The organism is Pseudomonas sp. COW5 (genome assembly GCF_026240005.1).
GTDB classification, from domain to species: domain Bacteria; phylum Pseudomonadota; class Gammaproteobacteria; order Pseudomonadales; family Pseudomonadaceae; genus Aquipseudomonas; species Aquipseudomonas kribbensis.
Map to the genome: position 1 here is coordinate 3,541,243 of NZ_JAPHVP010000001.1, position 115,343 is coordinate 3,656,585.

94 protein-coding genes (1 of these 94 running past the window's edge) are annotated in these 115,343 nt (G+C 60.8%); 48 read left to right on the forward strand and 46 right to left on the reverse strand.

Going from position 1 to position 115,343, the window contains the following annotated elements:
• Positions 1–60: 60 nt before the first annotated feature.
• Positions 61–879 carry an inositol-phosphate phosphatase gene (suhB, locus tag OQ248_RS16240; protein WP_085709393.1) on the reverse strand — a complete coding sequence of 273 codons (819 nt, stop codon included), beginning with the start codon at positions 877–879 and terminating at the stop codon, positions 61–63.
• 145 nt (positions 880–1,024) lie between these two features.
• Between suhB and trmJ the strand changes: the two genes are divergently transcribed.
• The 21 genes from trmJ (at position 1,025) to OQ248_RS16345 (ending at position 19,724) form a co-directional block, all read left to right on the forward strand.
• Positions 1,025–1,795: a tRNA (cytosine(32)/uridine(32)-2'-O)-methyltransferase TrmJ gene (gene trmJ, locus OQ248_RS16245; protein ID WP_007956692.1), complete on the forward strand. Its 771-nt coding sequence runs from the start codon at positions 1,025–1,027 to the stop codon at positions 1,793–1,795.
• Positions 1,796–1,797: 2 nt separating this feature from the next.
• Positions 1,798–2,574, forward strand: coding sequence for a serine O-acetyltransferase (cysE, locus tag OQ248_RS16250; protein ID WP_085709395.1), 777 nt, complete (start codon positions 1,798–1,800; stop codon positions 2,572–2,574).
• Between the two features lie 168 nt (positions 2,575–2,742).
• Positions 2,743–3,234, forward strand: a complete 492-nt coding sequence (gene iscR / locus OQ248_RS16255) for a Fe-S cluster assembly transcriptional regulator IscR (protein WP_007956690.1) — start codon at positions 2,743–2,745, stop codon at positions 3,232–3,234.
• A gap of 50 nt (positions 3,235–3,284) precedes the next feature.
• Positions 3,285–4,499 carry an IscS subfamily cysteine desulfurase gene (locus tag OQ248_RS16260; protein ID WP_085709396.1) on the forward strand — a complete coding sequence of 405 codons (1,215 nt, stop codon included), beginning with the start codon at positions 3,285–3,287 and terminating at the stop codon, positions 4,497–4,499.
• A gap of 101 nt (positions 4,500–4,600) precedes the next feature.
• Positions 4,601–4,987, forward strand: a complete 387-nt coding sequence (gene iscU, locus OQ248_RS16265; RefSeq protein WP_064589074.1) for a Fe-S cluster assembly scaffold IscU — start codon at positions 4,601–4,603, stop codon at positions 4,985–4,987.
• 28 nt (positions 4,988–5,015) lie between these two features.
• Positions 5,016–5,339, forward strand: coding sequence for an iron-sulfur cluster assembly protein IscA (iscA, locus tag OQ248_RS16270; protein WP_003227904.1), 324 nt, complete (start codon positions 5,016–5,018; stop codon positions 5,337–5,339).
• Positions 5,340–5,347: 8 nt separating this feature from the next.
• The gene (hscB, locus tag OQ248_RS16275; protein WP_085709397.1) at positions 5,348–5,869 is read left to right on the forward strand and encodes a co-chaperone HscB; all 522 of its coding nucleotides are present in this window, start codon (positions 5,348–5,350) and stop codon (positions 5,867–5,869) included.
• Between the two features lie 51 nt (positions 5,870–5,920).
• Positions 5,921–7,786 carry a Fe-S protein assembly chaperone HscA gene (hscA, locus tag OQ248_RS16280; protein WP_248742671.1) on the forward strand — a complete coding sequence of 622 codons (1,866 nt, stop codon included), beginning with the start codon at positions 5,921–5,923 and terminating at the stop codon, positions 7,784–7,786.
• A complete protein-coding gene (gene fdx / locus OQ248_RS16285) occupies positions 7,786–8,127 on the forward strand; it encodes an ISC system 2Fe-2S type ferredoxin (RefSeq protein WP_041071821.1) in 342 nt (113 codons plus the stop codon). Before hscA ends, fdx begins: the two co-directional genes overlap by 1 nt.
• A gap of 14 nt (positions 8,128–8,141) precedes the next feature.
• Positions 8,142–8,342 (forward strand): Fe-S cluster assembly protein IscX, encoded by a 201-nt coding sequence (iscX, locus tag OQ248_RS16290; protein ID WP_085709399.1) that lies wholly within the window; start codon positions 8,142–8,144, stop codon positions 8,340–8,342.
• A gap of 88 nt (positions 8,343–8,430) precedes the next feature.
• The gene (gene ndk / locus OQ248_RS16295) at positions 8,431–8,856 is read left to right on the forward strand and encodes a nucleoside-diphosphate kinase (RefSeq protein ID WP_003227894.1); all 426 of its coding nucleotides are present in this window, start codon (positions 8,431–8,433) and stop codon (positions 8,854–8,856) included.
• A gap of 28 nt (positions 8,857–8,884) precedes the next feature.
• Positions 8,885–10,033: a 23S rRNA (adenine(2503)-C(2))-methyltransferase RlmN gene (rlmN, locus tag OQ248_RS16300; RefSeq protein WP_085709400.1), complete on the forward strand. Its 1,149-nt coding sequence runs from the start codon at positions 8,885–8,887 to the stop codon at positions 10,031–10,033.
• Positions 10,034–10,045: 12 nt separating this feature from the next.
• The gene (gene pilW, locus OQ248_RS16305; protein WP_085709401.1) at positions 10,046–10,804 is read left to right on the forward strand and encodes a type IV pilus biogenesis/stability protein PilW; all 759 of its coding nucleotides are present in this window, start codon (positions 10,046–10,048) and stop codon (positions 10,802–10,804) included.
• Entirely contained in the window at positions 10,804–11,814 is a 1,011-nt protein-coding gene (locus tag OQ248_RS16310) for a RodZ family helix-turn-helix domain-containing protein (RefSeq protein ID WP_265813317.1), read from the forward strand. Before pilW ends, OQ248_RS16310 begins: the two co-directional genes overlap by 1 nt.
• A gap of 3 nt (positions 11,815–11,817) precedes the next feature.
• The gene (gene ispG / locus OQ248_RS16315; protein ID WP_007956680.1) at positions 11,818–12,927 is read left to right on the forward strand and encodes a flavodoxin-dependent (E)-4-hydroxy-3-methylbut-2-enyl-diphosphate synthase; all 1,110 of its coding nucleotides are present in this window, start codon (positions 11,818–11,820) and stop codon (positions 12,925–12,927) included.
• A 22-nt stretch (positions 12,928–12,949) separates the two neighbouring features.
• Positions 12,950–14,239: a histidine--tRNA ligase gene (gene hisS / locus OQ248_RS16320; RefSeq protein WP_134828010.1), complete on the forward strand. Its 1,290-nt coding sequence runs from the start codon at positions 12,950–12,952 to the stop codon at positions 14,237–14,239.
• Positions 14,240–14,280: 41 nt separating this feature from the next.
• Positions 14,281–14,922 carry a tetratricopeptide repeat protein gene (locus OQ248_RS16325; protein ID WP_265813318.1) on the forward strand — a complete coding sequence of 214 codons (642 nt, stop codon included), beginning with the start codon at positions 14,281–14,283 and terminating at the stop codon, positions 14,920–14,922.
• Positions 14,915–16,066 (forward strand): outer membrane protein assembly factor BamB, encoded by a 1,152-nt coding sequence (bamB, locus tag OQ248_RS16330; protein WP_265813319.1) that lies wholly within the window; start codon positions 14,915–14,917, stop codon positions 16,064–16,066. Before OQ248_RS16325 ends, bamB begins: the two co-directional genes overlap by 8 nt.
• A gap of 140 nt (positions 16,067–16,206) precedes the next feature.
• A complete protein-coding gene (gene der, locus OQ248_RS16335; protein ID WP_248739310.1) occupies positions 16,207–17,679 on the forward strand; it encodes a ribosome biogenesis GTPase Der in 1,473 nt (490 codons plus the stop codon).
• 117 nt (positions 17,680–17,796) lie between these two features.
• Positions 17,797–18,945, forward strand: coding sequence for a pyridoxal phosphate-dependent aminotransferase (locus OQ248_RS16340; RefSeq protein WP_248739309.1), 1,149 nt, complete (start codon positions 17,797–17,799; stop codon positions 18,943–18,945).
• Entirely contained in the window at positions 18,933–19,724 is a 792-nt protein-coding gene (locus tag OQ248_RS16345; RefSeq protein WP_085734105.1) for an amidohydrolase, read from the forward strand. The genes OQ248_RS16340 and OQ248_RS16345 overlap by 13 nt, the downstream gene beginning before the upstream one ends.
• Before the next feature lie 202 nt (positions 19,725–19,926).
• On the opposite strand, the gene leuA is transcribed toward OQ248_RS16345, so the two are convergent.
• The 4 genes from leuA to OQ248_RS16365 form a co-directional block, all read right to left on the reverse strand.
• On the reverse strand, positions 19,927–21,606 hold the full coding sequence (gene leuA, locus OQ248_RS16350; RefSeq protein ID WP_085709408.1) for a 2-isopropylmalate synthase: 1,680 nt from the start codon (positions 21,604–21,606) through the stop codon (positions 19,927–19,929).
• A 365-nt stretch (positions 21,607–21,971) separates the two neighbouring features.
• A complete protein-coding gene (locus tag OQ248_RS16355; protein WP_265813320.1) occupies positions 21,972–22,793 on the reverse strand; it encodes a peptidoglycan DD-metalloendopeptidase family protein in 822 nt (273 codons plus the stop codon).
• Positions 22,794–22,796: 3 nt separating this feature from the next.
• Complete coding sequence (xseA, locus tag OQ248_RS16360; protein ID WP_265813321.1) at positions 22,797–24,176, reverse strand: exodeoxyribonuclease VII large subunit; 1,380 nt, start codon at positions 24,174–24,176, stop codon at positions 22,797–22,799.
• 10 nt (positions 24,177–24,186) lie between these two features.
• Positions 24,187–25,074 carry a LysR family transcriptional regulator gene (locus OQ248_RS16365; RefSeq protein WP_265813322.1) on the reverse strand — a complete coding sequence of 296 codons (888 nt, stop codon included), beginning with the start codon at positions 25,072–25,074 and terminating at the stop codon, positions 24,187–24,189.
• A 101-nt stretch (positions 25,075–25,175) separates the two neighbouring features.
• On the opposite strand from OQ248_RS16365, the gene OQ248_RS16370 reads away from it, so the two are divergent.
• The 4 genes from OQ248_RS16370 (at position 25,176) to guaA (ending at position 29,827) form a co-directional block, all read left to right on the forward strand.
• Positions 25,176–25,943 (forward strand): sulfite exporter TauE/SafE family protein, encoded by a 768-nt coding sequence (locus OQ248_RS16370; protein WP_265813323.1) that lies wholly within the window; start codon positions 25,176–25,178, stop codon positions 25,941–25,943.
• 73 nt (positions 25,944–26,016) lie between these two features.
• The gene (locus OQ248_RS16375) at positions 26,017–26,565 is read left to right on the forward strand and encodes a hypothetical protein (RefSeq protein ID WP_011335799.1); all 549 of its coding nucleotides are present in this window, start codon (positions 26,017–26,019) and stop codon (positions 26,563–26,565) included.
• 115 nt (positions 26,566–26,680) lie between these two features.
• Complete coding sequence (gene guaB, locus OQ248_RS16380; protein ID WP_085709413.1) at positions 26,681–28,150, forward strand: IMP dehydrogenase; 1,470 nt, start codon at positions 26,681–26,683, stop codon at positions 28,148–28,150.
• 99 nt (positions 28,151–28,249) lie between these two features.
• On the forward strand, positions 28,250–29,827 hold the full coding sequence (gene guaA / locus OQ248_RS16385; RefSeq protein ID WP_085709414.1) for a glutamine-hydrolyzing GMP synthase: 1,578 nt from the start codon (positions 28,250–28,252) through the stop codon (positions 29,825–29,827).
• Between the two features lie 79 nt (positions 29,828–29,906).
• Here guaA and OQ248_RS16390 read toward each other — a convergent pair whose 3' ends face one another.
• Complete coding sequence (locus OQ248_RS16390; protein ID WP_265813324.1) at positions 29,907–33,002, reverse strand: membrane-targeted effector domain-containing toxin; 3,096 nt, start codon at positions 33,000–33,002, stop codon at positions 29,907–29,909.
• Positions 33,003–33,200: 198 nt separating this feature from the next.
• Between OQ248_RS16390 and OQ248_RS16395 the strand changes: the two genes are divergently transcribed.
• Together OQ248_RS16395 and tadA are read left to right on the forward strand one after the other, a co-directional pair.
• Positions 33,201–34,577, forward strand: coding sequence for a multicopper oxidase family protein (locus tag OQ248_RS16395; RefSeq protein WP_265813325.1), 1,377 nt, complete (start codon positions 33,201–33,203; stop codon positions 34,575–34,577).
• Positions 34,577–35,074, forward strand: coding sequence for a tRNA adenosine(34) deaminase TadA (tadA, locus tag OQ248_RS16400; RefSeq protein WP_265813326.1), 498 nt, complete (start codon positions 34,577–34,579; stop codon positions 35,072–35,074). Before OQ248_RS16395 ends, tadA begins: the two co-directional genes overlap by 1 nt.
• Positions 35,075–35,203: 129 nt before the next feature.
• Here the strand turns inward: tadA and cmoB are convergent, their stop codons facing one another.
• The 12 genes from cmoB to OQ248_RS16460 form a co-directional block, all read right to left on the reverse strand.
• On the reverse strand, positions 35,204–36,160 hold the full coding sequence (gene cmoB / locus OQ248_RS16405) for a tRNA 5-methoxyuridine(34)/uridine 5-oxyacetic acid(34) synthase CmoB (protein ID WP_265813327.1): 957 nt from the start codon (positions 36,158–36,160) through the stop codon (positions 35,204–35,206).
• Positions 36,157–36,864 (reverse strand): carboxy-S-adenosyl-L-methionine synthase CmoA, encoded by a 708-nt coding sequence (gene cmoA / locus OQ248_RS16410; RefSeq protein WP_219737186.1) that lies wholly within the window; start codon positions 36,862–36,864, stop codon positions 36,157–36,159. The genes cmoB and cmoA overlap by 4 nt, the downstream gene beginning before the upstream one ends.
• A gap of 194 nt (positions 36,865–37,058) precedes the next feature.
• Entirely contained in the window at positions 37,059–37,472 is a 414-nt protein-coding gene (locus tag OQ248_RS16415) for a hypothetical protein (RefSeq protein WP_265813328.1), read from the reverse strand.
• 127 nt (positions 37,473–37,599) lie between these two features.
• Positions 37,600–38,253 (reverse strand): lysoplasmalogenase, encoded by a 654-nt coding sequence (locus OQ248_RS16420; protein WP_265813329.1) that lies wholly within the window; start codon positions 38,251–38,253, stop codon positions 37,600–37,602.
• Positions 38,254–38,255: 2 nt separating this feature from the next.
• The gene (locus OQ248_RS16425; protein ID WP_265813330.1) at positions 38,256–38,648 is read right to left on the reverse strand and encodes a protease inhibitor I42 family protein; all 393 of its coding nucleotides are present in this window, start codon (positions 38,646–38,648) and stop codon (positions 38,256–38,258) included.
• Positions 38,649–38,777: 129 nt separating this feature from the next.
• Positions 38,778–41,201: an endopeptidase La gene (gene lon, locus OQ248_RS16430; RefSeq protein WP_085709421.1), complete on the reverse strand. Its 2,424-nt coding sequence runs from the start codon at positions 41,199–41,201 to the stop codon at positions 38,778–38,780.
• Positions 41,202–41,882: 681 nt separating this feature from the next.
• The gene (locus tag OQ248_RS16435) at positions 41,883–42,251 is read right to left on the reverse strand and encodes a DUF6124 family protein (RefSeq protein ID WP_265813331.1); all 369 of its coding nucleotides are present in this window, start codon (positions 42,249–42,251) and stop codon (positions 41,883–41,885) included.
• Positions 42,252–42,589: 338 nt separating this feature from the next.
• Positions 42,590–43,591, reverse strand: a complete 1,002-nt coding sequence (gene mvaD, locus OQ248_RS16440) for a diphosphomevalonate decarboxylase (protein ID WP_265813332.1) — start codon at positions 43,589–43,591, stop codon at positions 42,590–42,592.
• The gene (locus OQ248_RS16445; RefSeq protein WP_265813333.1) at positions 43,588–44,643 is read right to left on the reverse strand and encodes a hypothetical protein; all 1,056 of its coding nucleotides are present in this window, start codon (positions 44,641–44,643) and stop codon (positions 43,588–43,590) included. The genes mvaD and OQ248_RS16445 overlap by 4 nt, the downstream gene beginning before the upstream one ends.
• 2 nt (positions 44,644–44,645) lie before the next feature.
• A complete protein-coding gene (locus OQ248_RS16450; RefSeq protein ID WP_265813334.1) occupies positions 44,646–45,872 on the reverse strand; it encodes a hydroxymethylglutaryl-CoA reductase in 1,227 nt (408 codons plus the stop codon).
• Between the two features lie 167 nt (positions 45,873–46,039).
• Positions 46,040–48,451 (reverse strand): glucose/quinate/shikimate family membrane-bound PQQ-dependent dehydrogenase, encoded by a 2,412-nt coding sequence (locus tag OQ248_RS16455; protein WP_265813335.1) that lies wholly within the window; start codon positions 48,449–48,451, stop codon positions 46,040–46,042.
• A gap of 92 nt (positions 48,452–48,543) precedes the next feature.
• Positions 48,544–49,905 (reverse strand): carbohydrate porin, encoded by a 1,362-nt coding sequence (locus OQ248_RS16460; protein WP_265813336.1) that lies wholly within the window; start codon positions 49,903–49,905, stop codon positions 48,544–48,546.
• A gap of 300 nt (positions 49,906–50,205) precedes the next feature.
• Here OQ248_RS16460 and OQ248_RS16465 point away from each other — a divergent pair, with 300 nt between their 5' ends.
• Both OQ248_RS16465 and OQ248_RS16470 read left to right on the forward strand, forming a co-directional pair.
• A complete protein-coding gene (locus OQ248_RS16465) occupies positions 50,206–50,436 on the forward strand; it encodes a VF530 family protein (RefSeq protein ID WP_007956650.1) in 231 nt (76 codons plus the stop codon).
• Between the two features lies 1 nt (position 50,437).
• The gene (locus OQ248_RS16470) at positions 50,438–51,076 is read left to right on the forward strand and encodes a Pr6Pr family membrane protein (protein ID WP_265813337.1); all 639 of its coding nucleotides are present in this window, start codon (positions 50,438–50,440) and stop codon (positions 51,074–51,076) included.
• A gap of 18 nt (positions 51,077–51,094) precedes the next feature.
• Here OQ248_RS16470 and OQ248_RS16475 read toward each other — a convergent pair whose 3' ends face one another.
• Complete coding sequence (locus OQ248_RS16475; RefSeq protein ID WP_265813339.1) at positions 51,095–51,880, reverse strand: siderophore-interacting protein; 786 nt, start codon at positions 51,878–51,880, stop codon at positions 51,095–51,097.
• Entirely contained in the window at positions 51,877–52,452 is a 576-nt protein-coding gene (locus OQ248_RS16480) for a PadR family transcriptional regulator (RefSeq protein ID WP_011335784.1), read from the reverse strand. The genes OQ248_RS16475 and OQ248_RS16480 overlap by 4 nt, the downstream gene beginning before the upstream one ends.
• Before the next feature lie 498 nt (positions 52,453–52,950).
• Between OQ248_RS16480 and OQ248_RS16485 the strand changes: the two genes are divergently transcribed.
• The 6 genes from OQ248_RS16485 (at position 52,951) to OQ248_RS16510 (ending at position 59,906) form a co-directional block, all read left to right on the forward strand.
• Positions 52,951–53,451, forward strand: a complete 501-nt coding sequence (locus tag OQ248_RS16485; protein ID WP_265813340.1) for a CS1 type fimbrial major subunit — start codon at positions 52,951–52,953, stop codon at positions 53,449–53,451.
• 81 nt (positions 53,452–53,532) lie between these two features.
• Entirely contained in the window at positions 53,533–56,055 is a 2,523-nt protein-coding gene (locus OQ248_RS16490; RefSeq protein WP_265813341.1) for a TcfC E-set like domain-containing protein, read from the forward strand.
• A gap of 3 nt (positions 56,056–56,058) precedes the next feature.
• On the forward strand, positions 56,059–57,291 hold the full coding sequence (locus OQ248_RS16495; protein WP_265813342.1) for a hypothetical protein: 1,233 nt from the start codon (positions 56,059–56,061) through the stop codon (positions 57,289–57,291).
• A gap of 39 nt (positions 57,292–57,330) precedes the next feature.
• The gene (locus OQ248_RS16500; protein ID WP_265813343.1) at positions 57,331–58,071 is read left to right on the forward strand and encodes a molecular chaperone; all 741 of its coding nucleotides are present in this window, start codon (positions 57,331–57,333) and stop codon (positions 58,069–58,071) included.
• Positions 58,072–58,090: 19 nt separating this feature from the next.
• The gene (locus OQ248_RS16505) at positions 58,091–58,594 is read left to right on the forward strand and encodes a CS1 type fimbrial major subunit (RefSeq protein ID WP_119427744.1); all 504 of its coding nucleotides are present in this window, start codon (positions 58,091–58,093) and stop codon (positions 58,592–58,594) included.
• 49 nt (positions 58,595–58,643) lie between these two features.
• Entirely contained in the window at positions 58,644–59,906 is a 1,263-nt protein-coding gene (locus OQ248_RS16510; protein ID WP_265813344.1) for a hypothetical protein, read from the forward strand.
• Between the two features lie 14 nt (positions 59,907–59,920).
• Here the strand turns inward: OQ248_RS16510 and OQ248_RS16515 are convergent, their stop codons facing one another.
• Complete coding sequence (locus tag OQ248_RS16515; protein WP_265813345.1) at positions 59,921–64,879, reverse strand: NEL-type E3 ubiquitin ligase domain-containing protein; 4,959 nt, start codon at positions 64,877–64,879, stop codon at positions 59,921–59,923.
• A gap of 176 nt (positions 64,880–65,055) precedes the next feature.
• On the reverse strand, positions 65,056–68,166 hold the full coding sequence (locus OQ248_RS16520; RefSeq protein WP_265813346.1) for a transglycosylase domain-containing protein: 3,111 nt from the start codon (positions 68,164–68,166) through the stop codon (positions 65,056–65,058).
• A gap of 496 nt (positions 68,167–68,662) precedes the next feature.
• On the opposite strand from OQ248_RS16520, the gene OQ248_RS16525 reads away from it, so the two are divergent.
• The gene (locus tag OQ248_RS16525) at positions 68,663–70,081 is read left to right on the forward strand and encodes an amino acid permease (RefSeq protein WP_085709436.1); all 1,419 of its coding nucleotides are present in this window, start codon (positions 68,663–68,665) and stop codon (positions 70,079–70,081) included.
• A gap of 169 nt (positions 70,082–70,250) precedes the next feature.
• Complete coding sequence (locus tag OQ248_RS16530; RefSeq protein ID WP_265813347.1) at positions 70,251–71,756, forward strand: glucosyltransferase domain-containing protein; 1,506 nt, start codon at positions 70,251–70,253, stop codon at positions 71,754–71,756.
• Between the two features lie 9 nt (positions 71,757–71,765).
• Here OQ248_RS16530 and OQ248_RS16535 read toward each other — a convergent pair whose 3' ends face one another.
• Both OQ248_RS16535 and OQ248_RS16540 read right to left on the reverse strand, forming a co-directional pair.
• The gene (locus OQ248_RS16535) at positions 71,766–73,385 is read right to left on the reverse strand and encodes an FMN-binding glutamate synthase family protein (RefSeq protein WP_119427750.1); all 1,620 of its coding nucleotides are present in this window, start codon (positions 73,383–73,385) and stop codon (positions 71,766–71,768) included.
• 36 nt (positions 73,386–73,421) lie between these two features.
• Entirely contained in the window at positions 73,422–74,222 is an 801-nt protein-coding gene (locus tag OQ248_RS16540; protein ID WP_265813348.1) for a LuxR C-terminal-related transcriptional regulator, read from the reverse strand.
• A gap of 125 nt (positions 74,223–74,347) precedes the next feature.
• Between OQ248_RS16540 and OQ248_RS16545 the strand changes: the two genes are divergently transcribed.
• Together OQ248_RS16545 and OQ248_RS16550 are read left to right on the forward strand one after the other, a co-directional pair.
• Positions 74,348–75,169, forward strand: coding sequence for a carbon-nitrogen hydrolase family protein (locus OQ248_RS16545; RefSeq protein ID WP_265813349.1), 822 nt, complete (start codon positions 74,348–74,350; stop codon positions 75,167–75,169).
• Between the two features lie 282 nt (positions 75,170–75,451).
• Complete coding sequence (locus OQ248_RS16550; protein WP_265813350.1) at positions 75,452–76,777, forward strand: APC family permease; 1,326 nt, start codon at positions 75,452–75,454, stop codon at positions 76,775–76,777.
• Here OQ248_RS16550 and OQ248_RS16555 read toward each other — a convergent pair whose 3' ends face one another.
• From OQ248_RS16555 to OQ248_RS16575, 5 genes are read right to left on the reverse strand one after another with little or no spacing between them, the layout of a single operon-like run.
• Positions 76,778–78,181, reverse strand: coding sequence for an ATP-binding protein (locus OQ248_RS16555; RefSeq protein ID WP_265813351.1), 1,404 nt, complete (start codon positions 78,179–78,181; stop codon positions 76,778–76,780).
• A complete protein-coding gene (locus OQ248_RS16560) occupies positions 78,178–79,992 on the reverse strand; it encodes a DAHL domain-containing protein (RefSeq protein ID WP_265815104.1) in 1,815 nt (604 codons plus the stop codon). Before OQ248_RS16560 ends, OQ248_RS16555 begins: the two co-directional genes overlap by 4 nt.
• Positions 79,992–80,915, reverse strand: coding sequence for a cytochrome c peroxidase (locus tag OQ248_RS16565; protein WP_265815105.1), 924 nt, complete (start codon positions 80,913–80,915; stop codon positions 79,992–79,994). The genes OQ248_RS16560 and OQ248_RS16565 overlap by 1 nt, the downstream gene beginning before the upstream one ends.
• 41 nt (positions 80,916–80,956) lie before the next feature.
• Positions 80,957–82,831, reverse strand: a complete 1,875-nt coding sequence (locus OQ248_RS16570; RefSeq protein WP_265813352.1) for an EAL domain-containing protein — start codon at positions 82,829–82,831, stop codon at positions 80,957–80,959.
• Positions 82,828–84,702, reverse strand: coding sequence for an EAL domain-containing protein (locus tag OQ248_RS16575; RefSeq protein WP_265813353.1), 1,875 nt, complete (start codon positions 84,700–84,702; stop codon positions 82,828–82,830). The genes OQ248_RS16570 and OQ248_RS16575 overlap by 4 nt, the downstream gene beginning before the upstream one ends.
• 248 nt (positions 84,703–84,950) lie before the next feature.
• Between OQ248_RS16575 and OQ248_RS16580 the strand changes: the two genes are divergently transcribed.
• The 4 genes from OQ248_RS16580 to OQ248_RS16595 all read left to right on the forward strand — a co-directional run bounded on the left by OQ248_RS16580 (position 84,951) and on the right by OQ248_RS16595 (position 88,008).
• Positions 84,951–86,306: an HD domain-containing phosphohydrolase gene (locus tag OQ248_RS16580; RefSeq protein WP_265813354.1), complete on the forward strand. Its 1,356-nt coding sequence runs from the start codon at positions 84,951–84,953 to the stop codon at positions 86,304–86,306.
• A 72-nt stretch (positions 86,307–86,378) separates the two neighbouring features.
• On the forward strand, positions 86,379–86,813 hold the full coding sequence (locus OQ248_RS16585; RefSeq protein ID WP_192552296.1) for an NUDIX domain-containing protein: 435 nt from the start codon (positions 86,379–86,381) through the stop codon (positions 86,811–86,813).
• A gap of 23 nt (positions 86,814–86,836) precedes the next feature.
• The gene (locus tag OQ248_RS16590) at positions 86,837–87,475 is read left to right on the forward strand and encodes a LysE family translocator (protein ID WP_265813355.1); all 639 of its coding nucleotides are present in this window, start codon (positions 86,837–86,839) and stop codon (positions 87,473–87,475) included.
• Between the two features lie 2 nt (positions 87,476–87,477).
• Positions 87,478–88,008 carry a GNAT family N-acetyltransferase gene (locus OQ248_RS16595; protein ID WP_265813356.1) on the forward strand — a complete coding sequence of 177 codons (531 nt, stop codon included), beginning with the start codon at positions 87,478–87,480 and terminating at the stop codon, positions 88,006–88,008.
• Here OQ248_RS16595 and metR read toward each other — a convergent pair.
• Positions 87,992–88,909 (reverse strand): transcriptional regulator MetR, encoded by a 918-nt coding sequence (metR, locus tag OQ248_RS16600; RefSeq protein ID WP_085709456.1) that lies wholly within the window; start codon positions 88,907–88,909, stop codon positions 87,992–87,994. The genes OQ248_RS16595 and metR overlap by 17 nt on opposite strands.
• Positions 88,910–89,020: 111 nt before the next feature.
• On the opposite strand from metR, the gene metE reads away from it, so the two are divergent.
• Positions 89,021–91,333, forward strand: coding sequence for a 5-methyltetrahydropteroyltriglutamate--homocysteine S-methyltransferase (gene metE, locus OQ248_RS16605; RefSeq protein ID WP_265813357.1), 2,313 nt, complete (start codon positions 89,021–89,023; stop codon positions 91,331–91,333).
• Positions 91,334–91,372: 39 nt separating this feature from the next.
• Here the strand turns inward: metE and OQ248_RS16610 are convergent, their stop codons facing one another.
• Complete coding sequence (locus OQ248_RS16610; RefSeq protein WP_265813358.1) at positions 91,373–96,937, reverse strand: DUF6543 domain-containing protein; 5,565 nt, start codon at positions 96,935–96,937, stop codon at positions 91,373–91,375.
• A 210-nt stretch (positions 96,938–97,147) separates the two neighbouring features.
• Between OQ248_RS16610 and OQ248_RS16615 the strand changes: the two genes are divergently transcribed.
• Positions 97,148–98,182 carry an alpha/beta hydrolase gene (locus OQ248_RS16615; RefSeq protein WP_085709459.1) on the forward strand — a complete coding sequence of 345 codons (1,035 nt, stop codon included), beginning with the start codon at positions 97,148–97,150 and terminating at the stop codon, positions 98,180–98,182.
• Between the two features lie 50 nt (positions 98,183–98,232).
• Positions 98,233–98,898 (forward strand): DsbA family oxidoreductase, encoded by a 666-nt coding sequence (locus tag OQ248_RS16620; RefSeq protein WP_265813359.1) that lies wholly within the window; start codon positions 98,233–98,235, stop codon positions 98,896–98,898.
• Between the two features lie 37 nt (positions 98,899–98,935).
• Here the strand turns inward: OQ248_RS16620 and OQ248_RS16625 are convergent, their stop codons facing one another.
• From OQ248_RS16625 to OQ248_RS16650, 6 genes are read right to left on the reverse strand one after another with little or no spacing between them, the layout of a single operon-like run.
• Positions 98,936–100,324, reverse strand: a complete 1,389-nt coding sequence (locus OQ248_RS16625; protein ID WP_119427767.1) for a sigma-54 dependent transcriptional regulator — start codon at positions 100,322–100,324, stop codon at positions 98,936–98,938.
• Positions 100,314–102,089 carry an ATP-binding protein gene (locus OQ248_RS16630; protein ID WP_114885259.1) on the reverse strand — a complete coding sequence of 592 codons (1,776 nt, stop codon included), beginning with the start codon at positions 102,087–102,089 and terminating at the stop codon, positions 100,314–100,316. The genes OQ248_RS16625 and OQ248_RS16630 overlap by 11 nt, the downstream gene beginning before the upstream one ends.
• 6 nt (positions 102,090–102,095) lie before the next feature.
• Positions 102,096–103,223, reverse strand: coding sequence for a GNAT family N-acetyltransferase (locus OQ248_RS16635; RefSeq protein ID WP_265813360.1), 1,128 nt, complete (start codon positions 103,221–103,223; stop codon positions 102,096–102,098).
• A 42-nt stretch (positions 103,224–103,265) separates the two neighbouring features.
• Positions 103,266–104,147, reverse strand: coding sequence for an alpha/beta fold hydrolase (locus OQ248_RS16640; RefSeq protein WP_265813361.1), 882 nt, complete (start codon positions 104,145–104,147; stop codon positions 103,266–103,268).
• A complete protein-coding gene (locus OQ248_RS16645; RefSeq protein ID WP_085709465.1) occupies positions 104,144–105,538 on the reverse strand; it encodes an aminotransferase class III-fold pyridoxal phosphate-dependent enzyme in 1,395 nt (464 codons plus the stop codon). Before OQ248_RS16645 ends, OQ248_RS16640 begins: the two co-directional genes overlap by 4 nt.
• Positions 105,531–106,244, reverse strand: coding sequence for an HAD-IB family phosphatase (locus OQ248_RS16650; RefSeq protein ID WP_085709466.1), 714 nt, complete (start codon positions 106,242–106,244; stop codon positions 105,531–105,533). Before OQ248_RS16650 ends, OQ248_RS16645 begins: the two co-directional genes overlap by 8 nt.
• Before the next feature lie 218 nt (positions 106,245–106,462).
• On the opposite strand from OQ248_RS16650, the gene OQ248_RS16655 reads away from it, so the two are divergent.
• Both OQ248_RS16655 and OQ248_RS16660 read left to right on the forward strand, forming a co-directional pair.
• Positions 106,463–107,224 (forward strand): MipA/OmpV family protein, encoded by a 762-nt coding sequence (locus OQ248_RS16655; protein WP_265813362.1) that lies wholly within the window; start codon positions 106,463–106,465, stop codon positions 107,222–107,224.
• A gap of 67 nt (positions 107,225–107,291) precedes the next feature.
• On the forward strand, positions 107,292–108,158 hold the full coding sequence (locus OQ248_RS16660) for a fatty acid desaturase (RefSeq protein ID WP_265813363.1): 867 nt from the start codon (positions 107,292–107,294) through the stop codon (positions 108,156–108,158).
• Positions 108,159–108,203: 45 nt separating this feature from the next.
• On the opposite strand, the gene OQ248_RS16665 is transcribed toward OQ248_RS16660, so the two are convergent.
• The 9 genes from OQ248_RS16665 to OQ248_RS16705 form a co-directional block, all read right to left on the reverse strand.
• On the reverse strand, positions 108,204–108,626 hold the full coding sequence (locus tag OQ248_RS16665) for an EamA family transporter (protein ID WP_085709469.1): 423 nt from the start codon (positions 108,624–108,626) through the stop codon (positions 108,204–108,206).
• The gene (locus OQ248_RS16670) at positions 108,619–108,993 is read right to left on the reverse strand and encodes an EamA family transporter (RefSeq protein WP_085709470.1); all 375 of its coding nucleotides are present in this window, start codon (positions 108,991–108,993) and stop codon (positions 108,619–108,621) included. Before OQ248_RS16670 ends, OQ248_RS16665 begins: the two co-directional genes overlap by 8 nt.
• On the reverse strand, positions 108,990–109,910 hold the full coding sequence (locus OQ248_RS16675; RefSeq protein ID WP_265813364.1) for an arginase: 921 nt from the start codon (positions 109,908–109,910) through the stop codon (positions 108,990–108,992). Before OQ248_RS16675 ends, OQ248_RS16670 begins: the two co-directional genes overlap by 4 nt.
• Positions 109,911–110,031: 121 nt before the next feature.
• Positions 110,032–110,361, reverse strand: coding sequence for a GlpM family protein (locus OQ248_RS16680; RefSeq protein WP_167443801.1), 330 nt, complete (start codon positions 110,359–110,361; stop codon positions 110,032–110,034).
• A gap of 20 nt (positions 110,362–110,381) precedes the next feature.
• The gene (locus tag OQ248_RS16685) at positions 110,382–111,710 is read right to left on the reverse strand and encodes a sigma-54 dependent transcriptional regulator (protein ID WP_085709473.1); all 1,329 of its coding nucleotides are present in this window, start codon (positions 111,708–111,710) and stop codon (positions 110,382–110,384) included.
• Positions 111,707–113,620, reverse strand: coding sequence for an ATP-binding protein (locus OQ248_RS16690; RefSeq protein WP_265813365.1), 1,914 nt, complete (start codon positions 113,618–113,620; stop codon positions 111,707–111,709). The genes OQ248_RS16685 and OQ248_RS16690 overlap by 4 nt, the downstream gene beginning before the upstream one ends.
• A 74-nt stretch (positions 113,621–113,694) precedes the next feature.
• The gene (locus tag OQ248_RS16695; protein WP_085709475.1) at positions 113,695–114,429 is read right to left on the reverse strand and encodes an amino acid ABC transporter ATP-binding protein; all 735 of its coding nucleotides are present in this window, start codon (positions 114,427–114,429) and stop codon (positions 113,695–113,697) included.
• Positions 114,426–115,097, reverse strand: coding sequence for an ABC transporter permease subunit (locus tag OQ248_RS16700; RefSeq protein WP_114885245.1), 672 nt, complete (start codon positions 115,095–115,097; stop codon positions 114,426–114,428). The genes OQ248_RS16695 and OQ248_RS16700 overlap by 4 nt, the downstream gene beginning before the upstream one ends.
• Positions 115,097–115,343 carry the final stretch of an amino acid ABC transporter permease gene (locus tag OQ248_RS16705; protein WP_085709477.1) on the reverse strand. It continues 500 nt past the right edge of the window, so the window shows 247 of its 747 coding nt (coding positions 501–747); its start codon lies beyond the right edge, outside the window; its stop codon occupies positions 115,097–115,099. The genes OQ248_RS16700 and OQ248_RS16705 overlap by 1 nt, the downstream gene beginning before the upstream one ends.

The window sequence follows — 115,343 nt, forward strand, 5'->3', positions numbered from 1 at the left end:
AGCAATGTGCAGGCATAAAAAAAGCACCCCGAAGGGTGCTTTTCTGGTTTCGCGAGAAGCTTAGCGCTTCAGCGAAGCCGGCAGGTGCGGCTGGATCGCCGTCAGAACTGCCTTGAAGCATTTGGTGTTGCCGGCAACGACGTGGCCTTTTTCAAGGAAGTCGTGACCGCCGGTGAAGTCGCTCACCAGGCCGCCTGCTTCCTGAATGAGCAGGGCGCCTGCGGCCATGTCCCATTCGGACAGGCCCGACTCCCAGAACGCGTCGAAACGACCGGCGGCCACGTAAGCCAGGTCCAGGCTCGCCGAACCGGCACGGCGGATGCCGGCAGTCTGGCCAACCAGGGCGCGGAACATGCCCAGGTAGTTGTCGAGGTTGTCCATCTGGTCGTCACGGAACGGGAAGCCGGTGCCGAGCAGAGCGCCATCCAGGCTGGTACGACCGCTGACACGCAGGCGACGACCGTTCAGTTGGGCGCCGCGACCACGGCTGGCGGTGAATTCTTCCTGGCGAACCGGATCCAGAACAACGGCGTGTTCCAGGCGACCACGGTATTTGCAGGCAATGCTGACAGCGAAGTGAGGAATGCCGCGCAGGAAGTTGGTGGTGCCGTCCAGCGGATCGATGATCCACAGGTATTCTTCGCCTTCGATGCCGCTGCCGGCGTGCATGCCGGTCTCTTCACCCATGATCGAGTGATTCGGGTAAGCCTTGCGCAGGGCGTCGATGATTTTCTGTTCGGCGGCGCGATCGACCTCGGATACGTAATCCTTGGCGTCTTTTTCGTCGACCTTGATGGTATCCAGGCGCTCGATGGAGCGGAAGATCAGTTCACTGGCGCTGCGGGCGGCGCGCAGCGCGATATTCAGCATGGGCTGCATGGATGTGTCACCTAAGGTTGTTAAAGAAAGCCGCGCATTCTATCAGAACTTTTCTTCAGGTGAAGGTCGCTGTTCGCTTTCATAGCTTAACGGTAGGCTGTTCTGTAAGATTTGCACCCCTTTCCCCAGTCCGAGAGCGCCCGCCGTGCTGCAAAACATTCGTGTCGTCCTGGTCAATACCAGCCACCCGGGAAACATCGGCGGGACCGCGCGCGCCATGAAAAACATGGGTTTGTCGCGGCTGGTGCTGGTCGATCCGCGAGTCTTTCCGCATCACGAAGCCGATGCCCGCGCCTCGGGTGCCGGTGACATCCTTGAAAACGCGCAAGTCGTCGCCACCTTGGAAGACGCCCTGGTCGGCTGCAATCTGGTGCTCGGCACCAGTGCCCGCGACCGCCGCATTCCCTGGCCGCTGCTGGATCCGCGCGAATGCGGGACCAAAGTGGTCGAGGAGGCCGGGCAGGGCGCAGAAATCGCGCTAGTGTTCGGCCGTGAAGATTCCGGCCTGACCAACGACGAGCTGCAGCGATGTCACTATCACGTGCACATCCCCTCCGATCCTGAATTCAGCTCGCTGAATCTCGGGGCGGCGGTGCAGGTGTTGAGTTATGAAGTGCGCATGGCCTGGCTGGCCGCTCAAGGGCAGCCGACCAAGATCGAGAAAGAAGAAGTGGCCTCCGTGAAAAGCGCCGAGCTGGCGACCATGGATGAGCTGGAGCGATTCTATGAGCACCTGGAACAGACCCTGGTGGCCATCGAATTCCTCGATCCGGAAAAGCCTCGGCACTTGATGGCGCGCCTGCGCCGGTTGTACGGACGCAGCTCGGTCAGCCGGGCGGAAATGAATATTTTGCGTGGCATCCTCACGGAAACCCAGAAAGCGGCCCGTGGCGAGCTCCTTAAGCGGAAGGATTAATGATGTTCGAGCGTTTGCGTGAAGATATCCAGAGCGTATTCCACCGAGACCCGGCGGCGCGTAACGCTTTTGAAGTCCTGACCTGCTACCCCGGCATGCATGCGATCTGGATTCATCGACTGGCCGGCATGCTCTGGCGCAATGATCTGAAATGGCTGGCGCGGCTGGTGTCGAACTTCGGTCGCTGGCTGACCGGTATCGAGATTCATCCGGGTGCCAAGGTCGGGCGGCGCTTTTTTATCGACCATGGCATGGGCATCGTCATTGGCGAAACCGCAGAAATCGGCGATGACGTCACCATCTATCAAGGCGTGACCCTTGGCGGCACAAGCTGGAACAAGGGCAAGCGTCATCCGACGCTCGGCGATGGCGTTGTAGTGGGGGCTGGGGCGAAGGTGCTCGGCCCGTTCACGGTTGGTGCTGGCGCCAAGGTCGGTTCCAATGCGGTGGTGACCAAGGAAGTGCCGCCGGGCGCCACTGTGGTGGGCATTCCGGGGCGGATCATTGTCAAGTCCGATGATGAAGCCGATGCCAAGCGCAAGGCGATGGCCGAAAAGATCGGTTTCGATGCCTATGGCGTGAGCGGTGACATGCCGGACCCGGTGGCGCGTGCCATTGGCCAATTGCTCGATCACCTGCAGGCGGTGGATGGCCGTCTGGAAGGGATGTGCGGGGCGCTGAAAGATCTGGGCAGCAATTACTGTGCGAAAGATCTGCCTGAGCTGCGCGAAGAAGACTTCGCCTGCGTCAAGGGCAAGGACGAATCCACGACGCACTGACGCTCTTGCAGGGCTGCTGCCGGCCGGTGTGCCATTAAGCCGCAGACCCTGCTATCATTCGCGCGCTCTTTTGCGGGTAAACCCGACTAAAGCACTAGGTCTTATAGTTGACTTAAATGCTCGGGAATTGCATACTCCCGCCCATTCCGAACTCCGTGGTAATTGTCCATGCGACTGACTACAAAAGGCCGATACGCCGTGACCGCCATGCTTGACCTGGCGTTGCACGCGCAGCACGGGCCCGTGTCCCTGGCCGATATCTCCGAGCGCCAAGGCATCTCCCTGTCCTATCTCGAACAGCTTTTCGCCAAGCTGCGCCGCAGCAACCTGGTTTCCAGTGTTCGCGGTCCGGGCGGTGGCTACCAGTTGTCCCGCGACATGCAGGGCATCCAGGTTGCCCAGGTGATCGATGCGGTGAACGAATCGGTCGATGCAACAAAATGCCAGGGCCAGGGCGATTGCCATTCCGGCGACACCTGCCTGACCCATCACCTGTGGTGCGACCTGAGCCTGCAGATTCACGAATTTCTCAGCGGTATCAGCTTGGCCGACCTCGTAACTCGCCGTGAGGTGCAGGAAGTGGCCCAGCGTCAGGATCAGCGTCGTTGCAATGGCAAGGCGCCGCGCCTGGACAAGATTGAAGCGTCCGCCGTCGAATGACAGCCAGAGAGCTAGCGGCACGCCAGCCAGCCTGATTTAGGAGATAGTCCATGAAATTGCCGATTTACCTTGATTACTCTGCGACCACCCCGGTCGATCCGCGCGTTGCGCAAAAGATGAGTGAATGCCTGCTGGTCGACGGAAACTTCGGTAACCCGGCGTCCCGCTCCCACGTGTTCGGCTGGAAGGCCGAAGAGTCCGTCGAAAACGCCCGTCGTCAGGTGGCCGATCTGGTCAATGCCGACCCGCGCGAAATCGTCTGGACCTCCGGTGCCACCGAGTCCGACAACCTGGCAATCAAGGGTGCGGCACATTTCTACGCCTCCAAGGGCAAGCACCTGATCACCTCCAAGATCGAGCACAAGGCTGTCCTCGACACCATGCGCCAACTGGAGCGTGAAGGTTTCGAAGTCACCTATCTCGAGCCGACCGAAGATGGCCTGATCACACCTGCCATGATCGAAGCCGCGCTGCGCGAAGACACCATCCTGGTGTCGGTGATGCACGTGAACAACGAAATCGGCACGGTCAATGACATCGCCGCCATCGGCGAGCTGACTCGTTCGAAAGGTATTCTGTTCCACGTCGACGCCGCTCAGTCCACTGGCAAGGTCGAAATCGACCTGCAGAAGCTGAAAGTCGACATGATGTCGTTCTCTGCCCACAAGACCTACGGTCCCAAAGGCATCGGCGCGCTGTACGTCAGCCGCAAGCCGCGTGTGCGCATCGAAGCGACCATGCACGGTGGCGGTCATGAGCGTGGCATGCGTTCCGGCACCCTGGCGACCCACCAGATCGTCGGCATGGGCGAAGCGTTCCGTGTAGCCAAGGAAGACATGGCTGCCGAAAACGTGCGCATCAAAGCGTTGAGCGATCGCTTCTACAAGCAGGTCGAGCATCTGGAAGAGCTGTACGTCAACGGCAGCCTGACCGCCCGGGTTCCGCACAACCTGAACCTGAGCTTCAACTACGTTGAAGGCGAGTCGCTGATCATGGCACTCAAGGATCTGGCGGTTTCATCCGGTTCGGCGTGCACCTCGGCGTCCCTGGAGCCTTCGTACGTACTGCGCGCCCTGGGCCGCAACGACGAACTGGCACACAGCTCGATCCGCTTCACCTTCGGCCGTTTCACCACCGAAGAAGAAATCGATTACGCCGCGCAGAAAGTCTGCGAGGCCGTTACCAAGCTGCGCGCTCTGTCGCCGCTGTGGGACATGTACAAAGACGGCGTCGATATCTCGAAGATCGAGTGGGCGGCACACTAAACATAGAAGCCGCCGGATACAGATCCTGTAGCGACGCGGCGGTTTGCGCAGCGCAGTTGCAGGGTCTCAAGAGCGGCCCTGATGAGTGAGGATTGAGAATCATGGCTTACAGCGAAAAGGTCATCGACCACTACGAAAACCCGCGTAACGTCGGCAAGATGGACGCGGAAGATCCAGATGTCGGCACCGGCATGGTCGGCGCTCCGGCGTGCGGCGACGTGATGCGTCTGCAGATCAAGGTCAACGACCAGGGCGTTATCGAAGACGCCAAGTTCAAGACCTACGGCTGCGGTTCGGCTATCGCTTCAAGCTCCCTCGCCACCGAGTGGATGAAGGGCAAGACCCTGGACGAAGCGGAAACCATCAAGAACACCCAGCTGGCCGAAGAACTGGCCCTGCCGCCAGTGAAAATCCACTGCTCGGTACTCGCTGAGGACGCCATCAAGGCGGCCGTTCGCGACTACAAGCAGAAGAAAGGCTTGATCTAAGCATTGGGCGACGAGTAAGGAGTCAACGATGGCTATCAGCATGACAGAAGCGGCTGCTCGACACGTGCGACGCTCCCTCGACGGGCGCGGCAAGGGTGAAGGGATTCGTCTGGGTGTTCGCACCACGGGCTGTTCCGGCCTTGCCTACGTGCTGGAGTTTGTCGACGAGGTGGTTGCAGAAGATCAGGTGTTCGAGAGTCACGGCGAAAAAGTGATTATCGACCCCAAGAGCCTGGCTTACCTCGACGGCACCGAGCTCGATTTCGTCAAGGAAGGGTTGAACGAAGGCTTCAAGTTCAACAATCCCAACGTGCGCGGTGAGTGTGGCTGCGGCGAAAGCTTCAACATCTGAGGCTGGTCGTGGGAACTCCTTGTCATTTCGCTTTATTCGAGCTGCAACCGGGCTTTCGTCTGGATCTCGAGCAACTGGCCACGCGCTATCGCGAGCTGGCGCGCGGCGTTCATCCTGATCGCTTTGCCGACGCTTCCGAGCGTGAGCAGCGTTCGGCGCTCGAGCAGTCTGCACGGCTCAACGATGCCTATCAGACGCTCAAGAGTCCGGCCCAGCGTGCACGTTACCTGCTGACCATCAGCGGTCATGAAGTGCCGATGGAAGTCACGGTCCACGATCCCGAGTTTCTTCTGCAGCAGATGCAATGGCGCGAAGAGCTCGAAGATCTGCAGGACAGTGCCGACCTGGCGGGTGTCGCGACCTTCAAGCGTCGCCTGAAAACCGCTCAGGAGCAGCTGAACGAAAGCTTCGCAGCCTGTTGGGATGATGCAGCGCAACGTGAACAGGCCGAACGCCTGATGCGGCGCATGCAGTTCCTCGACAAGCTCACCTACGAAGTGCGCCAGTTAGAAGAGCGCCTCGACGATTAACCCAGTGCCGCTCCGGTCGCACGCCTGATATACAGATAAGTCCTGATCACGATGGCCCTACTGCAGATCGCCGAACCCGGCCAAAGTCCTCAACCGCACCAGCGTCGTCTGGCTGTGGGGATCGACTTGGGCACTACCAATTCGCTGGTCGCTGCGTTGCGCAGTGGTCTTTCCGAGCCGCTGGCCGATGCCGAAGGGCGGGTCATCCTGCCTTCCGCTGTGCGTTATCACGCCGATCGTGTCGAAGTCGGCGAGTCGGCCAAACTGGCCGCGTCCTCCGATCCCCTGAATACCGTGCTGTCGGTCAAGCGCCTGATGGGTCGTGGCCTGTCCGACGTCAAGCAATTGGGCGATCAACTGCCGTACCGTTTTGTCGGTGGCGAATCGCACATGCCGTTCATCGACACCGTGCAGGGCCCGAAAAGCCCGGTCGAAGTCTCCGCCGATATCCTCAAAGTGCTGCGTCAGCGTGCTGAAGCCACCCTCGGGGGCGAGCTGGTCGGTGCGGTGATTACCGTTCCGGCCTATTTCGACGACGCTCAGCGCCAGGCTACGAAGGATGCGGCAAAACTCGCCGGTCTGAACGTACTGCGTCTGCTCAACGAGCCGACCGCCGCTGCGGTGGCTTATGGGCTGGATCAGCATGCCGAAGGCCTGGTCGCCATTTATGACCTGGGCGGCGGTACTTTCGATATTTCGATTCTGCGCCTGACTGGCGGCGTTTTCGAAGTTCTGGCAACCGGCGGCGACAGCGCGCTGGGTGGCGATGACTTCGACCACGCGATTGCCGGCTGGATCATCGAAAGCGCGGGCCTGTCCGCCGATCTCGATCCGGGTGCGCAGCGCAATCTGCTGCAAACCGCCTGCGCGGCCAAAGAAGCCCTGACGAATGCCGGCAGTGTTGAAGTTGCTTATGGCGACTGGAAAGCACAGCTGACCCGCGAGGCCTTCGACGCACTGATCGAGCCGATGGTTGCCCGCAGTCTGAAAGCCTGCCGTCGTGCCGTTCGCGACTCCGGTATCGAGCTGGAAGACGTGCATGCCGTGGTCATGGTCGGTGGTTCGACCCGCGTTCCGCGTGTTCGCGAAGCTGTCGCCGAAGCCTTCGGCCGGCAGCCGCTGACCGAAATCGACCCGGATCAGGTGGTGGCTATCGGTGCCGCGATCCAGGCCGATACACTGGCCGGCAACAAGCGCGATGGCGGCGAACTGCTGCTGCTCGATGTGATTCCGCTGTCCCTGGGGCTGGAAACCATGGGCGGCCTGATGGAGAAGGTGATTCCGCGCAACACCACCATCCCCGTCGCTCGCGCCCAGGACTTCACTACATATAAAGACGGCCAGTCGGCCATGGCGATCCATGTGTTGCAGGGCGAGCGCGAGCTGATCAGTGACTGCCGCTCCCTGGCGCGTTTCGAATTGCGCGGTATCCCGGCGATGGTGGCGGGCGCGGCGAAGATTCGCGTGACGTTCCAGGTCGATGCCGACGGTCTGCTCAGCGTCTCTGCCCGTGAACTGGGTTCGGGCGTTGAGGCCAGCATTCAGGTCAAACCGTCCTACGGTCTGACCGACGGCGAAATTGCCAAGATGCTCAAGGATTCGTTCCAGCACGCCAATGACGACAAGGTCGCTCGCGTTCTGCGTGAGCAGCAAGTCGATGCCCAGCGCCTGATCGAAGCGGTGCAGGGCGCTCTGGAGGCGGATGGCGAGCGTTTGCTCGACGCCGAAGAGCGCATGGTCATCGATCTGCAGGTGCAGGAACTGACCGAACTGATGAAAGGTACCGATGGTTACGCCATCGAGCAGCAGACCAAGCGTCTGTCGCAAGTGACCGATGCTTTTGCTGCCCGTCGTATGGATCAGACGGTGAAAGCCGCTCTGTCGGGGCGCAACCTGAATGAAATCGAGGATATCTGATGCCGCAGGTCATTTTTCTGCCCCACGAGAAGTTCTGCCCTGAAGGCATGGTGGTCGAGGCTGAGCCCGGCACTTCGATTCTCGAGCTGGCCCACGAACACCACATCGAGATGGAAAGCGCCTGCGGTGGCGTCTGCGCCTGCACCACTTGTCACTGCATCATCCGCGAGGGTTTCGACTCGCTGGAAGAAGCTGACGAGTTGGAGGAAGATTTCCTCGATCGTGCCTGGGGTCTGGAGGCGCAGTCGCGCCTGGCCTGTCAGGCCATCGTCGGCGAGGAAGACCTCACCGTCGAGATTCCGAAATATTCGCTTAACCATGCGGCCGAAGCGCCGCACTGACTGGTAAGACTGTCATGAGCTACGGTTGGAATGATGTTCAACGTATTGCAGAAGAGTTGGCTGAGGCCAAGCCGGGTGTAGATCCGTATTCTGTCAATTTCGTCGAGTTGCAGCAGTGGATCAAGGAGCTGCCTGACTTCGACGCTAACTCTGGCCGGGTCGGCGAGAAGGTGTTGGAAGCGGTTCAGCAGCTCTGGAATGATGAAATAGACTGATCATCCTTGCAGGTTAGGCAATACCCAAGAACCCGCGTATAATTCGCGGGTTTAATTTTTCGCAAATTACCGTTTCTGGAGTTACACCATGGCTGTTCAACGTACTTTCTCCATCATCAAGCCTGACGCCGTTGCAAAAGGCGCTGCCGGCGAAATCGTTACCCGTTTCGAAAAGGCTGGTCTGAAAGTGGTTGCTTCGAAAATGAAGCAACTGTCCAAAGCCGAAGCTGAAGGCTTCTACGCTGAGCACAAAGAGCGCGGTTTCTTCGGTGACCTGGTTGCTTTCATGATCTCCGGTCCGGTTGTTGTTCAGGTTCTGGAAGGCGAAAACGCCATCGCTCGCAACCGCGAGCTGATGGGCGCTACCAACCCTAAAGAAGCTGCTGCCGGCACCATCCGTGCTGACTTCGCTGAGTCGATCGACGCCAACGCCGTTCACGGTTCGGACTCCGAAGCCGCTGCCGCTCGCGAAATCTCGTACTTCTTCGCAGCTACTGAAGTAACCACTCGCTAAGCATTGGCTTAAGAGTGAAGGTGAATCCATGACTACATCGACTGTTAAAACCAACCTGCTGGGGCTGACCCAGCCGGAAATGGAAAAATTCTTCGACTCAATCGGGGAGAAGCGTTTCCGTGCCGGTCAGGTAATGAAATGGATTCACCACTTTGGCGTCGATGATTTCGACGCCATGACGAACGTCAGCAAGGCCTTGCGCGAAAAGCTCAAGGCTGTTGCTGAAGTTCGCGGTCCCGAAGTGGTCAGCGAGGACATTTCCAGCGACGGCACCCGCAAGTGGGTGGTGCGCGTGGCGTCCGGCAGTTGCGTCGAGACCGTTTACATTCCCCAGGGCAAACGCGGCACTCTGTGCGTTTCGTCCCAGGCAGGCTGTGCCCTGGACTGCAGTTTCTGCTCCACCGGCAAGCAAGGCTTCAACAGCAACCTCACCGCCGCCGAAGTCATCGGCCAGGTGTGGATTGCCAACAAATCCTTCGGCAGTGTTCCGGCTACCATCGACCGCGCCATCACCAACGTGGTGATGATGGGCATGGGCGAACCACTGCTGAACTTCGACAACGTCGTGGCCGCCATGCATCTGATGATGGATGATCTGGGCTACGGGATCTCCAAGCGCCGCGTGACCCTGTCCACGTCGGGTGTGGTGCCGATGATCGATGAGCTGGCCAAGCACATCGACGTGTCCCTGGCGTTGTCCCTGCACGCACCGAATGACGCATTGCGTAACCAATTGGTGCCGATCAACAAGAAATATCCGCTTAAGATGCTCCTCGATTCGTGTGTGCGCTACATGTCCGCCCTGGGCGAGAAGCGTGTGCTGACCATCGAGTACACCTTGCTCAAGGACGTCAACGACAAGCTTGAGCACGCCGTGGAAATGATCGAGTTGCTCAAGGATATTCCCTGCAAGATCAACCTGATTCCGTTCAACCCGTTCCCGCATTCCGGTTACGAGCGGCCGAGCAACAACGCGATTCGCCGGTTCCAGGATCAGCTGCATCAGGCAGGCTATAACGTGACCGTGCGCACCACCCGTGGTGAAGACATCGACGCGGCTTGCGGTCAATTGGTAGGGCAGGTGCTGGATCGCACCCGTCGCAGCGAACGTTACATCGCCGTGCGCGAATTGAGCGCCGACAGCGATCTGGCACAGAACGCCGCGAACACTAACTAAGAGAGGATCTCTATGTCCCTGCGCTTTGCGCTGCTGTTGCTGTTGGCCAGCCTGTGTGCTGGCTGTGTCCTGTCGGGCGATTACAACCCGATGAAGACCAGCAAGGGCCGCGACGAAGCGCGGGCTGCCTACGTGCAGCTGGGGCTGGGGTACTTGCAGCAAGGCATGACCGAGCGGGCCAAGGTTCCGTTGAAAAAGGCCCTCGAGCTGGACGGTTCCGATCCCGATGCCAACGCCGCTCTTGGGCTGGTCTTTCAGTCCGAGATGGAGCCGAAGCTGGCCGACGAACACTTTCGCAAGGCACTGTCCTCCCGTCCTGCCGATGCCCGCATCCTCAACAATTACGGCAGTTTTCTCTACGAAGAACAGCGTTACAAGGAAGCCTACGAGCGTTTTGAACAGGCCGCCGCCGATACCCTGTATCCTGAGCGTTCCCGTGTGTTCGAGAACCTCGGCATGACGGCGTCCAAGCTTGGCCAGCGTGATCTGGCCCAGCAGCAACTGGAAAAAGCATTGCGTTTGAACCGTCAGCAACCACGGGCGTTGCTGGAAATGGCTGAGTTGTCATTCGAAGACAGGCATTATGTGCCCGCGCGTGACTATTACGACCGTTTCAGCCAGCTGTCCGAGCAAAATGCACGTAGTCTGTTGCTCGCGGTTCGGTTGGCAAAAGTGTTTGAAGATCGCGACAAGGCCGCCAGTGCGGGCCTGCAATTAAAACGACTCTATCCCGGTACGCCGGAATATCAGCAATACCTGTCGGAGCAATGATGAAAGCGGCGCATCCCGAAGTTGTAGCAGCGAATCGCGTTAACCCCGGTGAGACCTTGCGCCAGGCCCGCGAAAGCAATGGCTGGTCGCTGGCCGAAGTGGCCCTCAAGCTCAACCTCACCGTGACTTCCCTGACCAACCTCGAAGCCGGTGCGTTCGACAAGCTGCCGGGGCATACTTTCGCTCGCGGCTATATTCGCGCCTATGCCAAATTGCTCGGCATGGATCAGGCGGTCCTGGTCCAGCAGTTCGACCAGTCCACCGGCACCGATTCCCAGGGCAGCAATGTCCACGCTTTGGGCCGGATCGAAGAGCCGGTTCGTGTTTCCCACACCATTTTGCGGATCGTCAGCCTGTTGCTGTTGATCGCGGTCATCGGCGGCGGTTTTGTCTGGTGGCAGGATCAGACCTCGCTGCGCACCAAGGATCTGACCAGTCTGGCCCCGGAGCACGTTGAAGTCGAAGGCGCCGATGGCACCACGCAGATTCATCCGATCGACGAGCCGGAAGACCAGGCCGTTACCGAAGGTCAGACCGAGGGCGCGACGGCGCTGGCACTGCCCCAATCGGAAACCGCTGCCGAATCGACCGGCGCCGAGCCCGTCGTTCCGGCAACCGCACCGGCCGTACCTGCTGCCCCGGCCCCGGTTGTCGCCACTCCGGCTGCACCTGCCCCTAATGTTCCGGCGGCTCCGGCACCGACCGTCACCGCACCCGTTGTCCCGGCCACCCCGGCACCCACCGCAGAAACCACTGCTCCGGCAGCAGGCGAAGGTCAGGTGCAACTGCAGTTCACCGCTGATTGCTGGGCACAGGTCACCGATGGTCGCGGCAAGGTTCTGTTCAGCGGTCTGAAACATAAAGGCGACAGCGTCTCCGTGGCAGGCAAGCCACCGCTGGCCGTGCGTCTGGGTGTTGCCCGGGCAGCGCAGGTCAGCTACAACGGCCAGCCGGTCGATGTCGCTCCGTTCACCAGTGGCGAGACTGCTCGCCTGAAGTTGGGTCAATAAGTCATGCACGGCGAATCTCCAATCAAACGTCGCGAATCGCGCAAGATCTGGGTCGGTAACGTGCCTGTGGGTGGCGATGCACCTATCGCGGTGCAGAGCATGACCAACAGTGACACCAACGATGTCGCGGCCACTGTCGCCCAGATCAACCGTCTGGAAGCCGCTGGCGTCGACATCGTTCGCGTATCGGTGCCGGACATGGACGCCGCCGAGGCGTTCGGCAAGATCAAGCAACTGGTCAAGGTGCCGCTGGTTGCCGACATCCACTTCGACTACAAGATCGCTTTGCGCGTGGCCGAACTGGGTGTGGACTGCCTGCGCATCAACCCGGGCAACATCGGTCGCGAAGACCGCGTGCGTGCGGTGGTCGATGCCGCCCGTGACCGCGGGATTCCGATCCGCATCGGTGTCAACGCCGGTTCCCTGGAAAAAGACCTGCAGAAGAAATATGGCGAACCGACCCCGGCCGCGCTGGTCGAGTCGGCGCTGCGTCACGTCGAACACCTCGAACGCCTGAATTTCCAGGACTTCAAGGTCAGCGTGAAGGCTTCCGACGTGTTCATGGCCGTCGAAGCCTACCGCCTGCTGGCGAAGGAAATCGTCCAGCCGCTGCACCTGGGCATCACCGAAGCCGGTGGATTGCGCTCCGGTACAGTGAAATCCGCCGTGGGCCTAGGTATGCTGCTCGCCGAGGGGATTGGCGATACCATCCGCATCTCGCTGGCGGCCGATCCGGTCGAGGAAGTGAAAGTCGGTTACGACATCCTCAAGTCTTTGCACCTGCGTTCCCGTGGCATCAACTTCATCGCCTGCCCGAGCTGCTCGCGGCAGAACTTCGATGTGGTCAAGACCATGAACGAGCTGGAAGGGCGCCTTGAAGACCTGCTGGTGCCGCTGGATGTTGCGGTGATCGGTTGCGTGGTCAATGGCCCCGGCGAAGCCAAGGAAGCCCATATCGGCTTGACCGGCGGTACGCCGAACCTGATTTACATCGACGGCAAGCCGTCGCAGAAACTGACGAATGACAATCTGGTGGACGAGCTGGAAAAGCTGATCCGCGAGAAAGCGGCCGAGAAGGTCGAAGCCGACGCAGCGGTCATCGCGCGCGGCTGATCGAACGAATTAAGGAATTTCTGTGAGCAAGTCCCTGCAAGCCATTCGTGGCATGAACGACATCCTGCCGGAACAGACCCCGGTATGGCGCTACTTCGAAGGCACCGTTTCGCGTTTGCTGGATAACTACGGTTACAAGCAGATCCGCATGCCGATCGTCGAGTTCACCGAGCTGTTCAAGCGCTCGATCGGCGAAGTGACCGACATCGTCGAAAAAGAGATGTACACCTTCGACGACCGCAACGGCGACTCCCTGACCCTGCGTCCGGAAGGCACCGCTGCGTGCGTGCGTGCCGTGCTCGAGCACGGCATCACTGGCGGTGGCCAGGTGCAGAAACTCTGGTACATCGGCCCGATGTTCCGTCACGAGCGTCCGCAGAAAGGTCGTTATCGCCAGTTCCACCAGATCGGTCTGGAAGTCTTCAACCTCGACGGTCCGGACATCGACGCCGAGTTGATCATCATGACCTGGCGCCTGTGGGGCGAGCTGGGCATCCGTGATGCGGTCAAGCTCGAACTCAACAGCCTGGGTACCAGCGAGTCCCGCGGCCGTTATCGTGAAGCGCTGGTCGAGTACCTCTCGGCGCACCACGACAAACTGGACGAAGACAGCCAGCGTCGCCTGAAAACCAACCCGTTGCGCGTGCTCGACACCAAAAATGCCGACACCCAGGCGGTGCTGGTCGATGCGCCGAAAATGGCGGATTACCTGGATGACGAGTCCCGTGCCCACTTCGAAGGTCTGAAGTCGCGTCTGGATGCTGTCGGCATTCCTTACGTGCTCAACCCGAAACTGGTACGCGGTCTCGATTACTACAGCAAAACCGTATTCGAATGGGTCACCGACAAGCTCGGCGCCCAGGGCACTGTGTGCGCGGGCGGCCGTTACGACGGTCTGGTCGAGCAGATGGGCGGCAAGCCGACCCCGGGCGTCGGTTTCGCCATGGGCATCGAGCGTCTGGTGCTGATGCTGGAAACCCTGGAGCAGATCCCGCAAGAACTCGCCCGTCAGGTCGACGTCTACCTCTGCGCCTTCGGCGAAGAAGCGGAGCTGGCCGGTCTGGCCCTGGCCGAGCGTGTACGCGACCAGTTGCCTAACCTGCGCCTGCAGGTCAATGCCGGTGCCGGCAGCTTCAAGAGCCAGTTCAAGAAAGCCGACAAGAGCGGTGCGCTGTACGCGCTGATCCTCGGTGACGACGAAATGGCACAGCAAGTGGTAGGTTTCAAACCCCTGCGTGGCCAGGGCGAACAACAAAGCATTGCCTGGGATGCGCTTGCCGCTCACCTGGCCACCTGCGTCGTGCAGGGTTGAAGCTGTTTAAACAGCCGATTTAGCGATTAAGGAGTATTGGGGTGTCGAGTACCGAAGACGAACAGTTGGCGGATTTGAAGGACTGGTGGACACGCAACGGCAAACCTCTGGTCACTGGCGGCCTGTTGGCGCTGGTCATCGTGTTCGGCTGGCAGGCATTTCACAAGTATCAGAGCAACCAGTCGCAAGGCGCCTCGGTGCTCTATCAGCAATTGCTGGAAACCACGCTGACCCCGGACGGCAAGCCTGACGCTGCGCGCGTTGCGGATCTGGCCGGCAAGCTCAACCGTGAATTCGGCGGGACTGCCTACGCGCAGTACGGCAGCCTGTTCGTGGCCAAGGTCGCGGTCGACAGCGGCAAGCTGGACGACGCGGCGACCGAACTGAAGGCAATCGTTGCCAAACCGGCCAACGCGGCGCTGGGTGAAATCGCCCGTCAGCGTCTGGCGCAGGTGCTGGGTGCACAGAACAAGGCGGATGAAGCCCTGAAACTGCTTGAAGGCGATGCCGACAAGTCGTTCCTGGCCACTCGCGAAGAACTCAAGGGCGACCTGCTGGTACAGCTGGGCCGCACTGACGAAGCGAACGCGGCGTATCAAAAAGCCAAGGCGGCACTGTCGGATGAAGCGGCAGTCGGCGGCCTTCAAATCAAGCTGGACGACCTGGCCAAAGGGGATGCGTGACGTGATCGGTTGGAAGCATGCAGCATTGCTGGCTCTGGCCATTCTGGCCACGGGTTGCAGCAGCAACAGCACAAAAGAACTGCCACCAGCCGAACTGACTTCCTTCAAGGAAGAAGTGGTTCTGCACAAAGTGTGGAGCCGTTCGATCGGTGACGGTCAGGGCGAAACCTACAACATGCTGGTACCGGCGATCGATGGTGACACCATCTACGCCGCCGACGTGACCGGCATCGTGATGGCCATGGATCGCAGCAACGGCGACGTGAAGTGGAAGAAAGAACTGGATGTGCCAGTCTCCGGCGCCGTCGGCGTGGGTTACGGTCTGGTTCTGGTCGGCACGCTGCGTGGCGACGTCATCGCTCTCGACACCATCAATGGCGAAGAGAAGTGGCGCGCTCGCGTGACCAGTGAAGTGTTGGCGCCACCAGCCAGCAACGGCGACATCGTGGTCGTGCAGACCCAGGACGATCGTCTGATCGGTCTGGATGCCTCCACCGGTCACCAGCGCTGGGTGTATGACAGCACCCCGGCCGTACTGACCCTGCGTGGCACCAGTGCGCCGCTCGCGACCAACCGTCTCGCGGTGGCTGGCCTGTCGACCGGTAAAGTGGTCGCTCTGGACATTTCCAACGGCGTGCCGGTCTGGGAACAACGGATCGCGATTCCGCAAGGTCGTTCGGAGCTGGAGCGCGTGGTCGACATCGACGGCGGTCTGCTGCTGTCCGGCGGCACACTGTACGTTGCCAGTTATCAGGGTCGCGTTGCGGCGCTGGACCTGGAAAGCGGCCGTCAACTGTGGCAGCGCGATGCGTCGAGCTACGCCGGTATCGCCCAGGGTTTCGGCAACGTCTACGTGAGCCTGTCTTCGGGCACCGTTGAAGGCGTCGACGAGCGTTCGACCACTGCACTGTGGACCAACGATTCGCTGGCCCGCCGTCAACTGTCGGCTCCGGAAGTGTTCTCCAGCTACGTTGCAGTCGGTGACCTGGACGGTTACCTGCATCTGCTGAGTCAGGTGGACGGTCGTTTCGTCGGCCGCGAGCGCATCGACAGCGACGGCCTGCGTGCCCGTCCGCTGGTGGTGGGTGACACGATTTACGTGTATGGCAACAGCGGCAAACTGGAAGCCCTGACCATCAAGTAATGGTTTGACTATGCTTGGGGTTGATCCCCAAGCGGCCCTGCTCCGGCAGGGTTTGCAACATCCATGGGTGTTGCCCCGAGCACCAGCCGCTGCCTCGCAGCGGCTTTTGTATTTTCTGAAATAACGAAGTGGAGAGCCGCATGGTTCCCGTAATCGCCCTGGTGGGCCGACCGAACGTCGGCAAGTCCACCTTGTTCAACCGCCTGACCAGGACTCGCGACGCCATCGTCGGCGACTTGTCCGGTCTGACCCGTGATCGCCAGTACGGTGAGGCCAAGTGGCAAGGGCGTTCCTACATTCTGATCGACACCGGCGGTATCTCCGGTGATGAACATGGTATGGACGAAAAAATGGCCGAGCAGTCGCTGCTGGCCATCGAAGAAGCGGATGTCGTTCTGTTCCTGGTAGATGCCAAGGCCGGTTTCACCGCCGCCGACCAGATGATCGGCGAACACCTGCGCAAACGTAACAAGCGTTCCTATGTGGTCGCCAACAAAGTCGACAACATCGATCCGGAAATGGCTCGCGCCGAATTCGCGCCGATGGGCATGGGCGATGCGATCCCGATTGCCGGCGCCCATGGTCGCGGCATCACTCAATTGCTGGAAATCGCCCTGAGCTCGTTCCCGAAAGATGAGGACGAGCTGCCGGAAGGCGAAGAGCAGGAAGAAGTCGCCGAAGGCGAGGAAGCCAAGCGCATTCCAGGCCCGAGCGAAAAGGACGGCATCAAGATCGCCATCATCGGCCGGCCGAACGTCGGCAAGTCGACGCTGGTCAACCGCATGCTCGGTGAAGAACGAGTGATCGTCTACGACCAGCCGGGCACCACTCGCGACAGTATCTACATCCCGTTCGAGCGTAACGACGAGAAGTACACGCTGATCGACACTGCCGGTGTGCGCAAGCGCGGCAAGATCCACGAAGAAGTCGAAAAGTTCTCCGTGGTCAAAACCCTGCAGGCGATCAAAGACGCCAACGTGGTGATCTTCGTGATGGACGCCCGCGAAGGTGTGGTCGATCACGACCTCAACCTGCTGGGCTTCGCCCTCGAGTCCGGCCGTGCGCTGGTCATCGCGCTGAACAAGTGGGATGGCATGACTCCGGGCGAGCGTGACTATGTGAAGACCGAACTGGAACGCCGGTTGTTCTTCGTCGACTTCGCCGACATCCACTTCATCTCGGCGCTGCACGGTACCGGCGTGGGCAACCTCTACGCTTCGGTGCAGAACTCGTTCAAGTCGGCGGTCACCCGCTGGCCGACCAGCCGTCTGACCCAGATCCTCGAAGACGCAGTCAGCGAGCACCAGCCACCGATGGTCAACGGCCGCCGGATCAAGCTGCGTTATGCCCACCTCGGTGGCGCCAACCCGCCGCTGATCGTGATCCACGGCAACCAGATCGAGAAAGTGCCGAACTCGTACGTGCGCTATCTGGAAAACACTTACCGCCGTGTGCTCAAACTGGTCGGTACGCCGATCCGTATCGAGTTCAAGGGCGGCGAGAACCCGTACGAAGGCAACAAGAACACGCTGACCGACCGCCAGGTCAACAAGAAGCGTCGTTTGATGTCGCACAACAAGAAGGCCAGCAAGAAGCGCCGCGACAAGCGCTGATCCCGGTCATCAAGAGAGAAGGGCGCCGTCTGGCGCCCTTTTTTTATGGGCGCCGGATGGGCTATCCTCGGGCTCTCCCGCGCCGTCGTCAGTGCCGGGGCAGAGCAGGGAACCCCGATGATCAACAGCAAGCTGCCGAATGTCGGCATCACTATTTTCACGCAGATGTCTCAGCTCGCGGCACAGACCGGAGCCATCAACCTGTCCCAGGGTTTTCCCGATTTCGACGGCCCGCAGTCGCTGCGCGATGCGGTCGGTCGGCACATCGCCAGCGGCCATAACCAGTATTCGCCCATGACCGGCCTGCCGGCCCTGCGCCAGCAGATTGCGGCGAAGATCGCCCGCAGCTATGGCGTGAATGTCGATGCCGATCACGAGGTGACCGTCACTCCCGGCGCGACCCAGGCGATCTTCTGTGCGATTCAGGCGGTTATCCACAGCGGTGACGAAGTCATCGTGTTCGACCCGGCCTATGACAGCTACGAGCCGTCGGTGGAGCTGGCCGGCGGGCGCTGCGTGCATGTGCAACTCGGTCTGGAGGATTTCTCCATCGACTTCGACAAGCTCAGTGCAGCGCTGAGCCCGCGCACGCGGATGATCATCCTAAACACCCCGCACAACCCGAGCGGCGCGCTGATCAGTCGCGCGGAGCTGGACCAGTTGGCGGCGCTGATCCGCGATCGTGACATCTATGTGATCAGCGACGAAGTCTACGAACACCTGGTGTACGACGGCGTTCCGCATGTGAGCGTGCTGGCCCATGAAGAGTTGTATCAGCGCGCATTCGTGGTCAGCTCGTTCGGCAAGACCTATCACGTTACCGGCTGGAAAACCGGCTACGTCGTGGCGCCGCCGGCCCTGACCGCCGAACTGCGCAAGGTGCACCAGTACGTCAGTTTTTGTGGCGTGACGCCGCTGCAATATGCGCTGGCCGATTACATGGCCGAACATCCGGAACACGTCGAAGAACTGCCGGGTTTCTATCAGGCCAAGCGCGATCTGTTCTGTGATCTGCTGGAACCGTCGCGATTCAGCTTCACCCGGGTCACCGGCACTTATTTCCAACTGGTCGATTACTCACAGATCCGTCCCGACCTGAACGATGTCGAGATGGCGATGTGGATGACTCGCGAACATGGTGTGGCGAGCATCCCGGTGTCGGTTTTCTACCAGAATCCACCTGAAGGCCAGCGCCTGGTGCGTCTGTGCTTCGCCAAACGCGAGGAGACGCTGCGGGAAGCGGCGGCAAAACTATGCGTGATTTGAGTGCTTTACCCGATCTCAACCTGGCGCTGATCCAGACCAGCCTGGCCTGGCATGATCGTCAGGCCAACCTCGAGCATTTCGATGCGTTGCTGGAGCAGGCGCGCGGGGCGGATCTGATTATCCTGCCGGAAATGTTCACTACCGGATTCTCCATGGAATCCGAAACCCTGGCGGAAGCCGAAAACGGCCCGACCAGCAAATGGATGAAGGCACAGGCGGCGAAGCTCAATGCGGTGATCACCGGCAGCGTGATCATCCAGGCCGCCGACGGCAGCCATCGCAATCGCCTGCTATGGGCGCGCCCGGACGGCGAAGTGTGGCATTACGACAAGCGTCATCTGTTCCGCATGGCCGGCGAGCACAATCACTACACCCCCGGCGAACGCCAGGTGCAGTTCGAACTCAAGGGCTGGCGCATCCGGCCGCTGATTTGCTACGACTTGCGTTTCCCGGTGTGGAGCCGCGATGCACAAGACACCGACCTGCTGCTGTACACCGCCAATTGGCCAGGGGCACGACGTCTGCACTGGAACCGTTTGCTGCCGGCGCGGGCGATTGAAAACCTGTGTTACGTCGCGGCCGTGAACCGTGTCGGCACTGACGGCAAGGGTTTTGCCTACACCGGCGACAGTCAGGTGCTGGACTTCCAGGGCGAGACCCTGCTGGCGGCGGGGGAGGCGGACGGGGTGTTCAAGGCCGTACTGGAAGCTGCACCGCTGGCGGCTTACCGCGAGCGATTCCCGGCTAATCTGGATGCGGACACGTTCGAGTTCACCTGAGTTTTTACGTTGTCAGTGCGGGCCTCTTCGCGGGCGAGCCCGCTCCCACAGTAACCGGTGTGTGCTCAATGTCATTTACACCAGAAAACCCTGTGGGAGCGGGCTTGCCCGCGAAGAGGCCAGTTCAGGCAACATAAAGCCAGCAGGCATAAAAAAGGCCCCGGAGTTCGCACTCCGGGGCCTTTTGCATTTCAGCGGTGAGTTATGCCGCTTTCGCTTCCGGCTGGCTCAGCGAGCGGTTGAGCGCGCTGAACAGTGCCTTGAAGCTGGCGGTGGTGATGTTTTCATCGATACCCACGCCGTGCACGGCACGTTCGCCATTCACACGCAGCTCGATATAAGCCGCTGCCTTGGCGTTGGTACCCGCGCCGATGGCGTGTTCGTTGTAGTCCATGATCTCCACCGGAATCGGCAGACCGGCTACCAGTGCTTCCAGCGCACCGTTGCCCTTGCCGCGCCAGTGCAGGTTGGTTTCGCCCTGGCCCTTGCTTGCCACTTCCACTTCGACGGCGCTGTGGCCGTTTTCTTCCTGCAGGCGATGGCTGACCAGCGCATACGGGGTGTTGGCTTGCAGGTACTCGGTGTGCAGCAGCGAGTGGATCTGCTGGGCAGTCATTTCCAGGCCCAGGCGATCGGTTTCACGCTGCACGACCTGACTGAACTCGATCTGCATGCGACGCGGCAGGCTGATGCCGTACTCCTGCTCCAGCAGGTAGGCGATGCCGCCCTTGCCCGACTGGCTGTTGACGCGGATCACCGCCTCGTAGCTGCGGCCGATGTCGGCCGGGTCGATCGGCAGGTACGGCACTTCCCACAGGGTGTCCGGTTTCTGCTGGGCGAAGCCCTTGCGGATCGCGTCCTGGTGGGAACCGGAGAACGCGGTGTGCACCAGGTCGCCGACGTACGGATGACGCGGGTGAACCTGAATCTGGTTGCATTCTTCGACGACCTTGCGCACGCCGTCGATGTCGGAGAAGTCCAGTTGCGGGTCGAGGCCCTGGGTGTACATGTTCAGTGCCACGGTCACGAGGTCGACGTTGCCGGTACGCTCGCCGTTGCCGAACAGGCAGCCTTCGACGCGGTCGGCACCGGCCATCAGGCCCAGCTCGGTGGCGGCCACACCGGTGCCACGGTCGTTGTGGGTGTGCAGGCTGATGATCACGCTGTCACGACGGTTGATGTTGCGGTGGAACCACTCGATCTGGTCGGCGTAGACGTTCGGGGTCGCGCATTCAACGGTGGCCGGCAGGTTGAGGATGATCTTGTGCTCGGGCGTCGGGTTCCAGACCTCGATCACGGCGTCACAGACTTCCTTGGCGAATTCCAGCTCAGTGGCGCTGAAGGTTTCCGGCGAGTATTCGAAGGTCCACTCGGTGTCCGGCTGCATGGCAGCGTATTTGACGAACAGCTTGGCGGCGTTTACGGCGATGGCCTTGATGCCGTCCTTGTCCTGGTTGAAGACGATGCGACGGAAAGACGGGGAAGTGGCGTTGTACAGGTGAACGATCGCCTTCTTCGCCCCGCGCAGGGATTCGAAGGTGCGCTCGATCAGATCTTCACGACCCTGGGTCAGCACCTGGATGGTGGTGTCGTCCGGGATGTGGCCGTCTTCGATCAGGGTACGCACGAAGTCGAAGTCGGTTTGCGAAGCCGCCGGAAACGACGCTTCGATTTCTTTCACACCGACCTGCACCAGGGTTTTCCAGAAGCGCAGCTTTTTCACCGCGTCCATCGGCTCGATCAACGACTGGTTGCCGTCACGCAGGTCGGAGCTGCACCAGATCGGCGCGGCATCGATGGTTTTCGACGGCCAGGTGCGATCCGGCAGATTGATCACGGGAAACGCGCGGTATTTCGAAGACGGGTCTTTGAGCATGCTCATCGGGAAATTCCTTATTGTCTGGGCCGAAAAGAGGCGGCCTGCCGGTGGAACGAATGTTCGGAGAAGCTTGGGACGAGGCGCAACGATTCAGCCCGGCAGTCGTGCGCTGACAAGGCACAGGCTGCGGTGCTGGCGAAGCTGAATAAGGGTGTGAGAGGTTTTCATGCCTTCAACCCTAACCGCGGGGGATGAGGATGGCAAGCAGTCGAAAAAAATTGAGAGGAATACCCGGAAAGCAGTTTTTTCCGAGATTTTATTCTTGATATGGCGGTTATTGTTTGTGGGGATTGCGCAGACCATTCGTCGTGCGCAATCCCTGTGGGAGCGAGCCTGCTCGCGATGAGGCCAGTCGCCTCACCCGCAAATCAAGGCTGGAAAGCCCCAATGAAAATCGCTGGATCGACCCTCGCGTCGTTCAGACTGACGTTCCAGTGCATGTGCGGCCCGGTCGCCCGACCCGTGGCACCCACCTTGCCCACCACCGCGCCGCGAGCCAGTTGCTGGCCATTTTGCACATCGATCTTCGACATGTGGCAGAACATGCTGATAAAGCCCTGGCCGTGGTCGACGAACACGGTGTTGCCATTGAAGAAGTAGTTGCCGATCAGGATCACCTTGCCCGCCGCCGGGGTCTTGATCGGTGTGCCGGCCGGTACTGCGAAGTCGAGGCCGGCGTGCGGATTGCGTTCTTCACCGTTGAAGAAACGGCGCACGCCGAACTTGCTCGACAGCGGCCCGTTGACCGGTTTGTCCAGCAACAGGTTGCTCGGTGTGTTCGGGCTGAAGCTGCGGTAGGCCTTGATCTGCTCGGCCAGTTCACCCTCGATGCGCTTGAGGTTCGCCGGGTTCGGATTGACCTGTTGCGTGTTCTTCAGGGTGATGTGCTGTTCCGGGTATTTCTTGTTGCCGACGGTGAAGTTCAGGTTTCGGCCGCCGCTGCTGATCTGCTGGGGGCCGGGTTTGACGGTCAGCGGAACGCCGACAATCGCCAGCCAGTTGTTCTGTTCCTTGACCACCAACACCGGTTTGCCTTGGTACGTGGCCTTCGGCGCTTGCGCGGCGGCGCCCAGATCGACGACGGCTACGCCGCCCGGCACCGGTTTGTTCAGCAGGCGGGTGATGTAACTGTCGGCGTGGGCGTTGAAGCTCAGGCACAGCAACAACAGCGGAGCAAGAAAACGGGGCATGGATCAGTCCAGTAGAGAGAGAGTGACAGGCGTCAGGTGATTGTCCTCGACGCGCACTTGCAGTTCGCCTTCGCCCAGTCTGGCTTTCAGACGCTGGCCGGTGTGGGTTTGCGCCGCGTTGCGGATCGCGTTGCCACGCTCGTCGAGCAGAATGCTGTAGCCACGGCCGAGGGTCGCCAGTGGGCTGACCACGTGCAGGGTCTGCATCTGGCTTTGCAGCTGCAGGCGCCGGCGTTTCAGGCCTTCGTTCATGGCGCGTGGCAGGCGTTCGGCGAGGCTGTCGAGGCGCTGGCGCAGCAGGGCCAGTTGTCGTCCGGGATGTTGCCCGGCCAGACGGGTTTCCAGACGAATCAGGCGTTCGCGGCGGGTATTGAGCTGGCGCTCAAAGGCCCGGCGCATGCGCATGTCCAGGTCATCCAGACGCTGTGCCTGCTGGCGCAGTCGTTCACCGGGATGGCGCAGACGGCGGGCCATTCCTTCCAGTCGCAGACGATCACGCATCAAGCGGTCGCGCATGCGCATCACCAGTCGACGGTGCAGGCTCTCGACCTGGCGGATCAGGTGGCTGGAATCCGGAGCGAGCAATTCGGCTGCCGCAGAAGGCGTCGGCGCACGGACGTCGGCCACAAAGTCGCTGATCGACACGTCGGTTTCATGGCCGACGGCGCTGACGATCGGTGTCACGCACGCATCCACCGCTCGGGCCACGGCTTCTTCGTTGAAGCACCAGAGGTCTTCCAGCGAACCGCCGCCACGGGCCAGGATCAGCGCATCGAAGCCCCGGGCATCCGCGAGTTTCAGGGCGCGGACGATCTGCGCCGTGGCCTCACGGCCCTGAACGGCGGTGGGGATCAGGGTCAGCTTGACCTGCGGCGCACGGCGTCGGAACACGCTGATGATGTCGCGGATCACCGCGCCGGTCGGCGAACTGATGATGCCGATGTGCTGCGGATGGGCCGGCAGCGGCACTTTGCGCTCGGAACTGAACAGCCCTTCGGCGCTGAGCTTTTCCTTCAAGGCATCGAAGGCCAGGCGCAGGGCGCCGTCACCGGCAGGCTCCACGGTGTCGAGGATCAACTGATAGTCGCCACGCCCTTCGAACAGCGAGACCTTGCCACGCACCTTGACCGCCAGACCGTCTTTCAGCGCCTGGCGCACCCGCGCAGCGTTCTGGCGAAACAGTGCGCAACGCACCTGCGCGCCGCTGTCCTTGAGCGTGAAATACACGTGGCCGGACGCCGGGCGGGCGAGGTTGGAGATTTCGCCTTCGACCCAGATGTTGCTGAACACGTCTTCGAGCAACACCCGCGCGCGGCCGTTGAGCTGGCTGACAGTCAGGACTTCGCGGTCGAGGCCGAGTCTTGCAAAGGGATCTTTAATCATGGGGCGCAGTTTAAAGGCTTTCGCCGGTGAATGTCTGGAGGAAGTGTTGCACCAGTGGTGTGGGATTTTGCCGAAAGGCGAGGGCGACAGTGCTCTGGCAATCGCCGGTCAGTGGCACAAATCTCACACCAGCGGGCGCGATGTCCTGCATCGACTCCGGCAGCAGGGCGATGCCGAAACCGGCCTGGATCAATTGCAGTTGCGTGGTCTTGCGTGACATCACCCGTGCAGCCTGGGGGAAGAAACCGTGACGCATGCACAGGTCGGCGCACAAATAGCTCAGTCCGCCGCGTTGCGGATGGGGGATGGAAATGAACGCTTCGTCCTTCAATTGCGCCAGATCGACTGGCTCCGTCAACGCCAGTCGATGATCCGCCGGCACGGCAAGCAGCAAGCGTTCGGTGTAGAGCGGAACAACTTGAACACCTTCGCGCTGGCGCAGCACCGGCAGACGCAGCAAACCGATGTCGAGCCGTCCCTCGGCCAGTTCTTCGAGCTGCGTTTCCGAAGACAACGTGCCGATGTCCAGCGAAACCCCGGGCTGCTGTTCCAGGTAAGCGCTCATGTCGCGCAACAGTTGGCCGCTAATCGGCACTGTGCTGGAGTGGCAGAGACGCAACGTGCCGCGCTGGCCTTGGCCGATTTCCGTGGCAAGGGTGCTGGCCTTGTTTAATTCGTTAAGCAGGTTTCTCGCCCGGGGCAAGAACGCTTCGCCAGCGGCAGTAAGCCGGGGCTGGCGTGCCGTGCGTTCGAACAGCGGCGTCTGCAGGCGGGTTTCCATGTCCTTGATCTGCCGGCTCAGCGCCGACTGGGCAATGAACAGGCGTTCGGCAGCAGCGCTGAAGCTGCCGCACTCGGCAATTTCCACGAAGTAACGCAATTGACGGGTTGAAAGCACGAGGCATGCCTTTTCGAGATGGCTTGGCGGTTTCGATGATATTAGTCGCAACCCTCGGCGCTGGCTAAAGTCATCACAGGCTTATTAAAGGAAGCGAGCGGATGAGTGTGGCGGGGTTGTTGAGCGAATGGTCGTGGGGCTTCGGGGGCTGGGCAGTCATCGGAGTGGGTGTCGCGCTGGCCTACATCGTGTTCGGCATTGCCGGTTTCGGCACGGCGCTGGTGGCGGGGCCGATCCTGATCCTGTTCATGCCGCTGTCGAAAATCGTGCCGTTACTGGTGTTGCTGGATTTTGTCGCTGCGTTCGGCAATCTGCTGCCATCGCGCAGAGATGTAGCGAAGCCGGAGTTGCTGCGGCTGCTGCCGTGTATGGCGGTCGGGTGCACGCTGGGAGTGATTTTCCTGCTCAACCTCAAGTCCGATCTGCTGTTGTTGCTGATGGGGCTGTTCATCAGTGCCTATGCGGTTTACAGCTTGTGGATCAAGGCGCGGCCGGCGCAGTTGTCTGCCGTGTGGGCGTTGCCGATGGGCACGGTAGGTGGGCTGTTCGGGGCGTTGTTCGGCAGTGGCGGCTTTCTTTATGCGATCTACCTCAACAGCCGACTGCCCAAGGACGCGGCCCGGGCCACGCAAAGTGCGCTGATCAGTTGCAGCACGGTGGTGCGTTTGAGTCTGTTCGCCATCGCCGGGGTGTATGCCGAGCTACCCTTGTTGATGCTCGCGCTGTGTCTGTTGCCGGCCATGGCGCTGGGCTTGTGGATCGGGCGACGGCTGACCATGCGTTTGTCCCGCGAGGCCTTTGTGCGGCTGGTGACCTGGCTGGTGCTGGCGAGCGGTCTGGCGTTGATCGGCCGCTATTTAAGCACTTGACCGGATTGTCTCAGGGATTAAGCTGCCGGCCGCGTTCGTCGCAGAACATCCTTTGACGCAGCAGGCTTGCACCATGAACTCCCAAAGCATCATCGTCCCGAAAATCTCCAACCTGCCGGTGCACGAGCCCCGCGCCCGGGCGATCCTGCGCTGGCTGGTGCGCAAGAACATCGTCAAGGAAGAACTGAGCACCTGCGGACGCACCGGTAACCGCATGGCCTATGCCATCGCCGATGGCGCCCGCGCGGTGGTGCTGCACCCCGAGGCGCTGCCGTTCGGTGAGCCGATCAATGGTCTGGAAGTCATTACCAAGCGCTGCATCTACACCCCGGCCAAGGGCTTTCTCGAAGAGGCCGGTTGCGCCGAGTGTCGCCAGGAAATCGGCGAAGCGCTGTTCGAAAGCCTGGAAGACTGGATGCCGGGGCGCACCGACAACTTCACCTGTCCAGAATGCGGACATGAAGATGACATCAACGGCTTTCTGTATTTGCAGGAGTGCGGGTTTTCCAACCTCGGTTTCATCTTCAACAACTGGCTGGAGGCGGGGTTCAAGCAGAGTTTCATCGATGAATTCGCCGACTGGCTGGATCAACCGGTGAGCTGGGTCAAGGTCGAGTTGTAGGGGCGGCTTTTCCCGTACATCAGCAACATTGATATAAGACAAGTTTTACATTGAACCCGAAGGGGTGTCTGACTATAATGGCGCGCTTCCATTTTCCCGCTCGGGAGCCCCCGCGATGCTGCGTATCAGCCAAGAAGCTCTGACCTTCGACGACATTCTTTTAGTGCCTGGTTATTCCGAGGTGCTTCCTAACGAAGTCAGTCTCAAGACCCGCCTCACCCGTGGCATCGAACTGAATATTCCTCTGGTTTCTGCCGCCATGGACACCGTCACCGAAGCCCGTCTGGCAATCGCCATGGCTCAGGAAGGTGGCATCGGCATTATCCACAAGAACATGACCATCGAGCAGCAAGCTGCCGAAGTCCGCAAGGTCAAGAAGTTCGAAGCCGGTGTGGTCAAGGATCCAATCACCATCGAGGCTGACGCCACGGTTCGTGATCTGTTCGAACTGACCCGCATGCACAACATTTCCGGCGTTCCGGTGCTGCACGATGGCGACCTGGTCGGCATCGTCACTTCCCGTGACGTGCGTTTCGAAACCCGTCTGGAAGCCACCGTTCGTGAAGTGATGACGCCGAAAGAGCGTCTGGTCACTGTTCGCGAAGGCGCCAACAAGAACGAAGTCCGCGAGTTGCTGCACAAGCACCGCCTGGAAAAAGTCCTGATCGTCGACGACAAGTTTGCCCTCAAAGGCATGATGACCGTCAAAGACATCGAAAAAGCCAAGGCCTACCCGCTGGCCAGCAAGGATGACCAAGGTCGTCTGCGCGTCGGCGCTGCAGTCGGTACCGGCAAAGACACCGGTGACCGCGTTGCCGCGCTGGTCAATGCCGGTGTGGACGTGGTGGTGGTCGACACCGCTCACGGTCACTCCAAAGGCGTGATCGACCGCGTTCGCTGGGTCAAGGAGAACTTCCCTGAAGTGCAGGTGATCGGCGGCAACATCGCCACCGGCGCAGCCGCCAAGGCCCTGGCCGAAGCCGGCGCCGATGCGGTCAAGGTCGGTATCGGCCCTGGCTCGATCTGCACCACCCGTATCGTCGCCGGTGTCGGCGTCCCGCAAATCAGTGCCATCGCCAACGTCGCCGCTGCCCTCGAAGGCACCGGTGTTCCGTTGATCGCCGACGGCGGCATCCGTTTCTCCGGTGACCTGTCCAAGGCCATCGTGGCCGGTGCTTCCTGCGTGATGATGGGCTCGATGTTCGCCGGTACTGAAGAGGCGCCAGGCGAGATCGAACTGTTCCAGGGCCGTTCCTACAAGGCTTATCGCGGCATGGGTTCGCTGGGCGCCATGTCCCAGGCCCAGGGCTCTTCCGACCGTTACTTCCAGGACTCCTCGGCAGGCGCCGAGAAACTGGTTCCGGAAGGCATCGAAGGCCGTGTTCCTTACAAGGGCACCCTGAGCGCGATCATTCACCAGTTGATGGGCGGTCTGCGTTCCTCGATGGGTTACACCGGCAGCGCCAACATCGAAGAAATGCGCACCAAGCCTGAGTTCGTGCGGATCACCGGTGCAGGCATGGCCGAATCCCACGTTCACGACGTGCAGATCACCAAGGAAGCGCCAAACTACCGCGTAGGTTGAGGCTTCAAGCAAAACGTCAAATGACCGGGGCTGTTTTATTCAGCCCCGAGTCGTTTCTGAATCAAGACTGTTTCTGAATTACTTAGACGAGACTGAATCATGGCCCTCGACATTCACGCTCACCGCATCCTGATCCTCGACTTCGGTTCGCAATACACCCAACTGATCGCCCGCCGCGTGCGCGAGATCGGTGTGTACTGCGAACTGCACCCGTTCGACATGGACGAAGATGCGATCCGCGAATTCGCTCCAAAAGGCGTGATCCTCGCCGGCGGTCCCGAGTCCGTACACGAAGCCAACAGCCCGCGCTGCCCGCAAGCGGTGTTCGACCTGGGCGTACCGGTCTTCGGCATCTGCTACGGCATGCAGACCATGGCCGAGCAACTGGGCGGCAAGGTTGAAGGTTCCGAACTGCGTGAGTTCGGTTATGCCCGCGTTGATGTGGTCGGCAAGAGCCGCCTGCTCGACGGCATCGAAGACCACATCGACGCGGACGGCCTGTTCGGCCTCGACGTGTGGATGAGCCACGGTGACAAGGTCACCAAGATGCCAAGCGATTTCCACATCCTGGCCAGCACCCCGAGCTGCCCGATCGCCGGTATGTTCAACGACGAGCGCGCTTACTACGGCGTGCAGTTCCACCCGGAAGTGACCCACACCAAGCAGGGCGGTCGCATCCTGTCGCGCTTCGTTCTCGACATCTGCGGCTGCGAAGCCCTGTGGACCCCGTCGAAGATTGCCGAAGACGCGATCGCCAACATCCGCGCACAGGTCGGTACCGACAACGTGCTGCTGGGTCTGTCCGGCGGTGTGGATTCCTCGGTGGTTGCGGCGTTGCTGCACAAGGCCATCGGCGATCAGCTGACCTGCGTCTTTGTCGACAACGGCCTGCTGCGTCTGCACGAAGGCGAGCAAGTGATGGCCATGTTCGCCGAGAACATGGGCGTCAAGGTGATCCGCGCCAACGCTGAAGACCAGTTCCTGAACAACCTGGCCGGCGAAGCCGACCCGGAGAAGAAGCGCAAGATCATCGGCCGTACCTTCATCGACGTGTTCGATGCCGAATCCTGCAAGCTGGACAACATCAAGTACCTGGCCCAGGGCACCATCTACCCGGACGTGATCGAGTCGGCTGGCGCGAAAAGCGGCAAGGCTCACGTGATCAAGTCGCACCACAACGTGGGCGGCCTGCCGGACGAGATGAACCTGAAACTGGTCGAGCCACTGCGCGAACTGTTCAAGGACGAAGTCCGTCGTCTGGGCCTGGAACTGGGCCTGCCGTACGACATGGTCTACCGTCACCCGTTCCCGGGCCCGGGTCTGGGCGTGCGGATCCTCGGCGAAGTGAAGAAGGAATACGCCGACCTGCTGCGTCGCGCCGACCACATCTTCATCGAAGAACTGCGCAAGGCCGACTGGTACCACAAGGTCAGCCAGGCCTTCGTCGTGTTCCAGCCGGTGAAATCGGTGGGCGTGGTCGGTGATGGCCGTCGTTACGCCTGGGTCGTGGCCCTGCGTGCCGTGGAAACCATCGACTTCATGACCGCGCGTTGGGCACACCTGCCTTACGAACTGCTGGAAACCGTTTCCGGCCGCATCATCAATGAAATCGAAGGCATCTCCCGCGTTACTTACGACGTGTCGAGCAAGCCGCCGGCGACCATTGAGTGGGAGTGATCCCGCCATACAGGTCGCACTGACGCAATGAAAAACCCTGGCCTCGGCCAGGGTTTTTTTCGCCTGTCTGGATGGCAGGTCAAGCAGGAAGTCGGCTTTGCAACTGCAGTCCGAGCTGCTTCAGTGCGCTGGATAATTGCTCAAGACTGTCGAAGGGCACACGGTGTACCGAACCCCAGGATGGGCGGTCAATGTAATAGCGTCCATCGGCGAAAGTCCGGACAGGGGTTTGTACGATCTCGCCGTTCACACTTCGATGGAATAAGCGATACGCGCCTTGTGAACGATCGAAAAAATACATCCCTGCGCGGTATAGCAGTCGGTGTATTTGCAGCTCGGTGCGACTGACTGGCGCTGCTTCCATTTGCAGAAGCACATCGGCGTAGTGGGTTTCGAGCGTCCCTTGCTGTGTCAGCGTCTGTGAATGGGGCCCCCGTTCGATGTCGATACCCGGGTCGGTTGCCAAGCGCTCTCCCTGCCCGGGATCGACCTCTTCAATACGCACGCCGATGCCGCCTTCCAGTTCGCTGATGCCGGCAATGCCTCTGAACGTATTGGTATTTTCCACCCCTGTCAGTACCACCCATTTGCCGACATCGTTCATGGTTTTATCCAGGAACATGATGTCGGCTGTCAGGTGGTTGGCGATGATCTGTTCCTCGGACAGCGTGAGTGAAACAGGCTTTTTGTAGGTTGCCGCACAATCGGTGGCCTGGACTCGAATACCGTTTTGCCTGGCGCTTTTCACCAGCGCCAGTTCGTCAAACTGTTCGGCCGGATCCGTGCCGAGCCGACTCAGATATTGCTGCAGATCATCGGACATGACACCGGATCTGAAATAAGCATTCAGGTCTGCCTGGGCAAAGTCGCTGAGCAGTCGGCGCACGTATAGCGTTCTGACGCCCTGGCGCGCCAGTGCGGGCATGTTTTCAATGATCAGCCGCATGCTGGTGATACGGCCTGGAGTTTCGCCGATGACCAGCCCGCGCGCTTGCTCGAGAGCCTGAGCTGTGAAGTCCGTGAAACTTGTTGATGAGCTGAGCGCAGGAATCTGCGGACGCGGCGGCAGGTTCGCCCACGGGAGATTCTTGTAGAAGCGCCTGGCGGAGATCTGAAGGGCGCGGTACTTCTCGGCGAAATAGAGTGCATAACGATTTGGTGAGACCAGGCCACCATCGGGACCCACTCGCAGTTCAATGTGGGTTTCACGCAGGTTCAGGGCCCATCGTCGCAGTTCCAGCTCCCGTTGCGGATCTACGGCGTAAGCTGTTCTGATCAGGCGAATGTCGTTCGATGTCGAGGGCCGAGGCTCGACGGGCAGAGGGTTTGAAGGTGCAGATTGCGTTATGGGGTGTTCCTGCTCTTCGGGCGATGGGGCACGCGTATCAAGCTCAAGCGCCACATCTACAGTGCATTGTCTGCCCAGGCACTGACCGCCCCCTTTGAGGCCCAACTGGGTCATGCGCTCCCAGAGACCTTCGCTGTTCAAACGCACAGGTATTGCGTGGATCAGTTGGTTGGGTCTGGCCGGATCGATGATTGCCCAGAATCCGCCGCCCTGCGAGTCGCTGAAATAACGGACGTAATAGGTCGTGTCGTTCATCCGGATGGCATAGGGCGGGTTGGCGTTCAACCTGTAGATCCCCTGGTATTGGCCGGGCTCCCCAACCGGATCCAGACCATCCAGTATTTCGTTGGACTGAAAATGCTGCGGGATTTGCCGGACTTGCACGGTTTCGGAGGTCGCCGAGGGCTGCTCTTGAAGAACAGGCAGAATCTCGTTTGGTTCTTCTGGCTCCTTCACCGCTGCTGTGTCGGTTTCTGCCAGCTCGCTTGCCTCGGAGGCTTCTGACGGCACCTCAAGCTCTGGCAGTGCACCGGATCCCATCAGAAACGGAATATTGAACAGCGCATCGATACCACTGAAGATTGCTCCCAGAACACCTTCCTTGCGTTCTTCGGAGGTCTTGCCGTTGACAGCCTTGTCGATGTTCAACCCCATGTCGACGAGGCTGGCACCGATCACCGGCAATGCCACGGGCCAGCCCACCACGGCCATCGGGCCGAGGACTTTCAGGCCGGCACTCAGGTAACCGATCCAGAGTTTCTTGCGCAGGTCACCGTTTGAGGTCAGGGAAAGGTCGGCTTCGGCGAACATCGCGTTGCGGGTAGTGTCACGCAGCCAGTCGAACGCATCAGTTGTAATCGCCAGATCATTCTGGTTGATCAGGTGATGATCACTGTGGCCCCAGGTGCTGACCAACCGGTTCATCAGGTCACTGATGTTTTCGGTCATCGAGTGCCGGTCGGCCAGAGGGAAATGTTTCAGGAACAGTGCGCGGGGCGCGTTTTCGTTCAGCTGCTGCAAGGCCCACCAATGCAAGTCTGTGGAGGTTTCGAGTACGTGGAAGGCCTCGCTGTCGCCGGGTACATAGATGATTTGTCGCCCGTGCGAGTCGACAATGCGCAGGATATCGCTGGCGACATGACCGGCAATATCGAGTGCGCAAACTCTTGGGCCATGGCCGGGCAGGAATTGAGCCTGCAATGTGTCCAGGCTCACTGGCCAGGTCAACGGGCCGATGACCGCACTGACTGCAGTCTGAAAATCCTCATCGCTCAGGTGACCAAGCTCCCGGGCTTCGACGGCCCTGCCGAGGAAGTTACATTTGGCCAGGATGCGGAATTCGCCGGGATACTGGTTCCAGAATGCTTGCAGCTCGTTGCGGTAACGTTCGCTGAAGTTGATCTCCCAGAAATCCCTCATCACCTCGTTACCGTGCAGGCACACTTCATTGGTTGCATCGAAAGTTTCGGCGTCCGGTCCGGCGCTGTAAAACCCGCCGTACACATCGAGCAGGTCGGCATTGTCCTGATCGGTGGCCCGGAAGCGTTGAATCACCAGCTGCGTCAGTGTCAGGCTTTCATAGGGTCTTTCGCCATAATGCTGCCAACCGGTGAACGAGGCGGACAGGCTCTGAGCGGTTCTGAATCGATGGAAGTAGATGTAATCGGGATCCAGGCCGGCGAGGCCGCGCCTGATGAGCAACTCGCTGGCGACTGCATGCGCGGTATCGTTCAGGCTTGGACAGGCTCTGACAAGTTGTGTAGCCATGATCCTGAGGGCGGCCTTGTCGGCAGCGTTGGGCAATGGGCGGGGGGCTGCTGGGGTCATTTGCTCTGGTCCTTGAGAAAGAAACAGGGAGAGTGGTCTGTTCACCCGAGGACTGTGCGGTACTTGTATACCACCTGAGACTGTCCCGATCTGCGGCCATCCGCCGCGCTGCCCTTACTGTTTCGCAATCGCAGGTGTATCGTATTCGCCTTTTGCGGGCGCCCTGGCCCGCGGCTGATACGTGAGGTAGTTGTGTCCATGTCCTTTACCCGTCGACAAATTCTCGGTGGCCTGGCCGGTCTTGCAGTGGTTGGCGCGGGAGCCGGTGGTGCGACGCGGTATTGGCTGGGCAAGGTGGCCGATGCCAACGCCGGGCATGACTACGAGCTGATCGCCGCACCGCTGGACGTCGAGCTGGTGCCGGGGCACAAGACCGAAGCCTGGGCGTTCGGCCCATCGGCACCAGGTACCGAATTGCGCGTACGTCAGGGCGAGTGGCTGCGGGTGCGCTTCATCAACCATCTGCCCGTAGCGACCACCATTCACTGGCACGGCATCCGCCTGCCCCTGGAAATGGACGGCGTGCCGTACGTCTCGCAACTGCCGGTGCTGCCGGGCGAATACTTTGATTACAAATTCCGCGTGCCCGATGCCGGCAGCTACTGGTATCACCCGCACGTCAGCAGTAGCGAGGAGCTCGGTCGCGGGCTGGTCGGGCCGTTGATCGTCGAGGAGCGCGAGCCGACCGGGTTCAAGTACGAAAAGACCCTGAGCCTGAAGAGCTGGCACGTCGATGACGAAGGCAACTTCGTCGAATTCAGCATTCCCCGGGAAGCGGCCCGTGGCGGTACGGCGGGGCGGCTGGCGACCATCAACGGCGTGCCTGCGCCGGTGATCGAGTTGCCGGCGGGGCAGATCACTCGGGTGCGTCTGCTCAACCTCGACAACACCCTGACTTATCGCATCAATATTCCCGGTGTCGAAGCGCAGATCTACGCGTTGGACGGCAACCCGGTCGAACCGCGGCCGCTGGGCAAGGAGTACTGGCTCGGCCCGGGCATGCGCATTTGCCTGGCGATCAAGGCACCGCCGGCCGGTGAGGAACTGTCGCTGCGCAATGGCCCGGTACGCCTGGGCACCTTGCGTTCGGTGGCCAACAACGACGCACCGACCGACTGGCCGAAGGCACTGCCGGCCAACCCGGTGGCCGAGCCGGATCTGGCCAATGCCGAGAAACTCAACTTCAATTTCGAATGGGTCGGTTCGGTGTCGGTGAATGTCGACAACGGCAAGCCGCCGAGCCTGTGGCAAATCAACGGCAAGGCCTGGGACATCACCGACAAGACCTGCGCCGACCGGCCGATCGCCAGCCTGAAACTGGGCCAGAGTTATATCTTCGAACTGAAGAACATGACCCAGTACCAGCACCCGATCCACCTGCACGGAATGAGCTTCAAGGTGATTGCGTCGAACCGGCACAAGATCGTGCCGTACTTCACCGACACTTACCTGCTGGGCAAGAACGAGCGTGCGCAAGTGGCGCTGGTGGCGGATAACCCGGGGGTATGGATGTTCCACTGCCACGTGATCGACCACATGGAAACCGGCCTGATGGCCGCCATCGAGGTGAAGTGATGCGCCAGATTCGCCCCGCGCCGATCATCGACCGCAGCTGTGACCGCGATTTCATGCGCGAAGCCCTGACATTGGCGGCGCAAGGCGCAGCCCTCGGCGAAGTGCCGGTGGGCGCAGTGCTGGTGCAGGACGGCGAGATCATCGGTCGCGGCTTCAATTGCCCGATCAGCACCAGCGACCCCAGCGCACACGCAGAAATGGTCGCGATCCGCGCCGCCGCGCAAGCAGTGGATAACTATCGTCTGCCGGGCAGCACGCTGTACGTGACTTTGGAGCCGTGCAGCATGTGCGCCGGGCTGATCGTGCATTCGCGGGTTGCTCGCGTGGTGTACGGCGCACTGGAGCCCAAGGCCGGGATTGTGCAGAGTCAGGGGCAGTTCTTCACCCAGGGCTTTCTCAACCATCGAGTGCTGTATGAAGGCGGGGTGCTGGCGGAGGAGTGCGGAGCAGTGTTGACCGAGTTTTTCAGGGCACGGCGCGCCAAGCCCACTGAATAAAAACAAAACAAATGTGGGAGCGGGTTTGCTCGCGAAGAGGGAGTGCCAGTCGACATTGATGTACCTGACACACCGCCTTCGCGAGCAAGCCCGCTCCCACAGGGGATCTCCTTTTTCTGGAGATCGGGGTTACTTCTTCGCGACAATCACCGCCCGCATCGGCGCCGGCAGCCCTTCGATCGTCTTGCTGTGATCTTCCGGATCGAGGAAATCGCTCAGCGACTGATACTTCATCCACTCGGTCCCGCGCTGCTCATCGACCGTTGTCAGGCTGACATCCACGCAACGAATGTCGGTGAATCCCGCACGTCGCAACCACAATTCCAGCGCCGGCACCGACGGCAAGAACCACACGTTACGCATCTGCGCATAACGGTCTTCCGGCACCAGTACCTGATGCTTGTCGCCCTCGACCACCAGCGTCTCCAGCACCAGTTCGCCGCCCTTGACCAGGCAATCCTTCAACGCCAGCAAATGTTCGATCGGCGAACGGCGGTGATAGAACACGCCCATGGAAAACACCGTGTCGAAGCCTTCCAGATTCGGCGGCAAGTCTTCGAACGGGAAGGGCAAGTGCCAGGCATTCGGCTCTGACAGATAACGCTGTACCGCCTGGAACTGGCAGAAGAACAGCCAGTTCGGATCGACGCCGATCACGCTGTCGGCGCCGGCACCGAGCATGCGCCACATGTAGTAGCCGTTGCCGCAACCGACATCAAGGATGCGCTTGCCCTTCAGATCCAGATGCGGAGAAACCCGCGACCACTTCCAGTCCGAGCGCCATTCGGTGTCGACGTGCACGCCGAACAGATCGAACGGCCCCTTGCGCCACGGCGACAAACCCATCAGCGCGGTACGCATCTGTGCGCGGGTTTCGTCGTCGCAATCGGTGTCCAGCTTCAGGCCGTCGAGCAGGTCGACTTCGGTCGGCTGGATCTTCGGCAGGGCGTCCAGCGCACTTTGCCAGCGCTCCAGATCGCCGTGGCCTTTCTCCATTTTCTTGTCGAGTTGCGCTTGCAGGGTGTTGGCCCAGTCGGCCAGCGGTGTACCGGCCAGACGGCGGGCGAGGGGAGACAGATCAATCATGGCAAGGCAATCAACGAGGCAAAGTTAAGACACTGGAACCACGGCACGACTTTCGAGAACCCGGCGGCCAGCAGGCGCTCGCGGTGTTCTTCGAGGCTGTCGGGCTTCATGACGTTTTCGATGGCGCTGCGCTTCTGGGCGATTTCCAGTTCGCTGTAGCCGTTGGCGCGTTTGAACGCGACGTGCAGGTCGGTCAGCAGCGCGTGTTCTTCGGCGTCGTTGAAGCGCAGCTTCTCCGACAGAATCAGCGCGCCGCCCGGCAGCAACGATTGGCGAATGCGCGACAGCAACGCCGTGCGCTGCTCCGGGGCGATGAATTGCAGGGTGAAGTTCAGCGCCACCACCGAAGCCGGTTTGAAATCGAGGGCGAGGATGTCGCCTTCAATCACTTCGACCGGCAACAACTCCTGGAACATCGAGTCCTGACCGTTGAGGTACTCGCGGCAGCGCTCGACCATCGCCGCCGAGTTATCCACCGCGATCACCCGGCAACCGTCAGTGCGCACGTGGCGACGCAGGGCCTGAGTCACGGCACCCAGCGAGGCGCCGAGGTCGTAGAGCACGCTGTTCGGCTGGGCGAACTGTGCCGCAAGTACGCCGAGGTTCTCGACGATGGTCGGGTAGCCCGGCACCGAACGCTTGATCATGTCCGGGAACACCCGCACCACGTCTTCGTTGAAGGCGAAGTCAGGCACCTGGGCCATCGGCTGGGCGAAAATGCGATCGGGTTCTTTGCTCACGGCGGTTCCGGCGGTGTCGATGAAAAGGCCGGCATTTTAGCCAAACTGGCGCGCAGATGCGCGGGTTGTCTGATAAACCGTGCTGGTCGGATTCAGGCTAAAGTTAAAAGTCGATCAACTTAGCCTGAAACCTTCCCGGATGCAGATGGCTGCGAGGCTTACGAGATAATGTACTTGGCTGCGAAGTTTCCGTTCACATTGATTCCTGGTTTAACCACCCCTCCATAGTCCTGCACTGTCTCGATGGCATATACGCCGGAGATACTCCGGGAGGTGTGATCTACCGTGAGTTTGAGAATCAAAGACGTCGCGGTATATCGAGTGTTCACCCAGCCTGTTCTGACATCAACGTGGACGCCGGGATCATTGAGTTTGTATTCGCCACTTGGGATGTCGGGGGCAAAGTTGAATTCGAGATTCTCAATTTGCTGCTCAAACTCCTCCTGCGCTCCCGTAATCCTTAAAAAATTGCTGAGAAAGCAATTCACGATTGGGAAGTTGAAGGCCTCGCCGCTATCAATCTGGTATTTGAAGGTGTTGTTTGTATCGGCGTTTTCTTTCGGATTATTCATGGTCGATCCCTCGGGGGAGTGACAGGCGGTTTGCTGTCTCTCACTGCACTTTAAGCAGAGGGATGCTCGGATTTAACTGTCGAAAATGACAGTTATTAATGCGATTTTCTAATGAAAGCGATGTTTTTTATCGCAAACCGTCTTTAGCGTCATTCGAATGTTTGAACGCCGACGCTGCAATCCCCCACTGCCCCAGCCAGTAACTGAGGATGATGATGTAGGGCGCCGCATTGAACGGTGCGACAAACCGGTCGATGCCGATCACGCTGTCGGAGAACACGAACGCTACCGCGCCGCCCGCCGCCAACAGTGCCGAACGTTGCGGTACGCCGCTGCCGAGTCGGGCCAGGGCGCGCCAGAGCATGGCGCTGATGGCAGTGCCGTAGACGATCACCGGCACGGTCAACGGTCCGAGTCCGCTGCTGATCAATATGCCCAACAGCACGGCGCCAACGCCAAGCGCAAGCACCAGCGGCAGCAGAGCCAGACGCCGGCAATCGCTGAGGTAAGCCTTGAGATACGCCAGATGCGCGACCAGAAACGCGCCCAGGCCAAACACGAACAAATCTCCCGGCCATGCCAGCAGCACATCGCCGAGCAACGAGAAAATCAGACCCAGGCTGATCCAGCGGCGATAGTCACTCGGCGGCGCATCGTGCAGCCAGCCCAGCAACGCCAGTACCGGCAGCGGTTTGACCAGCAGACACAGCAACGCCGCATGGGTGCTGACGCCATAGAGAAAGGTCGCTGCGCCCATCAGCGCGAGGATCAGCCAGCCCACGATCAGTTCACCGAGATCGCGCAGTCGAAGGTTTCCACCGGCTCGACTTCAGGCTCCCAGGGTTGCTGCGATGTCAGGCGCAGGCGCCCGGTGCCAGTGGCAAAGGCCTGGAAACGCCAGGTGGAGAAACCGCCCGCGCCGACCATGCCGGAATCTTTCGGGCTGCTGTAAACCTCGGGGCTCAGCGCGTGCAGCACACCGCCGGCCGAGTCCTGAATGGCCCAGCGATAGCCGGTGGTGGGGTTGCTTGGCAGTATGACGGTCAGGTTCTGGCCGTTGGTCAGCCGCACCGGGCATTCGCTCTGTTTTTCCACAGTCACGTTGGTTTTCGGTTGCGTGGCGCAGGCGGCCAGCAGGACGAGGGACAGGGGGACAAACAGGCGAGTAGGGGACATAGGCTCAGTGGCTCCGGCGTTGGCGACGAACGGCGAGCATAACTGAAGATGAGACAAAGTGTGACAGTCGGGGGAAGGTGTGATCATTCCCACGCTCTGCGTGGGAATGATCGTTAACTTAAGTCGTAATCAGAAAAGCACCTTCGCCACATCCGCAAACTTCTTGGCGAAATGCACCGTAATGCCTTCCTTCAGGTAATCCGGCAGTTCCTCAAAGTTGCCGCGATTCGGCTCCGGCAAAATCAGTTCGAAGATCTTCTGTCGCCGCGCCGCAATCACCTTCTCGCGCACCCCGCCAATCGGCAGCACATGCCCGGTTAGTGTCAGTTCACCGGTCATCGCCACGCCTTTTTTCGGCGGCTGATTACGGGCGAGCGAAAGCAGGGCACTGGCCATGGTCACGCCGGCACTCGGGCCGTCCTTCGGTGTCGCGCCTTCCGGCACATGCAGGTGGACGAAGGCTTCGTCGAAGAATTTCGGGTCACCACCAAAGGATTTGAGGTGCGAACTGACGTAGCTGTAGGCGATCTCCGCCGACTCCTTCATCACATCGCCCAGTTGCCCGGTGAGCTTGAAGCCACGATTCAGGGTATGAATCCGCGTGGCTTCGATCGGCAAGGTCGCGCCGCCCATGCTGGTCCACGCCAGGCCAGTGATCACGCCGGTGCCGGACAGCACCTGCTCGTTGCGGAACACCGGATGGCCGAGGGACGCTTCGAGGTCTTTCGGCCCGAGCTTGATCACCGCTTTCGGGTCGTCGATCAGCTTCATCACCGCTTTGCGCACCAGTTTGCCCATCTGTTTTTCCAGCTGGCGCACGCCGGCTTCACGGGCGTAGCCGTCGATCAGGGCTTTCAGGGCGCTGTCGCTGATGCTCAGGCTGCCCTTGGACACGCCGGCCTTTTCCAGCAGTTTCGGCCACAGATGACGCTTGGCGATGGCGACCTTTTCTTCGGTTATGTAACCCGACAGGCGAATTACTTCCATCCGGTCCAGCAACGGGCCGGGGATCGAATCCAGGGTGTTGGCGGTGCAGACGAACAGGACTTTCGACAGGTCCATCCGCAGGTCCAGATAGTGGTCGAGGAATTCGACGTTCTGTTCCGGGTCGAGGGTTTCCAGCAGCGCCGAGGCCGGGTCGCCCTGGTAGCTCTGGCCCATCTTGTCGATCTCGTCGAGCATGATCACCGGGTTCATCACTTCGACGTCTTTCAACGCCTGCACGAGTTTGCCCGGCTGCGCGCCGATGTAGGTGCGGCGGTGGCCCTTGATCTCGGCTTCGTCGCGCATGCCGCCGAGGCTGAAGCGGTAGAACGGCCGGCCGAGGGATTCGGCGATGGACTTGCCGACGCTGGTTTTACCCACGCCCGGCGGGCCGACCAGCAACACGATGGAGCCGCTGATTTCACCTTTATAGGCACCGACCGCGAGGAACTCGAGGATGCGGTCCTTGATGTCGTCGAGGCCGGCGTGGTGTTTGTCCAGCACCTTGCGCGCGTGCTTGAGGTCGAGCTTGTCCTCGCCGTACACGCCCCACGGCACCGAGGTCGCCCAGTCGAGGTAGTTGCGGGTGACCGCGTATTCCGGCGATCCGGTTTCGAGGATCGACAGTTTGTTCATTTCTTCTTCGAGGCGCTTCTGCACCTGCGTCGGCAGGACCTTGCCTTCCAGACGCTGCTCGAACTGTTCGAGGTCGGCGCTGCGGTCGTCCTTGGTCAGGCCCAACTCTTGCTGAATGACCTTGAGCTGCTCTTTAAGGAAGAACTCGCGCTGATGCTCGCCGATCTTGCGGTTCACTTCGGCGGAGATTTCTTTTTGCAGGCGCGCGACTTCGACTTCCTTGCGCAGCATCGGCAGGACTTTTTCCATGCGCTTGAGCATCGGCACGCAGTCGAGCACTTCCTGCAGCTCGGGGCCGGTGGCGGAGGTCAGGGCGGCGGCGAAGTCGGTCAGCGGCGACGGATCGTTGGGGCTGAAGCGGTTGAGGTAGTTCTTCAGCTCTTCGCTGTACAGCGGGTTGAGCGGCAGCAGTTCCTTGATCGCGTTGATCAGCGCCATGCCGTAGGCCTTGACCTCGTCGGTCGGCTCGGTGGGCTGGTGCGGGTATTCGACTTCAACGAGATACGGCGGGCGATGGTGCTTGAGCCAGGTCTTGATGCGCACACGGCTCAGGCCCTGGGCGACGAATTGCAGTTTGCCGTTTTCGCGGCTGGCGTGGTGCACCTTGACCAGGGTGCCGTACTGCGGCAGTGCCTTGGTGTCGAAGTGGCGCGGGTCTTCCTGGGGCGTGTCCATGAAGAACAGGGCCAGGGAGTGGTGTTCGGATTTGCTGACCAGTTCGAGGGTTTCGGCCCAGGGTTCTTCGTTGACGATGACCGGCAGCACTTGTGCCGGGAAGAACGGGCGGTTGTGGATCGGGATGATGTAGACCTTGTCCGGCAGGTTCTGGCCGGGCAGGGCGAGGCCTTTGCCGGGGACATGGTGTTCGATGTGTTCGGCGTCGGTTTCGGTGATGTCGTCGGGGTTCTCGGGGAATTCTTGCTGGTCGCTCATGGGGCACCTGCGCAATGGGGTATGGGTGTTAGATGGGGCAGGGTTTTGGTGGTTTCAATGGGGGTGGGTGTTTCTGGTTGTGTGTTCAGGGTTTTGACAGGGTTTTGGGGTGTGGGCTTGGCGGCCTTTGGGCCGACCATGCTCTGGGTGTTTTGGGTGAATATCCGTTGCTTCGGGTGTTGCGGCTGGCGGTTTCGCCCTTACGGCGAGTCACTTTGGCAAACGCCCCAAAGTAACCAAAACGCTGGGCCCCAACGTTCGGCACCTCGCTGTGGCTCGGTGTTCCTTCGTTCCGGGATTCATCCGGGGGCATCGCCTCCGGTTTGCTTCGCTGCACCTCCTCTCGATGTGTTCGACTGCGTCGAACGGTCGCTGCGCTCCCACCCCCGGATAAATCCCTCCACTCAGCCTGCCGACGGGGCCAGCACGTCAAAAGCGGTACTTGAGCTAACGCTCATCGTGTTGAGTGGTTAGAAGCAGATTGGTGGTGGTGGTGGTGGTGGTGCGAGGAGGGCGCCGGTTGGGGGCTTCAAAACTTGAGTGCGACTTGCTGGTTCAGGTCGGCGGATTTTTCATGGACAGCGCGGTCAGTCCCCTCTCCCCCCGGGAGAGGGCTAGGGTGAGGGCAGGGCCCTGATTGACACACCACAAGCCTTTCTCCCGCAGAGACCTCACCCACATTTATGCCGGATATCGACTGACCTCAACATTGTCCAGCACCCGATTCACCGCCAGCTCGGCCAGCATGATGATTTGCTGAATGGCCAGAATCGTCCGCCGCTGCGGGAGGTCGATGTGTGCGGCGATGTCGCTGGTCATGAGGCTGGCCTGTGCCAGTGATTCGCAGGCGTGGACCAGCAGGCTTTCGCTGTCCTGATCGGGTGCGACCTGGAACATGGTGCTGGGTTTATGGAAGCGCAGGGTGGTGGCGTTGGGTTTCAGGTAATGGTCGAGCGCGCGCTCGGCGGCTTCGTGGAGCTTTTTGGAATCTGGCGATTCGTAGGGCGATGCGTCGTTTGATTCGGGGGGATTGGGTGTTGGTTTTTTCATGGTGGAACTCCGAATGAGAAGTGGAGCTACCTGCTCGATCACCGCGACGCGATAGAGGGAGGCAGCTGTGCGCGGGGTCGCGGACCGAGTCATTCGGCAATCTCGGCATACCCGAAGGTATCCCGCGCACAGCCACCATCAAACCAAACGAAAAACACCTGAGTGTTCCGGTTTGGGCCGGCGATTATGCATCAAATCGAATGAACTGCTCGGGCCGCGACGCCCCATCGCTGAATTTGCAGCGACCCCCAAAGCCTATCCACCCCGTTTCCTAGGGACAACCGACGCGACTTGTCGGAATCGTCCCCAAAAAACACCTCGTCTGTAGGACGCAAGATTCAAAACAGATGCTGCTCCAGCCGCCGGGGGCCGTCGCCCGCTCTATCGAGTATCCAGCGCTGGATGTCAGGCAATTTGCGCAGCGCGGCAAACACCTTTGGGGAGTGTTGCGGCGTGCACAGGACGTGCACGTTGGGCCCGGCGTCGAGGGTGGCGCAGACGTCCAGGCCTTCGCGACGCAACTGGCGGACCTGTTCCAGCACGGCCAGGGTCGCCGGGCGCCAATAGAAAACCGGTGGCTGCGACGTCATGGCGATCAGGTGCAGTTCGATGGCTTCGCGTTCCACGGCGTCGGCCAGTCGGGTGAAGTCGCGTTCGAGAATGGCGCGGCGCACTTGTTCCAGACGTTCCGGCAGCAGCTTCAAACGGGTCGGATAAAACTCGCTGCTGTTGGCGAGCAGGTGACCCTGGCGGGAGCTGACGGTTTTGTGTCGGGCGTCGACCACGGCGATCAGGTCGTGCAGCGGCCAGTGGCGTGCGGGGGCGATTTGTACGGCCGGTCCCGAGAGTAGCCGCGCATTGCCGGGCCACTGCACAAAACCACCGGAGACCGAGCGTGCCGCCGAGCCGGAGCCGGACAGGCGTGCCAGATCGCTGAGGACGGGATCTGTCGGCAAGCATCCGCGATACACGGCAAATGCTGCCGCCAGAGCACTGAAGCCCGCTGCCGATGAGGCGATGCCGGCGCCGGTCGGGAAGCTGTTGGTGGTGGCGATGCGTAACGGTTGCCAGTGATCGAAGTGTTCGCGCAATGCTTGCAGGTGATGTTCGATCCCGGCCCGCAGGATGGGATCGGCGGGCACCAGCGCGCCGCGCGCGGTTTTCCACAGAATTTCGTCGGTCGTGCCATGGGCAAGTGGGGCCAGTGTGCAGAGGCTGACGCAACGGCTGAGGGTCATCGAAAGCGATGCGTTGTTAGGCAGTGTGTTCTGCGCATCGCGCATGCCCCAGTACTTGATCAGCGCGATGTTGGCGGGGGAGGAGACGCTGGTGCGATTCATGACCGGGTGATCTCGAGCCCTGCCACCGCGAGAGGGGCGTTGATCTGCCGGTAGTGCGCCAGCTCCGGCAGATTCGTTGCACCCAGTACCAGCAGCGCGCCGGCCTGATCCCCGGACAGTGCGCCGGCGCCGCAGATTTTTGCTGCACCGCCTGCTTTTTCTACCGCGCGAATCACTTGGGCAACGGCGGCGGGGACGACGCCCAGGGATTCCAGGTCGGCCTGGTAATCGCGTATCACCGCGCAAAATGTTTCCGGCATTGGACGTGTTTGACGCAGCAACGAACCGAAGCGCTCGGTGTTGTGCCACATGCTGGCGAGCAGAGGGTTGTCAGTGCCTGTCAGTCGATTTCGGGTGGTGGCAATGACCTGGCCGGTGCTTTCGTTGGCGGTGCCGGTGTTGAACAGACGCAAGGCATCTGGCAGCAGGTTCGGGGCGATGGCGGGCAACGTGTGCAGGTTGAATTCGCCTTTCGCGTTGCGTCGGCCTTCGATGACCGAGCCCAGCAGGCTGGTGTTGTGATCGATGCCCGATGGCTCGCCGTGCTGATAACGTTCTATCGACATTGCCAGCGGTTCGAGCGGGCAATCGGCTTCTGACAGCCCGAACCATTGCATCAGCGCAGCCGTGAGCGTGACCGCCAGAGCGCCGGAGCTGCCGAAACCGGCACCGGGCGGAATCTGCGATTGCACTCGCAAGGTGAAGCCGCGCCAGGTTCGTGGAGGCAGTCGTTGGAGGATTTCACCGATGGCACACTTGACCAGATGATCGGGATCGCCGGTACCCAGGGGGGCGAAGCTTTTTGCGCTGGGGGCGGCGCGATAGTGCTCCGATGCCAGGCGCATGCGGCTGACGTTGTCGGTCAATTGGTACGGTGAGTAGGTCCGCTGGAAAGGCAGGTCGGGCAGTTGCAACTGAATCTCGCGATCCTGACGCCGCTGGACCCACACGTTGCAGTAAAGGCCCACGGAGCAGGCAATCACCGGGCAACCGTGCAGCACCGCATGTTCACCCATCAGGATGATCTTGCCGGGGGCTCTGGCATGGATCACGGTCAGCGCCCCAGCCGCTGATGGGCCGAAACCAGTTGATGCGAGGCCTGGGCGGCCATGATCGACAGCTCGCCGGCGAGTACCAGGGCCCCGAGAATTTCCGCCAGGCGTCGGGTGTCGGTGCCCGGTTTTTTGCTGCCGGGGATGATCCCCATCAAGGCGAGGGCTTCGCGTTGGGTACAAAGGGACGTACCGCCGCCGACGGTGCCCAGCGGCACGTCCGGCATCGTGACCGAGGCGTAGATGGCGTCGTGTTCACAGGCTTCGAGGCAGGTAATGCCGATGGCACTTTCCGCCACTTGAGCGACGTCCTGGCCGGTAGCGATGAAGAACGCAGCGAGTATGTTGGCATGATGGGCATTGCAGCCGATGGTGCCGGCCATGGCCGAACCCAGCAGGTTTTTCCGGTACTGCAGCTCGCAAAGTGCCTTGGCATCGGTTTTGAGAATGTCGCGCAGTATGTCTTTGCTTAGCCGGACTTCAGCGTGGATCCGCTGGCCGCGTCCGTTGATGAAGTTGACCATCGCCGGTTTTTTGTCCGTGCAGTAGTTGCCCGAAATGCTGAGGCACGGGACGCCGGTTGCGGGGGTGATCAATTCACGGATGACCCGGTCGCAGGCAATGCTTGCCATGTTCATGCCCATCGCGTCGTGGGTACGGAAACGAAAGCGCAGATAGATCGTGGTTCCGACCACCGCAGACTTGATGTCTCGCAGATGCAGATGAACGCTGCCCTGTTCGCAGACTTGTCTGATTCGCTGGAAGTTGTCGCGGATCCAGGCCAGAAATGTCTCGGTCTGCAGGATGCCACTGGAGCGAAATACCGGCGCACGGGTAATGCCCACCTCTTCGACCCGAACCACCGCGCCGCCGGCGGCGTGCAATGCCCGGCATCCTCGGGAGGTACTGGCGACCAGTGCACCTTCGGTGGTCGCCATGGGAACGTAGACCGGTTCCTGGGCAGTGATGGCCTGGCCTTTGACGAGCAATGGTCCGGCGACACCCAGCGGAATCTGGATGGAACCGATCCGGTTCTCGCAATGTGCCGGCTGCGGTTCACGTGTGTAATCGCCAATGCTGCGCAGCGAGGCGCCACTGATGAGTTGCAGGGCTTCACGTCGAATCAGGGCGGCTTCGTTGTGATCAAGATCGGCGGGCAACTGGTGAAAGCGTGTCTGCCCTTTGGTCAGCGCTTCGATCCAGTGGTTGCCAAAGCGCGTATCTGACATGGAAGGCTCCGTGATTCAACCGCTGCATGAGGTTGATGATCGGAGCAAACGGGCAGGACAGCGCCTGTCAAAGTTGACAGTCTTTTATATCGATTGGCGATTGGCGCCCACAAAAAAAGGCGACACCCCTCACAGGGCGTCGCCTTCCTCTTTACCGCCGCTAAAGCTTATTCCGGCAGTTTGTACGCAATCACATAGTCACCCATCTTGGTGCCCAGCGAACCGTGACCACCCACCACGAGCAGGACGTATTGCTTGCCGTCCTTGCCGGTGTAGGTCATCGGGGTCGCCTGGCCGCCAGCAGGCAGACGGGATTTCCACAGCTCTTTACCGGTGTTTACGTCGTATGCACGCAGGTACTGGTCGAGGGTGCCGCTGAGGAAGCCGACGCCGCCCGCAGTGACGATCGAACCGCCCATGCTTGGCACGCCCAGGGTGAAGCCGATCGGGATTGGCGAGCTGTCGCGGCTGGTGCCGTTCTTGCGTTTCCACACGACTTTGCCGGTGGTCAGGTCGATACCGGCGACGTAGCCCCAGGCCGGGGCCTGGCACGGTACGCCCAGTGGCGACATGAACGGGTGCATGGTCACGGCATATGGCGCGCCGGTGTTTGGCTGGATACCGGCAGTTTCGCTTTCACGCTTGCTGTCGGCGGCCACTTCGGCACGCGGGATCATCTTGGAGACGAAGGCCATGTAGTTCGGGCTGGTGAACAGCATCTGGCGAACCGGGTCGACAGAAACACCGCCCCAGTTGAACACGCCGACGTTACCCGGATAGATCAGGCTGCCCTGTTCCGACGGAGGCGTGTACTGGCCTTCGTAGCGCAGTTCCTTGAACTGGATGCGGCACAGCATCTGGTCGAACGGGCTGGCGCCCCACATGGCTTTTTCGGTCAGTTCCGGGGCCAGCAGGTTCAGGTCCGAACGAGCCTGGGTCGGGGCGGTGTGGTCGCCTTTCACGGCGCCTTGCGGAACCGGGATCTCGCGGATCGGGATGATCGGCGTGCCGTCACGACGGTCGAGGACGTACAGGCTGCCCTGTTTGGTCGGGGCGATCAGCGCAGGCTTGATGCCGTCGGCGGTTTTCATGTCCAGCAGGGTTGGCTGGCTGCCGACGTCCATGTCCCACAGGTCGTGGTGGGTGAACTGGTAGTTCCAGCGCACTTTACCGGTGGCCAGGTCCAGGGCGACGATACCGGCGCTGAATTTCTCGGCGCCTGGAGTGCGGTCGGCACCCCACTGGTCCGGAGTCTGGTTGCCCAGTGGCAGGAAGACCATGCCGAGTTTTTCATCGACGCTGGCCAGCGACCACATGTTGGCCGAGTTGCGGCTGTAGATCTGGCCCGGGGCCAAAGGCTCGGTGGCGTCCGGCTTGTCGCTGTCCCAGTTCCACACCAGGTGACCGTCGCGCACGTCGAAGGCGCGGATCACGCCCGATGGCTCGTTGGTCGATTCGTTGTCGGTGACGTGACCGCCCATGATCACCAGATCACGAGTGATCGCGGCTGGCGAGGTGGAGTAGTAGCCGCCGGCGGTGAACGGGCCGATGCCTTGAGTCAGGTCGACCACGCCTTTGTTGCCGAAGCCTTCGCAGATCTTGCCGGTGTCGGCGTTCAGTGCGATCAGGCGTGCATCGGCGGTTGGCAGGTACAGACGACGCGGGCAGGCCTGGGCGACGGCTTTGCCGGCCTCGGAGATGACGGCGGAGGCTGCGTTTTCAGACTTGGCGTAAGCGGCTTCGTCGTAGTACGACACGCCACGGCAGGTCATGTGGGCGAAGCCCTTGAAGCCGACCGGGCTCTTGATCTGCGGGTCGAAGCGCCACAGTTCCTTGCCGGTGTCCGGGTCCAGCGCCAGCACTTTGCTGTGGGCGGTGCAGGCGTAGAGCATGCCGTTGGCTTTCAGCGGGGTGTTTTCGTTGGTCAGCTCCACCGGGTCATCGGCGGTCGGCAGGTCGCCGGTCTGGATGCGCCAGGCTTCCTGCAGCTTGCCGACGTTGGCCGGGGTGATCTGCTTCAGTGGCGAGTAGCGGTCACCGAATTCGGTGCGGCCGTAGGCCTGCCAGTCGCCGTCCGGCATTTGCGGCGCGGTGCTGGTGGTGTCGGCGGTGTCGCGACCCAGCTCGCCGAAGGTTTCGCCCGGGTGGGTGAACAGGCTGGCCAGAGCGGTGAGGCCGGCCAGCACCACGGCTACGGTCAGGCCGCCGGTGCCCATCGGTGCAGGACCGTTGAGCAGCAGCGGACGACGGAACCACGGCAGCAGCATCACGAAGCCGAGGACGAACCACAGGGCCAGACGCGGCACCAGTTGCCACCAGTCCAGACCGACTTCCCACAGCGCCCAGACGGTGCTGGCAAACAGCACGATGGCGTACAGGCCCAGTGCTGCGCGACGACGCATCAGCAACAGAATGCCGGTCAGCGTGATGCCGATACCGGCCAGCAGGTAGTACAGCGAGCCGCCGAGCGTGCTCAGCTTGATTCCCCCGGCCAGCATGGCCAGGCCCATCAGTAGAAGCAGAATGCCGAGCAGGCTCGGAAGCAGACGGCCTCGACTCGAAGCACTTTCGGTGCTCATAGTGTGGTTCTCCGTGACGTTTCAAGTAGTCCCGCGCTGTAGTCACTGTAGATGACGATTGGGCGCGGGCATGGTTCATTGCAAAATTGAAATCAGAACGACGACTGGATCTTGATCCCGCCGATCAGTGCGTCGTCGACCTTGTCCACACCGCCCGGATGGCGGATGTATTGCAGGTTCGGGCGCACCGTCAGCCAATTGGTGACGTGCACGCCGTAATAGAGTTCGGCGCTGTATTCGGTGTCCTGCGGTGGCAGGTACGACGGATCGTCATAGTCGTAGACGGCGCGGGCCTGGTTGGTCGCCTCGGCGTTCTTGCGGTAGGCCGGGTTGACGTGGACGCGGGCCAGGGCGAAACCGATGTCGTCCTTGGCGCGGGCGTCGAACAAGCCTTTGTAGACCACGCCGGCCTGGACGTAGTTGTCGATGGCGTTGGTCTTCTTGTCGTGCATCGTGCCGTTGGCGAACACGCTCAGGCCGCGGGAGTTGTCGCTGGCGACGCTGGTGATCTGCTGCTGCACGCCGAGCCACACGCCGTGTTTGCTCGAAGCGCTGCGATAGGCCTCGCCGCTCAGGGCTGCCGGTTGGCCGTTGCTGTCTTTATAGGCGTCGGTGGCCTTGGCGTTGCTGTAGTAGTAACCGGCGCGGTATTCGCCCGGCAGGCCGTTGAGCTTCGGCGTCCACACCAGTTCCACCGGCAGGATCGCGCCCTGGGTGCCGCTGCCGCTGAGTTTGAAACCATTGCCGCGATCGAGGTTCGACGGGTTCTGCTCATAGGCGCCGACCTGTGCGTACAGCTCCGGCGTCAGGTGATATTTGACGCGCAGCGCCCATTGGCTGACCGGCCAGTTGTACCAGATGCCGCCGACCCAGTTGCCGACCTGGGAGCCGCAGAACGCCAGGTTCTGGAAGTCGCACGGGAAGCTGTTGAAGTCTTCGCCTTCACCGAAGCGGCCGACCTTGATGTCGAGTTTCTGGTCGAAGAATTTCTGCTGGTACCACATCTGCGTCAGGCGCGTGGTCTGGCCACGGCCCCAGACTTCCTGGGCGGAAGTGAAGCCACCGACGCGCGGGTCGTTGATGCGGTCGTTACTGATGTTGTTGCCGCTGCGTTTGGTCACGGTCAACTGGAATTCGGCGTCGTTCCAGCCCAGCAGTTTTTGCAGGTCCAGATGAGTGCCGAGGCCCCATTGATCGCTGTAGCGCGCGGTGCGGTCGTGGTCGTAGCCGCCGTGCAGGTTGCTGCCCATTTCGCCGGTGTAGTCGAGCTTGAAGTCGATGCCCTTTTCCGAGAGTTCGCTGCGGGTGCCGTTCCAGTCACCGAGCATGTACGGTGATTCACTGTCGAAGGCCGGAGCGGCCTGGGTGCAGGTGGCGAGGCCAAGGGCGGTGCAGCCGCCGATCAGGCGCAGGGTTGAGATAGCGCTGTCTCGGAAGAACGGAAAATCGGGCATGAAATGGTCTTTCTTGATCTTTTTTAGGGGACGGGCTGACCGCTACGATTTGACGCAGGCAGTGAAGCGATTCAGCAGAAGGGCGGCAGGATAATGTCCCGTTACAAAAACACAAAGTGCTTTTGCAGACATGAACCCTTTCGGATTCGGTAACAGTGCGGCAATCGATCACATTGCCGGTGTCGATGGAGCCTGCGATCTTGCGCGGTTCACCTACATTTGAAGGAAGGCCTTCCACCGGCACAGCCCCTCGGCTAAGGTGCGCGGCTTCTGCATTTTCACTTCGCCCAAAGGCCCGGCATGAACGACCACAATCCCGATCCGCTGCACGGCGTGACCCTCGAACAGATCCTCAATGCACTGGTGACCCATTACGAGTGGTCGGGCCTGGCCGAGCGCATCGACATCCGGTGCTTCAAGAGCGATCCGACCATCAAGTCGAGCCTGACCTTTTTGCGCAAGACGCCCTGGGCGCGGGAAAAGGTCGAACGCCTGTACGTGAAACTGATGCGCACCAAGCGTCCGCTCTGAAATGAACGCCGTACTGCGGCGACGCCTGATCACTTCGGCTGCAGTGCTGGGGTGGGCCGGGCTGGGGATTCAGCTGTACCTGATTTTCTTCGCACGCCTGAGTGTCGGCGCCAGCCTGCTGGGCGGGCTGGTGAGTTTCTTCAGTTACTTCACCGTGATCACCAACACCCTGGTGGCGGTGGTGCTGACCTGCGCTGTGACCGATCGTGATTCCGCTGCGCGTCGCTGGTTTCTGCAACCCTGGGTCAGCAGCGGGATTGCCGTGAGTATTGCCGTGGTGGGCCTGGCCTACAGCATCCTGCTGCGGCATCTGTGGCATCCGCAGGGCTGGCAGTTTATCGCTGACGAATTGCTCCACGACGTGATGCCGCTGCTGTTTCTGGCCTATTGGTGGTTGTGCGTGCCGAAGGGCACCCTGCGTCTGAAGCATCTGCCGCTGTGGCTGATCTATCCGCTGGTGTACTTTGCCTATGCGCTGCTGCGCGGGCATCTGCTGGGGGCTTACGCCTATCCGTTCATTGACGTGGCACTGCTGGGTTATCCACAGGTGTTCGTCAATGCCGGGGGAATTCTGGCGGGGTTTGTGCTGATGGCGTTGCTGGTGATCGGCATTGATCACTGGAAGGGGCGGCGCCTTTAACAGCGCCGCCGCTCCTGTTCACTCTTCTTCGGAACCCTCGGCACGCCAGTAACCGACGGCTTTGACGAACTGCTCGTCCAGCCCGTGCTCATCGAGCAGTACCCGGCGAATCTGCCGCGAGACTTTCGTTTCCGTCGCCACCCACGCATACAGATTGCCCTTGGGCACCTGCAACTGCTTCACGGTGGTCAGCAGGCTGTCCTTGTTCGCACCGCGCAACACCCAGATCACGTTGACCTGCGCCGCGCTTTCCAGCGCTTGCTGTTCCTTGCCGTTTTCCACTTCGACCACCACCAGTGCCTTGCGATTGGCCGCCAAGCCTTCGAGGCGACGGGCAATGGCGGGCAGGGCGGTTTCGTCGCCGATCAGCAGGTAGCTGTCGAAGATGTCCGGCACGATCATCGAACCGCGCGGGCCACCGATGTGCAGGAACTGCCCCGGTTTCGCCTGTTCGGCCCAGCTCGAGGCAGGGCCGTCGCCGTGCAGGACGAAATCGATGTCCAGTTCAAGCTTGTCGAGGTCATAGCGACGCGGGGTGTAGTCGCGCATTTCGGGCATCGGCATGTCGCTCTTGCCGGCACCGAGCACCAGGGTCTCCAGCGCGGCAGCCTGTTCGGCGTTCTGCGGAAATAGCAGTTTGACGTGGTCGTCAGTGCCCAGGCTGATGAACCCGGCCAGTTCCGGCCCGCCGAGGGTGATGCGGCGCATGCGCGGGGTCAGGTCGACCACGCGCAAAACTTCGAGTCGGCGGCGTTTGATTTCATGCATCACACGGTGGATGCCTTGGGTCTGGACTTCAGTCATTCGGCTTTCTCCGGAGCAGATTGAACGGCGGGGCCGTCGACGATGGCTTTGGCGGTGTCGTTGAGCAGGTCGCGTACGCGCAGGATTTCTTCCGGGCTCCAGCGCCCGTGGTGCATCTGCAGGGCGTGGCGCAGGTTATGCACTGCTTCATGGATTTCCGGCGGTCGGTCGTGGCCGCGCAATGAGCGCTTGCTGACGTCGATGCGCATGCGCACGCCGTCGAGGGCCACGGCCTGTTCGCTCAGCGATTGGCGACCGGCATCGGTCACCGCGTAGCGCTTTTTGCCGCCCTCGGCGTCGCCGGTGATCATTTCGCTCTCTTCGAGAAACGTCAGGGTCGGGTAGATCACGCCGGGGCTGGGGCTATAGGCGCCGTCGAACATGGTTTCGATCTGGCGGATCAGGTCATAGCCGTGGCACGGCTGCTCGGCGATCAATGCCAGCAGCAACAATTTCAGATCTCCGGGTGCGAATACCCGCGGGCCGCGACCGCCGCGCTCCCGGCCGTGGCGTTTTTCGAAGCCGTCACGGCTGTCGCCGTGGTCGCGGTGAGGGGAATGATGGTCTCTCATTTCAGCTTTCTCTCGTCGTGTTTAGATACAACTTAAGATATATCTTTGCGACGAGGCAAGGCCTTTTGGCCTGAGAGCTGACGAGCGGTCTGTGGCTGAGCAGGGCACGCTGCCGGATGAACAGGGGGGGTACTTGTTCATCCAGACAACAATGACCATAAAGTTAAAGCTATCACTCTACTGATAATCGAGCTTATATTCTAAAAGCAGAAGAAAGTGCCGTTATATATTGGCGAAAGTGCTGTATTGTTTTTTATTTTTAACTGTAGGTAGGGCGTTCCTTACAGTCACTGTTTTATATATTCTGTTTTTGAAGTTTTTTCTTTCAAGTTGCGAGGCTGTTGAACTACGCGCTCGTGGGAAGTTGCCTGCTTACATTCTCGATTCAAGAGTCGATCATGCCCCGGCGTTGAACTTTCATGGTTTAAGGCCCTATCGGCCGGTGTGACATGAACTTCAATGTTTCGATTCCTTAAAAAAGAAAACAGGTACTGACCGATGTTCAAAAAAATCGCAATCACCGCTTCTCTCGCTGCCCTGGCCCTGAGCTCTTCCGTGACCTTCGCTGCCGGTGATGCACGTCACACCATCACCCTGAAGGCCAGCGTGCCGACCAATGGTTTTCATGTGGTGCCGGTTGATTCGGATCTGGTCAACAAGGACCAGGACATGAGCTACAACCCGCTGACCGGCACCATGAAAACCGTCAACGGGCACTTCGACGTGCGCAACACCAACGGTTCGGTTCATGCTTATCTGGAGGGAATTCCGACACTGATCGGCGGTTCGAGCCTCATCCCTCTGGAGATCAAGTTCAACAACATCGTACTCAACCAGACTCCACAACTGGTCGTAGGCGAGTCGGAGTCCAACGTGAACTACCGTGCACCGATAACCATTACCGCCAAGGGCACCACGTTTACACCGGGCGACTACACCGGCGCAGTCCCGTTGATCTTTGACGCGGTTCTTCCGGTTGACGCCGTCAGCTCGCTCTAACCCGTGAAGTAATAAAAGCCGGCAGGCTGACGCATTCGTCGGTCGGCCGGACTTTTTCCGTTCGCAATCAGAGTCCGACTCATGTTCCCGATGACCCCCATCGCGACTGCGCTTGCGCTGCTGTTTTGTGCCGGTGCAGTGGCGGCTTCCGAACCTGCCGGTACGACGCCGCGCAGTTTGCTGGCGCAGGCCAAAGGCTTGCCGAAAGATTTCGAGGAGCACTTCTTTGACGTTCCTCTGGCTGTACGGGTGGAACTCGACCAGCAACCTTTGGGCGAAGCGATGATCGTGCTGACGCGTGATGACCGCATCACCTTGCTTGATTTCACCGATACCAGTGAAAACCGTTTCGGCGCCGCCGAGCGAGAGAAATGGGCCAGCTATCTCAAGCCCGGTGTGGCACTCGGCGGCTGCACCCGTCAATGTCCCGATCAAATGCTCGCCGTGCACTACAACCTGGAAAGCTCGCTGGTATCGATCGTCACCGAAAACGCCGAGCGGGACACTGAAACACCGCGTTACTACGAGCAGCCACAGGACGGCAGCACCGGCCTGATCGTGCGCAACCAGCTCAACCTCAATGGCGGTCAGGACCAGGATCTGGGTGGCCGCTACGGCCTCGAAGCCAATGGCAGCCTGGGTAACTGGAGCCAGACCTTCAACATGCAGCTGGCCCGCCTCGGCGGACCGGACGACAAGCTCTATCACGCGGTCTACGAGTTGCACACCCAGCGCGAACTGCAAGGCAGTTTCCTGCGCATGGGCTATTTCACGCCGACTTCCGAAGGCCTGACTCGCCAGCCGCGCTCATTTGGCAACAGCCCCGACACAACGGTCGGTTTGATGTACGGCAGTTCTGACAGTCTGGCGGTCGACTTGCAAAACCCCAGCGTCTACCCGATCTACGTCACCGCCAATCGTCAGGCTTCGGTGGAGATCTTTCGCGATGGGCTGCTGATCAATTCGCAATCGGTGCCTGCCGGGTTGCAGACACTCGACACCCGTCCTTTGCCCGGTGGCATTTATGAAGTGGAAGTACGTCTGATCGAGGACGGTCAGATCACCTCGACCACTCAGGAACTGGTCTACAAGCCAAACAACTGGCGCAATCCCGACGAGCGCTGGCGCTACAACGTATTTGCCGGCCAGGAAACCAAGCTGCTCAGCAACTGGGACCGGCAGGCCAGTGGCGACGCTACCGCCGGCGCTTCGCTCAACTATCTGTTGCACCCGCGAGTGATCCTCGGGCTGTCGGCCCGCCAGGTTCGCGAGAAGTTGCAGTACGGCACCTCCATCGACTGGACGCTCGCCAACAGCGTGAGCATGTTTGCCAACGTCTACAAGACCGAAGACCACGGCACCGGACTGGATCTGCAAGGCCTGTACAACTACGGGGCCGGCAGTCTGGTGGTCAGCCACAATCGCAGCTGGCTCGACACCACCGACATTTACGACACACTGCCGGACGGCACACGCATCCGTCAGCGCAACGTTTTCATCGGCCAGACCAGCAACTCATCGCTGGCGCTCAATCATCGGGTCAGCCGCAACAGCTCGTTCAATGCTCGGGTGGCCCACAGTGAAGGCAACGTCGAGGGCATCGGTGTCGATCTGGGCTGGACCCAGCGCACCACGGTGTTTGGCAGCGACTCCAACTGGCGACTGTCGCTGTTCGACCGCCCCGGCAGCTACAGCAGCGGCGATGCCCGCAACCGGGGCGTCGACCTCAGCCTCAACGTGGCACTCGGCGGCCCAGGCCAGCAGATTTCCGGCAGCATTGGCTCACGCACCGCCCGTGACGGTACTCGTGACAACAATGGTTCGCTCGGTTACCGCAAGAACTTCGACGATCACGTACTGCAAAGCGTGATGGCGACCGTTCTCACGGATACCTACGGGATTGGTCTGAACGGGCAGGCCAACTTCAGCACCGACATGGTCAATGGCGATGGCTTCGTTCAGCGTTCGTCCTACAACGGCAACTACACCGGCGGTTTGAACCTGGACAGCACGGTGGCCATCGGTGGGCAGGCCATCGTCATGACCAGCCAGCCTCACGGCCGGGGCGCCGGAATGATCGTGGATGTCGAATCCGATATCGACGGCATTGCACTGCGTGCCGATGACTTGAGTGGTGGCAGCGCTGCACTGCGACCGGGGCGCAACTTCATCCCGATCACCGCGTACAAGAACAGCTCGGTGAGTTTCGACTTCGTTGGCACCGATGCGCCGGCAGCATCCATCGAGCCGGCGCGAACCCGCTATCACCTCAACAAGGGCGGTGTGGACTATCGCAAGGTGCGCGTGATGAAAACATTCACCGTGCTGGGCCGTCTGCTCGATCCCCAGGGGCGGCCGCTCAAGGGCCATCACGTCATCAACCACGCCAGCCGTGGAGTGAGTGAAGTGGACGGATTCTTTTCGATGGAAATGAATGCCGGCTCGCCGACGCTGGAAGTCCGGTTTGCCGATCAGTTGTTGTGTCAGTTCCGGCTAGATCCGCAGCAGGGGCGAGTAGAGAACAATGTGTTGATGATCGGTGATCTTCGGTGCAGTCCGGACACCCTGGCGGATGTGACTCTTATTGATCAGAAGGCGGGCTGAGCCATGACGAAAACTTCCTGGTGGTTAGGCGTGCTTGCATTGTTGAGCATGTCCGAGGGGTATGCGTTGAATCAGGAAATCAGGGCGTTGTTTCAACCTGATTCTTCCCAGCCGCACAAGAACATATTCGTCAACAAAACGCCCAATAGTGGCTATTGCACACTCGATCCTGCCCAGTGCACCGACAACAATATGTTCAGCATCGAGTTACCTGTTCGATTTGATTCCAGCCGCCCGATCATTCCCGGTGCGCCTGCCGATGCCATGATGATCAAAGTGCCGTCCAACTGGCGGCAACTGACGGTCGTCAACAGCGAGACCGGCGAGTCGGAAATCGTCGAGGTGCGCATCATCGGCATCGGTTCCAAGTATGTGCTGCCAACCTCTGCAGCCGAACTGGTGGGGGTAACGGATATTCTCGAGGGGCACCAAAGACTCTGGAGCAACAGCAGTTGGGTTTATGCACCGCCGCCTTGCCAGTACAGCGGTGTGGGATGGTACAGCCCCAATACTTACCGCTTCTTCTGGAAGGCTCCCGTGGAAACATGGTGCACGAAAGTGGCTCAGTACCGGGTTCCTTCGATGTCGTTCGACAAGCTCGATTTTGCCTATGAGCTGCGCACACCCAATCCTCTGAGTATGTCGTCCGGAATCTACACCGGTTCATTGACCTATACCCTGGGACCGGGGGGCGACTTTCAGATGGGTGCCATGATGATCCCGGACGACACCAGTCTGACCCTGGATTTTGTGTTGGACGTACAGCACACGTTGAAAGTCGATCTACCGCCTGGTGGTAATCGCATTGCGCTTGAGCCTGAAGGCGGATGGAAGCGGTGGCTCAACAGCCGGCAACTGCCCGGGCGGCTGTTTCGCGATCAAACATTCCATATATCGGCCAGCTCGCGCTTCAAGATGTTTCTGGAGTGTGCCCAAGGTACGCCCAGCAACTGTTACTTGTACAACGAGGCCAACACAATGGCTGCCCCCTTGAATGTCAGCGTCAGTCTGCCCGGTGGATTGACCGATGTCAGCGGCAAGCCCGTCAATCGTCAACGTCTAGCCCCTTTGGGCGGGAACGCGATCATCTTTTACCCCGGAGCGTATGTGGATCGTCAGCAAGGAACGATGCATTTCGACATCGATGACAAAACCGTGATCGAGAGGATGTTGACGCTGGATCAGGGTTACAAATATTCCAATTTGATTGTCGTCGTTTTCGATTCGGAAATCTGATCGTTCCTGGCCTTTGAATTCTCGATGGAGAGTATGTGCATGAAACAATTAATGGTTTTTTTGGGCCTGTGCATGGTTGGTCTGAATGCTCACGCCGGTCCGAACATCAACATCGGAGTGGTCTACGATTACCTGGCCGGCGATAAAAGTACCTATCTCAAACGCGTCTACAACAGCGGCGACAGCACCGCGTTCGTCAAGATCAACGTCCTGGAAATCATATACAACGCCGATGGCTCTTCCACTGAAGTGCCGGTCAAGGTGCAGGGCGAGGCGGGCGCCCGGGACGGGGTGATGGCCAGTCCCGCCCGCTTGATCATTCCTGCTCAGGGTATGCAGGCCACTCGATTGCTGTTCATGGGCGAGCGCGACAAGGAGCGTTACTTCCGTGTGCGCTTCGTCCCGGTGGTGCCGGAGAAGGAAGACGAGTTCGCAGTCTCCAGCGAAGAGCGCGAGGAATACAAGAAGACCCTGACGGCGGGCGTCAACGTCATGGCCGGTTTCGGCACGATCTTCTTCGTCCGCCCGCAGAATGCCCGGTTCGACAGCGTGATCGACGATCGCGCCGACACTTACAAGGTGCGCAACAACGGCAACACCGTGGTGGTGATCGACGAATTCAAGAGTTGCTCCAGAACCAATGAGGCCGAGTGCGATCCGACCACCAAACACCATGTCATGGCCGGCAAGACGTTCGAATTCGAGAAAAAGCCGGGACGCGAATATCGCTTCATCCTGGTCGAAGGCGACAGCAAAAAGAACCTGAAAACCGCCGGTTGACCCTCGGGGAAAACGAAAAATGATCAGACAATGGATGGCCCTGACGTCGGCCGCAGGATTGGGATTGATGAGCACCTGGGCGTTCGCGGCGCGGGAGGAGCTGGAGTTCCATGTGTCGGTGGATATTCCGACGCTTCAGTTCTACGTCATACCCAGCGAGCCGGACTGGATTCATCGCGAACAGGTGCTGCACTGGGACGTGAATGCCTCCGCGTTGAGCACCCTGCGCAAGCACTTCGACGTCAGGCATGACAGCAGTGCCATCGAGGCGCGCCTGGAGAGCTTTCCCTACCTGACCAATGCGAGGGACTCGCAGCAGCACATCATTCTGCGGGTGTTTTTCAATGGCAAGGAATTAAGCCACGAGCCCGTTCCACAGCAGGTGGTATCGGCCGAAGAAGCAAAGGCCGGGGCACGGGTGTTGCTGGAGATCCAGCCGGTAAAACAGTTCGACGGCTACAAGCCCGGCGACTATTACGGCACCGTCAGTCTCATGTTCAACGCGGCGGCTCCCCGGGGCTAGGAGCACTTGCTCGGCCACCCTCCATCGCATTTCACTGCAAGGATGTTGCATGAAGTTCAGCTTCGGAAAAAACAGGACGTTTACAAGTAACAGCGCGTTTGTGTGGGGGCTGGGTGCAATGCTGTCCACCACAGCGCACGCGGTGACCCAGGAAATGCGCGCCAGCTTCATTCCTGACCCGGGCCGGCCGCAAAACAACGCATTTGTCGATCAGACGCCACAAAGCGGTTATTGCGGTACCTATGTGGCCGACTGCAAGGCCCATAACCTTTCGGGTGTCCGGCTGCCGTTGCGCTTCTCCTCAGTGCGCTCGATCGAGCCGGGAGCGACGGTACGCAACGGTGCGATGTTCAAGATTCCGAACCAATGGCGCAGCCTGACGGTGAAGCACGTCGCCACCGGCGAAGCGGCCACGGTTGAAATGCGAATCGGAGGGGTAGGCACACAGTACGTCTTGAGTGATACGGCAGTGAATCTCACGGGCGCCGCCAACGATCAACAGGCACACAACGAACTGTGGGGTGGCAGAGGCTGGTGGTTTCCTTCAAGACCTTGTGATTCCGGGGCGATGAGCGCGCATGGACCTAACTTCTATCGCTCATTCTGGCGCGGGCCGGCGGAAGCCGTATGCAGCAAGGAGGCGGCTTTTCGCATTCCGTGGATGTCCTACGATTATCTGGACGTGGGCTATGAGTTGCGTACCCCCAATCCGCTGGCGATGTCGGCCGGCGTTTATACCGGCGAACTCACCTATGGCGCGGGCCCAGGTCAGGATATCGATGCGGGGGACAACCTGCTGCCCGACAATTCAACCATCACCTTCAGATTCGTACTGGATGTGCAGCACATACTCAAGGTCGACCTGCCGCCGGGCGGCAGCAGGATCGAACTGGTACCGCAGGGCGGCTGGCAGGCCTGGTTGCAGGAAGGGCGGCGTCCCGTCCGGTTGTTCCGGGACCAGACGTTCAATCTGTCTACCTCGTCGCGATTCCGGATGTCCTTCAAATGTCAGTACGGCGGTATCGGTGCCTGTGCGTTGCGCGATGCTGAATCCGGCAGCACGTTTCCCCAGGTCTATCTGAGCGTCAGCCTGCCCCATGGCATTACCGATGCTGCCGGCCAACCGGTGAAGCACAAGCGCCTCACCGAACGTCCGACCGATACGCTGTTTCAACCAGGGGCTTACGTGGATCGTGCCCCTGGCGTTCTGCACTTCGAAGTGCCGAGTCACTACATGGAACACATGTTGCAACCTGGTCAGGTGAAGCACTATGCCGGCAATGTCACGGTGATCTGGGATTCGGAAGTCTGATCGGGCCGATATCCTCAGGAAGGCGTCGGCAGCAGCCCGTGCCGGCGCATTGCCGTGGTTGTCAGCGAGCGTCCCAACCCCTGTCGTCGGTACGCCAGTTCGGCGAGTTCGCGCGCGTAATCAATTTCACTGATCGGCGCCACGGAATCAGGTGAATGCCGTTGTTCGAGCCGTGCCAACTGTCGTTCAAAGGACGCGTCGTTGATCCTGTATGCCTCGGCTTGATGCTCACGCAAATAGCGTTCCCAGAACGGTTGCTCGAGCATCCCGTTGACCAGCCCGTCTCCGTTCTCCAGCTCGATAATGGTGCTGTAGGCATTATCGATGCTTGCTCGCGTCACGCCTGCAATGCCTTCGTACAGCATGGATTCGGACTGCCAAGGCAGTTCGAGCCGCGCCCCGAGGCGGGTCTGATAGGCCAGATAGATCTCGACTTCTTCTTCGCGACTGGGCCGGGACAGCGCATCGGCCCGGGCAATCTCGTTCAGCCGTTCCAGACGCGCAGCGCCTCGGGCCAGTTTCACCAGTTTGCCTTCGAGCTCCACGGCTGAGACGGAGTAGGAGTAGGCCTGTGACGCGAGGGCTTGTACCCCCATGATGTTGAACACTTCCGAGCTGGCATCGGCGCAGGTGGTCGGCTGTTCAGCGGTGCGAAACAGGTTTTCACGTAGCTCGGTATCCATGTCCATGGCGTCGATCAGGTCCCAGACACGTCGGGTCAGAATCTGGCGTGAGGCGCCACCCTCCCGGTAATCGGCGGATTGAGTGAGGCTGTCGATGATCTGGAAAAAGCCCTGGGAGCCTGGTTCGTGCATCAGGTTATCCCAGGCTTCGTTGCGATAGGTCGCCAGGCCTGGATCATCGTCGCTCCAGAATAGAGAGTCGTCACTCATTGACCATTTGCTGCAAGCCTCTGAGGCAAGGAACGAATAATGGTTTTCTCGAGGCAGGCCCACCGAATCTCGGTATTGATAAAAGGTCTCGCGATCTTCAGGCTCCAGGAAACTCGCAGACAACCGTGTTCGAGCAACGAGCCATGCATCCGCCGATCCCGGTTCAACATTCGGTACGCTGGTGATTGCCGGACTGGACAGATCGAGAAAGAAACCGCGAGGACGTTGATGAGGTGAGAACAGCCCTTGCGGCCAGCTGTCGATACCGGCGTAAGCCAGATCCAGCACGGCCAGGTGAGGCATTCGACCGACGTCCGGCGCACGCCCCAGCTGGTTCAGGGAAAGTCGCAGGACACGCAGGTGCGTAAGGTCTCTGAGCTGTGCCCATGATTCGGCCGTCAGGCGAATCTGGTTGCGATTGAGTCGTAAGGTTTCCAGCTTCGGCATCTCGGCAACTCTGGCAGGCAGCAGCTTCAGACTGCATTGGCGGGCACTGAAATGGCGCAGATTGGGGAAGTGCTTCAAGAGACCGTTGGATGCCGGTGAGAAGCGTGCATGGTCAAGATTCAGGGTCGTGACCTGATCGAACCAGAGCTTCAGATCGGGGAGTGTCTTCCACCATTTCTCAAGGTCAACTCCCAGTCCCTCGCTGGAAAGATCCAGCGTGTAACCACCGTCATGGCGAACACTGCGCTCGTTGAACGTCCGCGCCTCGCGCCTGAAACACGCCAGCAGGCGCTCGGTGATGGTCCACGCTCCGGCAGGTACGATCCCGTAGCCGTCGGGATCCTGACTTCTCTGTGAGTATTTCCACTCGTCGAGGAGGTTCTCCAGCCTTTGCAGTTCATCCTTGAGCTCCCGGACCGTCTCGAAAGGATCACGCCCTGCCGGCAGAGAGCTCACGAACATGTCCACTTCCCGATCATTCAACTGTGGATACAGTTCTTTCACCCGTTGTTCGATCGTCCGGGCCGATTTGGAAAATACCGGACCGCGCACCAGGTTCTCCATTGAAGTCTGCACGGCCGGCCGGATCGAAGGTTCAAGCAGCAGCGTGCGACGTTCCCTTGGCGATTCACTCATAGCCATCAGCCATTGCTTGAAAGCACGACCCTGACCTGGTCTGTATCCGGTTTGTTGTCTTGCCTGAGAGGGAATCGCCTGCAGGATCGACTCGTACAAATCTGCCAGACCGGACAACGGGCGCCGGTTGCCGTCGAAGACTTCATAGCGGCCATGCCCGTCATGCAAAAGGACGCGGATTTCGCTCGCATCCGCAGGACCTGCGTTGCAGCGCAGCGACCCGTCAAACGAGCCATCGCGCACTTCGATACGCAAATCGCGATACACGTCGCTGTGCAGACGAAGCACATTCAAAGTCAGTCGCTCGGTGTCCGGTGTCGGTCGTTCATTCTCGCCAAAACCTTCGAACGCCCGCGTCGTGCGGGTTTCGAAAGCGCATTCACGGGCAGTCGCCCTGAGGTCAAGGGGAAGGCGGTCATGGTTGTCCAGAGCGTCCAGTTCGCGCAGTCGGGCGTGAGCGACCAGCCGTTCGGCGATGGTTGTCGGCAAGTCCGGGAACTGACGTTGAAGCTCAAGAACACGCGAGTCATGGCTGATCGTGCGATACCGATAGGTATATTGCGTAATGTCGTATCGGCGGGCATCGACCTGGTTCCCCAACAGTTCGCGCAGGGTCTGCACGCGTCGTTCCTTCGGAACCCGGGCGCCAAGCAATCGCTCCAGCTGCGCTTCATCGAGAAAACCGGTCACCTGTTCCGGCAGTCTGCCCGCCATGACATCCGCCAGACTGACGGTCAATGTCCGTGACGGTTGGGCGTTGGCGTTACCGTAAATGTGTGCGGCGCTTTTTCCGTCGGCACCATGATCAACCTTCAATGCGCAGTCTTCGGGCCAGCCCGGCAATTCGGTCACCAGTTGTTCGAACCAGAAGGACGAGGGATCCATAGGACGCCCGGCGCGAATATCCGAGACGGCGGTTGCAGTGTCCCGCGATGCCCGGAAACGCTCGAGCGTGTCCTCCAGCAGTAACGGAGGGGGATCGTTCTCGACATACATCCGGCGCAATGCATGCTCTTCGGTGCCACTGATCAGGCGGACGGTCTCCAGTTGCGGATCACTGAAGCCCTCCGCCATGGCGCCGAGGCGGCGCATCAGTTTCGGGCCTGCCCAGTCGCTCGGGTTTTCACCTTCATGAACCCAGGCGCCACGACCGTTGTAGCGAAGCTTCGGCGCGTAGGCGCCGGGACGTGCTGGATGCTGGATACGATACTGGCCGTTGTGTGAGTCCTGTCTGACTTCATAGTGCTTGCCATCGAGTGTCAGCACGTTTTTGCCGGCATGTTGGTAAAGACCTTTGGCGTCACGACGAGAGCCGGGCGGTGGCGGCGCTCCACTAATCTCATACGGGCCGAGGTCGGGGTGCCACAGACGGGTATTACCGTCGGGGGATATGACTGGCAGCATGTTGTCGACAAAGGACGAAACCTTGAGTTTGAACTCCTTTCCGATCTCGCCGCCGATGGCGAATGTACCCAATTGGATGAAGTCGGTCAGGACCCCGAGCACCTGTTCGCCAAATGCTGCCCAATGCCCTTCCGCCAGATCGATCCAGCCCTCTACAGTGTCCGTGATCAGTTGATAAGCGGTATAGGCCATCATGAGCTGACCGACAACAGGAACAAAAGGCGTAAGAACCAGCAAGGCGGCCTGGAAAATGTCGGAAAGCATTTTTTCGAAATTGTCCCACCAGGCCCAGCGTTCCTTTCGGTCGGCCATTTCGGTTGAAACGGCGATGTCTCGAGCATCGTTGAAGATCTTGTCGATTTTTCGCTGGTACTGATGCTTCCACAGATTCTGCGTGAACGGTCGAACCTGAAAGGCCAGTCGGGGTTTCTCCACCGGAGTGGGGCGCCAGGTCGGCCCCGGATCCAGACGATCCTTCTCTTTCGGCCATTTGAACTCGTTCAGTCGCTGGTCGAGTCCGGCAAAGAAATGACCGCGCTGTTGCTGATCGATGAACTGGCTGAAAAATTGCCAATAGTTACTCTGTCCTTTGGACAGGGTCTCGTTGGCATGTAGCTGGCGAGTCAGTTCTCTGATGAACTCCAGCGACGAGGCGTACTCCTTCAACGGGTGCTCGGGGTCATGGGGAATGTAAGCAATCATCCGGTCTTCACCAGCGCTCTGCTGCTCGACCGAAGTGAACAGCACGATTCCGGTCAATGCGGCATCCATGATCGACAGTTCGCAACACTGCATGACCTTTCCATCCAGCGTCAGCCCGGATTGCCCTTCGGCCATGCCCAGAACCACAGCATGGGCGTTGCTACCAATGTCGTTGGTCAGCAGAGCCAGATGCGCAGCGAGTATCAACGCAGCTTTTTGGCTGTCGGTCGTCTGTTTCTCGAGCGCGGCACGTGTCGCGGGATCGCGAGGCAGCAAGTGGTGTCGCAGATAACGGGTGTAGCGTTTGCCGATATCCAGTTCTCGACACAATGTCTTGAACTGCTCGATTGACATTTTCTGTTTGATTTCCAGTACATCGAAGTGTCCGTTTTCATCGGGTTTACTGATGAAATCGGAATCGGTAGTAAAGGTTTCCTTACTTGCGAAATTGTGCAGCGCCGCGTCCAGAAGGGACACGGTTCGACTGGAAAAACCAGGTAATACATTGATGGTGTACCAAGGCAGTTCCTTTGGGAAATACAATCTCAAGTAAGTTCGCTTGACATTGATAATCAGGCCAAATTTTTCCTTGAGTTCGTTTTTCAGCAAATGTACGGCGAACGATTCCAGACTTTTGATTTTGCTCAGGGCCTGATCAGTCTGGTTCTGTGCACGCCAGGCGACGAGATTTGCCGTTTTCACTGACGCCTGACTCTGTTTTTCGTGCCATGGATGCTTCTTCAGTGAGGCTGAATTCAAAGCCACGGCCCGGTGCAGTGAAGTTTGTTTGAATGTGTCGTGGATAGTGTTTTTGATGAGCTCGTAGTGTCGGCCTTTTATCGTGAAAGAAGTTGTCGAGAGAGGTGGGGTATTTGTTTTAAGGCTGGACATCTGAATTCCATTTCGTTTGTCAGAGAATCATTAGCGTATTCCTCTGTCTCTCAAATAAAAGTCAAAATATCCTGTCGGAACACCAGCGGATCCCGTGATTCATGTTCTTGAATTTGAATGTGAAAACCAAATAAATATGACCCGGCAGCGATATCGGGGAAATGACGCGCCACTTTTCAGCGGCGCGCAACCTCGACCGGCTGGCATTGCGTGTGGCTACCCGGTTGCAGATAGTTGTTGAGAATCGGGGCCATGCCTTTGAGCACCTGGACCGGCAACGCCGAGGTGAATTTGAAGTTCTCCGCCGAACGGCCGGGCACATAGGCCGTGAGCGTGCCGAAATGACTGTCGCCGATGTAGAACACGAACGTTGCGGTACGGTTGATCGATTTGGAACTGAGGATCCGTCCGCCGGAACCGATGGCTTCGATCCGGTTGTCACCGGTACCGGTCTTGCCGCCCATGATCAGCGGTCGGCCATCGGCCATTTTGAAACTGCCGGAAACACGTTTGGCAGTCCCCGAATCCACCACCTGGGAGAGCGCTTCGCGCATGGCGGTAGCGACCTCGGAAGGCATCACGCGTTTGCCGACATGCGGGTCATTGACCACTCGCGTTTCGTAAGGGGTGCCGGCGGCAAAATGCAGGCTGTCGATGCGTAACGTCGGCATGCGCACACCGTCGTTGAGGATGGTGCCGATCAGTTCGGCCAGCGCGGCAGGGCGGTCGCCGGAGCTGCCGATGGCAGTGGCCAGCGACGGCACCAGATGATCGAACGGGTAACCGACTTTCTGCCAGCGCTGATGGATGTCGAGGAACGCTTCGATCTCCAGCATGGTGCGGATGCGGCTGTCCCGGGCGCCCTTGTGCTTGCTCTTGAACAGCCAGCTGTAGACTTCCTGACGCTCGAACTGACTGGCCTTGACGATCTGGCTCCAATTTGCGTCCGGGTGGTTGAGCAGGTAGCCGATCAGCCACAGGTCCAGTGGGTGGACCTTGGCGATGAAGCCTTGGTCGGGCAGGTCGTAGGTGCCGGGGCCATAGGCCAGATAAAGCCTTTCGAGGCGTTCGTCGGTGAGTTTTTCGGTGATTTTCACGCCCTTCAGATGCGAGCGCACGAAGCTGTTGAAGTCTTCCTGGCTGGCGTTGGGTAGCAGGTAACGGTGCACGGCGGCCATGCGGATCGGTGTCGGGCGCATGCTGTCGAGGAACGTATCGAGCCGGGCCTGGGTGTCCTTGTTCTTGTACTTTTTCCAGAACTTGAGCAGGAACGAAGTGCCTTCGCGGTCGGCGAACGAGGCGAGGTATTCCTGACGCCGCGGGTCGCGATCATCCTTGAGCAGCTCGGCGCTGTTGTTGGGGCCGGAGTAGGTGGTGTAGCGCACCAGATCGCGCATCAGGCGAATGAACGGCAGGTTGATCGACTCGCGCAGGGCATCGCGCAGGGTCGGCATGCGGCCGTTGTCTTCCTTGCGAAAGTTGTGGAACACGTGCAGCCCGCCGCCGGTGAAAAACGCCTCGCCGGGGCTGGCGGAGTATTTGCGGTCGAGGGCGGCGCCGAGCATCTTAGACAGGTCGTGATCCTTGTTCTGGATCAGGTAATCGATTACCCACTGGGTCAGGCGGTCCTGATCCGGTACCTCGACTTTCTTCAGTTCCGGCACGGTCATGGCGCCGTACTTGTCATGCAGTTCGGAGATGATTTGCAGGTAGGTGGTCAGCACCCGCATCTTCGCCGTGGAGCCCAGTTCCAGTTTGCTGCCTTCGTTGATGTCGAACGGCTGGTCGGTGCTGTCGGTCTGCACCCGCACCCGCGAACCGTCCGGTGTCAGTTCGAACAGGGTGAAGCTGTAGCGCACCTGGGTGGTGCTGGTGGGCGTCAGCAGGCGTTCGCCCATCAGGCCGACTTCGGCGGCGTAGGCCGGGTCGGCGAGTTTCTTCAGGTAGGCGGTGGCCTGGGTTTGCAGTTCGCCTTGCAGGGTGCTGGTGGCCGAGAGGTCGAGGCGGTCGAGGTCGTACAGCGGACGATTGAGCATCGAGGCCAACCGGCTGCGGGCGACGCTGATGCCTTTATTGGTCTCGATCGGCTGGATGGTCGGCTGGGTCTGCCAGTCGCGGTACGTGACCTTGCTGGCCAGGGCGGCATCGGCCAGCGCGTTGTCGATCACGCCGTTCTGCTTGAGCAGACGCAGGTGGCTGTCAGTGAGGTCGGCCAGTTCTTCCCGGCCCTTGGTCAGGTAATGCGAAGGACGACGCTGGGCGATCATCAGCGAGAGCATTTCGCGCAGGGCCAGGCCCTTGTCGGCCATCGTCTGCGGATCGGTCGCGGTACTGGCGAGTTTTTTGTTGGCTTCATTGAAATCGGCGCCGTACCAGACCCGCAGGCCTTCGGCCATGCCATGGACTTCGCCATGCCCCGGAACCGCCGACAACGGCACGCTGTTGAGGTAATCACGAATGATGTTGCGCCGCGCCGGCAAGGTGTCCGGGCCGGCCTGATAGGCGCGCACACTGGCGGAAATCATCTGGCGGATTTTCTCGGCACCGTTCACCGTCAGTCCGTCGGGCGAGTGACGATATTTTTCCAGCTGCGTGGCCAAGGTACTGCCGCCTGCCGACTGTCCCGGCAAGTGCAGCAACTTGGCAACCTGCGACCACGCCGCCATGCCGAAGCGCGGCCAGTCCACTGCCGGGTTGGCCAGCGGTTGTTTGGGATCCAGCAGGAAACGGTTTTCGATGAATAGCAGGCTGTTGACCACCACCGGCGGGATCGACTCGAAACTTGAATACAGCTGTTGCGGATAGTTGTACTGATACAGCGGCGCGGCCCGGCAATCGGTGATCGACAGCCCCGCCTGGATTTTCTCGGAGTAGGGCACGAACAGGCCCTTGTCGGTATAGCCGAGCAGCGCTGGCGAGAAGCGCGTCTGTTCGGTGATCACGTAATTGCGCTTGAGCAGTCTGGGCAGAAACTCGTCCAGCGAGCTGTAACCCAGGCGCAGATCGAACGGCCCGTTGCCCGGATAACGAATGGCTTCACTGGGGCCCGGTTGCAGTTCATAGGTCAATTTGGCGGCGTACTGGCTGACCTCGCGGGATTGAAAACGCGAGGTGCGCATTTCCTTCATTGCGGCCAGGCCCACCACAATCGCAATGATCACCAGCAACAGCCAGAAAGCCTTCCACCCATGCCGGTTACGACGGGGTTTCTCAGGGACAGGCGCTTCATCCACACGTTCAGTCGGAACCACTTTTTCACTCGAATCGGTTTGCCACAAAGCGCCCATAGTCGATTGATCCATTCACGCAGATTGATCGGACTTGACTGAAGCTTAGTCGGTGGTTGGCGCGGGTGAAAAAATTGTGAAGCTTCGACCCTGAACAAATCTGCGCAGGGGGCAAGCCGGCAGCAACGCTTGTTCAGGTCCCGGAAAATGGCGGATCAGAGCGGTTCGCGGGTAAATACGACTTGGGTAGGGGCATGACGCTGCACCATTGCTGTGCAATACTCGGCGCCCATTTCGGCAGTGAATAATCCGGTTTTTTCAGGAGTGTTTATCTCGAAATGCCGATTTATAACGATGCTTGTCGCTGAATAAGTCGGTTTTTAGAGTGAAATATCCTGCTGGAAGCTTTTTATACTGCCAGCCCCGCTGATCCTCAGGCCCGGACCTGAAGGACGCGTCCGCCCACGAGGCCGATGCGGTGTCGGGAAGCCGGGGCTTATCGGCCGACGCTTCGACACTCGGTGGTCTATCCAATAACAAGACGAGGAAGTCCCCCATGCCAGTCGGCAATCACCCGCCCCATGGCGAGACCGCGAACGGCGGTCCACTCAAACGCGAACTCGGCGAACGGCATATCCGTCTGATGGCGCTCGGCGCCTGTATCGGAGTCGGTCTTTTCCTGGGGTCGGCCAAGGCCATCGAAATGGCCGGCCCGGCGATCATGCTGTCCTACATCATCGGTGGTCTGGCGATCCTGGTGATCATGCGCGCCCTCGGCGAGATGGCCGTGCACAACCCGGTGGCCGGTTCCTTCAGCCGTTACGCACAGGATTATCTCGGCCCGTTGGCCGGCTTTCTCACCGGTTGGAACTACTGGTTCCTGTGGCTGGTGACCTGCGTCGCGGAAATCACGGCAGTGGCGGTGTACATGGGCATCTGGTTCCCCGATGTGCCGCGCTGGATCTGGGCGCTGGCGGCGCTGGTCAGCATGGGGTCGATCAACCTGATCGCGGTGAAGGCCTTCGGTGAGTTCGAGTTCTGGTTCGCCCTGATCAAGATCGTCACCATCATCGCCATGGTGCTCGGCGGCATCGGCATCATCGCCTTCGGTTTCGGCAACGACGGTGTGGCGCTGGGGATTTCCAACCTGTGGACCCATGGCGGCTTCATGCCCAACGGCGTTACTGGCGTACTGATGTCGCTGCAGATGGTGATGTTCGCTTATCTGGGCGTTGAAATGATCGGCCTGACCGCCGGTGAAGCGAAGAACCCGCAGAAAACCATTCCCGGTGCCATCGGCTCGGTGTTCTGGCGGATCCTGCTGTTCTACGTCGGCGCACTGTTCGTGATTTTGTCGATCTACCCGTGGAATGAAATCGGCACGCAGGGCAGCCCGTTCGTGATGACCTTCGAGCGTCTGGGCATCAAGACTGCCGCCGGCATCATCAACTTCGTGGTGATCACCGCCGCGCTGTCGTCGTGCAACGGCGGCATCTTCAGCACCGGACGCATGCTCTACAGCCTGGCGCAGAACGGACAGGCACCTGCCGCCTTCGCCAAGACTTCCAACGGCGTGCCGCGTCGGGCGTTGCTGCTGTCGATCTTCGCCCTGCTGCTGGGCGTACTGCTGAATTATCTGGTGCCGGAAAAAGTCTTCGTCTGGGTAACGTCCATCGCCACCTTCGGCGCGATCTGGACCTGGGTGATGATCCTGCTGGCCCAGCTGAAATTCCGCAAAGGCCTGAGCGCCAGCGAACGTGCCGGCCTGAAGTACAAGATGTGGCTGTTCCCGGTCAGCTCCTATCTGGCGCTGGCGTTTCTGGTGCTGGTGGTGGGCCTGATGGCGTACTTCCCGGACACCCGCGTGGCGCTGTATGTCGGCCCGGCGTTCCTGGTGCTGCTGACCGTTCTGTTCTACGTGTTCAAGCTGCAACCGACCGATGCGTCGCAGGGCGCGGTGCGTTCGGCGTCGTAAATCGCCATTGCTGAAACCTGAAGCCCCGGTCGATTGGCCGGGGCTTTTTTGTGGGCGGGAGGTGAGGCCGCTTGTCTGAAACCAGCGTAAAAAACGACCTCTGACTTCGTGCCATGTTCCAAGCTTTATCACTGTCGAAATCAGCACAACGGTGAACAGAGGCACTGAAATGAGGATGAGCGATTTTCTCGTACGAGAACTCGGCCGCCGTCAGGTCGTGCTGTTCTTTCTGCTCGCCACGACGCTGTACATCCTGCCGCTGATCCTCGCCGACTTCCCCTACATCGACGACAACTGGCGCACCCTGGCTGCCGGCAATGTCTGGGCCGGGCAGGGGCGCTTGTTCATGGACTGGTTGTATAAAGCGCTGACGTTCACGGGCGCTGCGCCGAATATCTTTCCGTTGCCGCTGTTGCTCGCCACGCTGGCCATGTCATTGGCCCTGACCCGACTGACCTTTCACTATTTCCCCGAACCGACGCTGGCCTGTTGTCTGGTGCCGTTGCCGCTCTGGTACAACCCGTTCCTGTTGCAGAACCTGTCCTATCAATACGACGGGGCCGGCATGGCCCTGAGTCTGGTCGCGGTGATTTACGCGATCACGTTTGGCGGCACTTCCCGGATACAGCGATGGCTGGTGCCTTCGGTGCTGCTGGCGCTGGCGATCGGGCTGTATCAGATAAGCCTCAATGTGTTTCTCGGGCTGTGTTGTGTGGAATTGCTCAGGGCTGTTCATCGGCGCCTGCCCTGGGCAGAGCTCTGGCAACTGGCGGGCTGGAAGCTGGCGCAACTGGCGCTGGGCGTGTCGATCTACGCGGTCACGGCCTATCCGTTCACGGAATCCGGGCGCACGGAGTTGCTCAGCGGCAGCGCTGATCCGTTGTTACAGATCGGCATCAATATCGGTCGGGTGATGGAGAAAGTTGTTCTGCTGTTTCACAGTGCCTACACGGCGGTGTTCGCTGTTTTGGTGGTGTGTGCATTGGTCGGCGGCGTGGGCTTGGGAAGGCTGATTCGCCTGCGCAATGAGCCACCCGCACAAGGTTTGCTCCTGGGCTTTATCTGCCTGCTGACGCTGCCGTTGATTGTGCTGCTGGTGCCGGGCGTGACGCTGTTGTTTCGCGACTTCAACGAAGGTGCGCGAACCCTGATGGGGTTCGGCGTGCTGCTGATGTTGCTGTTCTATCTGGCCTGTATCGGATTGACGTCGCTGCACTCGCGGCTGCCCCTGTTGTTGGCGATTCCTCTTCTGGCAACGTTGTCGCTGTCCTTCGCTTACGGGCGGGTGCTGACGATGGAAAAAACCTTCGCCAGCAGTGCTCTCTACAGCCTCAGTCACGACATTTCCTCACATCGCGAACTGCGCGACGCCAAGCGGATTTATATGTCGGTCACTTACTCCGACCGCTGGCTGGCGAGTGCGACGGGCACGTTCAAACAGTTACCGGTATTGCGCTACCTGCTGAACATCGACTACTTCATGCTCGCGGAAAATCTGCCCTCGGCCGGCATCACCAACGTGGTCGCCGAACGCGAGCGGCGCAACGCCACCCGCGTCGGCTATCAGGGTTTTCCAGCTCTGGTGGACAGCCTCTACTACCGCATCTATCTGATCGGCGATTACGGTTTCATCGTCATGAAAGAGCCGCCCCATGGCCGGCTCTTGAGTTGGTGAGCGTTACCGCTAGGCAGCCGCGATGTCCTGCGGCTCAAAACTGTCCGCCCGCGCCATCTGCCACATCCGCGAATAGAACTCGCCGTTCACTTCCCCGGTGAGCAATTCCCCCGGTTTCAGGAACACGTGCAGCTGCGAGAACAGTTTGATCTCGGTGGCCGACATGCGCCGTACCAGGTGCTTGGCCGAGAGCTGCGACGGATGATCGAGGCCGGCGGCGGCGAGCATTTCCGCCAGCGCCTTCAACGTGTTGCGATGGAAGTTGTAGACCCGCTGGGCCTTGTCCGGCACCACCAGCGCACGCTGGCGCAGGTTGTCCTGGGTGGCGACGCCGGTCGGGCATTTGTTGGTGTGGCAGCTTTGCGACTGGATGCAGCCGATGGCGAACATGAAACCGCGCGCGGAGTTGGCCCAGTCGGCGCCGATGGCCAGCACGCTGGCGATGTCGAAGGCGCTGACGATCTTGCCGCTGGCGCCGAGCTTGATCTTGTCCCGCAGATTCAGGCCCACCAGAGTGTTGTGGACGAACAGCAGGCCTTCGCGCATCGGCACGCCGATGTGGTCGGTGAACTCCACCGGGGCGGCGCCGGTGCCGCCTTCCTTGCCGTCGACCACAATGAAGTCCGGGAGGATGCCGGTTTCCAGCATGGCCTTGGCGATGCCCATGAACTCCCACGGATGGCCGAGGCAGAACTTGAAGCCCACCGGTTTGCCGCCGGACAGTTCACGCAGTTGCTGGATGAAATGCATCATTTCGATCGGCGTGGAGAAGGCGCTGTGGCGGGACGGCGAGATGCAGTCTTCGCCCATCAGGATGCCGCGGGTGTCGGCGATTTCCTGGGTGACCTTGTGCTTGGGCAGAATCCCGCCGTGGCCGGGTTTGGCGCCCTGGCTCATCTTGATTTCGATCATCCGCACTTGCGGGGTCTGTGCCTGGGCGGCGAAACGTTCCGGGTCGAAACGGCCGTCGCTGGTACGGCAGCCGAAATAGCCGCTGCCCAGTTCCCAGGTCAGGTCGCCGCCGTGTTCGCGGTGATAGGGGCTGATGCTGCCTTCGCCGGTGTCGTGGGCGAAGTTGCCGAGTTTGGCGCCCTGATTCAGCGCGCGGATCGCATTGGCGCTGAGGGAGCCAAAACTCATGGCCGAGATATTGAACACCGACGCCGAGTACGGCTGAGTGCACTGTGGCCCGCCAACCGTTACGCGAAAGCTGTTCGGATCGCTCAGCGGCGCCGGGCGCATCGAGTGGCCGATGAACTCGAAACCGGACTGATACACGTCGATCAGGGTGCCGAACGGTTTGTCGGCGCTTTCATTCTTGGCCCGCGAGTACACCAGCGAGCGCTGGGCACGGGAGAAGGGCAGGGCGTCGCTGTCGGACTCCAGCAGGTACTGGCGGATTTCCGGGCGAATCCCCTCGACCAGATAGCGGATGTTGCCCAGGATCGGATAGTTGCGGCGCACCGCGTGCGGGCTCTGCATCAGGTCGAACAGACCGAGCAGGCTCAGCACCCCGGTGACGGCGGTGATCGGCCACAGCCAGTCGTGTTCGAGGAAGGGCAGGCTGGCGAGGGTGAAAATCACGCAGACGGCAAAGAAGGCGTAGCGGCTCAGGAGTGACAGGCTCATACGGTTTCCTTGGTTCGGACAGATTTTTTGCGGCAGTCAGGCGTTCTGCGCCTGCAGGAAGATCGAAAACAGCTCCGACTGGGATTTGATCCCCAGCTTGCTGTACATGTGTTTCTTATGGACTTTCACGGTTTCAACAGAGATTTCCAGCTTACGGGCGATTTCTTTACTGGAGCAACCGCTGAGCATCAAACGCCCGACATCCAGTTCCCGGGCGGTCAGTTGCGCGCCCTTGAGTTGCTGCACCGACGCTTCGAGTTGCACCCGCCAGTCCGGTGGCGCCGGCGACGGGGCGAGGGCGACGATTTCATTGATTTCGTAGGGCAGGCGCTGGCGCAACAGGCCGAGCACCCACGGCTGGATCAGCGACAGCAGGGCAATCTGCTCGCCACTGAAGCGCTGCTTGCTGCCCAGTGACAGGCACAGCGTGCGGTCGCCTTCGAGCTGGCAATTGAACTGGATTTCGTCGGCCACCACATTCAGACGAAAGTATCGCTGGTAATACTCGGTCAGCTCGAAATGCTCCGGCGCGACCTCCGACAGGCGGTACAACCCGGTGCGCGATTGTTCGCGGCAAGCGATGTAGAACGGGTCGAGCAGGTACAACCCGCGCAGGTAATCCTGGAACAACTGGTCGGGACTGCCGTCTTCCCCCGGGCATTCGGCGAACACCTGGGGGTGACGGTCGGCGCTGAACAGCAGCGCCACCCAGCTATCGAACGTGACGTACTGGTCGAGCAGGCGCACCAGTTGTGCCCAGAAATTCGGCTTGTCGAGGGCGTCGATCAACTGCCCGACGGCGCGGTGCCAGGTGATGTCGTCAAACGAAACAGTCATGCCTCTACCCCTATCGGGTTACCCCGGCCGCGTAATTCCCTGGCCGGTCGAATGCCGAGCATACTGGCCCACAGACAGCCGCCGGGCAATCTTTCGGCGCCCGGCGCTCATAACAAGGACTCCCCATGAAAGTCGAACTCGCCCAACTGGCGGGCCGTGACAAAGACACGGCGTACAACCTCGAACGCGCCCTGGCGGCGATTGCCGAGTGCCCGGCCGATACGCAACTGATCGTGTTCCCCGAGACCCACCTGATGGGCTTCCCGACCGCCGACACCGTGGCGCAGATTGCCGAACCGGTAGACGGCCCGACCGTCAGCGCGGTGCAGGCCGCTGCTCGGGAACGCAACATCGCTGTGGTGATCGGCATGGCCGAAAACGACAACGGCCGCTTCTACAACACCACGCTGCTGATCACCCCCGAGGGCATCGCCCTGAAATACCGCAAGACCCACCTCTGGGCCTCGGATCGCGGTGTGTTCGAGGCGGGCGACCGTTACACCACCTGTTTGTGGAATGGTGTGCGGGTCGGTCTGCTGATCTGCTACGACATCGAGTTCCCGGAATCGGCCCGTGCCCTGGCGCAACTGGGCGCCGAATTGCTGATCGTCACCAACGGCAACATGGACCCGTACGGGCCGACCCACCGCACAGCGATCATGGCCCGGGCGCAGGAAAACCAGGCGTTTGCGTTGATGGTCAACCGTGTGGAAGCCGGGGATGACGGGTTGATGTTTGCCGGTGGCAGTGCGCTGGTGGATCCGCTGGGCACGGTGCTGTTCGAGGCTGGGCGTGAGGAAGGGCGGTTCAGCGTTGAACTGGATTTTGGTCAGCTGGCCCTGGCGCGCAAGGATTATCGGTATCTGGATGATCAGCGGTTGAGGTTGCCGGGGGAGGTGGTGGAGCGGGATGGCGGTGTTCGGGAGCTCTTGATTCCTGCCCGTTAAATCGCTGCCCTCACCCTAACCCTCTCCCGGGGGGAGAGGGGACTGACCGAGTCGCTCACTCGAGGTACGCCGACCTGAAAGATCGAGTCGATCTCAGGATTTGAAAAGTCCCCGATCTGCTCCCTTTCCCCCTCTCCCCTCTGGGGAGAGGGCTGGGGTGAGGGGGATGGATCTCAAGTCATACCACTATTCAGATGACACCAGAACAATAACAAAACACCCGAAACATTCGCCGAACTCGGCCTCTGCCATAAATCCAATAAAATCCGGAGTAAGTCGCCCATGGCTCGTTTGCAACGCACCCTTTCGCTGGGGTCGGTGGTGCTGTTCGGCATCGCCTACATGACGCCGATCATTGTCCTCGGCACGTTCGGCATCCTCGCCCAGTCCACCGCCAGCATGGTGCCCGCCGCGTATCTGGCGGCGCTGGTGGCGATGTTCTTCACCGCCATGAGTTATGGCCGCATGGCCGCCGCGTTCCCGGTGGCCGGCTCGGCCTACAGCTATGTGCGCAAGGCCATCAGCCCGAAACTCGGCTTCATCGCCGGTTGGGCGGTGCTGCTCGATTATCTGTTTCTGCCGATGGCGATCTGGCTGATCGGCGCCGCGTACCTCGCTTCGGCCTTTCCATCGATCCCGCAGTGGATCTGGGTGCTGGCGTTCATCGGCATCACCAGCGCGATCAACATCATCGGCCTGAAACTGGCCAACGGCATCAACGCCTTGCTGATGCTGGTGCAGTTTCTGGTGCTGGTCGCGTTCGTCGCCCTCTGCGTGCATTACATCGGCGGCGACGCCAGCACGCCGCTGTGGTCGATCAAACCGTTCTTCAATGGCGACATGCAGATGCCGTTGATCATGAGCGGCGCGGCCATCGCCTGCTACTCGTTCCTCGGTTTCGATGCAGTCAGCACCCTCACCGAAGAAACCCGCGATGCACGTCGCACCATCCCTCGGGCAATCATGTTGATCACCCTGATCGGTGGGCTGATTTTCGTCGGCGTGTCGTACTTCGTGCAGGTCGCTCATCCGTCGTTTCAGTTCGACAATGTCGACTCGGCAGCCTACGAGATTGCGCGCAACATCGGTGGTGACCTGTTCGTGTCGATTTTCCTCATCGGTTTGATCGTCGGTCAGTTCGCCTCGGGACTGTCGGCGCAGGCCAGCGGTTCGCGGCTGTTGTTCGCGATGGGGCGTGACGGTGTGTTGCCCAAGTCTTTCTTCGGCACCTTGCACGAGCGCTTCGGTACGCCGGTCAACAGCATCCTGCTGTGCGCCGTGGTGGCGTTGCTGGCGCTGAAACTCGACGTGACCACCTCGACCTCGTTCATCAACTTCGGCGCGTTCCTGGCCTTCAGCCTGGTCAACCTGTCAGTGATTTTTCACTACTGGATCGGTGGCGAGAAAAAAGGCCCGCGCGAGCTGCTGCTGTTTCTGATGTTCCCGTTTATCGGTCTGGTGGCGGACTTGTGGCTGATGGTCAGCCTCGATCACCTGGCGGTGTATCTGGGCCTGAGCTGGCTGGCGATTGGCGTGGTGTATCTGGCGGTGCTGACCGGCGGTTTCCGTCGCCAGCCACCGGAAATGGATTTTCAGGAAGCGACCTGATCAGGCTGCAGGCCGGGACTGGCGCAATGGCAGTTGCACGCGAAACGTGGTGCCGGCGCCCAACGTGCTGCTGACTGAAATATCCCCGCCGTGTTTCTTCACGATGCCATAGGACAGGGACAGGCCCAGCCCTGTTCCCTGGCCTACGGGTTTGGTGGTGAAAAACGGGTCGAAGATTTTCTGCAGGGTTTCGGGGGCAATGCCCGAGCCGGTGTCGGCCACTTCGATGATCGCCGACTCGCCCTGCACCGCAGTGCGCAGGGTGATGGTGCCGCGCTCGGCCCCCATGGCCTGCGCCGCGTTGATCACCAGGTTCATGATGACCTGATTGATCTGCGAGGGCAGGCACTCGATCTCCGGGATGTCCTGATATTCCTTGACCACATCGGCCTTGTACTTGAGCTCGCTGGCGACGATGTTCAGGGTCGACTCGATGCCCTGCTGCAGGTTCGCCCACTGCCATTGCTGCTGGGTGTCGACCCGGGAAAAGTCCTTGAGGTCCTTGACGATCTGCCCGACCCGGCCGATGCCTTCCTTGGACTCGCGGATCAGCACCGGAATGTCCTCCAGCAGAAAATCCACTTCGAGGTGCTCGCGCAGTTGTTGCAACTGCGCAGCCGGCTCGGCAGCCAGGGTTTGCCCGGCGGCGTGATAGGCGCCGAGCATGGCCAGCAGTTGCTGGAAGTAACCGTCGAGGGTGCCGAGATTGGAGGAAATGAAGCCGATCGGGTTGTTGATTTCATGGGCGACCCCGGCGGCCAGTTGCCCCAGCGAGGCGAGTTTTTCCGACTGCACCAACTGGCCTTCCAGTTGCTTGCGTTCGTCGATTTCCCGCTGCAAGGCTTCGCTGGCCTGTTTGAACTGGGCGGTGCGCTGATCCACCAGATGTTCCAGGTGATGCATCTGCAATGATGCACGTTCGGTCATCTGCCATTTGGTCAGCAGGGTGTTGGCCATCTGCTGGACTTCGATGTTGTCGAACGGCTTTTTCAGAATCAGCAGCCGGTCATGGGCGTGCAGGCGATCCAGCAGTTCATCCCAGGAATAATCGGAATACGCGGTGCAGACCACCACCTGCAATTGCGGATCCTGCAGCCACAACTGCTCGATGGTTTTCGCTCCGTCCCATCCGTCAGGCATGCGCATGTCGACAAAGGCCAGGGCGTAGGGGCATTGCTCCTGCAAAGCCAGGTTGAGTTTGGCCAGGCCTTCCTCGCCGCCATAGGCCGAGTCCAGTTCGAACATCGCCCGCCGGGGTTTGGCGGGGGCGCCGAACAGGGCCGCCTCCATCTCGTCCAGTTCCGCCGACTGCGCCCGGTTCGGGGTGAGGATCTTGCGAAAGTCTTCGTGGATCGACGGCATGTCGTCGATCAGCAGGATGCGGCGGTTCGACAGTTCGCTCATGCGTTCTCCGTTACCGTGATCAGCGGGATCTGCAAAGTGAACAGGGCGCCCAGGCCAGGCCCGTCGCTGTGGGCGGTCAGATGGCCGTTCATCTCGATGGCCGCCAGGGCGCAACTGTGCAGGCCGAAGCCGTGGCCATCCTTGCGGGTGGTGAAACCGTGGGCAAAGATCCGCGTCATGTTCTCCGGTGCAATGCCCTCGCCATCGTCCTTGACGCTGATCTCCAGAAAACCGTCATCAACGATCTTCACTCCGAGGGTCATGGTTCGCGGGCGGTTGCTGAGGTCGGACATCGCGTACTTTGCGTTGCTGATCAGGTTGATCAGGATCAGCAGCAGACGGTGCTTGTCGCCCATTACCTGGGGCACGTCGCCGTATTCCTTGAACACCGTGACGTGATGCCGGGTAAGCGCCCCGGCGTTCATACGCAGTGCATCTTCGAGCAGTTCGTTGATGTACAGCGGTTCGGTCATGCTGTTGGCGCCGGCATAGGATTGCTGGGTGGCGACGATGTCCTTGATGTGATCGACGCTCTTGTTCATCTGCGCCAGTTCGTCGGCCATTTCCTGCTGTTCCTGGGCGATGGCGCCCACCAGTTGGTTGAGGTAGCCGGGCAGCAATTTGCCTTTGGCGTCCTCGGTCAGAAACGACCCGAGGTCGTCCGGGTGTTCGTTGATCAACTGCATCGCCTTGCCCAGCCCCAAGGCTTTGCTGCTGCGCAGTTTTCGCGAGATCAGGTCGGAGGAAATGTTCACGCTGTTGAGCACGTTGCCGACGTTGTGCAACACGTTGGTGGCGATTTCCGCCATGCCGGCCTGTCGTGCGGCGTCGAGCAATTCGCTCTGCACGTTCTTCAGTTCGCGAGTGCGCTCGTCGACCCGTTGCTCGAGCACATCGTTGGCGGTTTGCAGGGCCGCGTTGACCCGGTTGATTTCGGCAAAACTGCGGATCAGGCGGATGGCCAGCCACAGCAGCGACAACATCAGCAGGACGGAAAACAGCAGCAGGTAGAAATGGTATTTCTGGTCGGTGCGTTCGGCCTGTTGCTGATCCAGGTCGAGCATGTTGGTGATGGTGTCCAGGCGCTCGGCCACGGGGATCGATTCGATCTGATCGAGCAGGCGGTTGACGATCGGTTGCTCGCGCAGGATCAGCGCAATGTGATTGCTCAGGATCCTGATCGGAGTCTGAAAATCCGCCGGCAAACGTTGCGCGTTCACCGCCAGTTTGTTCAGGCCCACCTCGATGTCGGAGGCTTTGTCGTCAGACGCGACCTGGGCGAACTCCAGTGCGCTGAGCAACAGGTCATAGGTGTCGGTGACGATGTTCTGCAATTGAATCTTGTCGAGGTCGGACAGATTGGCCAGTTGTGCCTGAATGTCATCTTCGGCGCTGGGCAGAAACGCCAGGGAGTTGCGCAGTAACGCGTTGTGCGACTTGAACTGTTCAACCAGACGGGTCTTTTCCTGCATGGCGTCCAGGTAGCGTTCGTGGGCATGGTCCCATTGTGTGGATTCGCCGCGTCCATGCCCGGACTCCATGGATTCGAAGCGTGCCCACAGGCGATTCATCTCGTTCATCGGCGAGACCAGCGGGTCGTAATTGTGGGTGATCGCCACCCGGGCCTTGAGGACTTCACTTTCCCACTGCGAATCCTGTTGCTTGATCTGACGGATCAGGTCCCGGGATTCGGTGTAGGTGGTGGTCTGTTCGGAACTGGACTTGAGGTAGAGAAACACCAGGACCGAGGCCAGCAATACGGCGAGGAGGCTGAGCAACAGCAGGCTGCGCCGCCCCGAGACGGTTGTCATCATGGCTGGTCCTCCCAATGTCCGGTCAGGGTCTTGAGAAACTCGATGATCAGCGCCTTGTCTTCCTCGCTCGGCATGCGCCCCAACTGATACTGGAACATCACGTCCACCGCCCGTTCGAGGGTGGGCGCCGAGCCGTCGTGGAAGTACGGCGCGGTCAGTGCCACGTTGCGCAGGCTCGGCACCTTGAACACGGCCCGATCGTTTTCGTCACCGGTGACGTTGAACCGGCCCTGATCCGCCAGCGTCGGGTTGCCGCGATCGGCGATGTAGTCACCGAACACTCCGAACTTCTGGTACATGTTGCCGCCGATGTTTACCCCTTGATGGCAGGCAATGCAGCCGTAGTCCTTGAAGCGCTGATAGCCGTATTTCTCATCGAGGGTCAGGATCTCGGTGTTGCCGAGCAGGTACTGATCGAAGCGTGAGCCGGGTGTCAGCAACGTGCGCTCGTAGCTCGTCAGGGCGTTCTGGATATTGGCTTTCGTCACGGCATCCGGGTAGGCGGCACTGAAAGACTGGCGATAGCCGGAATCGTCAGAGATCCGTTGCACGACAGTGTTCCAGTCGCTGCCCATTTCGTGGGGGCTGGTGATGACGACGTTGGTCTGTTCCTCCAGCGTTTCCACGCGACCGTCCCAGAACTGGCGGAAATTGAGGCTGGCGTTGAGCACGGTCGGGGTGTTGACCGCCACCGCTTGTCCATCGAAGCCCAGGGAAAGGGCCCGGCTGTCAGCGCCGTTCTTGTCCAGTTGATGGCAACTGGCGCAGGACAGGGTGTTGTTGACCGATAACCGTGGATCCTGAAAAAGCCGGCGGCCCAGCTCGACGCGTTTCGGATCCTGTTTCGGAATGTCGGGCAGCGGTTTCAGCGGCTCGTCCAGCGGCGCGGCAACAATCTCGACGCAGGGAGCGAAAAGCATCAGGAACAAAACACTGAGCGACGGGCATGTCGTCGGCGTGTTCATGCAACGCTCCAGGGACCAGGCAACCCGGTCACCAGCAGGCGGGCGAAGGCGTCTGCCGGCAAGGCTTTGCTGAAGTGAAAGCCCTGGCCCTCCTCGCAGTCGTGGGCCCTGAGAAAGGCCAGTTGTTGTGCGGTCTCCACGCCTTCGGCGATGACGTTCAGGTTCAGGCTCTTGCCCAGGCTGATGATCGCACCGACCAGCGCGGCATCGCTGCTGTCATGGCTCAGGCCGCGAATGAACGACTGATCGATCTTCAGCACATCGATGGGGAACCGCCGCAGATAACTCAGGCTGGAATAGCCGGTGCCGAAGTCATCGATGGCCAGCCTGACGCCCAGGGCCTTGAGCCGGTTCAACGCGCTCATGGTCGCGTCGACGTTCTGCATCAGCACGCCTTCGGTGATCTCCAGTTCCAGCAGGGCGGGATCCAGCCCGGTCTCTTTGAGCACCTGTTCGATGCCCTCGACAAACAGGCGCTGACGAAAGTCGATGGCCGAGGTGTTGACCGACATGCGGATCGGCGGCAACCCGGCTTGTTGCCAGTCCCGCGTCTGACGGCACGCCTCACCCAGCACCCACTTGCTCAGCGGCACGATCAGGCCGCTGTCTTCGGCCACGGGGATGAACTCCGATGGATACACCCAGCCATGCCCCGGTTTCTGCCAGCGTACCAGTGCCTCGGCGCCTACCACCCGGCCGCTGCCCAGATCGATTTTCGGTTGGTAGTGCAGGACGAATTCGTGCCGTTGCAGAGCCAGGCGAATGCCCGACTCGATGCCGTGCTGTTCCCGGGCGCGCTGGTTCATGGCCTCGATGAAGAAACCGATCTCGTTCGGACCGCTTTCCTTGGCATTGCGCATGGCCGTCTCGGCTTTTTTGATCAGGTCGATGGCTTCCAGCCCGTCGTCCGGATAAATGCTGATGCCAACGCTGGCGGTGACACTGACGTCGTGACCGACAATCGTCTGGGGCTCACGGATGGCCGCCAGCAGTTTTTCGGCGATGCTGCGGGTTTGCTGCGGGTGATTGATGTCGCTGAGCATCACCACGAATTCGTCGGAGCCATAGCGAAACACCGAGTCCGATTCGCGCACGCTCGCCAGCAGTTGCTGGCCGACCCGTTTGAGCATCTCGTCGCCCGCCGGATGGCCCAGGGCATTGTTGATGCGCTTGAAGCGGTCCAGGCCGAGAAACATCACCACCAGCTGTTTGTCATGGCGCCGGCAAGCGGCCAGCGACTGAGTCAGGCGGTCACCAAGCAAGGTGCTGTTGGGCAGGCCCGTAAGGCTGTCGTATTGCAGCAGGTGCGAGACCTTGAGCAGCTCATGCACCCGGGCCTCAATGGTTTGCTCGAGGCTGAGCAACTTCAGCGCCGCGTCCTGGGCCAGTTGCCATTTCCAGGTCAGGGCATTGGCCATCTGACGGATTTCCAGGGTGTCGAACGGCTTTTTCAGGATCAGCAACTGATCGCCGAATTCCAGCCGTTCGGCCATGGCTTCCCAGCTGTAGTCGGAGTAGGCGGTGCACAAGGCGATTTGCAGGTTCGGATCGACCTCCCACAGTTTTTCGATGGTCTCCAGACCGTCCCAACCGGGCGGCATCCGCATGTCGGTGAAGGCGAGGGCATAGGGGCGACCTTCGTCCAGCGCGTGTTGCACCAGCTTCAACGCTTCCTGGCCTTGATAGGCGGAGTCGAGCTGAAAGGTCAGGTGCGGCGACTGGCGGGTGCCGAACAGCGTCTGTTCAAGACCACTCAGATCCGCTTCAGCCGCCGTCTCGGGGGCGAGGATCTTGCGGAAATCGGCATGGATCGCCGGCGTATCGTCGACGATCAGAATGCGCCGGTTAGTCTGGGGAAAAGGCGTTTTCATCCTTCATCCTCCCTGGGCAGCGGGGCGGCCGCGCTCGCGTCCTTCAGCAGTCGGGCGGCCTGCTCGGGGCTGACCGCTGCGCTCAGGCAAAAGCCCTGCACGTTTTTCAACGGTGCGCCGGGCACGAGGGCTGCGCCCTGAGCGTCCGGCTGGACGCCCTCGGCGCTGATGTCGATGGCCAGGTCCCGGGCGAAATTGACGATCGCCCGCAGCCGGTTGGCGCCGTCTTCATCCCGGGTCGCATTGTCGATCAGGGACTGGGCGAGTTTGAGGTGATTGACCCGGTAGGTTTTCAGGTAATCGAACGATGAGTATTCGGTGCCGAAATCATCGATGGCGATGGTCACACCCAGCTCGCGCAGGCGCGGCAACGCATCGTTGTGGGTCCATTGGGTCTGGGCCAGGGTGGCTTCGGTGACATCGAAGCGCAGGTCCCATGGCGCCAGCTCCCAGCGAGCCGTGGTGCGCAGCACGTCGTAGATGAGTTCGGGGCCGGACTTGAGCTGCGCCAGGGAAATCTTGATCGCCATCACCGGAGGCGCCACCCCGTCGTTTTGCCACCGGTGCATCTGCCAGCAGGCCTGATCCAGAATCCAGCGTCCGAGAGGAATGATTGCGCCGGTCTTTTCCGCCGCCGGAACGAAAGCTGACGCCGGCAGCAGGCCAAGCCTGGGATGTTGCCAACTGACCTGAGCGGCCATGCCGAGAATCCTGCCGCTGTGCAGGTCCACTTCCGGCATGTATTCGAGCTTCAGTCCTCCCTGGGTGAGTGCCGTGGTCAACTCCTCGGCAAGGACCATGCGCTCGGCCACCTCCCGAGTGATGTCCTCCGAGTGGAAGTGAAACTGATCGCGTCCGGACTCCTTGGCGCGGTACAGCGCCATGTCGGCCTGCCCCAGCAGGCTGTCGGCATCGAAGCTGGCAGGGGCATAGCCGCTGATGCCGATGCTGGCCGAAATGCGCACGGCATTGCCGCCCAGTTGGTAGGGGGCCTGCAATGTTTCAAGGATCTTGGTGGCCATGGCGGCGGACTGTGTCGGTTCGCTGACGTCCAGTTGCAGGATCGCGAACTCATCGCCGCCCAGACGCGCCACCACGTCGTTCTCCCGGACCACGGTCTTGATCCGTTGTGCCACTTGCTGCAACAGCAGGTCGCCGACCGGATGACCGAGGGTGTCATTGACCCGTTTGAAGTGATCCAGATCCAGGTAAAACACCGAGAATGGCGCTGCCCCCCGGCGCGCGGCAGCGAAGGCCTGATGCAGACGCTCGATCAGCGTGGCGCGGTTGGCCAGCCCGGTGAGGCCGTCCGTGCGGGCCAGCAGGGTCACTTTTTGTTCCAGCTGATTCATCTTCAGCGCGGCGTCTTCGGTCATTTGCCATTTGACCGTCAGGGCGCTGGCCATCTGGCGGATTTCGATCGCATCGAAGGGTTTTTTCAGGATCAGCAAGCGATCGTTCAGCGGCAACCGCTGATCAATAGCTTCCCAGGAGTAATCGGAATAAGCGGTGCACAGGGCCACTTGCAGCTTGGGATCGACCTGCCAGAGCCGCTCGATGGTTTCCAGGCCGTCCCAGCCCGGCGGCATGCGCATGTCGATGAAGGCCATGGCGTAAGGGCGACCGGCGGCCAGCGCGGCTTCGACCTTGTCCAGTGCTTCGCGCCCCTGGAAGGCCGAGTCCAGTTCGAAATTTTCGTTCTGTGTGGCAGACGCGCTGGACGGGGTACCGAACAGCAGGCTTTCGGTTTCACCCAGACTGTTGTCTTCAACCGTGGATGACTTGAGGATTTTCGCGAAATCGTCGTGGATCGACGCCGTATCGTCGACGATCAGCACACGTCGATTGATGGGTCCGGGTGGCGCACTCATGGCGCCATACCCGCAAGTTCACGCACGATCGTCATCGGGAGCATCCTTTTCCCCTCATCACAGGCCTGCGCGCAGGCGGATGGTGTCGTCCAGCGACTTGAGCATAGTTGCCCTGTGGGTACTTCGCCTTACCCGATGATTTGTGCGGTCCCGGCGCAAAAATCATCTAGCCTGTCACTCAGGCGAGGGCAAGGGAGGAGGTCTGTCGACACGCCTGCCACGTCCATCGTCTTTCGCGAGGCCACGCCATGGAAGAGCAATCCGCCCCGACTCCGGCCCATCGGCCTGCCGTGTTGCTGGTCGATGACGAGGAGTCGATCCTCAACAGCCTGCGCCGCCTGCTGCGTGGCCAGCCCTATGAGGTGTTGCTCGCCAGCAGCGGTGCCCAGGCGCTGGAAATGCTGGCGCAACGTCCGGTCGATCTGGTGATGAGTGACGCGCGGATGCCCAATATGGACGGCGCCACGCTGCTGGCCAGCGTTCGTCAACTGTATCCGGCGACCACGCGGATCATGTTGACGGGCTATGCCGACCCTTCGGCGATCATCAAGGCCATCAACGAAGGCCAGATCGACCGCTACATCAGCAAACCCTGGAACGACGAGGAGATGCTGCTGATCCTGCGCCAGGCCCTGGAACATCAGCATCTGGCCCGTGAGCGCGAGCGTCTGGAGCAACTGACCCGGGTGCAGAACGATCAGTTGAAGCTGCTCAACAGCACCCTGGAAAAACATGTCAGCGCCCGTACTGCCGAGCTGCAGCAGACCGCCGACATGCTTGATCTGGCCTACGAGGAGCTCAAGCACAGCTATGTGACCGGCACCGAAGTGTTCTCGCTGCTGGCCAACCTGCGCCTGCCGCCGGCCAAGCAGACCAACCGGCAGATCATCGAACTGGTGCGCGGCTACTGCAAGGTGCATCGGCTGGACGAAGCCGCCAGCCGCGACCTGACCATGGCCGCCGCGCTGTACAACATCGGCAAGCTGAGCTGGACCGACAGCATGATGACCACCCCTTCGGACCTGTTGCACAGCACCGACCGCGACCGCTATCGGGGTTATCCGAAACAGAGCGAGTCGCTGTTGATGACCCTGGACCCGATGAAGGATGCCGCGCGGCTGATCCTGCATCATCAGGAACACTGGGACGGCAGCGGGTTTCCCGACCGGCTCAAGGGCGAGGCCATTCCCCTGGGCTCGCGGCTGTTGAAACTGGCGGTGGATTTCGTCGAGTTGCAGCGCGGGTTGATTCTCGAGCGGCAGATGAACAGCGACGAGGCATTGTTGTACCTGCGCCAGTACGCCGGCAGGCTTTACGATCCCGAGCTGATCGAGGATTTCATCAAGGTCTGCGCGCTGGTCAGCGATATCACCCTGACCGATCCGAGCGTCAAGGTGCTGGGCACTCGGGAGCTGGCGGCGGGGATGATCCTGGCGCGCAACCTCAATGCCGACAACGGCATGCTGCTGCTCAATGCCGGCAAGGTGCTGAGTGCGCTGCTGGTGGACAAACTGATCAGTTTCGAAGCCATGGAGGGGGCCAAATACAAGGTGTTCGTGAAAGTGCCGGAGGAGGGCGAAGCGGTGCTGCTGGCCGGTTCTTGAGACCGCACGAGGTGACGCTGGCGCCGCCGGCATGGGATCCTTGCGGTTTTTCTCCAGGCCGGTGGCTGACCCATGACCTCTGTATCCGCTGTTTCCCCCCGCACCATTCGTATTGCCGCCGCGCTGCTGCTCAACCCCGAAGGCCAAACCCTGCTGGTGCGCAAGCGCGACACCACGGCGTTCATGCAACCGGGCGGCAAGATCGAGGCCCATGAACTGCCGGTGCATGCGCTGGCTCGCGAGCTGGAGGAAGAACTGGGGCTGGTGATCGATCCGGCACAGGCGAGTTTTCTCGGCCAGTTCTCGGCACCGGCTGCCAACGAGCCGGGGTTTGTCGTGCAGGCCGAGATCTTTCAACTGACCATCGACGCCGAAGTCTCCCCGGCGGCCGAGATCGAAGAGGTGATCTGGATCGACCCGGCCACCGACGGCGATGTGGTTCTCGCCCCATTGACACGCGACCTGATCCTGCCGTTTTATCGAGCCTCGCTGACCGCGATCGCCTGATCATTCGTGCAAAGGACTTCGTCATGATCCCGCTTCAAGACCTGCTGATTTTTGCCGCTGCCGCGTTGTTGATGGTACTGACGCCGGGGCCGAACATGATCTACCTGATCTCGCGGTCGATCTGTCAGGGGCGCAAGGCCGGGGTCACGTCGCTGCTCGGCGTGGTGGCCGGGTTCTTCGTGCATATGTTTGCGGCGGCGGCCGGTCTGACGGCGGTATTTCTCGCGGTGCCGATGGCCTATGAAGTGTTGAAGTGGGCTGGCGCGCTGTACCTGCTGTGGCTGGCCTGGCAGGCGGTGAAACCCGGTGCCCGTTCGCCGTTCGAAGTGCAGGCATTGCCGGCGGACTCGTCGCGCAAACTCATCACCATGGGCTTTCTCACCAGCGCCCTGAACCCGAAGATCGCGGTGTTCTACCTCTCGGTGTTTCCGCAGTTCATCACGCCGGAACACGGCTCGGTATTCAGCCAGAGCATCATCCTCGGCCTCACCCAGATCAGCGTCAGTTTCAGCGTCAACCTGTTGATTGCCCTGTCGGCGGCGGGAATCGCCTCGTGGTTTGCCAGCAACCCGACGTGGCTGGCGGCGCAGCGTTATTTCATGGGCTTCGTGCTCGGTGGCCTGGCGGTGCGCCTGATGCTCGAGCAGCGCAGGACCGCGTGAACATGTGGATCGAACGGCTGGATGCCAGTCATGCGCTGGCCTATCGGGAATTGATGCTGGAGGCTTACGACCGGCATCCGCAGGCCTTCACCTCCAGCGTGCGCGAGCGCGCGGCGATGCCGCTGAGCTGGTGGGAGTCGCGCCTGACCAGCAAGCTCGACGCGGTGTTTGGCGCGTTCGAAGCAGGCCGCCTGGCGGGGATCGTTGGCCTGGCGTTCGAGCCTCGGGAAAAGGCCCGGCACAAGGCAACGGTATTCGGCATGTATGTGTCGGCTGAATTTCGTCAGCGCGGGCTGGGCCTGAAGTTGATGGAGGTGGTGCTGGGGGAAGCGCAGCAGCATCCGGCGCTGAAGGTCATTCAACTGACCGTCACCGCCGGCAATGAAGCCGCATTCAAGCTGTACCAGCGCTGCGGCTTCATCCAGTTCGGCCTGGAGCCGATGGCGGTACGGGTCGGCGAGGACTACTTCGACAAGATCCACATGTGGTGCGCGCCTTTCGTGCCAACTGCCAGCCTCAACGAACCGCGCTGACCCCATCCAGGGTCGAGAACGACGTGTCCTTGGCCGTCAGCAGGAAATCGCGCATGTACGGCGCGTCGAGCATGTCGGCGCGGATCGCCGCGTACAGCGTTGCAAACAGACCTTTCTCACCCAACCGCTTGGCCTTCACATAACCCCGCGAGCTGTATTCATGCAGCGCCCAGTGCGGCATGCCGCACACGCCACGGCCGCTGGCTACCAGTTGCATCATCATCACCGTCAGTTCCGAGGTGCGTACCTGCGCCGGCTCGATGTCGGCGGGTTCGAGAAAGCGGGTGAAGATATCGAGGCGGTCGCGCTCAACCGGATAAGTGATCAGGGTTTCCGTCAGCAAGTCTTCGGGGACGATGTACGGTTTGCTCGCCAATGCATGCTGGTTGGCGACCGCGAGCATGGCTTCGTAGGTGAACAGCGGCACGTAGGTGATGCCGGCGATTTCCAGCGGGTCGGAGGTCACCACCAGATCCAGATCGCCCCGGGCCAGCGCCGGCAGCGGGGCGAAGGAGAAACCGGAAGCGAGGTCGAGTTCGACTTCCGGCCAGGCATCGCGGAACTGGTCGATGGTCGGCATCAGCCACTGAAAGCAGCTGTGGCATTCGATGGCCATGTGCAGACGCCCGGCGGTGCCCCCGGCCAGGCGCCCGATGTCACGTTCGGCAGCACGCAGCAGTGGCAGGGTCGCGTCGGCCAGTTGCAGCAGACGCAGGCCGGCGCTGGTGAAACGCACCGGTTTGGTTTTGCGCACGAACAACGGCATGCCCATGCGCTCTTCCAGTTCCTTGAACTGGTGGGACAGCGCCGACTGGGTCAGGTGCAGGCGGTCGGCCGCATCCACCAGGCTGTCGGCTTCGCGCAGGGCATGCAGGGTTTTCAGGTGACGGATTTCAAGCACCACAGGCTCCATGAGGAAAATTTGTGATCAACACGAAAAGGTTGAGTTTGTCTCATGTTGGGTTGGCTGTCGACAATGGCGCCATCTTTTACGCAATGGAGAACACTCGACATGGCCGTGGCCCACACCCTTGGTTTCCCGCGCATTGGCGCCGACCGCGAACTGAAAAAAGCCCTCGAAGCCTACTGGAAAGGTGATCTTGATCAGTCGGCCTTGAATCAGGTCGGCCGCGAGTTGCGCGCAAAGCATTGGCAACTTCAGAAAGACGCCGGCATCGACCTGCTGCCGGTCGGCGACTTCGCCTGGTACGACCAGGTGCTGACCCACTCGCTGACCTTCGGTGTGATCCCGGAGCGCTTCGATGGTGTGCGCAATGAACGCGGTCTGCCGACCTTCGACACTCTGTTTGCCATGGCCCGTGGTGCCACGGCGTCCTGCTGCGGCGGTGAGCACGGCAAGACTCAATACGCTCAAGAGCTGACCAAGTGGTTCGACACCAACTACCACTACCTGGTCCCGGAGTTCACCGCAGACCAGTCGTTCAAGTTGAGCTGGGAACAGCTGTTCGATGAAGTCGAAGAAGCCAAAGCCCTCGGTCATAACGTCAAACCGGTGATCATCGGCCCGCTGACTTACCTGTGGTTGGGCAAGGCGAAAGGCAACGATTTCGACAAGCTCGACCTGCTGGAACGCCTGCTCCCGGTGTACAACGAAATCCTCGGGCGGCTTGCCGCACAGGGCGTGGAGTGGGTGCAGATCGACGAACCGATCCTCACTCTCGACCTGCCGCAAGCATGGAAAAACGCCTTCGAACGCGCCTATCACATCCTTCAGTACTCGCCGTTGAAGAAGCTGGTGGCGACCTATTTCAGCGGTCTGCAAGACAACCTCGGCCTCGCCGTCGGCCTGCCGGTACAAGGCCTGCACATCGATGCCGTGCGTGCGCCGGATCAGCTCGGTCAGGTGCTGGATCGTCTGCCGACTTACAAGATTCTTTCGGTGGGTCTGGTCAACGGCCGCAACGTCTGGCGCTGCGAGCTGGAGCAGGCATTGGCGCAGTTGCAACCGGCGCAGGAACGCTTTGGCGACAACCTGTGGGTCAGCAGTTCCTGCTCGTTGCTGCACAGTCCGGTGGATGTCGAGCGCGAAGACAAGCTCGATCCGGAACTGAAAAGCTGGCTGGCATTCGCCGTGCAGAAGTGCGCCGAAATTTCTGTGCTGCGTGATGCGCTGAACGATCCTCAAGCGCCAAAGGTGCAAAGCGCACTGGCCGAAAGCCGCGCCATTCAAGAGAGCCGTGCCCGCTCGCCGCGCATTCACAAGGCCGATGTGCAGGCGCGGATCGAAGCGATCAATGCCCGCGACAGCCAGCGTCATTCGCCGTTCGCCAAGCGCATCGCCGCGCAGCAGGCGCGTTTGAAATTGCCGGCGTTCCCGACCACCACCATCGGCTCGTTCCCGCAGACCGGTTCGATCCGTCTGGCCCGTCAGGCGTTCAAGCAGGGCAAGCTGTCGGCCAACGATTACCACGACGCCATGCGCAGCGAAATCCGCCACGCGGTACAGGTGCAGGAGCGTCTGGGCCTTGATGTGCTGGTGCACGGTGAAGCCGAACGCAACGACATGGTCGAGTATTTCGCCGAGCAGCTCGACGGTTACCTGTTCACCCGTTTCGGCTGGGTCCAGAGCTACGGTTCCCGTTGTGTGAAACCGGCGGTGATTTATGGCGATCTGTCCCGTCCGAATGCCATGACCGTCGACTGGATCACCTACGCCCAGAGCCTGACCGACAAGGTCATGAAAGGTATGCTGACCGGCCCGGTGACGATGCTGATGTGGTCGTTCCCCCGCGAAGACGTGTCGCGCAAGGTTCAGGCGCAGCAACTGGCGCTGGCCCTGCGGGATGAAGTGGTGGATCTGGAAAACGCCGGGATCAAAATCGTGCAGATCGACGAAGCCGCGTTCCGCGAAGGCCTGCCGCTGCGCCGCGCACAGTGGCAGGAGTATCTGGACTGGGCGGTGGAAGCGTTCCGCCTGACCGCGTCGGGCGTCAAGGACGAAACCCAGATCCACACCCACATGTGCTACAGCGAATTCAACGACGTGATCAAGGCGATTGCCGACATGGACGCCGACGTCATCACCATCGAAACCTCGCGTTCGGACATGGAATTGCTCGAAGCCTTCGAAGCGTTCGACTACCCGAACGACATCGGCCCGGGTGTCTATGACATCCACTCGCCACGGGTGCCGGACACGGCGGAAATGGTCAAGCTGATGAGCAAGGCCGTGAAACGGATTCCGGCAGCGCGGTTGTGGGTCAACCCCGATTGCGGATTGAAGACCCGTGCCTGGCCGGAGACCGAAGCGGCGCTGGTCAATATGGTCGCGGCAGCACGGCAGTTGCGCAGTCAGTTGGCCTGACAAAACGGGGGAGCGGATTGATCGCTCCCCCGTTCGTTTTCACAGATTCTCGAAATGGGTCAGTACCGATGAGCGCTTGCCGATGTCGGCATGGGGCAGGGAGGGATCGTCGGCGTGGGTCAGTGACCGGTGTTCGGGCAGCTTCAAATGGGCTTTTTCGAATTCGCGAAAACCCGGTGTCGCCCTTGAGTAGTGGAAGTGGGCGTACCACAGCAGTTTTGGTGGTGCCTGGGTCAGGTCACGGACTTCGTACTCCTGCAGATAATCGATGCGACCGTCCTTGCGTTTGCCGAGGTTTTTCAAGGGGGCGATCTTGCGGATGTCCGCTGCGTTCTGTCCGATCAGATCGTCGAGCATGCCATCGGTTGGATGCTTGCTGCTCAGTGACTGACGGGTACGCATTTGTCGTCCGCGGATCCGCAGTTCGGTCGCTTTGCCACGCAGGGTGGCGATGAGCGGGTTCTGCCTGTCGATCTGCTCGATCCCCTGTGCCCGGCGTATCAGCTCGTCAGCCTCGCTGACCATCATGTGCTCCAGATCGACCGGGAGCATGTCCTGCCGGGCATGGGCATTTACCTTGACCTCGTACGCCGGCAATCGATCCAGACGGGTGCGTGCCTCTGCCACCAGTGCGCCCAGATCCCGCTCCATCGGCGACGGTGGTCGGGCAGGCGTGCTCAACAGGCGATATTTGCCGTTGCTGCCCTGTTCCCAGATCTCCTCGACACCGCCCTTGCCGGTCAGATGATAGCGGCGCGTCTGGGTGGTCGACTCCCAATGTTCGACACCGATCAGCAACTGATCGTCTTCGGTGGTGAAGATCTTTTTGTTGCTGCGCCCCGTGGGTGCGACAACCGTCGGCAGCTCCAGGGTCTTGCGGGCGCGTTCGGCCATTTTCTCGATACCGGCCAGCAGGGCCGGGACGTCATCCATGTAAAAGTGTTGGGAGTAGCTGGCCGTCCATACGGTCATGGCTCGCCGAAACTGCGCATAAGTGTCGAGGCAGTCCTGCAGGATCTGGTTGCGCTGGCCCCGGGTGGCGCCGGCCTCCGGCAGGCTGAACTGTGTGTAGAGGGCCCGATCCATCCTGGCGCGCAGCTCCCGTGCCTGGTTTTGCAGAAAATGCCAGGACACTTCGCCGAGGTTGTCGTAGCACTGGACGATTTCCAGAAGACTGCCGGTCTTGAGGTAGAGCAGGTTACTGTCGCTCAGGCGTCTGTTCAGACCCTCGACTTCTGCTCGCATTTGCGCTTTGTCCCGAGGAAGGCTGATGCGCTCGTACCAGTGGTTGAGATCGCGCATCAAGCCTTCGATCTCTTCGGTTCTTTGCAGCGTTTCCAGGCGCAATTCGCGAATTTTCCGGTGAAGGGAGATGTGTTCGCCGGGCAAGTTTCCCGGCAACTCGGTCAGACGTTCGATCAGTGGGTCGATCCGGTCCAGCAGCGGGCTGACCTGATGGTTGACGTGATGAACGCGCAATTGGAGACGATCAGCCACCTTCCACGCATCGAGGCTCATGCATTCGATGACCTTGCGTCGTTTGTTGCCATGGGTCAGGGGCAGCAGATCGGTCAGCAGTCGGTACCGACGGCTGGCTATCTCGATATCGCCGATGCAGGCTGTATCGGCGGCGGCTCGCAAGCCCGGACGCTGGTCGCGGGGAGCATTGTTGTAGCGAGTAATAGCTGCGTGACTCTCGGCGAATCGGGCGTCGATTTGTCGTGCGAGGTCATCGGTCATCTCGGTCAACTGCTGCTGGCGGCGAAACACCCGGTCGGCCCACCAGCGTGGCAGGCGTTGCCGGATGCTCATGGGCCAGACCGGATCCAGTGCATCGGCGAGGTGTCCGGCCACGTTGCCACCTCCGGCTCCGCCGCCGTCGAATGTCGTTCCGTACACCCCGAAATGAGTGTCCCAGTTTCCAGCCTCATCGAGGGCGATGGGTTGCTTGTAGGTTTTCTGCGAGTTGCCTGCCAGGCGCCAGCCTCGTGAGTCCTTGCTCAGCTCCACCTGATAGATCTGTCCCTGACGCACAACGAAATCGCCGTCGGCATGTCGGTAGACGTTGCGAAACAGCCCTGCACTGGCCGGTTGCAGGCCGCTCAGGAAAACCGGCTGCTGGTGCTCGTAGCCAGCGAATCGTGCCCTCAAGTGTCTTGCCTCTCGCCCGTCGGTTGCCTGCAACGCAGCGGGGCTGCTGGCCAGTTTGCGCAATTGACGAGTGCTGGTCAGCGAAGCGGCGCCGCTCCCTGCGCCTACCGTGGGCAGGATATCCATCGCAGCGTCGATCAGCGCCAACAGCAACGCTTCGATTTCGGCCAGCCCGTCACCCGCAGCGCCGCGCAAAAAAGCCGCCACGGCCTGATTGGCGCTGTTCCAGGCGTCGTACAGGCCTATGGCCGTACCGACAAACGGCACGAGTCCCAAGGCCATTTTGATGCAGGTAAACAGATGCGAGCCGCTCCGCGCAGCACGCTCCATGTACAAGTCGGCATTGGAGCGAGAGGTGCTGCGATGGGCCTGGATCAGTCGCCCCATTTGCGCATCGAGCAAGTGCGCGGCCAGGGAGGTCGTGGCCGGCCAGCGTTCGCCCACTCCGATCAAGGTGTCGAAGTGCTTGAGCACGGCCTGACCTATACGGTGCTCGTGGGCCTGTGCGTCGCCCTCCACAGCCCGACCGGCCAGCCAGCGCGACCATTTTTCCTCCACGCACAGGCTGAACAGCGCCTTGCGCGCCGCTTCCAGACTGTCATAACGACGCAGGGATTGCCCATCGGGGCTGTCGGTCAGGTACAGCAACGTCGCTCCACTGACTTGTTCCTGGATGAAGCTCACACCGGACAGCGTGACCGGACCTTCGTTTGGCGTGTCCTTGCCGCCAGAGGCGAGCAGAGCGGGCAACAAGACGATGTGCCGGTTGTTCGCACGCCAGGCAAAGGGTGTGTCGGCATCGATGGCGGTCTCGAGAATTTGCAGATCCTGCGCGCCGATACGGTTTTGCAGACGAGCGCATTCGCCCTGCAGCCTGAGCATCAATCGCCAAGGCTCCAGCAAGCATTCGCGGCGATGATCGTTGACGAACGGCAGGTCATCGTTCGAGCCCATGAACACCTTGCGAATCAGGGTTTCGTAGGCCTTGGGCAGATCCAGTTCCGGCAGGGTCTTGCGCAGATAGTCCTTTGTGATGCCGGTGGTCAGGATCTGACGTTCTTTCTCGTCGCCAGCACTCACTTGCACGGTCATGAAGCTCATGCGCAGCAGCAGCGGTTCCAGGCTCATCGACGGCGTATTGTCGATGTTGTGTTGAGCCAGGTCTTCGAGGGACATCATGCTGCGCGCCTTGCCCGGAACCAGTTCGAGCTTCTGGGGTGTACCAGGCGCTCCGGGCGCACTGATCGTATGCCTTTCCATGGCGACCGAGTCAGGCAGGTCCAGTCGAACGGCGAAGTGACCTTTGACCGAAAAGTCCCTGCGCAGGCGCGCATGCAAGTGCTGTCGGGTGAAATCCTCACGGGGTGGCAGGGCCGTCGACATCAATGTCTGGCTCTGTTGCATGGCCTTGATGTACGCCTCGATCTGCCACCTGAGTCTGCTTCGGTCAGCACCGGGCAGATCGCTCAACCAGCCCGGCAGGCGGGCAGCCATGGAGGTGCTGGTGCGTTGCTCGCGCAAATGGCTGGCGGCCAGACGCAGAGCTGCGTTTACGGGGACTTGCAGTGCAGACCGGTATTGCAGGCGCACGGCTTCCAGTTGTTCGGCCTGCTGCGCCGAGGGTGACTGCGCGAGTCGCTGACGGATCGTGCCCACTCGCTCCTCGAAGTCGTGGGTTACCTGATTCAGGGCATGTTGCAGGGGATCGCCGCAGATTCGCTTCAGGTGCAGAGTCAGCACCGTGTCCTGTTCCTGAATCTTGAACAGCTCACGCTCCAGTTCGCGACGGTTATCGAACTGTCGCAGGCCGCCCCCGCTTCCGGGCCAGTACAGCAACAGGCCGTACAGCGCGGCCGGCTCCGACAGAACCCTCGGATGAGTGATGACCAAAGGACCGCCGAGCGTCTGTTCTCGGGTCGATGAACCTGACTGCTCGTGCATCGCGAGCGAGATTTCGGCCGCGCACTGGTCGGTTTTGCTGTCGCTGATGTTATTCAGTGCCGATTCGATTGCCCGCCATTGATCCTCACTCAATTGCCCAAGTATCTGCTGCAGCCCGGCTTCAGCGAGCAGAGCGGTCTTGTGTGCCTGATGAAGCACGGTGAACTCGCGATTGAACGTGACGGTGTCCAGTACCCGTTCACGGTAGATCAGTGCCTGAGCGGCCACATCCGCCATCCGCTCGGCCTCTTCCATGCGCCGGAGTAAAACGTCGAGCGTTCGTTGCCCTTCTTCGCCGGCCTGGTTCGCCCGGTTTTGCAGCGCGTTCTGTTGTCGCAGCAGTGTTGTCTGACGCACTCCCCAGGGGATGTCAGCGAACAGTGCGCCAAACAGAGGGGACTCATCCTCAGGCAACGAAGGCAACGAAGGCATCGGCGTCGGCAAGGGGGGAGGTAACGCCAGTGCTCCGGCGATGCTGTGCTGGCGATCCACACGATCGGCCGGAACCAGTGCCCGGATTCCCTGTTCAACCAGATCCAGCGAGCTGTCCGGACTCTGGCGCAAGGCGCTGAGTCGAGCCTCCTGCATCCGGCTTAGCCACTCACTCATGCCACAGCTCAATGGCAGGGTGCCGCTGCTGTATTCAAAGTGAATCCTTGAGGCGGACAATTCCTGCTGAACAAGCGGCTGGGCACGCAGCCATGACTCCATGTCGCTGCGGTTGGCGAAAGACTGCAAGGACACCGACCTATGCGGCAAGTACAGTAATTGCCGCGCAGATTGCCGCTCGCCGACACTGATCACCCACGCGCCGGGCAAACGGCTCCGGCATTGGTTGTCGAACACCAGTTCCAGTCGCTCACCGTGTATCGGTTGATTCTCCAGACGCGGTTCAGGGGAGGTGTCGTCCATCAGCCGCCACAATGGCTGTAACTGATCCTCGGTCAGGGAGCGCTGAGCCAGAGCGACTTGCGCCGCTGCTTCGAGATGCGCGAGGTACAACCTGCCGGCGTGCTCGCGGCGCGAGTGTGGCGTACCGGGGGCGCGCGCAGCCCAATACGAGTTCCAGCGCCGGTCGAGTTCTTTCGACGGATCGAGTCTCTTGATTCGGGTCAGCAGTTGCTGTGGGGGGAGGGCATTCAGCAGATGGTTTGCGTCCAGACCGACCACTTCTGCATGGCGGTCCAGTGTCATGTCAGGTCGGTTTCTTTGATAGATAAACGCAAGGATCGATGCAAAACCGACAAATTGTTCAGGGTGGGCATCTGTTGCCGAGAAGCGCAGGCCCGCATCCGGCTCTCCCAGATCCAGTTCGCGCTCGAGCAGATCAGTCAGGGAGGCACGGATGGAAGGCACACCGGCCAACAACTCGCGCAACGCCTGACTGGCGTTGCGTGAACGTGTCGTGGCGTCATGCAGCAGGGCGCTGTCAATGTTCTGCGGCAAGGGCTGAGATGCCGGCCAGACCTGCGGCGCCGGCGGGATGTGTTCGGAAAAAATGCTTTCGGACATGGTCAACAGGTTCGCGAGGGGAGCAGGAGATCCGCTCCATCTGCCGATCATTGAAAGGAGAAAACCACAGGCGACGGCGTTACATAGTTATCGCGATCGCCCATGACCGCTCGGCACTCTTCATCAAACTGTCATCGAACTGTGGCAGCGCGCTTGAACAAACTTCATCAGACTCGCGCTCTACTGGGGTTCTGCGTTTCGGTGTTTTTCATGTTCAAGGGAATTTTTGCAATCGCGGCGTTGTTGGCCGCGGTTTTTTTCGTGCCGGCGTCTTCTGCGGCGTCGCGTTGTGATGTCAATGTTCCGACCGAACGGGTCGATCTGGCACAGGTGAGCCTGGCGTACCAGAGCATCGGTCGTGCGTCGGATCCGGCATTACTATTGGTGATGGGGCTGGGCGGGCAGTTGATCCACTGGCCGGACGAAGTGGTGGTCGCCCTGTGTCAGCAGGGTTTCCGGGTGATCCGCTATGACAACCGCGATGTCGGTCTGTCGACCTGGCGCCAGGCACCGGCCGAGGCCAACCTGACGTTTGAAGTGTTGCGCTACAAACTCGGCCTGCCGGTGGCGGCGCCTTACAGCCTGACCGACATGGCCGACGATGCGCTGGGCCTGATGGACGCGTTGCACGTCGAGCAATTCCACGTGCTCGGCGCGAGCATGGGCGGGATGATCGCCCAGCACCTGGCGGCCATGGCGCCGCAGCGGGTCGAGAGCCTGACGCTGATCATGACCAGCTCCGGCGCCGAAGGCCTGCCGGCACCGAGCGCGGCACTGGTGCAATTGCTGTCCCGGCGCGGCGCGCCCAATCGCGAAGTGGCGCTGGAACAACAGGCGGATTTGCTGGCAGCGCTGGGCAGTCCGATGGTTACCGATGATCGTCAGATGCTGTTGCATCAGGCGGCGGTGGCCTATGACCGGGCGTTCAACCCCGAAGGTGTGAAACGCCAGATCATGGCGATCCTGGCCGAGCCAAGCCGCGTGGCGTTGCTCAACCAGTTGCGGGTACCGACGCTGGTGGTGCACGGCACCGCCGATCCGTTGCTGCCGGTGATGCACGGCGTACACCTGGCGGCGCACATTCGCGGCAGCCAGTTGAAGCTGATTCCGGGCCTGGCCCATCGTTTTCAGGAGGCGTTCAAGGCGCCATTGCTGGCGGCGGTGTTGCCGTATTTGCAGCAGCACCGTGAAGACACTTCGCACTGGGCGCAGATCGAACCGGTGGGCGAGCGCAACCTGCTCTAGCGGGTGTATCGTGCAGGTCTTTGACCCCGATTGAACGCGCGAGGTGTGTCATGAGTTCTGCCCTGAAAATCGATTTTGTCAGCGACGTGTCCTGCCCGTGGTGCGTCGTCGGTCTGTACGGTTTGTTGCGGGCGCTGGAGATTCTGCGCGACGAGGTGCAGGCCGAGATCCGTTTCCAGCCGTTCGAGCTGAACCCGAAGATGGGCGCCGAAGGGCAGAACATCGGCGAGCATATCCAGGAAAAATACGGCTCGACCCCGGAGCAGTCACAGAAGAACCGTGAAGTGATCCGCGCCCGTGGCGCCGATGTCGGTTTCGCCTTCCGCACCGATTCCAACAGCCGCATCTACAACACCTTCGATGCGCATCGGCTGCTGCATTGGGCGGGCGAGGAGGGCTTGCAGTTGCCGTTGAAAGAGGCGCTGTTCAAGGCGTATTTCACCGATGGCGGCAACCCGTCCGATCATGGACAACTGGCACAGATTGCCGAAAGCGTGGGGCTGGACCGACAGCGTGCCGAGGCGATTCTGGCGTCCGACGAGTTCGCCAATGACGTGCGCAAGGAAGAACAATTGTGGCTGTCGCGGGGCGTGAGTTCGGTGCCGACCGTGGTGTTCAACGGCCAATACGCGGTAACTGGCGGGCAGCCGGTGGACACCTTTGTCGGGGCGATCCGGCAGATCATGAGCGAGGCGAAGGGCGGCACGGTGAATTGAGGCCGCGCGGTTCCCGGGCAAGGCCCGGGAACCCTGATCAGCGGACGATCTTGTCGACGTGAATCCCCAGTTTCTTCAGGCGATACCAGAAGCTGCGCTCGGAAATCCCGATCAGTTGCGCCGCCGCAGCCTGCACGCCGTTGCTCTGGGCCAGCGCGGCGAGGATGTAGGCTTTTTCCACTTCTGCCAGGGCCGCTTCCAGGTCGGCCGGCACGCTGCCTTCGGCGACCAGCGCTCCCGGCTGGGTCGGTTGTGAGGCAAACAGATAGGCCGGCAAGTCCTGTTCTTCAATCTCCGCGCCGGACGCCACAATGGTCGCGCGTTCGACGCAGTTCTGCAGTTCACGAATGTTCCCCGGCCACGAATAACGGGCCATGGCCTGCAACGCTTCGGCACTGAAACCGCTGAAGCGCTTGCCCGCCGCAGCGCCCAGGGTGTGGGCGAAATGCCGGGCCAACGGCGCAATGTCTTCGACCCGCTCACGCAAGGCCGGCAACGGAATCGGGAACACGTTGAGGCGGTAATACAGGTCTTCGCGAAATTCCTTGTTGGCCACCGCGTCCAGCAGGTTCTTGTTGGTCGCGGCGATGACCCGCACATCGACCTTGCGCTCGCGTGGATCGCCCACCGGTTCGATGATGCGTTCCTGCAGGGCGCGGAGGATTTTCGCCTGCAGCGCCAAAGGCATTTCGCCGATTTCATCGAGAAACAGCGTGCCCTTGTCCGCTTGCTGAAAACGCCCGACCCGATCCGCCACCGCACCGGTGAACGCGCCTTTGCGGTGGCCGAACATTTCACTTTCCAGCAGCCCTTCCGGGATCGCCGCGCAGTTGACCGCGACAAACGGCTTGTCGGCGCGGTTGCCGTGCTTGTGGATGGCCCGGGCGACCATTTCCTTGCCGGTGCCGCTTTCGCCGGTCAGCAGGATGGTGGCGTTGCTTTCGCGCACCGAATCGATCGCGCTCAGGACCCGGCGAAAGCTCGGGCTGTCGCCCACCAGGCTGTCGATCTGCTGGTGTTCGTCGAGTTCGGCGCGCATGCGCAGGTTGTCTTTGAGGATGTCGCGAAACTGCAGGGCCTTGCTGACGGTGATGTCCAGCTCATCGATGTCGAAGGGTTTGGCGATGTAATCGAAGGCGCCGTTGCGCATCGACTGCACGGCATTCTTCACCGTGCTGTAGGCGGTCATCACGATCACCGGCAACTGCGGGTAGCGGTTCTTGATTTCCGCCAGCAGTTGCGGGCCGTCCATGCCGGGCATGCGCCAGTCGCTGATCACCAGATCGATGTCCTCGGACTCCAGCACCTTGAGCGCGTGCAGGCCGTTGCCGGCGGTGAACACCGCAATGTCGTTCTGACTCAGGGCCGATGCCAGCAGGTCGCAGAGCTTGGGCTCGTCGTCCACCACCAGTACGTTATGCGTCATCGCTGTCCTCGTCGAAATCTTCACCGTTGGCCGGAATGTACAGGCTGAAGGTGGCTCCGGCATCTTTTTCGCTGACGCATTCGATGCGCCCGTCATGGTTTTCCATGATCGAGAAGACTTTGGCCAGACCGAGCCCGGTGCCGGACGCCTTGGTGGTGACGAACGGTGTGAAAATCCGTTCGAGCATGTCCGCTTCGATGCCCTGGCCAGTGTCGCTGATGCTGATGACCGTGTTGTGTTGATCGCTGTGGATGCCCAGGGTCAGACGGCCGCCGTCGGGCATGGCGTCGATGGCATTGACGATCAGGTTCAGGCCCGCCTGTTTGAGTTGCCGGGCATCGGCGTACAGGGTCGCACCCGGCGCGCGGTCTTCGATTTGCACATCGATGTTGTGGCTGGCCAGCTCCGGGGCACAGAAGCCCACCAGTTCATCCACCAGTGGCCGTGCCAGTTGGGTCGAGCGCAGCGGTGCGCTGGGCTTGGCGAAATCGAGAAATTCGGTGATCAGGTCATTGATGCGGCTGACTTCACTGACCACGTATTCCAGATGACGCTTGTCGGTCTCCGGCAGGTCCGCACGTCGGTGCAGCAGCTGCGTGGCGGTCTTGATGATGCCCAGCGGGTTGCGGATTTCATGGGCCAGGCCCATCGCCACTTCGCCCAGCGCATGCAGGCGGTCGCGGCGCCGCAGTTGCGACTCCAGATGCTGCAACTCGCCGAGGCGTTCGCTCATGTGGTTGAAGATGCTGCTCAGTTCCGCCAGTTCATCGCCGCCGGTGACCGGCAGGCGCTGGCGGTAATCCCCGGCAATTACCGCTTGTACACCTTTGGCCAGACCGCGCAGCGGCTTGGTCATGCGCTCCGACACCAGCCAGCCCACCGCCAGCGAAGCCGCCGAGCTGAGGATGAAAATCAGGATGAACAGGTTGCTCTGGTTGACCAGCCCGACCAGCGTGGTGTGGCGCAGCAGGCCGCTGAACACCACGCCTTGCAGTTCGCCGTTTTCGTTGAGAATCGGTCGGTAGATGCCGCTGTAGCGTTTGGTCGACTGCTCGATCGGCAGCTTGGTACTGCGTAGCTGGTCCTCGATTTTCGCGGGCACGATCGCCGGGTGATCTTCAAAGCGCTGGGTGGAAAAAATCTCGGAGAAGTCGGCGTCCCTGGCCAGATACAGCCGCAGGTCCAGGGAATGCACGTCGGCGACGCTGGTGAGGAAACTGTTATCGAGGTAGGTCACCACGATCAGCTTGTAGTCAGTGCCGTCCTGCTCGCTCTCGAAGGTCGACACCACGGCGCCGGTCGCCACTCCGCCGACCTGCAGGGTTTGCAGTACGGCTTTGGGCGCGGTGCTGATCTGCCGCACGATGTCATCGGCGGCGGTGCTGAACACCACTTTGTGATCGCTGTTGCGCACCAGTGCGACCACATCGATGCCCATGGAGTCGGCGATGTCGGCGGTGAGTTTGTCGCGCCGGGCCGACTGGCGGTCCGTGGGTGGCCGGGTGTAGCGCAGGAACAACTGCGCGATCCGGGCATTGTCGCGCACGATCTCGCGGATCTCGTCCTCGACGATCTTGGTCGATTCCTGCAGCCAGATCCGCACGTTGCTGTCGAAAATCTGCGACAGGGTGGTGGCCGCCAGTTCCGCGGCGATCATGGTCGGAATCACGCTGACCAGCCAGAACGCCAGCACCAGTTTGCGTTGCAGGCTCCAGCCGGAGAGGGCGAAGGGTCGGGCGGTGGCGCGTCGGTCTTTGCTCATCATGCTCGCTTATTGTTGTTCGCTTATCGCAGTCGCCATGGCCGGATCGGTACGGTCCGGGCGGATGAAAATTTTCACCAGCCGCAGCAGGTGATTGAGTACAGGGTGGCGATGGCGGAAAAACACCGTATTGCCGATGAACGAACAGCCCAGGCGCAGCTTACTGGCATAACCGGCCTGGCCGCACGCGTAGATCGGAATCCGGTGTTCAATACAGTAGCCGACATTCGCCAGCCAGCTGCGCATGTACAGTTTGTGCTCGCGGGTGCGGGCCAGGTCGTGGGCGAAGAACTTGTCCACCAGCCGCTGTTCGTCCAGCAGCACCAGATTGAACGCCACCAGCTCATCGTCCACCCAGTACAAAACGCAGGCGGCACGTTCGTCGAGGTGTTCCAGCACCTGGCGGAAATACGCAGCCGGCAGGCATTCGAAGGTCAGGTCGCTGCGCGCCAGGGTCGCTTCGTAAAGCCGCATCATGGTCGGCAGCAGGTCGTCCACCGAACGTCGCCATTCGATGCGCGGGCCCGAACCGCGCAGGGTCCGGCGCAGGTCCTTGCGGGTGGATTTGCCCAGGGTGCCGAGGTAAGCGTCGACCGAGGCGAACTTGATCGGCAGCTCGGCACCGGGCAACCCCGGCATGCTTTGCAAACCGGCCTCGCGACAGGCCTGGAGCCATTGCGGGTTGCGGTGGGAAGCATCCTTGACCGCCAGCAGGCCGACGCCGGCCTGGTCCGCGTCCTCGCGGGCCAGGTGCAGCAGGCGTGCGAACAGTGACGGCAAACGTGCCGGATCGAGCGACGGGTGCGTGCCGACATGGCACTGCTCGGCCACCGGCGAGCCGAGGGCATACAGACGAATGTCGAACAGCCCCGGCCAGCAACTGCGCAGCCATTGGCTCAAGCGCTTGCCGGTGCCCTGCAGAGTGGTGTCGAGCGAATAAGCCGTGGTGAAGGCCACGACGGCCGCAATCAGTCGGTCGTCTTCAAACAGCGCCAGATAGCGCCAGTGAAAGCCGTCGATGCCGGCCTGTTCCACGGCGCGATAGTAGGCCCAGTCTTCGAGCTCCTCGGGAAAGCAGGCATTCCACGCGTCGCGATCAATCGCTTCGATGGTTGAAAAGGCTTGGGCCGTGATCACGTCGTTTCCTTAACCGGCATGGCAGGTCGTTTTGCAGGCGCTTCACGCTCGCTGCCGGTATTCCTCGGTTGGCAGGGAATGAGCGGAGGGCGCAAGGTCGGTGCGGTGGTTGTTGATGAACTGCACGCTCAATTCCACGACGCGTCGGTACTGCAGGTCGACGGTGATCATGTGATAACAGTCGTCCAGCAGAATCTTCACCACTTCGCCGCCGAGCTTGCGTTCCACGTAGTCGGCATTCCAGCGGCTGGTGATGTCGTCCTCGATGGAATGCAGCACCAGCGCCGGCACGGTGATCGAAGGCATGCGCTTGCGCACCACGGCGTTCATCCGGTGCAGTTCGCGCACGGTCACGCCTTCCATGGTCAACAGGCCGGCCTCACTGCTGTGGCCTTCCTTCATCTGCCGTTCGACGATGGCCCGCAGGCGCTCGTTCTTGATGCCGTAGGGCGGTTTCTCTTCGAACTTGCAGATGTGCACGCCGAACGGGATTTTCATCAGCAACGGCGTGAGGAACGCCAGTTTGTGGATGCTCCAGCCGTCGTACTTCAAAGTCGTGGAATACATCAGTAATCCGGCGACCTGACCCGGGTGTTCGGACGCCACGTACATCGACATCACCGCACCCATCGACAGACCGCCGACGAATACCTTGCTGTGCTGACGGCGAATGCCGACGAAGGTCTTGCGCACGCCTTCGTACCAGTCGCGCCAGCCGGTGGCTTGCAGGTCGGCATTGCCGCCGCAGTGCCCGGCCAGGGTCGGCACGTACACCGTGCAACCGGCCTTGGCCAGTCCCACGGCGACCCGACGCAACTCCGTCGGGGTGCCGGTGAGGCCGTGGATCAACAGCACCGCGACCTCCCCTGTGCCGAGAACGAAACCGGCGTCGCCTTCGCCCAGATCGATCCCGGCCGCGTTCATCGTTTCATCGCCCGGGCCAGCAGACGGTCGAGCAGGGCGATGCCCAGGTCGATTTCCGGGTAGCTGATTTCCAGCGATGGCGCGAGGGTGATCACGTTCTTGTAGTAACCGCCCACGTCGAGGATCAGGCCCAGTTTGCGGCCGTCGATCTCGATGTCGCCTTTCATGCCTTCCTCGACCATGAAGTCCAGGGTGGCCTTGTCCGGGGTGAAGCCGTCCGGGGCGCAGATTTCGCAACGCAGGGCCAGGCCCAGGCCATCGACGTCGCCGATGATCGGGTAGCGTTTCTGCAGGTCCTGCAGGCCTTCGAGGAAGTATTTGCCCTTGGCCATGACCATCGCGCCGTAGTCGACTTCGCTGGTCATCTTGAACATTTCCAGGCCCACGGCGGTGCCCAGCGGGTTGGAGGCGAAGGTGGAGTGGGTCGAACCTGGCGGGAAGACTTTCGGGTTGATCAGTTCTTCCTTGGCCCAGATGCCGCCCAGCGGGTTGAGGCCGTTGGTCAGCGCCTTGCCGAAGACGATCACGTCCGGTTTGACGTCGAAGTGCTCGATCGACCACAGCTTGCCGGTGCGATAGAAGCCCATCTGGATTTCGTCGACCACCATCAGGATGCCGTGCTGGTCCAGCACATGCTTGAGTTCGCTGTAGAAGTTCATCGGCGGAATCACGTAGCCGCCGGTGCCCTGGATCGGCTCGACGTAGAACGCGGCGTATTCACTGGCACCGACTTTCGGATCCCAGACACCGTTGTATTCGGTCTCGAACAGACGGGCGAACTGCTGCACGCAGTGGCTGCCGTATTCTTCCTTGGTCATGCCTTTCGGGCCACGGAAGTGGTACGGGAATGGAATGAAATTGGCGCGCTCGCCGAAGTGGCCGTAGCGGCGGCGATAGCGGTAGCTGGAAGTGATCGACGAAGCGCCGAGGGTACGACCGTGGTAACCACCCTCGAAGGCGAACATCAGGCTCTTGCCGTTGCTGGCGTTACGCACGACTTTCAGCGAGTCCTCGATGGACTGCGAACCGCCGACGTTGAAGTGCACGCGACCGTCGAGGCCGAACTTCTTCTTGGCGTCCACGGCGATCATTTCCGACAGCTCGATCTTGCCTTTGTGCAGGTACTGGCTGGCGATCTGCGGCAGGGTGTCGATCTGTTGTTTCAGCGCGTTGTTCAGGCGCGGGTTGGCGTAACCGAAGTTGACCGCCGAGTACCACATTTGCAGGTCGAGGTAGGCCTGGTCTTCGGTGTCCCAGACGTAGGAGCCTTCGCAGCGGCTGAAGATGCGCGGCGGTTCGATGTAGTGAACGGTGTCGCCGTAGGAGCAGTACTTGGCTTCTTTTTCCAGAAGGATCTGGTCTTCCTGGGTAGCGATTCGAATATCAGACATGGTGGAAGAGTTCCTGGGTTTCGGTATTGAAGGTGTCGGAGTTGAAAGCGGTGGCGTTGGCGGCGCTGGCCTTTGGCAGCAGGGCCAGCAGCGCCGGGAGTTCGGCGAAGCTGTCGAAGCGGGCGTAAGGGATCGCGTTGCGTTCGCAGTACTCGGCGAGGCGACCCTTGGCGAAGACGAAGTCGGCGGTGGACGACACGCACATGTCGGACTGGCCGTCGCCGATCACCAGCACGCGCTTGTTGCCCGGCGTGGATTTGCATTTGCAGTTGCCGGACGCTGCGCGGCAGGCGTCGCTGGAATGCGGAAAGTCGATGCGCCAGCTTTCGTGATCGAGCTGTCGCAGGCGGTTGGCTAGGATCGGCAGCAGGGTCACGTAGTTGCGCGAAAGGATCCGCGCGATGCCTTGCTCGATGCCGTCGCTGACCACTTCGAAGGAAGCGCCCAGGCCGATGGCGTGGTCGACGAAGTCGGGGAAGTCCGGATCGATCTCGATGCTGTCGAAGAATTCCAGCAATTGGCCGGGCGTGGCCTTGACCAGCGAGAGCTGGCGGCTGAGGCATTCACGGGAACCGATTTCACCGGCCAGCCACTGGTTTTCGATCGTTTCCCAACTCGGGTCGGCGAAGCGTTCGAGGATGCTGTCGATCACGTCGGTGCGGGTGATGGTCCCGTCGAAATCACACACGATATGCCAGTCAATCATCTGCATTACCTATTGGTCAGAGCGCGTTGTGTGCGCTTGCCGAGGGGTAGAGCAGGGACTGTGCCAAGTGCCATCAGCCCCTTGCCGGCGGGGCTTATGAGGTGCTTTTGTAATTCGAAGCTACAATTTTTGTAGCTTGCTACAAACAACATGAGTGCTTGCGCGGTGGGTGGCATCCGGGGATTGATGCGCGCATGTTCAATTAAAGGAATGGCCTCATGATGAGGAAGACACTGTTTTTATTCGCAGCGCTGGGCGCTTTCTCAACCAGCGCCATTGCGGACGGGATTACCGGGGAGGCGGGCGTGGGCCTGGGTTATCAGCCCCATGACCCGAGTGGCAGCCGTTATGAAACCCGGCCGATACCGTATCTGGATCTGGACTGGGGCGACGTCAGCCTCAGTACCGACGACGGCCTGACCTGGAGCGCCTTGAAGACCAACGGCTTCAGCGCCGGCCCTTATGTGAATTACCTGCCGGGCCGCACCTCCAACGGCGAACTGCGCGGCTTGCGCGATGTGCCGGACATGGCCGAGGCCGGTGGTTTCGTGCAGTACGCGCCGGCCGACTTCTGGCGGGTGTTCGCCTCCGTTGGCCAGGCCATCGGCGGTAATGGCGGGCAGGGCGGCGTGCTCGGTCGGGTCGGCGGCGAGATCGGTTATCCGCTGGGTGGCGGCGTGATCGGCAGCAGCAATCTGACCGCGCATTTCGCCAACGCCCGGCAGAACAACACCTTCTTCGGTGTCAGCGACAAGGAAGCCCAGGCGTCCGGCATCCGTGCCTACAACGCTGGCGGCGGTCTGCAGAACATCGCGCTGACCCAGAGCTTCGAGTTCCCGCTTGGCCCGCAATGGTCGCTGGTGACCAGCGCCAGCTGGATTCACCTGACCGGTTCGGCCGCCGACAGCAGCATCGTCAAAAGCGTCGGCGACACCAATCAGGGCGAGGTGCAGATGGCGATCGCCTATAAATTCAAGTAAGCCCGACGGGAACTGGTCTGGCCTTTGCAGACAGCCGTGACGAACCCATTGTTTCAGGATGTTCTTCATGGCTCGCCCTGCTTACCGTTTGCTGGCCCATTCGTTGTGGGACCTGATTCCCGTGGCCCTCGGCCTGGCCCATTTCGCCTTTGTGGTATGGCTGGTCCTGGCCTTCCATGCGTTGTCCTGGTGGGCACTGCTGCCGCTGGCGTTTTTGTATGCGGTGAGCCTGTCATGGAGCATCAACAGCATTTCCCACAACCAGATCCACAATGCCTATTTCACCCCGGCGTGGCTCAATCGCGCCTTTGACCTGTTGCTGTCGGTGACCATCGGTTTCTCCCAGACTCTCTACCGCGATATCCACAACCGCCATCACCGGGGCAACTCGGACCGGCCGGGGGCGGATGGCAAGACCATCGATCCGTTGTCGATCTACCAGCGCGGCAAGGATGGTCAGCCCGAGAATCCGTGGGCCTACACCTTTCTGAGTTTCTTTCGCGACGACCCCAAGCCGATCTACGACGAGATGCAGCGCAAACGTCCCGCCGATGCGCGTTGGGTCAAGGTGGAGATCGGTGTGACAGTGGCGTTCTATCTGGGGCTGGCGATCTGTGACTGGCGGGCGGTGCTGGTGTTGCTGCCGTTCTGGTACCTGGGGCAGGCGCTGTCTTCGCTCAACGGTTACTACGAGCATCTCGGCGGCAACCCGGATTCGCCCATCGCCTGGGGTGTCAGCGCCTACAGCCCGCTCTACAACCTGTTGTGGATGAACAACGGCTACCACGCCGAGCATCACTACCGGCCGAAAATGCACTGGACCCGGGTCAAGGCGTTTCACCGGGAAATCGCCGGGCAGCAGCGAGAGGCGGGGGTGAAGGATATTCCGGTGGCCCACGGCCTCGGATTTCTGGTGGCGCATCGCAAGGATTGAACCGTAAAAAATGTGGGAGCCCGCAGGCTCCCACGACCGTTCACCTCAGTTTTCCTCGCCCTCGGCCAGCAGCGCAATGCCGCCCATGATCACGGCCACGCCCACCCAGTGCAGCAGGCTGATCTCTTCACCAAGGCCCAGCCACGACCCCAGCAGTACACCGACGAACACCAGCGAACTGAGCGGAAATGCCAGCGACAGGCTGCTGCGCCGCAGAATCAGCATCCAGACAAAGAACGCGCCGATGTAGCAGGCAATTGCCACCAGCACTCCCGGCGCCTGGGCGACGCTGAGCAGCCATTGCAGGGTGAAGTCCATCTGCCCCAGTTGATCGCCGCCGACCTTGGTCGCGATCTGCCCGCCACTTTCCAGAATGATCAGCAACGCCCAAAGCACCACGGTGCCGAGGCGGCCGTGCAGCCAATCCATCGAGCCATTCCTTTTGAGTATCAGTTGAGAGTCAGGCATGGCCGACACACACGAGCATCACGCCCGCCGTAATCACCAGAGTGCCCATCCAGCGCCGTCGGCTGACGGTTTCACCGAGAAACACCTTGCCGGCCAGCACCACGCCGCAATAGGCCAGTGCGGCGGCAGGGAACAACAGGCTCAGCGGTGCCCGGGACAGGGCTTCGAGCCAGACAAAAAACTCGATCACGTAGGCGCCGATCCCGCACCACAACAGCGGTGCGTTGAACACCTGACCCCAGAACGCACCGAGACGAAAACCGCCTTCCAGTTCCGGCAAACGGTCCAGGCCGAGCTTGAAGCAGAGCTGGCCGATCACGTCGAGCACGATGGAAAACGCCACCAGCAGAATCACGGTCAAGGTCATGGGAACAGCTCCTCGAACAACTCGATCAGCGCCTGATTGGTCGCCGAGTTGCGCAGCAGATCGGTCTCGCTCCAGCGCTCGGCCGGCGGCTGGTCGGACTTGGCTTCCCAGCGTTTGAACGCGTTGCTGAAGGCCGGGCGGGCGAACTCGCCGCAGATGTCGATGCCGATCACGCGCTTGCTGGCGGCGAGGCTGCGGATGGCCTGAAGCAAATGGCTCAGGCGCATCTGGCCCTGATCCCAATTGGTCGCGGCGTCTTCGCTGGCCAGCACGTCCTTGTCGATGGTGATCCACACGGCCTGGGTCGGAAGGCTGGCGATCATCCGCTCGAGAAACGCCGACCAGTCCTGATCGGCCAGGTTGTTCCAGTGCAGCAGGTTCTCCTGTTGCTGATGGCCGGCGCCGTCTCCGACCCGGCCCCAGACTTTCGACGGCGGGTGCTGCCACGGGAACAACTGCAACACCCCACGTTTCAGGGCGCCGAGATTACCACCCTTGATCTGCGGATTTTGCAGATCGTCACTGCACGGCCCGAGGGTGACGATGCGTTCGATGTTCGGCAGTTTCAGGGCCTGATTGACCCACGAACCGCAATGCCGGCGGGGCGCGAAGTGCACCCAGTCAGGATGATTATCGAAATGGATCAGGCTTACCGGCTCCGGCAAGTCAGTCAGGAAGGCCGGGGTCAGATGGTGATAGTCGCCGGAGCCGACGAAAAAAATTTCCGGCGTCGGGCCGCTGTGCCGGGGCCACTCACTCAAGCGTTCGGCAAAACGGCGGAAGGTGCGTTCGCTGGACCAGAGCCGCAGTTTCGGGCCGAGGTCGAGCAGGTCCAGGCGCCGGGCACGGCCGCTGTCGAGCAGCCGCGCGATGGACGCCTGAGCGGTCAGGCTGTGGTCGAGATCTAAAATATTCAAGGTCGCAATTCACCCTTGGCAGACCCTCCCAGACACCGGCCTCATCGAACATGAGCGCCGGCCGGGCGGGCTTTCGGGGGTAAATGCAAGGGACGGGCCAGCCCCTCTCCCGCACGGCAGCTCAGGCGTGCAGACGGACCCAGACGCTGACCAGCACCGTTGCCGCCATCAGCCATGCCACCGCGGCGACGGCCAGCGAAGCTTCGAGACGCATCCGGTCCACCATCACGTACAGCGTCGCCAGATAAACGAAGTAGGGAATGATCGACCACATGCCAAACACGATGGTGGTCTTCAGGTCATCGACCGAGCGGCCCTTGCCGACGATGTAGTGGGCGATCAGGGCGAAGGTCGGAAACAGCGGCACCAGACCGGCGATGTAATAGTTTTTGGTCTTGGCCAGCATGGCGAGGATCACCACCACCGCCGCACCCAGAAAGGCTTTGAAAATCAGATCCACATCGTTCTCGCTTAATGGCTCAGGCCGTATTTTTTCACTTTGTCGAACAGCGTGGTCTTGGCCATGCCCAGCTCCAGGCTGGCCTGGGTCAGGTTGCCGCCGCTACGCTGCAGGGCATCGCTGAGCAGGTTGCGCTCGAAGGCTTCCACCGCTTCGGCGAACGCCAGGCCCTGGCCGCCGCTGCCGGCGCCGGACTTCTTGAACGCCGGCAAACCGAGGGCGAAGCGTTCGGCGACGTTGCGCAATTCGCGCACGTTGCCCGGCCAGTCGTGGCTCATCAGGCTGGACAGGGTCTGGTTGTCCAGCTCCGGCAGCGCGCGGTCGAAGCGCAGGGCCGATTGCTGGGTGAAGTGTTCGAACAGTTGCAGGATGTCTTCGCGGCGCTCGCGCAGGGGCGGCAGCTCAAGCGTCACCACGTTGAGGCGGTAGTACAAGTCGCTGCGAAATTCGCCGGCCTTGCTCGATTCGTCGAGGTCGGACTTGGTCGCTGCGATCACCCGGCAATCCACCGCTACGCTCTGGTTCGAGCCGAGGCGTTCGAGGGTGCGCTCCTGCAACACCCGCAGCAGTTTGATCTGCAACGGCAGCGGCATGCTTTCCACTTCATCGAGGAACAGCGTGCCGCCGTCGGCGTGTTCGATCTTGCCGATCCGCCGTTTGCCGGCGCCGGTGAAGGCGTTGGCCTCGTGGCCGAAGATTTCGCTTTCGAACAGGTTTTCCGGCAGACCGCCGCAGTTCAGCGCAACGAATTGTTTGGTGTGGCGGCGGCTGAAGTCGTGCAGGCACCGGGCGACCAGTTCCTTGCCGGTACCGGTTTCGCCTTCGATCAACACGTTGGCCGAGGTGTCGGCGACGTTGGCGATCAGTTCGCGCAGGTTCTGCATGGCCGGCGAGCGCCCGATGATCCGTCCTTCAAGGGAATCGCGCTCGGCCAGTTGCCGGCGCAGGGACGAGACTTCGCGGGCGAGGCTGCGTTGCTCCAGCGCACGCCGGGCCACGTCCACCAACCGCTCGGGGGAGAACGGTTTTTCCATGAAGTCGTAGGCGCCTTTCTGCATCGCGCCGACGGCCATGGAGATATCGCCGTGACCGGTGATCAGCACCACCGGCAGGCTGCGATCACGCTGTTTGAGGCGGGTCAGCAGCTCCAGGCCATCGATGCCGGGCAGGCGGATGTCGCTGATGACGATGCCGGCGAAATTGTCGCCGACCCGCTCCAGCGCTTCTTCGGCACTGCCGACGCCGATGCAGGGAATGTCTTCCAGGGTCAGTGCCTGCTGGCAGCCGAGCAGCACATGGGGATCGTCTTCGACGATCAGCACACTAAGGTCGTTGTTCATATTGGCTCGGCAGGAGTAGGGCTTACCAACGGTAAACTGAGGACGAAGGTGGTACCACCGCTGGCCGGGTGCTCGACACCCAGATGTCCGCCGGTGGCGGCGGCCAGGCTGGCGGAAAGGGTCAGGCCGAGGCCCAGACCCTGTTCGCCGGGTTTGGTGGTGAAGAACGGTTCGAACAGATGCTTGCGCGCTTCGGCGTCGATACCGTGACCGTTGTCGCGCACCCGCAGGCGATATTTGCCGTCGAACTCTTCACCTTCCAGCCACAGCTCCGGCAGCGGTTGCGCCTGCATGGCGTCGAGGGCGTTGCCGATCAGGTTGACCAGAATCTGTTCCAGGCGCGTCTGGTCGATCTGCACTTGCTCATCAATGAACTGACGATGCACTTGCAGCGCGGCTTTTTCGACACGGGCGCCGAGCACTTGCAGCGCCGCGTCCACCGCTTTGCCGAGGCTGGCGCGGCCCTTGTCGTCACCGCGCCGGGCGAACGAGCGCAGGCTGGCGGTGATCCGGCCCATGCGGTCGATCAGGTCGTTGATGGTCTTGAGGTTGGTGCTGGCGACGTCGAGCTGGCCGCGCTCCAGAAAGCGCACGGTATTGCCCGACAGCGTGCGCATCGCCGCCAGTGGCTGATTCAGTTCGTGAGCGATACTGGTGGACATCTGGCCGATGGCCGCAAGTTTGCCGGCCTGCACCAGTTCGTCCTGGGCCCGGCGCAGGGTTTCTTCGGCCTGACGGCGTTCGCGGATCTGACTCTTGAGCCGCTCGTTGCTGGCCCGCAGGTCGGCGGTGCGTTCGGTAATCCGACGCTCCAGCTGATTGTTGGCTTCCTGCAGGGCTTCCCGGGCGGCGAGGCGGGTGGCGATGACCTTGCGCCGTTCGTTCCAGGCAATCAGCAGGAACGCCACCAGCGCAAAGGCAACGGCCACCAGAATCCCCTGATTGATCGCCTCGCGGCGCAGGTCCTGCAGCGGCGTGAGCAGGGTGAAATTCCACGGCGTGTCGCTCAATGGCCGGGTCTGTGCCAGGTAACTGATGTTCTCTTCGTCGCGGTCCTGCTGCGGCAGGACTTCGCTGTTGGCCGGGAACGTGAGTTTTTCCACGCCTTCGGCCAGGGTTTCCCGGGCCAGCGGTTGCAATTCGTTGAGCGGGAACCAGTAGTACTGCAGGCTGCGGGCGAGTTTTTCCTTGGTCTCGTCGCTCAGCGGCACCACGGATTTCAAACGTCGGGCCGGGTCGCTGGAGAGAATGATGATGCCGTTCTCGTCACTGACGAAGGCTTCCAGGCGCGCCCGTTGCCAGCGCTCTTCCATGGCTTCCATGCGCACCTTGACCACCGCGACGCCGATGATCTTGCCGTGTTCTTCCAGGCCGTGGGCCAGGTAATAGCCGGGCTCGCCGTTGGTGCTGCCGATCCCGTAGAAGCGTCCGGGTTCGCCACGCACGGCTTTCTGGAAGTAGGCGCGGAAGGACAGGTCTTCGCCGAGGTAACTGTCGACGTCGCGCCAGTTGCTGGTGGCCATGACCCGGCCGGTGGTGTCCATGACATAGATGGCCCGACTGCGGCTGCGCCGGTTCAGGCCTTCCAGGTAATCGTTGACCGTTTGCCGGTGTTCCGGGGTCGGGTCGCCGAGCAACAGCGAAACGCTCGATTCGAGTTCCAGCAGGCTGGGCAGGTAGGTGTATTTGCTGATTTCGCTTTCGACGGCGCGGGCATTCAGTTCGAGCTGGCGCTGGCCGTTTTCGCTGAGGCTGCGAATGCCGAAGCGTTCACTGATCCAGAAGCCGGCGTAACCCAGTCCGACCATCAGGATGATGATCAGCGGCGGCAGGAACAAATGGCGGATCAGACGGGGTTTCACGGCAAGTGATGGCGTGGTTGCGCGATAGAGATTGGGGTCGCATTTCATCACAGATGCCTTGGGTCAACCACAACACAAATCTCAGGATCATCATCGATTCAATGTGGGAGCGGTGTGTGGTTTTAGTGCTGCAGGATTTTCTCGAGGAAATGCTGCGCGCGTTCGGAGCGCTGGCTGATGTCGCCGAAGAACTCTTCCTTCTTGCAGTCTTCGATGATCTTGCCGGCATCCATGAAGATCACGCGGTCGGCCACTTTGCGGGCGAAGCCCATTTCGTGGGTCACGCACATCATGGTCATGCCTTCGTGGGCCAGTTGCACCATCACGTCGAGCACCTCGTTGACCATTTCCGGGTCCAGCGCCGAGGTCGGTTCGTCGAACAGCATGACGATCGGGTCCATCGCCAGCGCACGGGCAATCGCCACACGCTGTTGCTGGCCGCCGGACAGTTGACCCGGGTGCTTGTGGGCGTGAGCCGACAGGCCGACGCGATCAAGCAGTTGCAGACCTTTCTTGGTCGCTTCTTCCTTGCTGCGGCCCAATACCTTGATCTGCGCGATGGTCAGGTTTTCGGTGATGGTCAGGTGCGGGAACAGTTCGAAATGCTGGAACACCATGCCGACGCGCGAACGCAGTTTCGGCAGGTTGGTCTTCGGATCGGCAATCGAGGTGCCGTCGACCACGATGTCGCCTTTCTGGAACGGCTCCAGCGCGTTGACGCACTTGATCAGGGTCGACTTGCCCGAACCGGACGGGCCGCAGACCACGATCACTTCACCTTTCTTGACCTCGGTGCTGCAATCGGTCAGCACCTGGAAGTCCCCATACCACTTGTTGATGTTCTTGATAGAGATCATACGGCGAACCTTTTTTGCAGACGCTTGACCAGCTGCGAGGCGGCAAAGCTGATGATGAAGTAGACGACACCGGCAAAGATCAGGAACTCATTGGAGCGTCCGATGATGTCGCCGCTGGAGCGGGCGGAGTTGAGGAAGTCCACCAGGCCCACGGTGTAGACCAGCGAGGTGTCCTGGAACAGGATGATGCTCTGTTGCAACAGCAACGGGGTCATCTTGCGGAACGCCTGGGGCAGGATGATCAGGCGCATCATCTGGCCGTAGGTCATGCCCAGTGCCTGGGCGGCACCCATCTGGCCCTTGGGAATCGACTGCACGCCGGCCCGGACGATTTCGCAGAAGTACGCCGCTTCGAACATCATGAAGGCCACGATGCACGAGGTGAACGCGCCGATCGGGGTGTCTTCGCCGGTGATCCAGCGCAGCACGAACGGCACCGCCAGGTAGAACCAGGTGATCACCAGCAGCAGCGGAATCGAGCGGAAATAGTTGACGTAGGCGCCGGCGAGGTTCGACAGCAGTTTGCTGTGGGACAGACGGCACAACGCAAGAATGGTACCGAGGATGATCCCGCCGACCACGCCCAGCGCCATCAGCTTGAGGGTCATCAGCATGCCGTTCCACAGGCCGGGAATGGCCGGGACGATGCCACTGAAATCGAATTCCATCATTTACCCCCCACGGAGATCAGGCCGGGCACGGAGACTTTCTTCTCGACCATGCGCATCAGCAGCATCAGGCTCATGTTCAGGGTGAAATAGATCAGGGTCGCCAGGGTGAAGGCTTCAAACAGGTTGGCCGAGAACTCGGCGGTCTGTTTGGTTTGCGCCAGCAGTTCCATCAGACCGATCAGCGAGGCCACGGAGGAGTTCTTGAACACGTTCAAAAATTCCGAGGTGAGCGGCGGAATGATG

Excerpts from the sequence above, each read along its gene's own strand:
- suhB (WP_085709393.1), bottom strand. The coding sequence starts at position 879 with ATGCAGCCCATGCTGAATATCGCGCTGCGCGCCGCCCGCAGCGCCAGT.
- cysE (WP_085709395.1), top strand. The coding sequence starts at position 1,798 with ATGTTCGAGCGTTTGCGTGAAGATATCCAGAGCGTATTCCACCGAGAC.
- iscR (WP_007956690.1), top strand. The coding sequence starts at position 2,743 with ATGCGACTGACTACAAAAGGCCGATACGCCGTGACCGCCATGCTTGAC.
- OQ248_RS16260 (WP_085709396.1), top strand. The coding sequence starts at position 3,285 with ATGAAATTGCCGATTTACCTTGATTACTCTGCGACCACCCCGGTCGAT.
- iscU (WP_064589074.1), top strand. The coding sequence starts at position 4,601 with ATGGCTTACAGCGAAAAGGTCATCGACCACTACGAAAACCCGCGTAAC.
- iscA (WP_003227904.1), top strand. The coding sequence starts at position 5,016 with ATGGCTATCAGCATGACAGAAGCGGCTGCTCGACACGTGCGACGCTCC.
- hscA (WP_248742671.1), top strand. The coding sequence starts at position 5,921 with ATGGCCCTACTGCAGATCGCCGAACCCGGCCAAAGTCCTCAACCGCAC.
- fdx (WP_041071821.1), top strand. The coding sequence starts at position 7,786 with ATGCCGCAGGTCATTTTTCTGCCCCACGAGAAGTTCTGCCCTGAAGGC.
- iscX (WP_085709399.1), top strand. The coding sequence starts at position 8,142 with ATGAGCTACGGTTGGAATGATGTTCAACGTATTGCAGAAGAGTTGGCT.
- ndk (WP_003227894.1), top strand. The coding sequence starts at position 8,431 with ATGGCTGTTCAACGTACTTTCTCCATCATCAAGCCTGACGCCGTTGCA.
- rlmN (WP_085709400.1), top strand. The coding sequence starts at position 8,885 with ATGACTACATCGACTGTTAAAACCAACCTGCTGGGGCTGACCCAGCCG.
- pilW (WP_085709401.1), top strand. The coding sequence starts at position 10,046 with ATGTCCCTGCGCTTTGCGCTGCTGTTGCTGTTGGCCAGCCTGTGTGCT.
- OQ248_RS16310 (WP_265813317.1), top strand. The coding sequence starts at position 10,804 with ATGAAAGCGGCGCATCCCGAAGTTGTAGCAGCGAATCGCGTTAACCCC.
- ispG (WP_007956680.1), top strand. The coding sequence starts at position 11,818 with ATGCACGGCGAATCTCCAATCAAACGTCGCGAATCGCGCAAGATCTGG.
- bamB (WP_265813319.1), top strand. The coding sequence starts at position 14,915 with ATGCGTGACGTGATCGGTTGGAAGCATGCAGCATTGCTGGCTCTGGCC.
- der (WP_248739310.1), top strand. The coding sequence starts at position 16,207 with ATGGTTCCCGTAATCGCCCTGGTGGGCCGACCGAACGTCGGCAAGTCC.
- OQ248_RS16340 (WP_248739309.1), top strand. The coding sequence starts at position 17,797 with ATGATCAACAGCAAGCTGCCGAATGTCGGCATCACTATTTTCACGCAG.
- OQ248_RS16345 (WP_085734105.1), top strand. The coding sequence starts at position 18,933 with ATGCGTGATTTGAGTGCTTTACCCGATCTCAACCTGGCGCTGATCCAG.
- leuA (WP_085709408.1), bottom strand. The coding sequence starts at position 21,606 with ATGAGCATGCTCAAAGACCCGTCTTCGAAATACCGCGCGTTTCCCGTG.
- OQ248_RS16355 (WP_265813320.1), bottom strand. The coding sequence starts at position 22,793 with ATGCCCCGTTTTCTTGCTCCGCTGTTGTTGCTGTGCCTGAGCTTCAAC.
- xseA (WP_265813321.1), bottom strand. The coding sequence starts at position 24,176 with ATGATTAAAGATCCCTTTGCAAGACTCGGCCTCGACCGCGAAGTCCTG.
- OQ248_RS16370 (WP_265813323.1), top strand. The coding sequence starts at position 25,176 with ATGAGTGTGGCGGGGTTGTTGAGCGAATGGTCGTGGGGCTTCGGGGGC.
- OQ248_RS16375 (WP_011335799.1), top strand. The coding sequence starts at position 26,017 with ATGAACTCCCAAAGCATCATCGTCCCGAAAATCTCCAACCTGCCGGTG.
- guaB (WP_085709413.1), top strand. The coding sequence starts at position 26,681 with ATGCTGCGTATCAGCCAAGAAGCTCTGACCTTCGACGACATTCTTTTA.
- guaA (WP_085709414.1), top strand. The coding sequence starts at position 28,250 with ATGGCCCTCGACATTCACGCTCACCGCATCCTGATCCTCGACTTCGGT.
- OQ248_RS16390 (WP_265813324.1), bottom strand. The coding sequence starts at position 33,002 with ATGACCCCAGCAGCCCCCCGCCCATTGCCCAACGCTGCCGACAAGGCC.
- OQ248_RS16395 (WP_265813325.1), top strand. The coding sequence starts at position 33,201 with ATGTCCTTTACCCGTCGACAAATTCTCGGTGGCCTGGCCGGTCTTGCA.
- tadA (WP_265813326.1), top strand. The coding sequence starts at position 34,577 with ATGCGCCAGATTCGCCCCGCGCCGATCATCGACCGCAGCTGTGACCGC.
- cmoB (WP_265813327.1), bottom strand. The coding sequence starts at position 36,160 with ATGATTGATCTGTCTCCCCTCGCCCGCCGTCTGGCCGGTACACCGCTG.
- cmoA (WP_219737186.1), bottom strand. The coding sequence starts at position 36,864 with ATGGCCCAGGTGCCTGACTTCGCCTTCAACGAAGACGTGGTGCGGGTG.
- OQ248_RS16415 (WP_265813328.1), bottom strand. The coding sequence starts at position 37,472 with ATGAATAATCCGAAAGAAAACGCCGATACAAACAACACCTTCAAATAC.
- OQ248_RS16425 (WP_265813330.1), bottom strand. The coding sequence starts at position 38,648 with ATGTCCCCTACTCGCCTGTTTGTCCCCCTGTCCCTCGTCCTGCTGGCC.
- lon (WP_085709421.1), bottom strand. The coding sequence starts at position 41,201 with ATGAGCGACCAGCAAGAATTCCCCGAGAACCCCGACGACATCACCGAA.
- OQ248_RS16435 (WP_265813331.1), bottom strand. The coding sequence starts at position 42,251 with ATGAAAAAACCAACACCCAATCCCCCCGAATCAAACGACGCATCGCCC.
- mvaD (WP_265813332.1), bottom strand. The coding sequence starts at position 43,591 with ATGAATCGCACCAGCGTCTCCTCCCCCGCCAACATCGCGCTGATCAAG.
- OQ248_RS16450 (WP_265813334.1), bottom strand. The coding sequence starts at position 45,872 with ATGTCAGATACGCGCTTTGGCAACCACTGGATCGAAGCGCTGACCAAA.
- OQ248_RS16455 (WP_265813335.1), bottom strand. The coding sequence starts at position 48,451 with ATGAGCACCGAAAGTGCTTCGAGTCGAGGCCGTCTGCTTCCGAGCCTG.
- OQ248_RS16460 (WP_265813336.1), bottom strand. The coding sequence starts at position 49,905 with ATGCCCGATTTTCCGTTCTTCCGAGACAGCGCTATCTCAACCCTGCGC.
- OQ248_RS16465 (WP_007956650.1), top strand. The coding sequence starts at position 50,206 with ATGAACGACCACAATCCCGATCCGCTGCACGGCGTGACCCTCGAACAG.
- OQ248_RS16470 (WP_265813337.1), top strand. The coding sequence starts at position 50,438 with ATGAACGCCGTACTGCGGCGACGCCTGATCACTTCGGCTGCAGTGCTG.
- OQ248_RS16475 (WP_265813339.1), bottom strand. The coding sequence starts at position 51,880 with ATGACTGAAGTCCAGACCCAAGGCATCCACCGTGTGATGCATGAAATC.
- OQ248_RS16480 (WP_011335784.1), bottom strand. The coding sequence starts at position 52,452 with ATGAGAGACCATCATTCCCCTCACCGCGACCACGGCGACAGCCGTGAC.
- OQ248_RS16485 (WP_265813340.1), top strand. The coding sequence starts at position 52,951 with ATGTTCAAAAAAATCGCAATCACCGCTTCTCTCGCTGCCCTGGCCCTG.
- OQ248_RS16490 (WP_265813341.1), top strand. The coding sequence starts at position 53,533 with ATGTTCCCGATGACCCCCATCGCGACTGCGCTTGCGCTGCTGTTTTGT.
- OQ248_RS16495 (WP_265813342.1), top strand. The coding sequence starts at position 56,059 with ATGACGAAAACTTCCTGGTGGTTAGGCGTGCTTGCATTGTTGAGCATG.
- OQ248_RS16500 (WP_265813343.1), top strand. The coding sequence starts at position 57,331 with ATGAAACAATTAATGGTTTTTTTGGGCCTGTGCATGGTTGGTCTGAAT.
- OQ248_RS16505 (WP_119427744.1), top strand. The coding sequence starts at position 58,091 with ATGATCAGACAATGGATGGCCCTGACGTCGGCCGCAGGATTGGGATTG.
- OQ248_RS16510 (WP_265813344.1), top strand. The coding sequence starts at position 58,644 with ATGAAGTTCAGCTTCGGAAAAAACAGGACGTTTACAAGTAACAGCGCG.
- OQ248_RS16515 (WP_265813345.1), bottom strand. The coding sequence starts at position 64,879 with ATGTCCAGCCTTAAAACAAATACCCCACCTCTCTCGACAACTTCTTTC.
- OQ248_RS16520 (WP_265813346.1), bottom strand. The coding sequence starts at position 68,166 with ATGGGCGCTTTGTGGCAAACCGATTCGAGTGAAAAAGTGGTTCCGACT.
- OQ248_RS16525 (WP_085709436.1), top strand. The coding sequence starts at position 68,663 with ATGCCAGTCGGCAATCACCCGCCCCATGGCGAGACCGCGAACGGCGGT.
- OQ248_RS16530 (WP_265813347.1), top strand. The coding sequence starts at position 70,251 with ATGAGGATGAGCGATTTTCTCGTACGAGAACTCGGCCGCCGTCAGGTC.
- OQ248_RS16535 (WP_119427750.1), bottom strand. The coding sequence starts at position 73,385 with ATGAGCCTGTCACTCCTGAGCCGCTACGCCTTCTTTGCCGTCTGCGTG.
- OQ248_RS16540 (WP_265813348.1), bottom strand. The coding sequence starts at position 74,222 with ATGACTGTTTCGTTTGACGACATCACCTGGCACCGCGCCGTCGGGCAG.
- OQ248_RS16545 (WP_265813349.1), top strand. The coding sequence starts at position 74,348 with ATGAAAGTCGAACTCGCCCAACTGGCGGGCCGTGACAAAGACACGGCG.
- OQ248_RS16550 (WP_265813350.1), top strand. The coding sequence starts at position 75,452 with ATGGCTCGTTTGCAACGCACCCTTTCGCTGGGGTCGGTGGTGCTGTTC.
- OQ248_RS16555 (WP_265813351.1), bottom strand. The coding sequence starts at position 78,181 with ATGAGCGAACTGTCGAACCGCCGCATCCTGCTGATCGACGACATGCCG.
- OQ248_RS16560 (WP_265815104.1), bottom strand. The coding sequence starts at position 79,992 with ATGACAACCGTCTCGGGGCGGCGCAGCCTGCTGTTGCTCAGCCTCCTC.
- OQ248_RS16565 (WP_265815105.1), bottom strand. The coding sequence starts at position 80,915 with ATGCTTTTCGCTCCCTGCGTCGAGATTGTTGCCGCGCCGCTGGACGAG.
- OQ248_RS16570 (WP_265813352.1), bottom strand. The coding sequence starts at position 82,831 with ATGAAAACGCCTTTTCCCCAGACTAACCGGCGCATTCTGATCGTCGAC.
- OQ248_RS16575 (WP_265813353.1), bottom strand. The coding sequence starts at position 84,702 with ATGAGTGCGCCACCCGGACCCATCAATCGACGTGTGCTGATCGTCGAC.
- OQ248_RS16580 (WP_265813354.1), top strand. The coding sequence starts at position 84,951 with ATGGAAGAGCAATCCGCCCCGACTCCGGCCCATCGGCCTGCCGTGTTG.
- OQ248_RS16585 (WP_192552296.1), top strand. The coding sequence starts at position 86,379 with ATGACCTCTGTATCCGCTGTTTCCCCCCGCACCATTCGTATTGCCGCC.
- OQ248_RS16590 (WP_265813355.1), top strand. The coding sequence starts at position 86,837 with ATGATCCCGCTTCAAGACCTGCTGATTTTTGCCGCTGCCGCGTTGTTG.
- OQ248_RS16595 (WP_265813356.1), top strand. The coding sequence starts at position 87,478 with ATGTGGATCGAACGGCTGGATGCCAGTCATGCGCTGGCCTATCGGGAA.
- metE (WP_265813357.1), top strand. The coding sequence starts at position 89,021 with ATGGCCGTGGCCCACACCCTTGGTTTCCCGCGCATTGGCGCCGACCGC.
- OQ248_RS16610 (WP_265813358.1), bottom strand. The coding sequence starts at position 96,937 with ATGTCCGAAAGCATTTTTTCCGAACACATCCCGCCGGCGCCGCAGGTC.
- OQ248_RS16615 (WP_085709459.1), top strand. The coding sequence starts at position 97,148 with ATGTTCAAGGGAATTTTTGCAATCGCGGCGTTGTTGGCCGCGGTTTTT.
- OQ248_RS16620 (WP_265813359.1), top strand. The coding sequence starts at position 98,233 with ATGAGTTCTGCCCTGAAAATCGATTTTGTCAGCGACGTGTCCTGCCCG.
- OQ248_RS16625 (WP_119427767.1), bottom strand. The coding sequence starts at position 100,324 with ATGACGCATAACGTACTGGTGGTGGACGACGAGCCCAAGCTCTGCGAC.
- OQ248_RS16630 (WP_114885259.1), bottom strand. The coding sequence starts at position 102,089 with ATGATGAGCAAAGACCGACGCGCCACCGCCCGACCCTTCGCCCTCTCC.
- OQ248_RS16640 (WP_265813361.1), bottom strand. The coding sequence starts at position 104,147 with ATGAACGCGGCCGGGATCGATCTGGGCGAAGGCGACGCCGGTTTCGTT.
- OQ248_RS16645 (WP_085709465.1), bottom strand. The coding sequence starts at position 105,538 with ATGTCTGATATTCGAATCGCTACCCAGGAAGACCAGATCCTTCTGGAA.
- OQ248_RS16650 (WP_085709466.1), bottom strand. The coding sequence starts at position 106,244 with ATGATTGACTGGCATATCGTGTGTGATTTCGACGGGACCATCACCCGC.
- OQ248_RS16655 (WP_265813362.1), top strand. The coding sequence starts at position 106,463 with ATGATGAGGAAGACACTGTTTTTATTCGCAGCGCTGGGCGCTTTCTCA.
- OQ248_RS16660 (WP_265813363.1), top strand. The coding sequence starts at position 107,292 with ATGGCTCGCCCTGCTTACCGTTTGCTGGCCCATTCGTTGTGGGACCTG.
- OQ248_RS16665 (WP_085709469.1), bottom strand. The coding sequence starts at position 108,626 with ATGCCTGACTCTCAACTGATACTCAAAAGGAATGGCTCGATGGATTGG.
- OQ248_RS16670 (WP_085709470.1), bottom strand. The coding sequence starts at position 108,993 with ATGACCTTGACCGTGATTCTGCTGGTGGCGTTTTCCATCGTGCTCGAC.
- OQ248_RS16685 (WP_085709473.1), bottom strand. The coding sequence starts at position 111,710 with ATGAACAACGACCTTAGTGTGCTGATCGTCGAAGACGATCCCCATGTG.
- OQ248_RS16690 (WP_265813365.1), bottom strand. The coding sequence starts at position 113,620 with ATGAAATGCGACCCCAATCTCTATCGCGCAACCACGCCATCACTTGCC.
- OQ248_RS16695 (WP_085709475.1), bottom strand. The coding sequence starts at position 114,429 with ATGATCTCTATCAAGAACATCAACAAGTGGTATGGGGACTTCCAGGTG.
- OQ248_RS16700 (WP_114885245.1), bottom strand. The coding sequence starts at position 115,097 with ATGGAATTCGATTTCAGTGGCATCGTCCCGGCCATTCCCGGCCTGTGG.